This is a genomic window from Modestobacter sp. SYSU DS0511 (assembly GCF_054050755.1).
This window is the reverse complement of sequence record NZ_JBJGZY010000001.1, coordinates 1-114,166: the sequence shown is the minus strand read 5'-3', so window position 1 is coordinate 114,166 and position 114,166 is coordinate 1. Positions and strand designations below refer to the sequence as shown.

Sequence of the window (114,166 nt, the reverse complement as noted above, 5' to 3'; positions counted from 1 at the left end):
GACTCCGGCAGCCGCTGGCTGCAGCACAAGACCACCCGGCGGGAGGTGTACACCGCGCGGGCAGCGCGGCACCCGGAGGCCGACGACGTCGTGCTGGTCAACGAGCGCGGCGAGGTCACCGAGACGACGGTCGCGTCGCTGGCCGCGCGGATCGGGGGTACCTGGTGGACCCCACCGGTCGACGTCGGCTGCCTGCCCGGCGTGGAGCGCGGCCGGCTGCTGGACGCCGGCGTGCTGCGCGAGCGGGTGCTGCGGATCGCCGACCTGGCCGGCGCCGAGGAGCTGGCGCTGGTCAGCTCGCTGCGCGGCTGGCGTCCCGCGGTGCTGGTGGACGCTGCGCCCCGCGGCTGACCAGTGACCCACGGGTCCGGGACGTTCGGCTCTCCGGGGCCGCCCGCCGCTGAGCAGGCTGGGCGCCGACGAGGTGGTCAACGCCGCCACCACCGACCCGGTCGAGGCCATCCAGGCGATGGGCGGCGCCGACGTCGCCATCGCCCTCGCCGCCTCCCCGCGGTCGTTCGACCAGGCCCACCGGTCCCTGCGCCGGGGCGGCCGGCTGGTCTGCGTGGCGCTCCCCGCCGACGGCACGATGCAGCTGCCGATCTTCGACACCGTGCTGTCCGGCAAGTCGGTGATCGGCTCGATCGTCGGCACCCGGAACGACCTGGCCGACGTCTTCGCCCTCCACGCAGCCGGCCGCACCGAGGTCGTCTCCGTCGACCGCAAGCTGGACGACGTCAACGAGGCGATGGCCGACGTCCTCTCGGGTGCCATCCCCGCCCAGGTGGTCTTCCAGTTCTGACCGCCCGGGTCGAGACCGGGCCGAGCGGGGTCATCCGGGCCGGGATGACCCCGCTCGAGCCGGGGTGATCATGCCGACGGGCGGCGGGAGGAGCCGCAGGTCCGAGAGTCGGTCGCACACCGCCTTGTCGAGAACCGCCGAACTTCCCGGCCGATCTTCGTGACCCGCGCCACAGAGGACGCGGCGAGGAGCTGCCGATGATCGGGGCATGGCAGCTCGGCTCGCAACGGCGCGGACCTCCACGCAGCAGACGATCACCCCGGAGCTCACCGCCGACACGTGGTGGCGCTCGGCCGTGGTCTACCAGGTCTACCTGCGCTCCTTCGCCGACAGCAACGGCGACGGCATCGGCGACCTGGCCGGCCTGCGGTCCCGGCTGCCCTACCTGTCCTGGCTGGGCGTCGACGCGCTGTGGATCAACCCGCACTACCCCTCCGGCGGCGCCGACGGCGGCTACGACATCAGCGACTACCGCGCGGTCGACCCGGACTACGGCGACATCGGCGACCTGGAGGCCCTCGTCGCCGACGCCCGGCAGCTGGGCCTGCGGGTGGTGCTCGACGTCGTCCCGAACCACACCTCCGACCAGCACCCGTGGTTCCAGACCGCGCTGGCCGACCCCGACTCCCCCGAGGCCTCCCGGTACCACTTCGCGCCCCCGTCGGAGCTGCCGCCGAACAACTGGCGCTCGCTCTTCGGCGGGCCGGCCTGGTCGCGCACCCCGGACGGCCGCTGGTACCTGCACCTGTTCGCCCCCGAGCAGCCCGACCTCAACTGGCGCGACCCGGCGGTGGCCGCGGACTTCGAGCAGACGCTGCGTTTCTGGCTGGACCGCGGGGTCAGCGGCTTCCGCGTCGACGTCGCCTACGGCCTGTTCAAGGACGCCGGGCTGCGCGACAACCCCGGCGTCTACTCCCCCACCCTCTTCGGGCACGGGCCGGAGCAGGCGATGACCTGGAACCAGCCCGAGGTGCACGACGTCTGGCGGCGCTGGCGGTCGATCTGCGACGAGTACCCCGACACGATGCTGGTCGGCGAGGTGTGCCTGGCCGACCCGGCCCAGGTGGCGCTGTACTCCCGCCCCGACGAGATGCACCAGTCGTTCTGCTTCCGGCTGCTCAAGTCCGGCTGGGACGTGGCCGCCTTCGCGGACGGCGTGCGGTCGGCGCTGGACGCCTTCGGCACCGTCGGCGCCCCGGTCTCCTGGGTGCTGGGCAACCACGACAAGGACCGGCAGGTCACCCGCTTCGGCGGCGGCGACGTCGGCACCGCGCGGGCCCGGGCGGCGGCGCTGCTCATGCTCGCGCTGCCGGGCTCGGCCTACGTCTACGCCGGGGACGAGCTGGCGCTGCCGCAGGCCGTCGTCCCGGACGAGGCCAAGCAGGACCCGATCTTCCACCGCAGCGGCGGCGCCCGGGCCGGCCGCGACGGCTGCCGGGTGCCGATGCCGTGGAACGACGCCACCGGGGTCGGCTTCTCGACCGACGACGCCGTCCAGCCGTGGCTGCCCGTCCCGGAGGACTGGGGGCGGTGGGCGGTGTCCCGGCAGGCCCGCGACGGCGGCTCGATGCTCACCCTCTACCGGCGGGCGCTCGCGCTGCGCGCGGCCCACCCGGCGCTGGGGTCGGGCGAGGCGACGGTGAGCACCCGCGGCGACGTGCTGACCGTGCGCTGCACCGCGGCCGACGGATCGGTGGTGCGGTGCGTGGTCAACATGGGCGGGGGCACCACCCTGGTGCGCACGGCGGGGACGGTGCTGCTCGCCTCGACCACCCGCGTCCGCCGCTCGGCCGGCCGGGTCGCGCTGCCCGCCGACAGCGCCGTCTGGCTCGCCGAGGACTGACGCCCGCTCCACCTCACCCTGCGCGCCCGGCCACCGTGGGTGAGGCTGGCCGACGGCAGTCGCAACTGTGGAGGGAAGCGCATGGCGCGGGTCGCGGTCACGGGCAGCAGCGGGAAGCTCGGCAGGGTGGTGGTCGACCACCTGGTCGAGCACGGGTGGGACGTGCTGGCGCTGGACCGGGTGCCGGGCCCGCGGGCCGACGTCGAGTCCGCGGTGGTCGACCTGACCGACGCCGGCCAGGCCGTCGAGGCGCTCGGCGGGTTCGACGAGCACGGTCCGGTCGACGCCCTGGTGCACCTGGCCGCCGTCCCGGCGCCGGGGCTGGTGCCGAACGCGGCCACCTTCGCCAACAACATGACCGCGTCGTACAACGTCTACACGGCGGCGCTGCGCGCGGGCGTGCGCAGCATCGTGTGGGCCTCCAGCGAGACGGTGCTCGGGCTGCCGTTCGACGAGGCGCCGCCGTACCTGCCGGTCGACGAGGAGTACCCGCCGCGGCCGACCACCACCTACTCCCTGGGGAAGGCCCTGGAGGAGGAGCTGGCCCGGCAGCTGTGCAGGTGGCACCCGGACCTGTCGATGACCGGCCTGCGGTTCAGCAACGTGATGTACCCCGAGGAGTACGCCGGTTTCCCGGCCTTCGACGCCGACCCGCAGCTGCGCCGGTGGAACCTGTGGGGCTACATCGACGCCCGCGACGGCGCCCAGGCGGTGCGCCGCGCCCTGGAGCAGCGGCTGCCCGGGCCGGAGGTGTTCATCGTCGCCAACGCCGACACGGTGATGTCCCGGCCGACGGCGGAGCTGGCCGCCGAGGTGTTCCCCGACGTCCCGGTGACCCGGGAGCTGGGCGAGCACGAGACCCTCCTGTCCATCGAGAAGGCCCGCCGGCTGCTCGGCTTCGAGCCCGAGCGCTCCTGGCGGAACTCGGGAGCCCGGTGATCACCCGGCTGCTGCTGGTCGGCGCCACCGGCGACCTCGCCGGCCGTTTCCTGCTGCCCGCGCTCGCCGAGCTGAGCGCGGCCGGGCGGCTGCCCGAGGACCTGCAGCTCGTGGGGGCGGCCGAGCAGGACTGGGACGACGCCCGGTTCGCCGAGCACGTCGCCGCGCGGCTGCACGAGCACGCCGGTGACGTGCCGCCCGCCGTCCGGCAGGGGCTGGCGACGGCCGCCCGCTACCGCCGGGTCGACCTCGGCGAGCCGGGCACCGTCGCGGCCGCGGTCGGCGCGTTCGCCGGTACCGGTCCGGTCGCCGCGTACCTGGCGCTGCCCCCGTCGCTGTTCCCCGCCGCCGTCCGGGCCCTGGGGGCGGCGGACCTGCCGCCGGGCAGCCGGATCGCGGTGGAGAAGCCGTTCGGCCGGGACCTGGCGGACGCCCGGTCGCTGAACGCGCTGCTGGCCGAGGCGACCGGCGGCGCCGAGCGGGCCGCCTTCCGGGTCGACCACTTCCTGGGCATGCCGGCGGTGGCCGGCCTGCCCGGGCTGCGCGCGCCGGGCAGTGCCCTGGCCGCGCGGTGGGACGCCGAGCACCTCGCCCGGGTGGACGTCGTCTGGGAGGAGACGCTGGACGTCGGGGGCCGCGCCGGGTTCTACGACCGCACCGGCGCGCTGCGTGACGTGCTGCAGAACCACCTGGTCCAGGTGCTCACGCTGCTGGCGATGGAGCTGCCGGCGACGCCGGCCGAGGACGACCTGCACCGGGTGCGGCTGGAGCTGCTCCGGTCGGTGCGGGTACCCGAGGTGGCGGCCACCCGCCGGGCGCGCTACACCGCCTCCCCCGCCGGGCCCGCCTACCTGGCCGCGGACGGCGTCGACCCGGCCCGGGGCACCGAGACCTTCGCCGAACTGGTCCTCGAGGTCGACACACCCCGCTGGGCCGGCACCCGCTTCGTGCTGCGCACCGGCAAGGCGATGGCGGCCGACCGCAAGCGCGTGGTGCTGCACCTCCGGACACCCGTGCCCCCCGAGTGCCCGGCGGGGGTCGAGCGGGTCGCCGACGACCGGCTGGAGATCGCCCTGGACGGCGCGCACCAGGCCACCCCCGGGTTCGCGGTGCACGCCCCGGGTGAGCGCACCGCCTACGGCACGGTGCTCGCCGACGTCCTCTCCGGCGGCACGCGCACCGCGGTCAGCGCCGCCGAGGCGGAGGAGGCCTGGCGCTTCGTCGACCCGGTGCGGCGTGCCTGGTCCGCCGGCGAGCCGGTGCTGCTGGAGTACCCCGCCGGCTCCGCCGGGCCCCGCGCCAACGGCTGACCCGCACGGCACCGGCGGGCTCCGGCGACCGGCGCGGCGCCGCGTGCGCGGCGACGACCCGGATGCCAGGATCCGGGTCGTCGCCGCTGCCGTCGTCGGGCCCTCTCGCCGTGGTGGCCGACGCCCGTCCGCCGACCCGGCCCGGCCCTGCGTGACCGGGCCCGCCGACCCACCCGAGAGCGAGGCCCGATGACCAGGACGCCAGGCACCCGGCCCGACGCCGGATCGAGCTCGCCAGGCCGGGCGGGCGGCCTCGCCTCGCTGATGCGGCCGGTGAACGCCGTCGTCGAGCGGTACATCCCCAGTGCGCTGGTCTTCGCCGTCGTGCTGACGTTCGTCGTGGCCGCGCTGGCGCTGCTCCTCACCGATGCCGGCCCGATCGAGGTCCTGGACGGCTGGGGCGACGGGCTGTCGGGGCTGCTGGCCTTCATGACCCAGATGGCGCTGATCCTGCTGCTCGGGCACACGCTGGCCAACACCGGGCCGGTGCGGCGGCTGCTGACCCGGCTGGCCGCCGTACCCCGGACGGCGCTGCAGGCCTACCTGTACGTCTTCGTGATCGCGGCGCTGGCCTCGCTGATCACCTGGGGGCTGGGCCTGGTCGTCGGTGCCCTGCTCGCCCGCGAGCTCGCCGTCCAGGGCCGGGAGCGAGGCCTGCGCCTGCACTTCCCGCTGCTGGTGGCCGCCGGCTACTCCGGCTACGTCATCTGGCACATGGGCTACTCCGGCTCCGGGCCGCTCACCGCCGCGACCGAGGACTCCTTCCTCGCCGAGACGCTGGGCGGGACCGTCCCGGTCAGCGAGACGATCTTCACCTGGTGGAACATCACCGCCGCCGTGGCCACCATCCTGGTCGTCGGCCTCGCGCTGGCCGCGGTCGCACCCCGTGGCGGTGATCGGGTGGTCGAGCTCCCGGCGAGCGTGCGCGACTCCGACGCCGTGCCGCTGGACGACGAGGTGGTCACCCCGGCCGACCGGGTCGACGGCAGCCGACTGCTGACCACCCTGGTCGGCCTGGCCCTGGCCGCCTACCTGGTGCACCACTACGCCGACGGCGGCACCGCCACCCTCGACATCGTCAACTGGACGTTCCTGGCGCTGATCTTCCTGCTGGTCCGCCACCCGTTCGAGCTCATCGCGCTGGTGAAGAACGCCGCCGCCAACGTCGGGGAGATCCTGCTCCAGTTCCCGCTGTACGCCGGGATCATGGGGATCATGTCGACGACCGGCCTGATCGCCGTGTTCTCCGACGCCGTCGTCGACATCGCCTCCCCGGCGACGTTCGGGCTGCTGGCCTTCCTCTCCGCCGGGGTGGTCAACTTCTTCGTCCCCTCGGGTGGCGGGCAGTTCGCCGTCCAGGGCCCGGTCATGCTCGACGCCGCCCAGAGCCTGGGGGTCGACCCAGCGGTCGCGATCATGGCGGTCGCCTACGGCGACCAGTGGACCAACATGATCCAGCCGTTCTGGGCCCTGCCGGTGCTGGCCATCGCCGGGCTCAAGATGCGCGACATCCTCGGCTACACGACGGTGACGCTGATCGCGTCAGGCCTGGTCTTCGGCACCGTGACGCTGCTGCTGGGGCTGCTGGCCTGACCGCCGGGGCGGGTCGCCGGCCCGTTCACCGACTCCTCACAGCGCGGTCACAGAGGCGCCGACCGCCGGCTGCCTCCCCGCGGCACGGTCGGCCGGCCAGCCTCACCGCCCGAGCCAGGGAGATGCCCCGTGCGCCGTCCGTCCCGCCGTGCCGCCTTGACCCTCACCGCCGCAGGTCTGCTCACCGCCGTCGCGGTCCCGGCCGTCGCCGGCACCGCCCCCACCGTGCCGCAGGGCAACGGAACCCAGCAGGCCCAGCTCGTCGGACGCTCCGTCCTGCCGTCGGCCACGTTCGGCGAGCAGGTCCCCTCCGGCGCCCTGGCCAGCCCGGCCAACGGCGTCACCCCGCCGTTCCCGGCCCAGCCGATCCAGGGCTTCTCCGGACTGCTGCGGGACGGCGACGACTGGCTGGTGCTCGAGGACAACGGGTACGGCACCAAGGCCAACAGCGGCGACTTCCTGCTGCGCGTGGTCAAGCTGCGGATCGACACCGCCACCCAGCGCACGACGGTGCTCGACGGTGGCTTCAGCCTGTCCGACCCCGACCGCAAGCTGCCGTTCCCGCTGACCCGCAGCGACCGTCGGCTCACCGGCGCCGACCTGGACCCCGAGTCGTTCCAGCGGATGCCCGACGGCACCTTCTGGATCGGCGAGGAGTTCGGCCCCAGCCTGGTGCACGTCGACGCGAAGGGCCGGGTGCTGTCCGCACCGGTCCAGCCCGAGGGCGTCCGCTCCCCCGAGGCCTGGAACCTGGACGGCGCCACCCCGACGCTCGCGTCGAGCAGGGGCTTCGAGGGGATGGCGCTGGGCGTCGACGGCCACACGCTCTACCCGATGCTGGAGGGCGCGGTCGCCGGTGACGACCCGGCCACCCGCCGCATCTACCGCTTCGACACCACCACCGGTCGCTACACCGGGCTCAAGGCGAAGGTGAAGTTCGAGGTCCCGGGCAACGCCCTGGGCGACATGGTGGCGCTGGACCAGAACCGCTTCCTCATCCTGGAGCGGGACGGCGGCCAGGGGCCGACCGCCCAGCTCAAGGCCGTCTACCTGGTCGACACCCGGGACATCGACCGGGACGGCTACGCCGACAAGCGGCTGATCGCCAACCTGATGGCCATCCCGGACCCGCAGGGCGTCGGCGGCACCGCGGGCGGCTACTTCACGTTCCCGTTCGTCACCATCGAGCAGATCGCCGTCCTGGACGACCACCGCATCGTCGTCGGCAACGACAACAACTACCCGGGCTCGGCCGGGCGCACCGCCGGCGTGCCCGACGACAACGAGTACGTGGTGATCCAGGTGGACGAGGACCTGCAGGTCGACCCGGCGCTGACCGCGATCAACGCCCGCGGCCGCCGCTGACCACCACCGGACGCCGCGGGGCCCGCCAGGTCGTCGACCTGGCGGGCCCCGTCGTGTGCGGTGACCGTGATCAGGCGGCCTGGCTGCCCTGGTTCCAGGCGGCGCCCTGGAGCTGCCGGCGGATCTTCGGGCCCCCGGTGGTCATCTTGTAGAGCTTGGCCACCTGGGCCGGGGCGTTCGCCGGGGTGGTCTCGGCCAGCCAACCGTTGGGCAGCGACAGCCGGAGCACCTTGTGCCAGGCCGACGCGACCTGACGCGGCAGCGACGCGGTGTGGTACCGCAGGCCGTAGCGGGCGAACAGATCGCGGATCTGCGGGGCGATCTCGGCGTACCGGTTGCTCGGCAGGTCGGGGAACAGGTGGTGCTCGACCTGGTGGGAGAGGTTGCCGGTCATGATGTGCATGGCCTTGCTGCCGGAGATGTTGGCCGAGCCGAGCATCTGGCGCAGGTACCACTCACCGCGGGTCTCCCCGTCGATGGACTTCTTCTCGAAGGTCTCCACGCCCTCCGGGAAGTGCCCGCACATGATCACCGAGTGCGACCACAGATTGCGCACCACGTTGGCGGTGAAGTTGGCCGCCAGGGTGGGCAGGAACGACGGCCCGGACAGCGCCGGGTGGACGACGTAGTCCTTGGTCATCTGCTTGCCGATCTTCTTCAGCACCTGCTTGCCGCGGGCGCGGAAGCCGGGGTCGGCCCGCCGCTCCTTGGTGGCCAGGTTCTTGCCCAGCTCCAGGTCGTAGGCGGCGATGCCGTACTCGAAGAAGCAGGCGTTGACGAAGTTCCACACCGGCTGGAGCAGGTACATCGGCACCCAGCGCTGGTCCTCGTCGACGCGCATGATGCCGTAGCCGAGGTCGTTGTCCTTGCCGATGACGTTCGTGTACGTGTGGTGCAACTCGTTGTGCGAGTGCTTCCACTGCTCGGCCGGGCTGGCCATGTCCCACTCCCACGTCGTGGAGTGGATCTTCGGGTCGCGCATCCAGTCCCACTGCCCGTGCAGGATGTTGTGCCCGATCTCCATGTTCTCCAGGATCTTGGCCACCGACAGGCCGACGGTGCCGAGCACCCAGGCCGGCGGGAACTTGGAGAACAGCAGCACCGCCCGGCTGCCCAGCTCGAGCTTGCGCTGGACGTCGATCACCCGGCGGATGTAGGCGGCGTCGGACTCGCCGCGGCTGTCCATCACGCCCTGACGAATGGCATCGAGCTCACGCCCGATCGCCTCGATGTCCTCGGGGGTCAGGTGGGCGACGGGGTTGTCGGGCTTCTTCTGCAGGACGGTCACGAGGTGGCTCCTCCGGAGTGCTCGGTCGGGTGGGTCAGTGGTCGATGTCGCAGGCGCCGGCGGCGGCGCTGATGCAGGTCTGGACGAGCACGCCGTCGCCGGGGGCGGCGACGGTTAGCTCGCCGTTGCGCAGATCGCGGACGGCGCCCTCGCGCAGCGGCAGGACGCAGCCGTAGCAGATGCCCATCCGGCAGCCGCTCGGCATGAGCAGGCCGGCCTCCTCCGCGGCGTCGAGGATCGGGGTCGAGCCGTCGACCTCGATGTCCCGGCCGGACTTCGCGAAGGAGACGGTGCCGCCCTCACCGGTGACCAGCACGCGGGGGCGGAAGCGCTCGGTGTAGAGCCGGTCGGCGATCCCCTCGGTGGCCCAGTGCTCCTCCAGCGCCTCGAGCAGCCCGATCGGCCCGCACGCCCAGGTCGACCGCTCGGCCAGGTCGGGCACGAGGTCGGCCAGGGCCGGGGCGTCGAGCAGCCCGTCGGTCGCGGTGTGGCGCTCGACCAGCCGGATCCGGCCGGCAGCCGCCAGCTCCCGCAGTTCCCGGCCGAAGATGACGTCGTCGGCAGTGGGCGCGGAGTGCACCAGGACGACGTCTTCGTGCTCGTCGACGTGGTTGCGCAGGATGCCCATCACCGGCGTGATCCCCGAGCCGGCGGTGACGAACAGCGCCTTGGCCGGCCGCTCCGCCGGGAGCACGAAGTCACCGGTGGCCTGGTCGAGCTGGACGATCGTGCCGGGCTCGGTGCGGTGCACCAGGTGGTTGCTGACCTTGCCGTCCGGGATCGCCTTGACCGTCACGGTGAAGCAACCGTCGGCCCGGCCGAGCACCGAGGTGATGGAGTAGGCCCGCCACAGCCGCACGCCCTCGACGTCGACGCCGAGCCGGACGTACTGGCCGGGGGTGTGCGGCAGCCAGTCCCGGCCGGGGCGGATCACCAGGGTCGCGGCGTCCCGGGTCTCGCGGTGCACCGCCTCGATGCGGCCGCGCAGCGCGGCGCCGGAGCGCAGCGGGTCGACGAGGTCGAGGTAGTCGCTGGGCAGCAGCGGCGTCGTGACCAGCTCGGCCAGCTTGAGCGCGCGGTCACGCAGCGTCGTCAGGACCGGACGGGCGGTGCCCGGGCGCGGGACGGTGGCTGTCATGAACTGAGTCTTTCCCAGCCTCGCGATCAATCACCTGTCAATCGGACGTGAATCGAACGGTAGCTTCTGTTCGCCCAGAACAAAGGAGCCCCGGGAATGACCGCTGACCCACCGGCCCCGCCGATCGCAGACCCGATGACCTTCCCACCGGCCGTCGCCGCGGCGATGCGTGCCGAGCTGCCGTCGGTCGCCGAGCGCACCGTGGCCAGCATCGTGGTGGAGGTGCCCAGCTACGCCGGGGCGTTCGCCGGGGAGATGGGCCAGGCGATCCAGCGGGCGGTCCAGGTCGCCCTGGGCGGGTTCCTCGAGCTGGCCAACGACGGCGGCGGCGTCGACCCCAGCCGGCCGATCGCGCCGGCGTTGGCCGGGGCCTACGCCCTGGGCCGGGGAGAGGCACGCAGCGGCCGGTCGATGGACGCGCTGCTGTCGGCCTACCGGGTGGGTGCCCGGGTCTCCTGGCGGCACATGAGCGAGACCGCGGTGGCCGCCGGCCTCGACGTCGCCTCGCTGGCGCGCTTCGCCGAGCTGGTGTTCGCCTACATCGACCAGCTCTCGGCCGCCAGCGTGGCCGGCCACGCCGACGAGCTGGCCACCAGCGGGCGGGTGCGCCAGCACCACCTGGAGCGGCTCGGTGCGGTGCTCCTGGCCGGCCGTCCGCTGCACGACCTGACCGCGGCCGCCGAGCGGGCCGACTGGTCACCGCCGCGGACCCTCACCGCCGTCGTGCTGCCCGAGCCCCGGGCCCGCGGTGCCCTCGCGCTGCTGGACGGCCGCACGCTGCAGGTCACCGAGGAGGCGGCCGGCCCCGGGGGTGAGGAGGAGCGCGCCGTCCTGCTGGTGCCCGACGCCGGAGGCCGGGCCCGCCCGGGCCTGCTCCGCCTGCTGGAGGGGCACGAGGCCGCCGTCGGCCCAGCTCGGCCCTGGCACGACGTCGCGGCGTCCCACCGGCGGGTGCTGCGTGCGCTGCGCCTGGGGCCGCCGCCACGGGGGAAGGCACCCCTGGACACCGAGGCGCGCCTGGTCGAGCTGGTGCTGCGCGCCGACGAGGAGGCGCTCGCTGACCTGCGCGCCGCCGTCCTCGCCCCGCTGGACCAGGTCACCCCGGCGACCCGGGAGAAGCTCGAGGCGACGCTGCGCTCCTGGCTGCTCCACCACGGCCGCCGGGAGCGGATCGCCGCCCAGCTGTTCGTGCACCCGCAAACCGTCCGCTACCGGATGGGCCAGCTGCGCCAGCTGTTCGGCGACCGGCTGGACGACCCGGCGACGGTGCTGCAGCTGACGCTGGCGCTCGGCTGCGCGCCGCAGGACCCCGCCGGCTGACAGAGTGGGCAGGTGCACCGCTGGCCCGCCACCCCCGCTCCCGATGCCCTCGGCGCCGTGGTCCACGGCCCGGTCCTGCTGGCCCGCTCCCCCGGCATCGCCGCGGGGCTCCGGTGCGTGTTCGCCCACCCCGGCGGCCTGCACCTGCCGATCGTGGTCCGAGCGACGGGCGTACAGGCCGAGGCCGCCGGACGGCGCACCTTCCCCCGCCGCAAGGGGGAGCCGCAGTCGTGGTCCGGCCTGCTGGTCACCCTCACCGTCGACGGCGTGACCGGGCCCGCCGATCCGGTCGGGCCGACCTCCAGCGGCAGCATCGACTCGTTCCGCTCGGAAGGGTCCTACTGGGCAGGCGCCCTGCCACGCGACGGCCGGCTGACCCTCACCGTCGGCTGGCCGGCGGCCGGGCTGGCGGAGACCACCACGGTGCTGCACCTCGGGCCGCTCGACGACGTCGCTGACCGGGTCGTGTCCCTGCTCTGATGCGCCTGCCCGGAGGCCGGGTCACGCGGCTCGGCCCAGGCGGGCCAGCACCCGGGTCGTCCGGTCCGCGCCCGGCGGCGGCTCGACGGCGGGGGCGCAGATGCCGTCCAGGTACAGCGCCTCGCCGAATCCGTCCGCGCCCTGCTCGATGCGGTCCAGCTCCGCCTCGGTGAGCGCGGCGTCCAGGCCGGTGGCCCGGGCGACGTCCCAGCGGTGCACCACCATGTCCCACACGTAGAACTGCTCGAAGGTCGCGCCGATCGTGGTGGGCCCGAAGAAGCCGTCGTACCCGCGGCCGACCACCTCGTCGTCGGCGACCAGCTCGGCCACCCGCCACGTGTGGGCGGCCCAGGCGCCGGCCGGGTCCCCGGCCAGGTCCGGCACCGGGCCGACGTCCAGCCCGTGGCCGGCGAAGAGCTCGCGTTGCGTGTCCACCAGGTGCGCGACGACGTCCCTCGCCGTCCACCCCGCGCACGGCGAGGGGCTGGCCCACGCCTCCGCGGGGACGTCGGCGAGCAGGGCGGACAGCGATGCCGCAGCGGCCGCGTGGGCTGTGGCGGTGGGGTTCGGGGCGGTCGGGTCCGGGGCGGTCGGGTTCGGGGCGGTGGGGTTCGGCGCGGTGGTGTCCATGGCCGCAGCCTGGCCGGGTGCGGCAGGCTGCGTCTTGATGAAAGCCGACAGCGGACCGACGCGGCTGGACCTGGTCGAACGGGCGCACCTCAGGGAGCCCGGCGACGCCTCGCACGCCATGTACCGGTACGAGCCGGACCCGGTCGTGCGTGGGCTGCTGCGCCGGTTCTGGATCCCGGTCTGGTCGGTGCCGCCGGGCCGGGAGGCGGTGCAGCGGGTGCTGCAGTACCCGGTGTCCCTGCTGGTCGTCGCCGACGGGTACGCCCGGTTCTACGGGGTCACCACCGGGCTGTCGACCACCACGCTGGCCGGCGACGGCTGGGCGGTCGGCGTGATGTGCACGCCCGCCGCCGGCACGCTGCTCACCGGCACGTCGATGGCCGAGTTCACCGACCGGTACGTCGACCTGCCCGACGTCCTCGGTCCGGGAGGTGTCGCGCTGGTCGACCGGGTCCGGACGGCGATGGCCGCGGACCCGCACGCCGGACGCGCCCACGCGACCGCGATGGCCGCGTTCACCGACACGGTGCGCCCCCGTCTGCCGGTGGACGCCGAGGGCGAGCTGGTCGACCGGGTGGTCGCCTTCGTCGAGGAGCGCTCCGACGTGCTCCGGGTGGCCCAGGTGCACGCGGAGTTCGGGCTGTCCGAGCGGGCCCTGCAACGGCTGGTCCACCGCCGCCTCGGCCTGACCCCCAAGTGGCTGATCCAGCGTCGCCGGCTGCAGGAGGCCGCCGAACGGCTGCGCGCCGGCGGGACGACGCTGGCCGAGACGGCCGCGGTGCTCGGCTACGCCGACCAGGCGCACTTCGTGCGCGACTTCTCCCGGGTCACCGGCACCACCCCCGGCCGGTTCGCCGCCGGCCACCGGGCCTGAGCGTGGTCAGCCGCGCAGCGCCCGGGTGACCTTCCGGACGCCGAGGACCGCCCCCGCGGCGCCGGCGACCCAGGGCCCCGCCACGAGCACCGGGTCGAGCAGCTGGTGGCGCTTGTCGGAGCGGCCCGACCGGGACCGCAGGCCACCGTGCGTGGCCTCCGCACGGACGCCGGTCGCCGGCACGTCGGGGCGTGCGGAGGCGAACGACCGCAGGTGGCTGCCCCAGGCGTCGACCCGGTCCCCGGCGATGAGCAGCAGCCAGTGCGCCAGCCGACCCTCGCCGAACCGCTCGTAGGCCAGCCCGCGGATCGCCCCGGACACGCCGTGCAGCGGCTGCGCGGTGCCGAACACCGGGGTCACGAAGGCGTGCTCGATCGACCGCTCCCGCGCCTCGCCGCCCGGCTGCCGGTCCGGGAAGTCCCAGTGGGCGCCGGTGTCGGCCGGGTACTGCAGCTTCGGCGACGAGGGCCGGTCGGCCGGGTCGAGGTCGACGCCCCAGCCCGGGATGCGTGCGCGCAGCTCCTCCCGGCTCGGCGGTGGGGTGCGCTTGTCGCGGACGTAGGGGCTGGGGACATCGGCGGGCTCGGGGCTGCGCTCGGTCATCGTGGTCGCTCCCTCAGTTCGCGTTCGGCACGATCAGCGGCTTGATGCAGCCGTCGAGCTTGGCCGAGAAGACGTGGTAGGCCTCGGGGATCTCCTCCAGCGGGAAGCGGTGGGTGACCATCTGCCGCGGGGTCAGGTGACCGTTGCGCACGTGCTCGAACATCCGGGGCCACTGCCGCTTCACCGGCGTCTGGTTCATCCGCAGGGTGAGGCCCTTGTTCATCGCATCGCCGAACTTCACCGCGTTGGGGACCGGGCCGTAGGCACCCACCACCGAGATGGTGCCGCCCTTGCGCGCGGAGTCGATCGCCCAGTTCAACGCCGTCGGCGACCCGCCCTGCAGCTTGAGCTTGGGCCCGGTCAGCTGCTGGGCGAGGTTCCCGTCGGCCTCCGCGCCGACCGCGTCGATGACGACGTCGGCGCCGAGGAAGTCGGTCTGCCGCTTCAGCTCGACCACGACGTCGTCGACCTGGTCGTAGTCGAGGGTTTCGGCGTAGGCCATCTCCCGGGCCTTGGCCAGCCGCTCGGGGAGGTGGTCGACGACGATGACCCGGCCGGCACCCATCAACCAGGACGACTGCGCGGCGATCAGCCCGACCGGCCCGGCGCCCAGGACCACCACCGTGTCCCCCTCGGTGATCTCACCGAGCTGGGCGCCGAAGTACCCCGTGGCGGCGGCGTCGGTCAGCAGCACGGCGTCCTCGTCGTGCATCCACTCCGGGATGCGCACCGGTCCGACGTCGGCGAAGGGCACCCGCACGTACTCGGCCTGCCCGCCGTCGTAGCCGCCGGTGGTGTGCGAGTAGCCGTAGATGCCCCCGACCGCGGTGGCGTTGGGGTTCACGTTGTGGCAGTTGGAGTACAGCCCGCGGGCGCAGTACCAGCAGGAGCCGCAGAAGATGTTGAACGGCACCATCACCCGGTCGCCGACGGCCAGGTTCTCGACCGAGGAGCCGACCTGCTCGACCACGCCGATGAACTCGTGGCCGAAGGTGTGCCCGATCCGGGTGTCCGGCATCAGCCCGTGGTAGAGGTGCAGGTCCGAACCGCAGATCGCGGCCAGCGTCACCCGGACGATTGCGTCGTTGGGGTGCTCGATGCGGGGCATCTCCTTCTCCTCGACCCGCAGCTTGTAGGGCCCTCGATAGGTCATCGCCCGCATCGGTCCTCCTGAGCTCGCGCGCCACTGGTGCGTGGCCTGGGGACTGTCCACTTCCGGGGCCCGCCAACCCTCCGTGGCACTCCCGCGCCACCGGCCGCGCGGCCCGAGTGGCAGCGCACCGCCCACGGCACCAGAGTGAGGGAGGTCCGTGCCGGGCCGGCCACCGCCGGTCACCGGCGCGGGCGGCGCCGGCCCGGGGGTCGGCGTCCGGTGTGTCCGTTCACGGGGGAGGACGGGGAACTGTCATGACGCTCTACGAGCGGCTGGGCCAGGACGTCGGCATCCGCACCGCCGTCGACGACTTCTACCGGCGGGTGGTGGCCGACCCGGATCTCGCCGGGTACTTCGAGGGCGTCGACATGCCCCAGCTGCGCCGTCACCAGACCGCGCTGCTGGTGCAGGTCACCGGCGGGCCGGTCGAGTACTCCGGCCGGGAGCTCGCCGCCGGCCACGACGGCCTGGGCATCACCGCCGACGCCTTCGACCGGGTGGTCGGCCACCTCGTCGACACGCTCACCGACCTCGGGGTGGCCGGCGAGGACATCGGCCAGGTCGGAGCGGCGCTGGGCGCGCACCGCGACGAGATCGTCACCGAGCCCGCGCCGGCCGGCTGAGCCGGCGCTCCGAGGAGACGCCTGTGGACATCCCCGCGATGCGGGCCAGCTTCGCCAAGGCCGCCGCGCACGGCGACGAGGTGCCGCTGTGGTTCTACTCCCACCTGTTCCTGACCCACCCCGAGACCCGGGAGATGTTCCCGGTCTCCATGGCGCACCAGCGCGACCGGCTCTTCGCCGCCCTGGGTGAGGTGGTGGCGCGGGTCGACGACCTGGACTCGCTGGTGCCGATCCTGCAGCAGCTGGGCCGTGACCACCGCAAGTTCGGCGCCGTCGCCGCGCACTACCCCGCGGTCGGCGCGAGCCTGCTGGCCACACTGGAGCACTTCGACGACGAGTGGGACGACGCCCTCACCGCCGACTGGACGGCGGCCTACCAGCTGATCGCGCAAGTGATGCTGGAGGCCGCCGACGACGCCGACGACCAGCCGCCGTGGTGGGAGGCCGAGGTGGTGGCGCACGAGCGGCGCACCATCGACGTCGCCGTGCTGACCCTGGCCCCGCGCCAGCGCCTGGACCACCTCCCCGGGCAGGCGGTCTCCGTGGAGTCCGACCTGCGCCCCCGGCTCTGGCGCTGGTACTCCCCCGCCAACGCGCCGCGGCCGGACGGCTCCCTGGAGCTGCACGTCAAGGCCCGCGACGGCGGCCCGCTGAGCACCGCGCTCGTGCGGCTGGCCCGCGTCGGCGAGGTGGTGCGACTGGGCCCGCCGGTCGGGCAGCTGACCCTGGACACCGACTCCGACCGTGACCTGCTGCTGGTGGCCGGGGGTACCGGGCTGGCGCCGCTGAAGGCGATCGTCGACCAGGTGGCCCGCACCGGCCCGGCCCGGCGGGTCGACCTGTTCGTCGGGGCCCGCACCGAGGACGACCTCTACGACCGCGCGGACCTGCACCGGCTGACCCAGGAGAACCCCTGGCTGACGGTGACCGAGGCCGTCTCGCATGACAAGACCTCGACGGTGGAGCACGGAGACGTCGCCGACGTCGTCCTCCGGCACGGACCGTGGACCGGGCGGGATGCCTACGTGGCGGGCAACCCGGCCATGGTCGAGGACACCGTGACCCGGCTGCACGCCGCGGGTCTGGCGATGAGCCGGATCCGCACCGAGGTGTTCGCCGCCAGCCGACAGAGCCCGACCCTCGATGGGAAGGTGACCGAATGACCACCAGTGAGCAGGCTCCCGGGTCCCCGACCGGCGGCCCCGACCACCGGCTCACCCCGGACGACGTGCGCAGCGCACGGTTCTCGCACGGCTCCCTGCTGCACCCGGGGTACACCGAGGCGGAGGTCGACGGCTTCGTCGACGTGGTCGCCGAGGAGGTCGCCCGGCTCAGCGGCGAGAACGACCAGCTGCGCGCCCAGCTGGCCCACCTCGAGGCACAGCTGAACGAGGCCGCCGCCCGGCCCTCCCCCAGCGACCAGGCCGTCGGCATCCTGGCGACCGCGCAGCGGACCGCCGACGCCTACGTCGCCGAGGCGGAGGAGTTCAGCCGGCAGATGACCGCCGAAGCACGCGCCCAGTACGAGGAGCACCTCGGCCAGGCACGGGACAAGGCGGGCGCGATCATCCAGGCCGCGCAGGAGGCCGCCACCCGGGTCGTCGGCGACGCTCCCCGCCCGTCCGCCGGCCAGCCGGAGACCGAGCAGCTGCAGGAGCAGATCGCCTACCTGCGCGCGTTCGGGCAGGCGACCCGCACCCAGCTGCGCGCCTACCTGGAGGCGCTGCTGGCCGACGTGGAGAAGGAGTGGGGCGCCGCCCACCCGGCGGGTCTGCCGCCGGTGCCCCGGCCGGCCCCGGGCCAGCGGGCCGACGCCCAGCCGGCGACGTTCGTGGCCAACGCGGCCGGCGTGGCCCCGGGCGAGCGCGAGGGCTGATCGCGGACCCGGGGTGGCCTGCGGTCAGGCCACCCCGGGTCGTGCGATCACGTGCCAGCGCTCAGCTGCCGACCCGGCCGCCGTCGGTCCGGTAGACCACCGCCACGCTCGGACGCGGGTAACCCCGCTCGGGCAGCCGGTCCGGCCAGGTGCTGGACGGGCTGTCCCGGGTCGAGCCGGTGGTCTCACCCGGGTGCTGCACCGACACGAACACCGACCGCCCGTCCGCCGGGATCTGCGGGCCGCTGCACTCCGCGCCGAGCGGGACGGTGAGGAACGCCTTGAGGTGCCCGCGCTCCGGCCCCGCCGTCGGCACCGCGAACAGCCCGTCGTTCGTCCCGGCGAAGGTGCCGGCCTCGCGGTTCCGCGTGGACAGCACGTTGCCGTCGGTGGAGATCCACAGGTTCCCGGCAGGGTCGAACTCGACGTTGTCCGGGCACGAGATCGCGCTGACCGCCGACTTGTCGTAGCCGGCGAACCAGGTGCCCGGGGTCTCCGGGTCACCGGCCACGATGAACACCCGCCAGTAGAAGTCGTCCCCGGCGATCCCGTCGGTCTCCAGCCACTCCAGCACGTGACCGTTGCGGTTGCCGGCGCGCTCCTCGTAGGTCCCGTCCTCGAGGTCGAAGGCGAAGGACCGGGCCACCGGGTTGGCCTCGTCGGCCTCCTCCCGCCGGGAGTTGTTGGTGAGCGCGGCGTAGACCCGGCCGTTGACCGGGTTGACCTGGATGTCCTCGGGCCGGTCCATCCGGGTGGGCACCTTCGCCGGGTCGACGACGACGGGGGCCGCCGGGTCGGGGAAGTCGCCGTTGGCGTCCAGCTGCTTGCCGAGCCGGTCGGCGGCGAGCCGGGTGAAGGTGAGCACCCAGGGCACCGACTTGCCCGGGATCATCGACTGCCCGTCCTTCACCAGCGGGATCCACTGGCCGGTGCCGTCGAACTCGCCGTCGGCCGGCAGCGTGGCGAGGCCGTCGATCTGCTCCGGCGGGGAGTCGCCGGTGAAGCGCGCGACGTAGAGGTCGCCCTCCTCCAGCAGGGTCAGGTTGTGCGCCCGCGCGGCGCGGTCGTGACCGGGCCGGTAGCGCTTCGTCGAGACGAACTTGTAGATGTAGTCGAACCGCTCGTCGTCGCCGGAGTAGGCGACGACGCGCCCGTCCTCGGCGATCTGCACGTTGGCCCCCTCGTGCTTGAACCGCCCCATCGCCGTGCGCTTCTTCGGGGTCGAGGTCGGGTCGTAGGGGTCGAGCTCGACCACCCAGCCGAAGCGGTGCACCTCGTTCGGCTCCTTCGCCAGGTCGAACCGCGGGTCGATCTTCTCCCAGCCGCGCACCGGGGCGTCCTCGGCGCTGACGCCGTAGCGGCCCAGCTGGAGCTCCCGTGGGTCCTCCGCGATGGGCGCCGTCGTGCCGAAGTACTGGTTGAAGTTCTCCTCGCCGTGCAGGGTCGTGCCCCAGGGGGTCTCCCCACCCGCGCAGTTGTTCAGCGTCCCCAGGACGGTGCGTCCTTCCGGGTCCGCCGTGGTCCGCACGTACTCCGAGCCGGCGACCGGCCCGGTCAGCTCGATCGGGGTCATCGCCGTGATGCGGCGGTTGCGCTTGCCCCACCGGTCGGGCAGCCAGTTGCCCGAGTCGCCGTCCCGGGCCACCTCGACCACCGAGATGCCGTGCGCCATCATCGCGATGCGCTTCTGCTCGTCGGTGGTGGGCGCCGCCTCGTCGGCGACGCCGGCGAACATGAGCTGCTCGTTGGTGTACTCGTGGTTGACCACGAGCAGCGCCCGGCGGTCGTCCCGGCCGAGGGGCAGCCAGCCGATGTAGTCGCAGTTGTAGCCGAACTGCTTGGCCTGGGCCTCGGGCGTCTGGGCGTCGACGTCGAACTCCGGGGCGTCCCACACGACCGGGTCGCCCCAGCGCAGCACCACCGAGTACTCGTAGCCGGCGGCGGTGACCAGCTCGTCGAGCAGGTTCTGCTCCACCGGCTCGAAGGTCAGCGACGCGTCGGCCGGCGGCTGCCGGTCACCGGCACCGGGCATCCGTCGGTCGCCGGCCAGCGCGGGCTGCAGCGGGGCGGCGACCACCAGCAGGGCACCGGCCCCCGCGCCCTTGAGCATGGTGCGCCGGCTGAACGCGGACTGGACGACGTCGGCGAACGTCGGGTTGTCCGTCTGGTTGGGCACCGCCGCGTCGCATGCGTTCCCGCACTTGTAGTGGCAGGTGGCGTGGCTGCGGCTGCCGTGCCGGACCTCGTCGAGGAAGGGCAGCAGGCGGCGGCCGCGGGGCCGTTGGATGTCGGTCAAGGTGACTCTCCCCGGTCTCGTGACGGACTGGTCCGGACGCTAGGGAGCGACCGGACCGGTCCGGATGGACCCGGGGTGAACTCGGGGTGAGGTGTGAACCACGACACGCCGGAGGGGTGCGCGCTCGTCACCGTGCGGAGATGGAACGGTGCGCAGCGCGCACCCAGCGGCCGTCCGGCGGGGTCAGGTGGCCGGCACGAGGAGCTGCTGCCCCACGGTGAGCAGGGTGCCCGCCAGGCCGTTGCGCGCCTGGAGGTCGGGCACGGTCGTCCCGGAGTCGTGGGCGAGCTGCCAGAGCGTGTCCCCCGGGACGACGGTGTGCGCCACCTCGGCGAGCACCGGTGCGGGGGCCGGTGCGGGGGCCGGTGCGGGGGCCGGGGCGGGGGCCGGGGCGGGGGCCGGGGCGGGGGCCGGGGCGGGGGCCGGGACCTGGAGCACCTGTCCCACCATGATCACCGTGCTGGTCAGTCCGTTGCGGGCCACCAGGTCCTCGACCGTGGTGCCCCGGTCGAGCGCCAGCTGGCCGAGGGTGTCCCCGGCCCCCACGGTGTGCTCCGCGGTGGGCACCTCGGCGGGCGGTGGCGCGGGGAGGGGCGCGGGCACCGGGGCGTCTGCCGGCGGCGCGTCCGGCGGTGGGCAGGGACCGGGCACCCCGGCGTCGGCGGCCGCCGCGTCGCAGGCGCCCTGGTCCACCCGGGCGGCCACCCCGGTCCAGAAGGAGGTGACCCCGAGGGCGCCGCTCCAGGACTGCGAGACGTGCACGTGCCCGGTGTGCGGGTCGGCGCCGCCGTAGGGCCGCCAGCCCCGGTCCGGTGACCAGATGCGCTCGGCCCAGATGACGTACGTGACCCCCAGGCGCCGGGCCTGGTACCCGGGCGCCCCGTCCGGACCGGGGGCGGTCAGCCAGCCCAGGAACTCGTCGGCGGCGGCGCGCTCCGCCGGCTGGTCGGCGCGGACCAGCCAGTCCCACGCCCGGCCCTCCTTGTGCTCGCTCCGGCCACCGGTGGCGCAGTCCCGCACGATGCCGCCGTTGCTGCCCACCCGGTAGGTGTCGAGCACCAGGCGCGCGAGGGCCACCGCCCCGGGCCGGGCGACCGGGTCGCACACCTCCTGCCCGACCTGCGCCGCCGGCCCCTCGACCACCTCCGGCGCCGCCGCGGGTGCCACCGGCCCGGCCGGCTCCTCCGCCTGCGCCGGGGTCGCGGTCAGCCCGAGCACCGCGGCGGTGGCCAGGACGACGGTCCCGCGGACCAGCGCCGGACGGCGCGGGGAACGCTGTTCCGGGTGGGCCGGACGGGGGCGCGGTCGGGAGGGCGGCACGGGCACGGGGACCTCCGGGGTCGGGACGGCGACGCACTCATCCCAGGGGGCGCCACCTGGGACATGTCACCTCGGCCGCCCCTCGGGCCGGTGCGTCCCCGCGCGGCGATCACGGAACGGACATGCTCCGTCGGCGTCCGCCACGGCCGGCGCCACGCTCCGGCCACCTGGTGAGCTGCCCGGGCTCAACCGTGGGTGGCATGGCCGTGGGCGTGCACCCGGCCGTGCTCGTCGACCGCGTCGGTGCCGTCGCCGTCGGTGCCCGGGGCCGCGCCGTCCGGCCTGCGTTCGGCAGCGGCCCGGGCCGCCTCCCGGCCCTCGTCGCGCCGGTCGTGCCGCCAGTCCACGACGCCGATCACCAGCGCCAGCAGCGCGCCCACGACCGCGACGGACAGCGCCGCCGCGGCGGCCCGCGGATAGTCCTGCTCACCGTTGCTGAGCACCAGGTAGAACAGGCCGGGCAGCGCCGCGGTGCCGATCGCGCCGCCGAAGCGCTGGAAGGTCTGCAGGCCGCCGCCGGCCGAGCCGGCCATCCGCACCGGCACGTCGCGCAGGGTGAGGGTGACGTTGGGCGAGATGACGAAGCCGCCGCCGATGCCGGCCAGCAGCAGCGTCGGAGCGGTGGCCCAGGCGGTCACCCCGGGCGGCGCGAGCAGCAGGACGGCCGCCGTCCCGGTGAGCCCGACGGCGACCCCGCTGAGCCCGAACACCGTCAGCGCCCGGCCGTAGCGCCCCACCAGCCGGCCGGCCACCACCGCGGCGGACGCCGAGCCGATGGCGAACGGCGTCACCGCCAGGCCGGACTGCAGCGGCGTCCAGCCCAGCCCGGTCTGGAAGAACAGCGCGAAGACCAGCCAGATCCCGCTGAAGCCGACGAAGTAGACCGTGCCGAGCGCGACCCCCGGCGCGTAGCCGCGGGTGGCGGTGACCAGCCGGGGGTCGAAGACCGGCTCCCCGCCGCCGCGCACCACCCGGCGCTCCCACAGCACGAAGACCGCGATCAGCGCGAGCCCGATCGGGAACAGCCACCACAGCCGGGTCAGCCCACCGGACTCCGCCTCCACCAGCGGCAGCAGCAGGGCGAGGGCGCCCGCGCCGAGCAGGCCCACCCCGACGACGTCGATCCGCCCGTGGCCCCGGCTCGTCGGCCGGGGCAGCAGCCGGACGGCGAGCACGAAGGCGACGACGCCGATGGGCACGTTGACGTAGAAGATCCACCGCCAGCCGCCGGGGCCGGACGCCAGCGCCAGCAGCAGCCCGCCGATCACCGGGCCGACGGCGGTGGAGATGCCCACGGTGGCGCCGAAGAAGCCGAACGCCCGGCCGCGCTCCGCGCCGCGGAACAGCTGCTGGATCAGCGCGGAGTTCTGCGGCGCCAGGCAGCCGGCGGCCACCCCCTGCAGCAGCCGGGCGGTGATCAGCAGCTCGGCGTTGGGGGCAGCACCCGCGGCCGCGCTGCACAGCACGAAGGCCACCAGGCCGATCAGGAACATCCGCCGCCGGCCGAACGCGTCGCCCAGCCGGCCGGCGGGGACCAGCGCCAGCCCGAAGGTGAGCGCGTACCCGGAGACCACCCACTGCACGGTCGAGGCCGTGGCGCCCAGGTCCTCCTGCAGCGAGGGCAGGGCGACCGAGACGATGCTGACGTCCAGCAGGGTCATGAAGCCGACGACGAGGGTCACCCACAGCGCCTGCCAGCGCTTGGGGTCGGCGCCCTCCGGCGGCTCGGCCGGGCGCTGCCCGGCCCTGTCGACGCCCCTGTCGACGGCACGGTCGGTCACCGGCGCTCCTTCTCCTGCTCGACTGCGGACACCGGTCCCGGCTGCTCCCCCCGGGGGATCGTCCCCCGGGGGGAGCCGGCCCGCTCCCCGGGAGACGGGTCCCGCGGGACGGCGACCGTCGTCGTCACCCGGACCACCGAGGGGGCCGGGGGCACCGAGCCGAACCCGAAGGTCACCGGCGGCTGCACCGGGGCGACCGACCCCAGCGGCTCGCCGTCCCAGGTCGCGCGCACGGCGGTGACGGCGTGCAGGTCCTGGACGCCGTACCACTCGGTGCGGCCGTTGCCGGCGGAGCCGGTGGTGCGCAGCCCGGTCAGCAGGCGGGCGGGCGGGTCGAGCAGCCGGACCCAGCCGGGGGTGCGGGCCAGCGGCGCCGGCACGGCGCGCAGCAGGCGGCCCAGGGCCGGACGGCGGCCGGAGTGCAGCTCCAGCGCCAGCGGCCCGGCGAGCACCTCCCACGTCCCGTCGTCCGGCCGGCGCACGGCGACGTCGACCACCCGCACCTCGTCGAAGGTGTAGGTGGCCGCGACGAACTCGGCGAGCTCGGCGGACTGCGCGAGCAGCACCCGGTGGCCGTCGGGCCGCTGGACCATCACGTCGGAGACCGGCCCCAGCGGCGAGCGGGGCCAGTGGCCGACCACCAGCCGGGTGCCGGAGGTGGTGCCGGTGCCGATGATCCAGCCGTCGAAGCGCAGCCGTTCGCCGCGTCGGGTGCCCACCGGTCACCGATGCCCGGGCGAACGTGGTCCACACCCGCTGTGCGCTCCGTCGCAGGGGGCACCAGCGAATACCGCGGGCGGACGGGGGTAGAACTGGATCCGAACAGGGCGGAGAGACACCAGGAGTCAGCCCTCCTCAGGACTGGAGCCCGCCCATGAGCGGCAATGCCACCCACCGGTTCAGCAACACCAGCGTGCTGACGGTGCAGACGGCGGATGCGACCCAGGTGATCACCTCCGACGCGATCGACGAGCAGCTGCTGGAGACCTACCAGCGGGTGCGGCTCCGACCCGGCCTGCTGGAGCGGCTGGCGGGGATCAAGGAGCGCCGGTGGTGGGCCGACGGCGCCACCTTCGTCGACGGCGCGGCGATGGCCGGCGCCAAGGCGATCAGCGAGAGCGGCGTCGACCCGGCCGCGATCGGGCTGATGGTGAACACCTCGGTGAGCCGTCAGCACCTGGAGCCCTCGACCGCGGTCGCCGTGCACCATGCGCTGGACCTGCCGCGCTCGTGCAAGAACTTCGACATCACCAACGCCTGCCTGGGCTTCGTCAACGGCATCGAGCTGGCCGCGGCGATGATCGACTCCGGCTTCATCGAGTACGCGCTTATCGTCAACGGTGAGGACTCCCAGAAGGTGCAGGAGCGCACCATCGAGCGGCTGCAGGGCCCGGACACCCGCTCCCGCGACGTCATCGACCAGTTCGCCACCCTGACCCTGGGCTCCGGCGCGGCCGCGATGGTGCTCGGCCGCAGCGACCGGCACCCGGAGGGGCACCGGGTGGTCGGCTCGGTGAGCCGGGCGGGCACCGAGCACCACGAGCTGTGCACCGGCGACAACGACCAGATGGACACCGACCTCAAGGGCCTGCTGGACGCCGGCATCGCGCTCTCGGCCGACATGTGGGAGGAAGCGGCCGGCGAGTTCGACTGGCAGCGGGGCATGGACCGCTACGTGATGCACCAGGTGTCCAAGGTGCACACCGCGGCGATGTGCGAGCGGTTCGGTGTCGACCCCGCCCGGGTGCCGCAGACCTTCCCGACCCGAGGCAACCTCGGCCCGGCGTCGGTGCCGTTCACCCTCGCCACGGACGCCGACTCGCTGGTCGACGGCGACCGGGTGCTGCTGATGGGCATCGGCTCGGGCCTGAACGCCTCGTGCATGGAGATCGCCTGGTGAGCGACCCCACCGAGGGCCTCCCGCCCGGCCTGCCCGGGCTCGACCCCGCCTGGTCCCGGCGGGTGACCGTCGCCGACGCGGGCGGCGTCAAGCACGAGTGGCACGTGCTGGACAACGGCGTCCGGGAGCCGGTGGGCACGCTGCTCTGCGTCCACGGCAACCCGACCTGGTCCTACCTGTGGCGGCGGCTGCTGGCCGCGGCGCCGCCCGGCTGGCGGGTGGTCGCGCCCGACCACCTGGGCATGGGCTTCTCCGAGCGGCTGCCCGCCCCGCGGTCGCTGGCCGAGCGGGTGGCCGACCTGGGCGACCTCACGGCAGCCCTGGGCGTGACCGGCCCGGTGGTGACCGTCGGGCACGACTGGGGCGGCATCCTCTCGCTGGGGTGGGCGCTGGCGCACCGCGACCAGCTGCGCGGCGTGGTGCTGACCAACACCGCGGTGGCCATGCCCGAGGGCGACACCGGGCCGGCGCTGATCCGGGCGGCCCACCTGCCCGGGGTGCGCAGCACCGTCACCGTCGGCACCCCGCTGTTCGTGCGGGCGACGACGGCGCTGTCCTGGCCGCCGCTGCCCGCCGGCGTCCGCGCCGCCTTCGCCGCGCCCTACCGCGGTGCCGGCCGGCGCCGCTCGGTCGGCGACTTCGTCGCCGACATCCCCTTCGCCCCCGGCCACCCCTCGCGCCCGGACCAGGAGGCGATCGCCGAGGGCATCCGCGACCTCGACGTCCCGGCGCTGCTGATGTGGGGACCGCGGGACCCGGTGTTCGGCGAGCGGTACCTGACCGACCTGCGCTCCCGCCTGCCGCAGGCGGAGGTGCACCGGTTCGAGGGCGCCTCGCACCTGCTGCCGGAGGACGCCCCCCGGTACGCCGCGGCGGTCGCCCAGTTCGTCGCCGACCTCGACGCACCCCCCGCCTCGTCCTCTGCGACCGGGCCGCGGCCCGCGGTCCCCGCCGACCGGCGGCCGTGGTCGGCGCTGACCGAGCGCGCCGGCGACGACTCCCCCGCGGTCGTCGAGGTGGGCGGCCGCACCGTGAGCTGGTCCGCGCTGCACCGCCGGGTCGAGCAGCTGGCCGGCGGGCTGCGCGCGGCCGGGCTGCGACCGGGCCAGCGGGTCGCGCTGCTGGTCGAGCCCTCCGCCGACCTCACCGCCTCGGTGTACGCGGTGTGGCGGGCCGGCGGGGCGATCGTCGTCGTCGACCGGGGCCTGGGGCTGCCGGGGATGCGCCGGGCGCTGCGTGGTGCATCCGTCGACGCGGTCATCGGCAGCGCGCAGGGCCTCGCCGCGGCGCGCGCCATGGGCCTGCCCGGACGGCGGTTCGCCGCCGGCCGGCTGCCCGCCGCCGCCCGCCGGGCCCTCGGGGTCGCACACGACCTCGCCGGGCTGGAGTCGCTCGGCCGTGCCGCCGGGCCGGTCGCCGACGAGTCCACCGCCGACGACGACCGGGCGGTGCTGTTCACCTCCGGCGCCACCGGCCCGGCCAAGGGCGTGGTCTACACCCAGGCCCAGGTCGTGGCGCAGATCGCGCTGGTGCGGGAGGCCTACGGGCTGACCGCCGACGACCGGTTCGTCGCCGCGTTCGCCCCCTTCGCCATCCTCGGCCCGGCGCTGGGCATCGGCTCCGCGGTGCCCGACATCGACGTCACCGCGCCGGGCACGCTCACCGCGCCCGCCCTCGCCGACGCCGTCGCCGCCGTCGACGCCACCGTGCTCTTCGCCGCGCCCGCGGCGCTGCGCCGGGTGGTGGCCACCGCCGGCGAGCTCACCGACGCGCAGCGGACCGTGCTGGCCGGGGTCCGCCTGGTGGTGTCGGCCGGCGCCCCGGTGCCGGCGTCCCTGCTGCGCTCGCTGCGCGAGGTGCTGCCCGCCGCCGAGGCGCACACGCCCTACGGGATGACCGAGGCGCTGCCGGTCACCGACGTCTCGCTGCCCGAGATCGAGGCCGCCGAGCAGGAGGCGGGCGGGAGGCCGGACGGCGTCTGCGTCGGCCGCCCGCTGCCCGGGGTGGAGGTGCGGGTCAGCCCGCTGGACGACGCCGGCGCCGCCGTCGGTCCGCTGAGCACCGCCCCCGGCGTCACCGGCGAGGTGTGCGTGCGGGGCGCGCACGTCAAGGACCGGTACGACGCCCTGTGGATCACCGAGCGGCTGTCCTCCCGCGACGCCGGCTGGCACCGCACCGGCGACGTCGGGCACCTGGACGCCGACGGCCGGCTGTGGGTGGAGGGCCGGCTGCCGCACGTGGTCACCACGCCCGCCGGCCCGGTCACCCCGGTCGGCGTCGAGCAGCGGGTGGAGCAGCTGCCCGGGGTCGCCGCGGCCGCCGCGGTCGGGGTGGGCCCCGCGGGCATCCAGCAGGTGGTCGTCGTGGCCGTCCCGGCGGGGGTGGGCTCCAGGCGTCGAGCCGGGATGCGACTGGCCCCCGCCGACCTCGCCGACGCCGTCCGCGCGCGGGCAGCGGTGCCGGTGTCGGCCGTGCTCACCACCGACCGGCTGCCGGTCGACATCCGCCACCAGTCGAAGGTCGACCGGGCCGCCGTGGCCCGGCAGGCCGCCCGGCTGCTCGCCGGCTCGCGCACCCGCCTGCGCCGGCCCGGAGCGTGAGGCGCCCGTGAAGGTGCTGGTCACCGGGGCCAGCGGGATGCTCGGCCGGGCCACCGCCGCCGCGCTGGTCCAGCGCGGCGACGAGGTCACCGTGCTGCAGCGCCGCCCCGCGGGGCTGCCGTGCGCGGAGGTGCTGGCCGACGTGGCCGACCGGGGCGCGGTGGCCCGCGCCGTGGCCGGGCACGACGCGGTGGTGCACCTGGCCGCGAAGGTCGACGTCGTCGGGCCGTGGCACGAGTACCAGCGGGCCAACGTCGAGGGCACCCGGTCGGTGGTCGAGGCCTGCCGCGCCGGCGGTGTCGCACGGCTGGTACACGTCTCCTCGCCGTCGGTCGCGCACGCCGGCGCGGCGCTGGCCGGCGCGGGCGCCGGGCCGGCCGACCCGGTCCGGGCCCGCGGTGCGTACGCCCGCTCCAAGGCGCTGGCCGAGCAGGAGGCGCTCGCGGCGGACTCCGCGGCGCTGGCCGTGCTCGCCGTCCGCCCGCACCTGGTGTGGGGGCCGGGCGACCCGCAGCTGGTCGAGCGGATCGTCACCCGGGCCCGCGCCGGCCGGCTGCCGGTGATCGGCACGGGCGCGGCGATGATCGACAGCACCTACGTGGACAACGCCGCCACGGCGCTGGTCGCCGCGGTCGACGCCTGCGGACCGGTGCACGGGGAGGCGCTGGTGGTGTCCAACGGCGAGCCCCGACCGGTCGCCGAGGTGCTCGACCGGCTGTGCCGGGCCGCCGGGGTGCCCGGCCCGACCCGGCGCGTCCCGTTCCCGCTCGCCTGGGCCGCCGGCGCTGCCGTCGAGGGTGTCTGGCGGGCCACCGGCCGCCGGGACACTCCCCCGCTGACCCGCTTCCTCGCCGAGCAGCTGGCCACCGCGCACTGGTTCGACCAGCGCCGCACCCGCGAGGCGCTGGGCTGGCGTCCCGCGGTGTCCCTGGACGACGGCTTCACCCGGCTGGCCGCGTCCGCCGCGGCCGGCTGACCGCTCGGGAGGGGCGCCGTGGGCGGGCAGGACGGCTTCGACCAGTTCGTCGCCGATCATCGACGTGACCTGCTCGGCTCGGCGCTGCTGCTCACCGGCGACCGTCTCGACGCCGAGGAGCTCGTCCAGGCCGCTCTCGTGCGGACCCGGCGGGTCTGGCCTCCGGCCGATCCGCTGGGCACCGCCCGCCGTGCGCTGGTCGCCGGGGCAACCCGCCGCGGCTCCTGGCGGCCGGCCGGCGGGGAGGTCGCCGCGGAGCTGCCCGATCCCGCAGGCGCGGTGGACGACGAGCTGGCCCGAGCGCTGCGGGAGCTGCCGCGCCGTGCCCGGGCCGCCGTGGTGCTCCGGCACCACGAAGGGCTCGACGAGGCGTCGGTCGCGGCGCTGCTGGACTGCCCGGTGCCCGCTGCCGCGGCCGAGGTGGCCCGCGGCGTCGAGCGGCTGCGCCCCGCGGTCCGGCCCGACCCCTACCGGCCGGCGCACCCGGTTCCCGACGAGCAGCGGCTGCAGGACGCCCTGGCCCGGCTGGCCGCGGCGCCCGGCCGGTGGCGGCTGGACGCACCGCAGGCCGTCGCCGACGTCGGATCCCGGCGGTCCGGACGGCGCCGGCGCGCACTGGGAGGGGCGGCTCTCACCGCACTGGTCCTGACCGGCGCCGTGGTCACGCTGGACCGGCCAGCACCGGTGCTCCGGACCCCGCCGGGAGCGCCCGCCGCCGCCGAACCGCCAGCAGCCGCTGCGCCCCCGGCCGAGCCTTTGCCCACCGCGCCCGTGCTGACCAGCCCGGCCCGGGGCTCCCTCGCCGGAGACCCGGCGTTCCTCGCCGCTGCCCAGCAGGCCGACTGGGGCCCGCTGGAGGCGCCCCCGGTGGTCGACCGGAGCGTCGTCTTCGCCGGGGACACGCCCGCCGGGCGCGCGGTGCTGGTCGTCGGCACGGTCACGGAGGACTTCCGGGGAGTCTGGCTGACCGGTCCGGTGGGGGCGCCGCCGGCGCAGCTGACCCCGCACGTCCCCCGCGGGCTGGGCGAGGGCCGGCCGCTCACCCTGTTGCTGGGCGGGCCGGGGCCGGCGTCGCTCATCGTGGTCGCCGGGCGCGAGGACGTGGTGGAGGTGTCCGACCGGCTGCTGGTCGGGGCCCGCGGCACCGTGGGCCGTCGTTACACACCCGTCGAGACCGTCGACGGGGCGGCCGTCGTGCCGGCCCGCACGACGGAGGACGGGCCGAGCATCAGCGTCCGGGTCACGCGCGAGGGCCGGGTGGTGCTCCGCTCGGCCGTCGCCTGGCCCGGCGACCGGCCGGGCCGCACGGTCCCGCTCCCCGAGCTCACCACGCTGCGCCCCACCGCCGGCCCGGCCGACGACCGGGTGGTCGCCGCGGCGCTGACCGGGGTGGCCGTGCCACTGGGCGTCGAGCCCGCTGAGCTGCAGCCGGAGCTGCTGTGGAACGGCGAGCTGCCGCTCAGCACCGGCCCGGGGTCGGTGGTGGTGGTGCTGGCGCGCAGCCCGGGGGGCGCCCTGGTGGTCACCACCTGGGCCGGGGGTGGCGGCGGCGCGGTCACCTGCGGCACCCAGACCCCCGCCGGCAGCACCGACCCGGCCTCGCTGACCATCGCCCGGGTCTGCGACGTCGAACCGCCCGGGCTCCGCTGGTCCGACGGTGCCCGGTGGCTGGTCGTCACCGCGCCGGCGGCGGGGACCGTGGCGGAGGTGCTCGACGACCGCGAACGGGTGCTGACGTCGCTCCCCCTCACCGGGGGCGGCGCCGTGACCGAGCTGCCCGAGGGCGCCCGGTCGGTGCGGGTGCTCGACGGCACCGGCGAACCGATCGCCCAGACCCCCGTCGCGGCCTCGCCCACCCAGCCCTTCGGCGACTTCGGGTCCGGGCTCCAGCGCTGACCGCCCCTGCTCAGCTCACACCCGGGGCCGGCCCCCTGTGCGCTCCACCTTGCCGACGCGTAACGCCGGCGGCGGCTCGGGGAAACACGCCGTCCATACCTTCGCCAGGCACCCCGAGGCGCCCGTCGGGCGCCCGCACCGCCGCGAAGGAGCACCCGCCCCATGCCTCACTCCCCCAGGCAGCTGGTCGTCATCGGCGGCGGCATGGTCGCCCACCGGCTGGTGGAGGCGCTGGTCGACCGGGGCGGGGTCGGCGTGGGCGACGAGGACGGGGGCGGCTGGCAGGTCACCGTGCTCGCCGAGGAGCCCCGCGCCCCCTACGACCGGGTGGCGCTGACCTCCTACTTCTCCGGCCGGGATCCCGAGGACCTGTCGCTGGGCCAGCCGGAGCTGTGGGAGACGCCGGGGGTCACCCTGCGCCGCGGCGAGCAGGTCACCGCCGTCGACCGCGCCGCCCGGCGGATCACCACCGCCTCGGGCCGGGAGCTGCCCTACGACGCGCTGGTGCTGGCCACCGGCTCCTCCCCCTTCGTGCCGCCGGTGGAGGGGCGCGACCTCACCGGTTGCTTCGTATACCGGACCATCGACGACGTCGCCGCGCTGCGGCAGTACGTGACCGACCGGCAGCGGGAGCTGCCCCGCCCGGTCACCGGCGCCGTCGTCGGCGGGGGGCTGCTCGGCCTGGAGGCCGCCGGGGCCCTCACCGCGCTCGGCGTCGAGACCTCCGTGGTCGAGTTCGCGCCCCGGCTGATGCCGCTGCAGGTCGACGACGGCGGCGGCGAGGCGCTGGCCCGGCTGGTCGGCGCGCTCGGCGTGCGGGTCCACGCCGGCACCGCGACGGCGAAGCTCACCGCGGGGCGCGACGGCCGGGTCGGCCGGATGCACGCCGCGGAGGGCTCGGCCACCGGGCTCGAGCAGCTGGACGTCGACGTCGTGGTGTTCGCCGCCGGCGTCCGCCCCCGCGACGAGCTGGCCCGCGCCGCCGGGCTGCCGGTGGGCCCCCGCGGTGGCGTGCTGGTCGACGCCAGCTGCCGCTCCGAGGACCCGACGGTGTACGCCATCGGTGAGGTCGCCGCGGTCGACGGACGCACCTACGGCCTGGTGGCGCCGGGCTACACGATGGCCGAGGTGGTCGCCGACCGGCTGCTCGGCGGTGCCGCGGAGTTCCCGGGCGCCGACCTCTCGACCAAGCTGAAGCTGCTCGGGGTCGACGTCGCCAGCTTCGGCGACGCGTTCGGCACCACGCCCGGGGCGCTGTCGGTGGTCTACGGCGACCCGGTCGCCGGGGTCTACAAGAAGCTGGTGCTCTCCGACGACGCCCGCACGCTGCTCGGCGGCATCCTGGTCGGCGACGCCACCGCCTACGCCGGGCTGCGCCCGATGGTCGGCCGCGAGCTGGGCGGTGACCCGGCGGCCTGGCTGCTGCCCGAGGGCGCCGAGGGCGGTCCGGCCTCGGCCGAGCTGCCCGACGACGCCGCGGTCTGCTCCTGCAACAACGTCACCGCCGGCACGATCCGGGACGCCGTGCGCTGCGAGGGCTGCACCGACCTGGGCGGGGTGAAGGCGTGCACGAAGGCGGGCACCAGCTGCGGCTCGTGCCTGCCGCTGGTGAAGAAGCTGGTGACCACCGAGCTCGAGGCCGCCGGCGTCACCGTCAGCTCCGCGTTGTGCGAGCACTTCGACGTGAGCCGCGCGCAGCTGTTCGACATCGTGCGGGTCACCGGGATCGCGAGCTTCAGCGAGCTGGTCGAGCGGCACGGCCGCGGCCGCGGGTGCGACATCTGCCGGCCGGTGGTCGCCTCGATCCTGGCCAGCCTGGACGGCCGGCACGTGCTGGACGGCGAGCGGGCGGCGCTACAGGACACCAACGACCACGTGATGGCCAACATCCAGAAGGACGGCACGTACTCGGTGGTGCCGCGGGTGCCCGGCGGGGAGATCACGCCGGAGGGGCTGATCGCGATCGGCGAGGTGGCCCGGGACTTCGGGCTGTACACGAAGATCACCGGCGGGCAGCGGATCGACCTGTTCGGTGCGCGGATGGAGCTGCTGCCAGCGATCTGGCAGCGGCTGGTGGACGCCGGCTTCGAGTCCGGTCACGCCTACGGCAAGTCGCTGCGCACGGTGAAGTCCTGCGTGGGCTCGACCTGGTGCCGCTACGGCGTGCAGGACTCCGTCGGGCTCGCGGTCGCCCTGGAGCTGCGGTACCGCGGCCTGCGCTCGCCGCACAAGATCAAGCTCGGTGTCTCGGGGTGCGCCCGGGAGTGCGCGGAGGCGCGCGGCAAGGACGTCGGGGTGATCGCCACCGACAAGGGGTGGAACGTCTACGTCGGCGGCAACGGCGGGTTCACCCCGCGGCACGCGCAGCTGCTGGCCGAGGACCTCGACACCGAGACGCTGGTGCGCACCATCGACCGGTTCCTCGTCTACTACGTGCGCACCGCCGACCGGCTGCAGCGCACCGCGCCCTGGCTGGAGGAGATCGAGGGCGGGCTGGAGCACGTGCGCGCCGTGGTGCTGGAGGACTCCCTCGGCATCGCCGCCGACCTGGACGCGGCGATGGCCGCGCACGTGGAGGGCTACACCGACGAGTGGCGGGCGACGCTGGAGGACCCGGAGAAGCTGCGCCGGTTCGCCGCGTTCGTGAACGCGCCCGACTCTCCTGACCCGTCGCTGGCCTACGTCGTCGAGCGCGGGCAGCCGCGGCCGGTGACCGACGCCGACCGTGCCGATGCCGACCGACCCGGTGCCGTGCTCGTCGCCGGCCCCCGCCTGGAGGTGCTCCCCCGATGACCGCGAGCCTCGAACGTCCCACTGCGACCACGACCGTCGCGGAGACTCCGACTGCGACCGGCTGGACGGCGGTCTGCGCGTTCGACGACCTGCTGCCCGAGCGCGGGGTGGCCGCGCTGGTGGACGGCGTCCAGGTGGCGGTGTTCCGGCTGTTCGACGGCAGTGTGCACGCGGTGGGGCACCGGGATCCGTTCAGCGGCGCGCACGTGCTGGCCCGCGGCCTCGTCGGCACCCGCGGCGACGCCCCGACGGTCGCGTCACCGATGTACAAGCAGGTGTTCGACCTGCGTACCGGCCAGTGCCTGGACGACCCTGCGGTGAGCGTTCCGGTGCACCAGGTGCGCGTGCGCGACGGCCTGGTCGAGGTCGCCGTCAGCTGAACCACCATCCGCTCGGCCTCTCCTCACCCGTCCCGCTCCCCGCCCGGTCCATTCCCCGCCCGGTCCACCCCTGCCCCCGTCCACCCCTGCGCCCCGTCCGCTGCCGTGCCGTGTCGACGAGACGACGTGTCGACACGGCACCGGACCTCCGCGTCGACACGTCGGCATGACGACATGGGGACGCTCCGGGCGTGGACTCAGAACGGCGGGGGGTCGTGGTCCGGCCCGGGGGCTGGCGATTCCGGGCCGGCGGCTGAGCGGGACTCGGGTGGTTCGGGATCGGGCGGTCGGAGGCCGGGTGGTCGGGTGGTGCGGGTGACCCCGCTGGGGGTGGTGACCTGCAGGGTGCCGTCGGGGGTCATGGCGAACCGCCAGCCGGGGGCGTGGGTCTTGAGCCGGTGGTGGCTGCGGCACAGGCAGCAGAGGTTGGTGCAGTCGGTGGCGCCGCCGCAGGCGTGTGGGACGGCGTGGTCGAGGTCGGCCCAGCCGGCGCGCTGCCCGCAGTTGGGGAAGCGGCAGCGGCGGTCGCGGGTGGTCACGAAGGAACGCTGGCGGGGCGTGGGCTGGTAGCGCTCGGTGGGTGGCGGCGGCCCGAGCACCGGGCAGGCGCACGGCCCGCTGCCCTCGGCTTCGTCCTGCGTGGCGTCGTTCTGCGCGGCGTCGTGCTCGCCGTTGCTGGGGTCGGGGTGGTCGGGGCAGCCGCGCTTGGCCAGGCGGGCCAGCTCGGCCGGCGTCACGGTGGCCAGCAGTTCCCCGTCCGGGCCGGTGATCGCGTACGTGAGCGACCCGCCGTCGGGGGCGGTCAGCCCGAGGGCGCCGACCCGGGCCAGCAGGTCGCGCAGGTGGGCGGCGGTGATCGGCAACCCGTTCACCTCACCCGGCATCACCCCGCCCTCCAGCGCCTCCAGCGCCGCGGTAATGGTCAGGTTCGCCGCGATCAGCGGCAGCCCGGAGTCGGCGGGGCGGAGGAGCAGCGCCGCGGCCACCAGCGTGCGCAGCTGACCGATCGGCCGGGGATCCCCGTCGGCCTTGAGCATCTTCGCCAGCTGGTCGGTCAGGTCGCGCGCCTGCGCGGCCTCATCGGCGGGCAGGTCCACCGCCAGCACCGCACGCCCGTCGGCGGCCGAGGGGTACACGTGCACGTCGGCGGCTTTCGCCGCCGCCGCCCGCGCCTCCTCCGCCGCCGCGGCATCGAAGCGCAGCACCAGCTCGGTGGCCCGCTCGCCGAGCCTGGTCACCGACAGGTCACTGGCTTCGGCCAGCAGCCGTTCTTCGACGCGGGCGGCGACGTCGGCGGGAACGGACGTCACCGCATCGGCCAGCTGCTGCGCTCGCCGCTCATCCAGCTCCCCGGCCCGCAGGGCGGCGAAGGTGGCCGGCAGCTTCCGCGCCCAGGTCAACGCCCGGGTCAACCGGATGGCCGCGGTTCCCCGCCCCACGTTGAGCACCGTGGCCAGCTCGGCGGTGAAGAACTCACTCACCTCACCCTCGGCCGGCTGCGCCGTCCACCCCGCCCGCCGCCCACCCCGGGCATCAGCTGCGGGATCGGCCGAGGCGGGCCGCTGACCGGCCAGGGCCAAGATCAGCTCCGCTTCGTGCGCGGTGTCCTGCGCGCGGCGCCGCTGCACCCGCTGCAGCTCCTCGGCCAGCTCCTCATCGCTCAGCCACGCCGCGGGCAGCCGGGAGGGCTCGACCGGGTGCTCGAGCGTCCAGTCGAGGACCAGCCCCTCGACCACGCTCGACCCACGCCTCCGCGACATGACCCGAACATACGTTCGACGTACGACAGTTCCGAGCGGACCAACGGGCCCGCCGGGTCACCAGCCGAGCCAGTCGACCGCCTCCCGCGCGGTCCCCGGCGGCACCGCGTGCCCCCCGTCGAACTCGCGGTAGGTGACGTCGTAGCCGTCGTCCCGCAGGTCCGGGACGAGGTCGCGGCTGGTCCGGTCGATCGGCAGCACCTCGTCGGCGGTGCCGTGCGAGACGAACACCGCCGGCTGCCCCGAGCGCGGACCGTTCGGCACGAACCCGGGTGAGAAGGCGACGACCCGGCGGAACAGCTCCCCGTTGGCCAGACCCAGCCCGAGCGCGTAGGTGGCGCCGTCGGAGAACCCGGCGACGGCGACCCGCGCCGGGTCGATCGCCACCTGCGCGAAGACCGCGTCGAGCGCCCGGTCGACCAGGTCGACGTCGTCGCCCCAGCCACCGCGGACGGCGTCCCAGGTCGAACCGCGGGAGGCCGGGGCCAGCAGCACCAGACCCCGCTCGTCGGCCAGCCCCTGGAGCAGGCCGATGCCCGCCGCGGCGTCGCCGCTCGCGCCGTGCAGCGAGACCACCAGCGGTGCCGGCCGCTGCGGGTCCAGCCCCGGCGGCACGTGCAGCAGCGCGTCGCGGTCGCTCTCCAGCCCCAGCGGGCGGGTGCCGGACGGCGCCTCCGTCCCTGGCGCTCCGTCGGGCCGAGCGGTCAGCGTGGCCGCGTCGTCGTCCCCACCACCGCCGCCCCGCGAGGTGACCACCTGCCCACCGCAGCCGGCGAGCACGAGCCCACCAGCCAAGGCGAGCAGTTGCCGTCGGGACACCGCACCCGGCACGGCGATCACGTCCGGTCGAGCAGCCGCCCGACGGCCTCGACGACGACGTCGGGACGGTCGGCGGGTACGAAGTGGCTGGCGCCCTCGACCATGGTGAGCCGGGCGTCGGGCAGGTCGTCGGCCAGCCGCTGCCCGTAGCGGGGCTTCATCTGGTGGTCCAGCCGGCCCCACACGATCTCGGCCGGCATGGTCAGCCGGGGCAGGAACGGCGCCACCGTCTGGGTGTAGACCGAGTCCAGCGACCGCAGGTGCCGGGCCAGCAGCCGCGGGCCACCGGGGCGGGCCCACGGGGCCACGAAGCGGTCGATGAACGCCCCGGCGCGGTCCTGGTCGGCGAACAACGCCCGCAGCGCCGGGCGCAGCGCGGCGGCCACGGCCGGCGGGGGCAGCTGCCGCACCAGCGGCCAGGCGGCCTTCATCGCCCGCACCAACGGCACCGGCCAGCCGTCGTAGCTGACGCCGTCGACCACCCCCAGGCCGGTGACGCGGTCGGGCGCGATCGTGGTCAGGATCTGCGCCACCCCGCCACCGAGGTCGTGCCCGACCACGACCACCCGGTCGAGCTCCAGGGCGTCCAGCAACCGGAGCAACAGCGCCGCCTGGGTGGCCAGGTCGACCGAGTGGCCGTCCGGGGCCACGGACTCGCCGTAGCCCAGCATGTCGACGGCGAACACCCGCGCGCGGGCGGCGATCGGCGGGACGACGTCCTCCCACAGCCGGTGGTTGGTGGGGATGCCGTGCACCAGCAGCACCGGGGGCCCGGCCTCCCCCGCCGTCCACACGTTCAGGTGCACGCCCCCCACGTCGACGAGTCGGGTCCGCCCGGTCGGCAGCTGGTCGATGTCCGCTCCGCTCATGCGCGATCCGGTGCCCAGCCGGTCCATGGAGACACACGGATCACCGATGTGTACGGTCGTACACATGAACGACGCGCGCACCATGCGCGAGCGGATGCTCGCCGGTGACCTCTACATCGCCGACGACCCGGAGCTGGCTGCGGAGAGCACCCGCGCCCAGCAGCTCACCCACCGCTACAACACGATGGACCCCACCGACGGCGCCGCCCGCCGCGAGGTGCTCGAGCAGCTGCTGGCCGCGTTCGGCCCTGGCAGCGAGCTGCGCCCGCCGTTCCACTGCGACTACGGCCACCGGACGACGGTGGGGGCGCGCACCTTCGCCAACTTCGGCCTGGTCGTCCTGGACGTCGCGACGGTGACCATCGGGGACGACGTGCAGATGGGCCCGAACGTCCAGCTGCTCACCGCCACCCACCCCGTCGACCCCGGCCCGCGGCGCGAGAAGTGGGAGGGGTCGGCCCCCATCACCGTCGGCGACAACGTCTGGCTCGGCGGCGGGGTCATCGTCTGCCCGGGCGTGACCATCGGGCGCAACACCGTGGTCGGCGCCGGCGCGGTCGTCACCCGCGACCTGCCGGCGGACGTGGTCGCGGTCGGCAACCCGGCGCGCGTCGTGCGCCAGATCGGGTGAGCACCCGCCGGCACGATCCGCAGCGCGCCGAGCGGATCGTCGACGCGGCGCTGGACGTGATCGCCGAGCACGGCGTCGCCGGCACCACGCACCGGCTGATCGCCGCCGCCGCCGACGTCCCGCTGGGGTCGCTCACCTACCACTTCACCGGCCTCGACGACCTGCTCGCCCAGGCGTTCACCCGGCACGCCGAACGGATGGCGGTGATCTACGAGGCGCACTTCGACCGGGTGCCCGGCACCGCCGACGTCGTCACGGCGGTCACCGACCTGGTGCACGGGGACGCCGGTGCCGACGACCGGGACTGGGCGATCGCCTACGAGCTCTACCTGGCCGCGCTGCGCGACCCGTCGCTGCGCGCGGTCACCGAGTCCTGGATGCGTCGCAGCCGCGGCGTGCTGGAGCGCTTCGTCGACCCGGTCACCGCGCGCGGCGTCGACGCCCTGATCGAGGGGCTGGTCATGCACAAGGTGCTGGCCACCACCCCGGTCGACCGGGTCCAGACCACCGAGATCATCGCCCGCGTCGTGCGGCCGGGCACCGCCCCTGAGGAGCGCGCATGACCACCGCCACCGACGCGTCCGGCCCGACGGCCGCGCAGGTGCGCGCCGCCACCCGCGCGACGTACCTCGCCTTCATCGGCGCCGGCTTCGCCTTCGCCAGCTGGGCCGCCCGGATCCCGCAGGTCCGCACCCGGCTCGACCTCGACCCCGCCGCGCTCGGCCTGGTCCTGCTGGCGATCGCCGCTGGCTCGGTGATCGCGCTGCCGCTGTCCGGGCCGGTCATCGCCCGGCTGGGGTCACGACGCACGGTGACCCTGATGGCCGGGCTGCTGACCGTGGCTCTCGTCGTCGTCGCCGTGGCGCCGCTGATCGGCGTCCTCCCGCTGGTGATCGGGCTGTTCGTCATGGGCTTCGCCAACGGCGCCTGGGACGTCGGCATGAACGTCCAGGGCGCGGTGGTGGAACGCCACCTGGGCCAGGCGGTGATGAGCCGCTTCCACGCCGGGTTCAGCCTGGGCACCGTGGTCGGTGCCCTGGGCGGGGCGGCGATGGTCGCGCTGGACGTGTCGGTCACCGTGCACCTGCTCGGCGTCGCCGCCCTGGTCGCCGCGGTGGTCCCGGCGGCGGTCCGCGGCTTCGTCGCCGACGTCGAGGACACCCCCGACGGCGCGCGGCCGGCCGGCGAGGGCGGGGTGCTCGCCCGCTGGCGCGAGCCGCGCACCCTGCTGATCGGGGTGTTCGTGCTCGCCTTCGCCTTCGCCGAGGGGACGGCCAACGACTGGATCAGCATCGCGCTGATCGACGGGTACGGCCTCAGCCCGGCGCTGGGCACGCTGGGCTTCGCGCTGTTCCTCACCGCGATGACCGCGGCCCGCTGGGTGGGCCCGCCGCTGCTGGACCGGTTCGGCCGGGTGCCGCTGGTGCGGGCGCTCGCCGGGCTGGCCGTGGTCGGGCTGCTGCTGTTCGTCTTCGGCCCGAACCCCGCCGTCGCCTTCGCCGGGGCGCTGCTCTGGGGCGCCGGTACCTCGCTGGGCTTCCCGGTCGGCATGAGCGCCGCCGCCGACGACCCGGCGCACGCCGCGACCCGGGTCAGCGTCGTCGCCTCGATCGGGTACTGCGCGTTCCTGGCCGGCCCGCCGCTGATCGGCTTCCTCGGGCACGAGCTGTCGGTGCTGCGTGCGCTGACCGTGGTCGCGGTGCTGCTCGCCGTCGCGACCGTCATCGCCGGCGCGCTGCGGGAACCCGAGGCCGAGCCGGAGCGCGAGACGGAGACGGAGCCGTCCGAGCGGTGAGCAGGCGCCCTGCACCCGACGCCGGTCAGCTCTCGAGCAACTGGTCGCGCACCTGGCGGCGCAGCACCTTGCCGATCTGCGAGCGGGGCAGGTCCTCGACCGGCACCAGGCGCCGCGGCACCTTGTAGCCGGCCAGCTGCTCCCGGGCCCGGGCCCGCACGGCGTCCAGGTCGAGCGCGGGGTCGTCGAGCACGACGGCGGCGACGACCTCCTCCCCGCCGTCCGCGCCGGGCAGGCCGACCACGGCGGCGTCCCGGATGCCCGGCACCCCCTTGAGCACCTCCTCGACCTCCGAGGGGTGCACGTTGAACCCACCGGTGATGACCAGCTCCTTGATCCGGTCGACCACGGTGACGAAGCCGTCGTCGTCGGCGACCACGATGTCGCCGGTGCGCAGCCAGCCGCCAGGCAGCAGCACCTCGGCGGTCTCCTCGGGACGGTTCCAGTAGCCGGAGAACACCTGCGGGCCGCGGACCAGCAGCTCGCCCCGCTCCCCCGGCGCCCGCTCCACGGCCGGGTCGTCCGGGTCGACGACCCGCATCTCCGTGGACGGGAACGGCAGGCCGACGGTGCCGGGCCGGCGGGTCGGGCCCACCGGGTTGCCCAGCACGATCGGCGAGGTCTCGGTCATCCCGTAGCCCTCCACGACCAGGCCGCCGGTGAGCTCCTCCCACCGCTGCGCCGTCGCAGCCGGCAGCGGCATGGCACCGGAGAGGGCGAACCGGGTGCTGGACAGGTCGGCGCCGCGCTCGGCGGCCGCGGTGGCCAGCCGGTCGTAGACCGGCGGCACGGCCGGCAGGAAGGTCGGCGGCAGCCGGCGGGCCGCGGCGAGCACCTGGTCGACGTCGAACCGCGGGAACAGCACGAGCGTCGCGCCCAGCCGGACGGCGGCGACCAGCCCCAGCAGCATCCCGTAGGCGTGGAACAGCGGCAGCACCCCGTAGAACACCTCCTCGCCCTCCCGCAGCCCGGGCACCCAGGCGACCGACTGGGTGACGTTGGCCAGCAGGTTGCGGTGGGTGAGCACCGCCCCCTTCGGAGCGCCCGTGGTGCCGCCGGTGTACTGCAGCAGCGCGACGTCTGTGTGCGCCGGCCCCGGGTGCGCCGGATCGAGCGGCGGAGCCTCGGCGACCAGGTGCTCCCAGCCGAGCGCACCGGGCGCCGGGCCGGTGATCGCCGAGCGGGTGGCGCGCGCCTTCGGCACCGGCAGGCGCAGCGCCAGCCGCTTGGTCCACGGCAGCGCGCGGGTCAGGTCGACGGCGACGACGGTGCACCGGCCGGGGAGGTCGAGCCCCTGCACCAGCGGCGCGACCTTGTCCCAGACCACCGCGACGGTGGCCCCGTGATCCCGGAACTGGGTGTGCAGCTCCTCGGCGGTGTAGAGCGGGTTGTGCTCCACCACGACCGCGCCCAGCCGCAGCGCCGCGTAGAAGGCGACCACGTGCTGCGGGCAGTTGGGCAGCACCAGGGCGACCCGGTCACCGGGACCGACGCCGAGCCGGCGGAGCGCCTCGGCGGCGCGCGCGACCCGGTCGGCGAGCTGCGCGTAGCTGGTCGCGCCGCCGGAGAAGTCCAGCGCCGTGCGGTCGGGGAAGCGCGCCGCGGCCTCGGCCAGCAGGTCGCCCACGGTCTGCTCGGGCACCTCCACCCGGGCGGGCACCCCGGGTGCGTAGCTGCGGGTCCAGTGCGGCACCGGTTCGGCGGTCACCCGGACAGCGAACCACGCGCGGCGCGCAGGCCGCCCGGGGACCGGTCACTCCGGGGGGACAACGTGGAGATCTCGTGACGATCGGCCGGTGGATGTGCCGCCGGGTGTGTGCCCGAGCACACCTCCGGGCACCACCTCCCCGTCGATCCCAGGAGGCCCGCGATGCCGACCCCCTCGCCCCGACCGTCGGCCCGACTCTGGCGCGGGATGACCCGGGCCAGCCGGCTGGCCGCGCCCGCGCTGTACGTGGGCACCGCACTGCTGGGCGCCACCGCGACGTCCGTGCCGTCTCTCCTGCTCGTCGGGCTGCTGTCCGGCGCTGCCGTCGGCATGACGATCGGCCTGGCCGACCCGGGGTTCCCGGCGTCCCCGGCGGCCCGCCGCCGGGCGATCTGTGCCGCCGGCATCGGGGTCCTGCTGCTGCCGTTCGCCACCGGGATCGGTCTGCTGGGCAGCACGGGCGTGCTGGTCGTGCCGCTGCTGCTGGTGCTCTGCGCCGTGACGGCCGCCGGGTGGCTCGCCGAACTCGACACCGGCCCGGCCCCCGCGTCGCGGGAGCCGCTGCCCCGCCCGGTGGACCAGCTGACCACCGAGCAACTGTTCGCCACCTGGTCGGCCAGCGGGGAGCAGCTGCGCCGCCCGGTGTCGCCGGGCACCCGGGCGGAGCTCGCCGAGCTCCGCGCGGCGCTGCTGGACGAGCTGCTGCGGCGGGAGCCGGAGACCACCGCGCGCTGGCTCGATCAGGGGGCACCGGCCCCCCGGCACCACCGGGACGGCGGCACCCCGGTCTGACCGGGCGCACACCGCTGTCAGCGGGCCGGGCCGTGGACCGCCGGAACTCCGGCAGGCCACGGCCCGGTCACCGACGTCGGGTCACAGCGGCTGGACGTCGTCCGCCTGCAGGCCGCGGTCACCCGGGCGGGCGGAGAACTCCACGCGCTGGCCCTCGTCCAGGCTGCGGTAGCCACCCTCGTCGGCGATCGCCGAGAAGTGCACGAAGACGTCCTCGCCGCCGTCGTCGGGCTCGATGAACCCGAACCCCTTCTCCGCGTTGAACCACTTCACCGTGCCCTGGCTGCCACCGCCGCCACCGCGGCGGGCCGGCCGGGGCTCCCGCGGCCGCTCGTCGCGGTACCGGTCGTCCCGGCCGCGGGAGTCGCGACCGTAGGAGTCCCCGCCGTAGGCGTCCCGGCCGTAGGAGTCCCGGCCGTAGGAGTCCCGGCCGTAGGAGTCCCGGCCGCCGCGCTGCGGCCGGCCGCCGCCGAGCGGCTCCACCGAGTCGGCCTGCAGGCCGCGCTCGCCGGGGCTGGCGGTGAACGCCACGCGCTGGCCCTCGTCCAGGCTCCGGTACCCGCCGTCGTCGGCGATGGCGGAGAAGTGCACGAAGACGTCCTGCCCGCCGTCGTCGGGCTCGATGAACCCGAAGCCCTTCTCGGCGTTGAACCACTTCACCGTGCCCTCGGAACCGCCACCGCGGCCACGCGTGGGGCGCTCGTCCCGCCGCCGGTCATCGCGCCGGTCATCGCGCCGGTCGTACTGGGGCCGGGCCGGCCCGCGGCCCAGCGGCTCGACCGAGTCGGCCTGCATGCCGCGCTGGCCGGGGCTGGCGGTGAACGCCACGCGCTGGCCCTCGTCCAGGCTGCGATAGCCACCGTCGTCGGCGATCGCGGAGAAGTGCACGAAGACGTCCTCGCCGCCGTCGTCGGGCTCGATGAACCCGAACCCCTTCTCCGCGTTGAACCAGCGGACGGTGCCCTCGCTGCCGCCGCCACCGCTGCGGCGCGGCGCCCGCTCCGGCCGCCGACCGTGCTCCTCGCGGGACTGCTCGCGACCGAACTGCTCGCGCCCGGACTGCTCACGACCGCGCCGCGGTGCGCCGCCGAGCGGCTGCACCGCGTCGGCCTGCAGACCGCGCTGGCCCGGGCTGGCGGAGAACTCGACCCGCTGCCCCTCGTCCAGGCTGCGGAAACCACCGTCGTCCGCGATGGCGGAGAAGTGCACGAAGACGTCCTCGCCGCCCTCGTCGGACTCGATGAACCCGAATCCCTTCTCCGCGTTGAACCACTTCACCGTGCCCTGGGGCATCCGTCTCTTCCCTGCTCTCGACATCCCCCGGCCCCGTCTCCGGGCCGGTCCATCCACCGGTGCACCTCGCCCGCTCGGGTCGAGCGGGCGGCACCGGTCCCCTCCACTGTGACAGGTGGGGCCAGGGACGGCGCACGGACCGGAGCCGGGCGACCGGTACGCGCACCTGCCCGGGCCGGGCGGCTGCTCTAGCGTTCGGCGGGTGACCTCGCCGTTCATCGCCCCGCCCACGCTGCCCGCCGACGCCGATCCGCGGGAGGCCACCGGCCGTCCCGTGGGCTGGGGCGTGGTCGCCACCGGGCGGATCGCCGCGACCGTGACCGCCGACCTCGCCCTGCTGCCCGACGCCGTGCTGCAGGCGGTGAGCTCCCGGGAGGCCGGCCGCGCCCGGGCGTTCGCCGAGCGGTTCGGGTTCGCCTCCTGGTACGCCGACACCGACGGCAGCACGGGACTGGGCCAGCTGCTCGCCGACCCGGCGGTGGAGGCGGTCTACGTGGCCACCCCGCACGCCCAGCACGCCGCGGTGGTGCGCGCGGCGCTGCGCGCCGGCAAGTCCGTGCTGTGCGAGAAGCCGCTGACGATCAACGCCCGGGAGTCGCAGGAGCTGGCCGAGCTGGCCCGCGAGCGCGGGCTGTTCCTCATGGAGGCGGTGTGGACGCGCTTCCTGCCGGCCCTGCAACGAGCGCTGTCCGTCGCCGCCTCCGGCGAGATCGGCACCGTGCAGTGGGTGGCCGCCGAGGTGGGCTTCCCGGCCCCGGCCGACCCCACCGCCCGGATCTGGGCCCGGGCCGATGGTGGCGGGTCCCTGCTCGACCTCGCCGTCTACCCGCTGCTGTGGGCCTGGGGCACGCTCGGCCGGCCGGACTCGGTGACCGCCGTGGGCACGCTGAACGCCGAGGGCGTCGACGCGCAGAGCGCGCTGTCGCTGCAGTGGTCCTCCGGCGCGCAGGCCCAGCTGACCACCTCGCTGCTGGCCCGCTCCCCGCACACCGCGCTGGTCTGCGGCAGCAACGGCTGGATCCGCACCACCGGTGAGCACGCGGTCTACCGGCCCACCCGGCTGGAGGTGCAGGCCGGCGAGGGCCCGCCGCGCACCGAGGAGTTCCCGCTGATCGGCTCGGGCTACGTGTGGGAGCTGCGCGAGGCCACCCGCTGCATCCAGGCCGGGCTCACCGAGAGCCCGACCATGCCGGTCGCCGACACGCTGGCGACGATGGAGCTGCTCGACGAGGTCCGCCGCCAGCTCGGCGTCGTCTACCCCAACGACGAGGTGTGAGCCCCGCGGGTCAGTGCAGCGCCGCGTCGGCCGGGCCGGTGGCCCACCGGCGGAACCGGACGACGAGGCCCGCGCGGGTCGGCGCGCAGCAGTACGGGCCCGCGGACACCGGCACCCCGGGCGGGAAGGCGGCGACCCGGACCAGCCGGAACGGCTCGTCGTCGACCCGGGCGCGCACCGTCACCGCGTCCCCCGACCGGCTGGCGCGCACGGTGACCCGCCGGCCGGCCCACCCCGGCACCGGCGCCACCGACCAGTCCGAGCGGCCCAGGGTGACCACGGCGCCCAGCTGCGGCGCCCCGTCGGAGAACTCCACACCGGTCTTGAGCCAGGTCTCGGCGTCGGCGCGCAGCACCAGCCCGGCCTGGTCGAACTGCTGGTCGTAGTCGACGTCGAACACCACCTCCACCGCGCCCGGGTCGTCCAGCGGGGCGAGCAGCGCGTGGGCGTCGTCGTGGACGAAGCCGTAGGCGGTGTGCCGCCAGGCGTCGCTGCCCTCGACGGCGGTGACCAGCAGGTCCGGGCCGTCGGTGGTCGCCGCTGCCGGCGCGGTGGTCCAGCTGCCGGCGCTCCAGGCCAGTGCGGTGGTCACCTGGCCAGTGGACCACGTCGACCCGCACGCGGCACGGGCCGTCGACCACCTGCGCTCGCCGGCGTGGGAAGGTCGGGTACGACCTCCCCTCCCGGGGGGCGCCCGGTACGGGCACGGTCGAGTCGGACGAGGGAGCATGAGCACGATCCACGAGTCCGCGAACCGACCCCGGCGTCGCCGCGGTCCACGGGCACTGGTCCGGTCGTGGCTGGGCCGCCTGGCGGCGCAGCGGATCCGGTCCACCGGCACCGACCTGTCCGAGCTCACGTTCCTGCCGGAGGCCGCGCGGCTGCCGCTGCTGCGGCACGGCACCGACCCGGTGCCCGAGCTCGCCGAGCTGCGCGCCCGCTGCCCGGTGGACCGGCTCGACCTCCCCCTCGGCCTGACCGTGCACCTGGTGACCGGCTACGAGCAGGCGCGCGCCGTCCTCGCCGACCGCGACTCCTACAGCAACGACATCCGGCACCTGTTCGCCGACACCGGCCCGGGCTCGACCGCCGACGTCGGCGGTCTCGGCCTCACCGACCCCCCGCTGCACACCCGGCTGCGCAAGCTCGTGGCCCCGGAGTTCACCCGGCAGCGGCTGGCGCGCCTGGCGCCGGAGATCGAGGCGACCGTGGCCCGGCGGCTAGACGAACTGGCGACCGCCGGCTCGCCGGCGGACCTGGCCGAGCTGGTCTCCTGGCGGGTGCCGATGGACGTGATCTGCGGGCTGCTGGGGCTCGACGACACCGACCACGAGGCGTTCCTCCGGCTGGGCACCCAGCGGTTCGACGCCACCGGGGGTGTGGCGGAGGCGCTGGGCGCGGTCTCGGAGCAGAAGAAGATGCTGCTGGACGTGGTGGCCCGGCAGCGCAGCGCGCCGGGCGACGGCCTGATCGGGCGGATCCTGCAGGCCGAGGGCGACGCCGTCTCCGACGACGAGCTCGCCGGGCTGGTCGACGGGATCGTCACCGGCGGCTACGAGACCACCGCCAGCACCATCTCGCTGGGCACGGTGGTGCTGCTGCGCGACCCCGCCTCCGCGGCCCTGGTGCGGAACGGCTCCCCCGATGACGTCGACCGGGTGGTGGAGGAGCTGCTGCGCTACCTCTCGGTGGTCCAGGTGGCGTTCCCGCGGTTCGCCAAGCGCGACCTGGAGCTGGCCGGCTGCCCGGTCCAGCAGGGGGACGCCGTCGCCGTGTCGCTCAGCGGGGCCGACCGCGACCCGGCCTGGGCGGGGGCCGCACCCGACCGGTTCGACCCGGCGCGGTCGGTCACCGGCAGCCACCTGGCGTTCGGCCACGGCGTGCACCGCTGCGTCGGCGCCGAGCTCGCCCGGATGGAACTGCGGGTGGTCTTCCCGGAGCTCTTCCGCCGATTCCCGGACCTGGCGCTGGCCGTGCCGGAGGACCAGCTCCGCTGGCGGCAGCTGTCCTTCGTGCACGGCGTGGAGGAGCTCCCGGTCACGTTCTGAGGCCGCGCCTCAGCTTGCACCGCCTGCATGTTTGCAGTGTCTGCAAACACCGTGTCATGCTCTCCGGGTGACCCAGACCCTGCGCGAGCGGAAGAAGCTCGCCACCCGGCTCGCGCTGCACGAGGCGGCGCTGCGGCTGGTCGCCGAGCGGGGGCTGGACCGGGTGTCGGTCGACGACATCGCCGAGAACGCGGACGTCTCGCCCCGCACCTTCTTCAACTACTTCCCGACCAAGGACGACGCCGTCATCGGCCTGGACCCGCTGCACCCGCACCGGCTCGCCGAGGCCCTCGCCGCCCGACCGGCCGACGAGCCCCCGGTCCGGTCGCTGCGCGCGGTGCTGGCGGCGCAGGCCGCCGAGATGGCCGCCGAGGCGCAGGTGTGGCCGCTGCGGCTGCAGGTGGTCGACGGCAACCCCGCCCTGGCGCTCCGGCTCACCGCGGCCTTCGCCGAGTCCGAGCGGGTGCTGGCCGGGGCGATCGCCGACCGCACCGGCACGGCGGTCGACACCGACGCCTACCCCGCGCTGCTGGCCGCGGTGCAGGCCGCGGTCATGCGAACCTCGCTGCACCGCTGGCTGGCCAGCGACTTCACCGCCTCGCTGCCCGCGCTCGTCGACGAGGCCTGGGAGTCGATCGCCGCCGGGCTGCCGGCACCGCCCCGCTGACCCGCCGCCCCGCTGAGCCACCGCCCCGCTGACCCGGCCCCGTCCAGCGGCCCGCCCCGAGCGTGCGAGGGGTGCGGAGGACGGGGGCCTTACCCGAGGAGCACCCGTGCACGCCGCACCGCCCGACGCCCCGCCGCCCATCGTGCTGACCCGGCGGCGGATCAACATCATCTTCTCCGCGCTGCTGGCCGGCATGCTGATGGCCGCGCTGGACCAGACCATCATCTCGACCGCGATGCCGACGATCGTCGGTGAGCTCGGCGGGGTCTCGCACATGGCCTGGATGACCACCGCGTACCTGCTGGCCACCACCCTGGTCATGCCGGTCTACGGCAAGTTCGGCGACCTGTTCGGGCGCCGCACCCTGTTCCTGGTGGCCATCGGGTTGTTCACCGCCGCGAGCCTCGGCGCCGCGCTGGCGCCGGACTTCGGCTGGCTGGTGGTCTGGCGGGGCGTGCAGGGCCTCGGCGGTGGCGGGCTGATGATCCTCTCCCAGGCGATCATCGCCGACATCGTGCCGGCCCGGGAGCGGGCGAAGTACATGGGCCCGATCGGTGCGCTGTTCGGGTTGTCCGCCGTGGCTGGGCCGCTGGTCGGCGGGTTCTTCACCGACACCGCGGCGCTGGGCTGGCGCTGGTGCTTCTGGATCAACGTCCCGATCGGGCTGGCCGCCTTCGCGGTCGGCTGGTTCGCCCTCACCCTGCCGCGCAAGCGGAGCACCACGCCGCTGGACCTCGCCGGCATCCTCACCCTCTCCGTCGCCACCACGTCGCTGGTGCTGGCCACCGACATCGGCGGCAGCGAGGGGTGGGGCTCCTGGCAGGTCCTGGCGCTGCTGGCCGTGCTCGCCGGCTCGGTCGCGGCGTTCGTGCTGGTGGAGCGTCGGGCGGTGGAGCCGATCGTCCCGATGTCCCTGTTCGGCAACCCCACCTTCGTGGTGGCCACCGCGCTGGGCATGGCGGTGGGCCTGGGCATGTTCTCGGCCGTCGCCTTCATGCCGACCTACCTGCAGATGAGCTCGGGGCTGTCGGCGGCGAACTCCGGCCTGCTGATGCTGCCGATGACCGCCGGGATCATCCTCACCATCCAGAGCTCGGCCGCGGTCATCATGCGCACCGGCCGCTACAAGGTGTTCACCGTGGCCGGGGTGGCGCTGATCCTGGCGGCCATGGTCTGGATGACCACGCTGGCCGGGGACACCGCGCTGTGGACCGTCGGGGCGATGTTCTTCCTGCTCGGCGCCGGCCTCGGGCTGATCATGCAGAACGTCGTCCTCGCCGCGCAGAACGCCGTGCCCGCCGAGCAGATCGGCACGGCCACCTCGACGAACAACTACTTCCGGGAGGTCGGGGCGGTCCTGGGCGTCGCCGTCTTCGGGACGCTGTTCACGTCCCGGCTGGGCGACCGCCTCGGCGATGCCCTGACCGGCAACCCCGAGCAGGCCGTGCAGGCCGGGATCACCTCCCCGGACACCCTGGTGCCGACGGCGGTCGAGGCCGCCGGCGAGCCACTGCGGACCGCGATCGTCGACGCCTACGCCGACGCCCTGGCACCGGTGTTCTGGTACCTGGTGCCGATCCTCGTCGTCGCCCTGGTGCTGGCGCTGTTCCTCCGCGAGGTGCCGCTGTCCGACGTCGCCGGCATGGTCGCCCGCGGCGAGGCGGTGGCCCGCGAGGAGGACCTGGCCGACCTGCGCGCCGACCCCGGGACCGACGAGCCCGTCCTGGTCGAGCCCGTCGGCGACGAGCGGGACGACGACGCGAACGTCCGCACGTAGCGGACGGCGCCCGGGACCGGTGTCCCGGGCGCCGTCCCGTCACGGCGTCAGCAGCGCCTTGACCGCGCGCCGCTCGTCCATGGCGCGGTAGCCCTCGGCGGCCTGGTCCAGCGGCAGGGTCAGGTCGAACACCCGGCCCGGGTCGATCGCACCGGACCAGACCCGGTCGATCAGGTCGGGCAGGAAGCGGCGCACCGGGGCCGGCCCGCCGTGCAGCCGCACCATCGTGGAGAACAGCTGCCGCCCGGTGATCTCCACGCCGTGCGGGACGCCGACGAAGCCCACGCCGCCGCCGGGGCGGGTGGAGCGGATCGCCTGGTCCATCGACTCCCCGGTGCCCACGCACTCCAGGACGGCGTCGGCCCCCACCCCGTCGGTGAGGTCCCGGATCCGCGCCACCCCCTCGTCGCCGCGCTCGGTGACGATGTCGGTCGCGCCGAACCCGGTGGCCAGCCGCTGCCGCGGTTCGTGCCGGCTCATGGCGATGATCCGCTCGGCCCCCAGCTGGGCGGCCGACAGCACGCCGAGCAGCCCGACGGCGCCGTCCCCGACCACGGCGACGGTCATGCCCGGCTGCACGCCCGCCGCGACCGCGGCGAACCAGCCGGTGGCCATGACGTCGGAGAGGGTCAGCAGGCTCGGCAGCAGCTCGGGCGCCGGCACCTCCGGGGTGGCGACGAGGGTGCCGTCCGCGTGCGGCACCCGCAGCAGCTCCGCCTGGGCGCCGGTGATGCCCACCCGGTGCGCGCAGGCGCTCTGGTAGCCGGCCCGGCAGGACGGGCAGGTGCCGTCGGAGGCGATGAACGGCACGATGACGAACTGCCCCGGCCGGACGGTGGTGACGTCGGCGCCCACCTCCTCGACGATCCCGCAGTACTCGTGGCCGATCGGCGACGGCTCGGTCACCTCGTTGATGCCCCGGTAGGGCCACAGGTCCGAGCCGCACACGCAGGTGGCGGAGGCGCGGACGACCGCGTCGGTGGGTTCGACGACCCGGGGGTCATCGAGCTCCTCGACGCGGACGTCGCCGGGGGCGTGCAGAACTGCTCCGCGCATGCTGGTGGTGTTCCTCTCGGAGTACGGGTTCGGACCCGTGCTCCTTGCCCGCGCCCGCGGGGTCGAACCGCCCGTCAGCGCGCGCGGTCGGGCGACAGCTGGTCGATCACCAGGTCGGCGACGGCCCGCATGCCGGCGGCGTTCGGGTGGTACGGCGCGGCCCCACCGCCGAGCAGGTCACCGAAGACCCAGCCGGTGACCCACGGCTCCGCCGACCCGACGGCGTGCTCGCGGGAGGCGGCCGAGGCGGCCACCAGCTCCGCCCCGGCGTTGTGCGCGGCCGCCGCGGTGGCCGCCTCCAGCCGCCGGCCGACGTCGGCGCACAGCCGGCGGTGCTCCTCGCTCATCGGGAAGGCAGGCGTGGACCGGTCCGGCACCACGGTCAGGTAGTCGACCAGCACGACCCTCGCCCGGGCGCGCGCCGGCGGACCTCGCCGACCAGCCCGGCCAGCCGCTGCGGCAGCTCGTCCAGCGCCGCGTCCACCGCAGCCGGGTCGACCGGGGTGCCGAAGAAGGCCCGGGCCGGCAGCGGCGCGCCCTCCGGGTCGGCCTGGAACGAGCAGCGCAGCAGGGTGAGCAGGTACTCGACGTCGTTGCCGCCGACGGTCACGGTGACCAGGTCGGCGTCCGGGCCGACCGCGTCGACCTGCGGCGGCACGGTCCCGCCGGCCAGCAGCGCCTGCGGCCGGGTGAGGACGTCCTCCACCGTCGCCCCGCCCGACGTGACGTCGGCCAGGTCGTACCCGAGCCGCTCGGCGACCAGGTGCGCGTAGTTGCGGCCCGACCGCCCGCACCCGGGGTGCAGGATCGGCTCGATGCCCGGCCCGGCGGCGAAGGAGCTGCCCAGGGCGACGTAGCGGGTCACCGGGCCGGCCGGGCGGCCTCGGCCGCGGCCATCAGCCGCTCGAGCTCCGCGGCGGGGATCGCCCCACCGAAGTCCGCGGCGAACCGGCGCATCGGCATCGACCCGATCATCTGGAGCATCCCCGCGTGCATCTCCGCGGCCCCCTCGGGCATCGTCGCCAGGAAGCCCTCCAGCAGCTGCGGGCCGGCGACCGGGTGCTCGAACCACTCGGCGACCGACGACTGCAGGGTCAGCTCCCGCACGACGACGTCCCCGGCGAGGTCGATCGTCCGCTCGTCGGCGATGTCGGTGGCGCTGCGCCCGATCTGCACGGTGTGCTCCCCCGGCGCGACGACCCAGGCGTGCTCCCGGACGTCCCAGTACGCGAACGCCCGACGGTCGAGCTCGAACGCCACCGTCGTCGACTCCCCCGCCGCCAGCGAGACCTTGGTGAACGCGCGCAGCTCGCGGGCGGGCCGCCGCACCGGTCCGGCGGTGGTCGCGACGTAGACCTGCACGACGTGCCGGCCGGCGCGGCTGCCGGTGTTCGTGACCGTCACCGCGACGTCCGCGCTGTCGGGGCCGGTCGGCTCGACCCGCAGGTCGCTCGTCTCGAAGGTCGTGTAGCTCAGCCCGTGCCCGAACGGGTACCGCACCGGGCGGTCGACGGACACGAAGTGCCGGTAGCCGACCATCACGCCCTCGCCGTACCGGACGTGCCCCTGCTCGCCGGGGAAGTTGAGATGGCTGGGGGTGTCCGCCAGCCGCAGCGGGATCGTCTCGGCCAGCCGGCCCGACGGGTCGGCGGCGCCGGTGAGCAGGTCGGCCAGCGCGCAGCCGCCGGCCTGGCCGAGCAGGAAGCCGGAGAGCACGGCGTCGACGTCGTCGTGCCAGCCCTCCAGGGAGACCACGCTCCCGGAGGACAGGACGACGACGGTCCGCGGGCCGGCCGCGGCCACGGCGCGGATCAGCTCCACCTGGGCCGCCGGCAGGTCGATGTGCGTGCGGTCGAGGCCCTCGGTCTCGTCGGTCTCCGCCAGTCCGGCGAACACCACGGTGACGTCGGCGTCCCGGGCCAGGCCGACGGCCTCGTCCCGCAGCGCGGTGGCGTCACCGGCGCCGTCGAGGGTGTAGCCGGCGGCGAAGGCGAGGTCCGGGTGCACGGCCCGCAGCGCGGTGAGCGCGTCGTCGACCCGGGTGGCGTTGACGTGCGAGCTGCCGCCGCCCTGGAACCGCGGCGTCCGGGCGAACTCACCGACCACCGCGACCCGCTGCCCGGCGAACAGCGGCAGCGCGCCGTCGTCGTTCTTCAGCAGCACCGCGCAGCCGGCCGCCAGCTCGCGGGCCAGCGCGTGGTGGGCATCGGCGTCGAAGCCGTCCGTGCGCTCGGGGACGTACCCGGCCAGCGCGGCCACCCGGCGGACGCTGCGGTCGACGACGGCCTCGTCCAGCCGCCCGCTGCGGACGGCGTCCACGACCAGGGCGTTGCCGGCGCCGGAGTCACCGGGCATCTGGAGGTCCAGCCCGGCCTCCAGCGCGGCGACCCGGTCGTCCACCGCGCCCCAGTCGGAGACGACGGCGCCGGTGAAGCCCCACTCCTCGCGCAGCACCTCGGTGAGCAGCCAGCGGTGCTGGGAGGCGTAGACCCCGTTCACCTTGTTGTAGGCGCACATCACCGTCGCCGGCTGCGCCTCGGTGACCACCCGCTCGAAGGCCGGCAGGTAGATCTCCCGCAGCGTGCGCTCGTCGACGTCGGCGCTGACCTGCATGCGCTGCGTCTCCTGGTTGTTGGCCGCGAAGTGCTTCACCGAGGCGCCCACGCCCTCTCCCTGCTGCCCGCGGACGTGCGCGGCGCCCAGCACCCCGGCCAGCAGCGGGTCCTCCGAGTAGTACTCGAAGTTGCGACCGCACAGCGGCGACCGCTTGATGTTCACCCCCGGCCCGAGGACGACGGGGACGCCGAGCGCCCGCGCCTCGACCCCGATCGCCGCACCGATCCGCTCGGCCACCGCCGGGTCCCAGCTGGAGCCGACCGCGACCGCCGGCGGGAAGCAGGTGGCCGGCAGGCTCTCCAGCAGCCCGATCCGGTCGAGGTCGCCGGCCTGCCGGCGGACGCCGTGCGGGCCGTCGCTGAGCACCACCGACGGCAGCCCGGCCTCCTCGATCGGTGGGGTGGACCAGAAGTCCTGACCGGAGAGGAGCCGGGCCTTCCGCTCCAGCGGCAGCGCGGTCGGGTCGGGCGGCGTGGCGGGGGTCACTCCCCGATCCTGCCGAGCGCCGGCGGCCCCGTCGCCGCGGATGCCGTCCAATGGGAACGCCATCCACCGGGAACTGCGAGATCGCCAGGTCGTCGCGGGCGAGCACCTCGCTGGCGGCCTCGGCGTCGGTGTCCCGGTTGTACTCGAACGCGTCGGCGTCCAGCGCGCCGCCGACCCAGACCAGGGTGAGCCGCTGGGCGATCTCCGGCGCCTGCCGCAGCGCCTGGGCGACGTTGGTCAGCGGGCCGGCGCAGACCAGGAAGAGCGGCAGCGGGTCCTCCCGGAGGGCCTCCGCCACGATGAGATCGGCGGCCGCGGAGCCGGCGTCGCCCCCGCCGACCGGCACGTCGCACCCAGCGGCCACCACCGGCCGCTGGGTGCCCACCAGGTCGACCAGCTGCTGGGCGAGCCGGGCGCCGGCGGTTGCCGTCCCCTCCGGCGGGCCGAACATCGGGCTCAGGTGCGAGCTGGTCACCGCCACCACGCGGTTGGCGGAGCTGAGCAGGTGGTGGGCCAGGGCGACCAGACCGTCCGGGTCGCCGGCCCAGTCGTTGTCGACGACGACCCGGGACCGCTCGGTGATGCGCAGTGACACCTGCTTCCTCCAGTGGTCAGGCGGTGGGGGCGGCGGCCGGGTCATCGGCGCCGGCGTAGCGGAACGAGCGGACGGCGACCGACCCGGAGGAGCACCAGACGCCGATCATGCGGCCGGTCATCCCGCCGGCCACCTCGGTGGAGACGTACCGGCCGTCGATCCGGCCGAGCTCGGTGAATGCGCCGTCGCCACCGACCACGCCGGCGACCAGCTGGTCGGGGCCGAGCGTGGTCGAGGAGAAGTGCCCCTCGGCCGGTACCGCCCGGACCTCCAGGGCGACGTCGCCGGGGAGCACCGTCGTCTCGCCGAGCAGCGACCGCAGCGGCCCGACCTGGGCGACGGCGCGGACGACGTCGCCGGCCACCTGGAGGTCCAGGTGGTGCCGCGCGTCCAGCCGCACCGAAAGCCCGCCGACGCCGTCGGACGCGTCGACGACCGCCCGGGCCCGGCCGTACAGGTGCTCCTGCCGCCGGCCGGCGAACGCCAGGTCCTCCGACGCCGGGTCGGCCGCCACGGCGGTCAGCCGCCAGCCGCCGTCCTCCCACGCCAGCACCTCGTCGGGGAAGCGGCGGGGCGAGACCCAGGAGGCCGGCAGCTGGTCGCCACCGAGCTCCTCGACGTCCACGACGGCGTCCGGCGGGGTCAGCCACTCCCCCAGCCGGGGCCAGCCGTCCTCCCAGACCACCTCGGCGGCGAAGGTCTCCCGGCCGAGCACGTGGAACTCGGGGCTGGCGCCGCGCGGGCGGACGCCGTGGAAGACGATCGCCCAGCTGCCGCCGGGGCGCTGCACCAGGTCGGCGTGCCCGGTGTTCTGCACGGGTGAGTCGGTGCCGCGGGCGGTGAGCAGCGGGTTGTGCGGGCATGCCTCCCACGGGCCCTGCGGTGACGGCCCCCGGGCGATCGTCACCGCGTGCCCGCGCTCGGTGCCGCCCTCGGCGATGAGCAGGTACCAGCGCTCGCCGATCCGGTACAGGTGCGGGCCCTCGGGGAACTTGCCGCCGGTGCCCTGCCAGAGGTGCCGCCGCTCGGTGAGCGCCGCGCCGGTGGCCGGGTCGACGGCCTGCTGCACCAGCCCGGCCGGGCCGCCGTCGCCGAAGCCTGCGTAGCTGACCAGCAGCGTGCCGTCGTCGTCCCAGGCGAGGTCGGGGTCGATGCCGCGCACCTCGGGCATCCGCACCGGCTCCGACCACTCCCCCAGCGGGTCCTCGGTGGTGACCAGGGTCTGCCAGCCGCCGTCGGCGAGGTTGGTGGTGACCATCCAGAACCGGCCGTCGTGGAACCGCAGCGTCGGTGCGGTGATCCCGCCGGAGCCGGGGGCCGCCGAGACGTCGAGCTGGGACGGCCGGGCCAGCACGTGCCCGACCTGCTCCCACCGCACCAGGTCGTTCGACCGGTACACCGGCACCCCCGGGGCGTACTCGAAGCTCGAGTGCACCATCCAGTACGTGTCGCCGACCCGGCAGACGCTTGGGTCGGGGTGGAACCCGGGGACGACGGGGCGCGGCGGCGGCAGGACCGTCACGTGTGCGCTTCCGGGTCGAAGAAGAGCGCCGGCTTCTCCACCGGCGCCGGCACCGTGATCTCCCGCGTGAAGGTGTGCCGGCCGGAGCCGACCTCGACCGGTGGGCTGCCGTCGGGCAGCGCGACCTCCGCCGTCGTGTTGGGTGGCACGGTCACCTCCAGCGCGAGGGTGCTGCCCTCGACGGTCCAGGACACCGACGCCGTCCCGTAGGGCGTCTCGTGCGTGGCCGCCGCCGAGGTGACCCCCGGACCGGGGCGGGGCGCGACCCGCAACCGCCGGTAGCCGGGCGCGGCCGGGGCGAGCCCGGCCACGGTGCGGTGCAGCCAGTCGGCGACGGCGCCGAGCGCGTAGTGGTTGAACGACGTCATCTCCCCGGGGTTGATCGTCCCGTCCGACAGCATGGAGTCCCAGCGCTCCCAGATCGTCGTCGCGCCCATCGTCACCGGGTACAGCCACGACGGGTTCTCCCGCTGCAGCAGCAGCTCGTAGGCGGTGGCCAGCTCGTCGGCGGAGGTGAGCGCGTCGGTGACCAACGGCGTGCCGAGGAAGCCGGTCGCGATGTGGAACCCGTCCCCCCGGACCTGCTCGGCGAGCAGCCGGCCGGCGTGCGCCCGCTGCTCGGCGGTGAGCAGGTCGAACTCCAGGGCGAGGGCGTACGCCGTCTGCGACGGGTAGGCGACCCGGCCGTTGGGCGTCACGTACTCCGCCCGGAACCGGGCGGTGGCCCGCTCCGCCAGCTCGGTGAACCGGCTGCCGTCGCGACCGAGCACCGCGGCGGCCTGCGCGACGGTGCGCGCCGAGCGGGCCAGGTAGGCGGTGGCCACGCACTGCCAGGGGGTGCGGGCCGCGCCCGGCTGGTCCGGCGGCGCCGCGGTGTCCAGCCAGTCGCCGAAGGAGAAGCCGCCCTCCGGAAAGTCCAGCTCGGCCCCGGCGCGGGCGGCGAAGACGTCGATCCAGGCGACCATGCTGTCCCACTGCGCGGCGAGCAGCCCGGCGTCCCCGGACCGCTGGTACAGCACCCAGGGGACGACGACGGCGGCGTCGCCCCAGCCGACGTCGGCCTGCATCGGGATGGGGATCAGCGGGAGGTAGGGCACGTAGGGCGGCACGATACCGTCGTGCTCGCCCAGCTGCTCCGCGGCCAGGTCGGCCAGCCAGGAGCGCAGCATGCCGGCGCTGTCGTACAGGTAGGCCGCGGTCGGCGCGAACACCTGGATGTCCCCGGTCCAGCCCAGCCGCTCGTCCCGCTGCGGGCAGTCGGTGGGCAGGTCCAGGAAGTTGCCGCGCATGCCCCACACCACGTTCTCGTGCAGCCGCGTGACCTCGGGGTCGGAGCAGGTGAACGTGCCGGTGCGGCGCAGATCGGTGTGCACGACGACCGCCTGCAGATCCTCCGGGCGCAGCTCGCCGGGCCAGCCGCTGACCTCGGCGTAGCGGAAGCCGTGGAAGGTGAACCGCGGCTCCCAGCTGCGGGGACCGCGGCCGTCCAGGACGACGACGTCGGTCGCCCGCGCCGCCTTCAGCGGGCGGGTGCCCAGCTCCCCGTGCTCGAGCACCTCGGCGTGCCGGACGGCGATCTCGGTGCCGGCCGGGGCGTCGGGCAGCGCGAACCGGATCCGGCCGACCAGGTTCTGGCCGAAGTCGACGAGCAGCTTCCCCGACGGGGACCGGGTGATCGCCTGCACCGGCACCGTCTCGGTCCGGCGCACCGGGGGCCCGGACGGCGCGACCAGCGTCGCGAGGTCGACGCTGCCCAGGTCGACCGGCGTCCAGCCGGCGTCGTCGAACCCGGGCGCGGACCAGCCGGGCAGCTCGTGCCGCAGGTCGGCGGTCTCGCCGTTGTACAGCCCGGCGGTGCGGGTCGGGCCGTCGGTGGTGGACCGCCAGGTCCGGTCGGTGGTCACCACGGTGCGGCTGCCGTCGGGGTGGTCGACCTCCAGCTGGAGGAGCACCCCGGTGCGGTCGCCGTACCAGTTCCGCCCACCGGTGAAGCCGAGATAGCCGGCGAACCACCCCTCAGCCAGCTGCGCGCCCAGCACGTTGGGGCCCTCGGACAGCTGGTCGGTGACGTCGTACGTCTGGTAGCGCAGCCGGTGCCGGTAGCTGGTCCAGCCCGGGGCGAGCACGTGGTCGCCGACGACGGCCCCGTTCAGCTCCGCCTCGTAGACGCCCTGCGCCGTCGCGTAGAGCCGGGCACGCACGACCGGCCGGTCGATGGTGAACTCGCGCCGCAGCAGGGCGACCGCCTCCTCGCCGGTGGCGGGCAGCACCGGCTGGACCAGCTGCGCCGTCCAGTCCGCCGGCGCGAGCAGCCCGGCCTCGACCACGACGACCTCGCTCCACGCCGACGGCTCGGCGGCACCCTCCCCCCAGACGCGCACCCGGACCGCCCGGCGCTCCCGGCTGGCCAACGGAGGCGCCCCCCACGGGACGAGCACCGACTCCGCGGAGTCGACCCGGCCGGACGACCAGGCGGGGCCGCCGGCCGGCTCGATCTCCAGCTCGTAGCCGACCTGCCGCCAGTCGGGCAGCTCGGTGCGGGTGGTCCAGGACAGCCGCGGCGTCGGCTCGCCGATGCCCAACGGCTCGCGGTGGTGCTCGACGGTGACGGGCGTGACGGTCAGGTCGCTCATGCGGGCTGCGCTCCGGTGCGGTGGGGGTGGCGGTGGTCGGCCAGGGAGAGGCCGGGCAGGAGGTGGTCGGTCAGGTAGCGGACCGACCGGTCGACGATCGCGTCGACGTCGTCGTGCCCGAGCCAGATGTGGCCGGCGCCCGCCACCGGCTCGAAGGTCACCGGGGCCCCGGCCGACTGCATCACCGCGGCGAGCTGGGTGCTCTGGGCGCACGGCACCAGCCAGTCGGCGGTGCCGTGCAGCAGCAGGAACGGGGGCGAGTCCGGCCGGACGTGGTTGACCGGGCTCGCGTCGGCGAGCGTCGCGCCGGTCAGCCCGCGGAGCAGGTGGTCCTCCGGCGGCGTCCGCATCTCCTCCGGCAGGAGGGCGGCGACCTGGGGCGGGGGCGGCTGCCGCGGCATGGTGCCCAAGTCCGCCAGGCCGTACCAGTCGACGACGACGTCCACCGCGCTGGACGGGCCGACCAGCCCGTGGGTGCCCTCCAGGTCCGGCCGGTCCGCCGTGAGGCCGAGCAGCGCCGCGATGTGACCGCCCGCGGACTCGCCCCAGGCACCGATCCGCGCGGTCGAGACGCCGAGCTCATCGGCGTGGGCACGGAGGTACCGGACGGCGGCCTTGGCGTCATGCAGCTGGGCCGGGAACGGCGCCTCCAGCGCGTGCCGGTAGTCGATCGTCGCCACCGCCAGCCCGGCGGCGACCAGGGCCTCGAACGCCTGGTCGGGGCGCAGCGTCTCGGGCAGCAGCCGGCGGTCGCCCATCATGAACGCCCCGCCGTGCACCCAGACGACCAGTGGGGCCGGTCTGGCGGTCGCCGGCACCCAGAGGTCCAGCTGCAGCGGCCGGTACCCGAACGCGACGGCGTAGGTGATCCCGGAGAAGTGCGTGGTCCCGTCGGGCCGGACGGTGGGTCGGACCGGGGGCAGGAACCGGGCGGGGCCGGCCCACTCGGGGGCGTCCGTGCTCATCGTCTCTGCTCCTCGCAGGTGTAGGTGTGCTCGCCCGGCGCGGCGGTCTCGGTGGTGCCGTCGGGCAGGACGACCGTCGCCCGGGTGCCCGCGGGGACCAGGACGCGCAGGGAGAAGACGCCGTCCGCGATCGACCACGCGGACTCGATCCGGCCGTACGCCGACTCGTGCGCCGCCTGGGCGCTGGTCAGCCCCCCGCCGGGTCGCGGCCGGACCCGGAACCGCCGGTACGCGGGCTCCAGCGGCTCGATGCCGGCGGTGTGCCTGTGCAGGAAGGAGACGACCGCGCCCTTGCTGTAGTGGTTGAGCGACTCGTGCGGCACGCCGTCGGCGTCCACGCCGTCCCAGCGCTCCCAGACGGTGGTCGCACCGCGGTCGATCATCGTCAACCACGAGGGCTCGGTGTCCGACAGCAGCAGCTCGTAGGCGACGTCGAGGTGCCCGGCGTCGGCGAGCACCGGCAGCAGGTACGGCGTGGCCAGGAAGCCGGTGCCCAGGTGGGTGTCGGCCTTGCGGACCAGCTCGACCAGCCGCTCGGCGACGGCCGGCCGCAGGTCGCCCGGCACCAGGTCGAAGGCGAGGGCGCGCACGTGGTTGGCCTGGGTGTCGCAGGTCAGCCGCCCCTGGGCGTCCAGGTACTCCGCCTGCCAGGCGGCGCGCACCTCGGCGGCCAGGGCGGCGTACCGGTCGGCGTCCGCATGCCGGCCGAGGACGGCGGCGACCCGGCTCATCAGCCCGGCGCTGTGCGCGTAGTACGCCGTGGCCACCTCGCCCTTGTCGGCGGCGGCGAAGGTGCTGAAGTCATCGATCTCCTCACCGGGCACCAGCCACTCGCCCCAGTGGAAGCCGGTGTCCCAGAGGAAGCGCTCGTGCGGCGCGGGCTCCGGCCGGCGGGCGGCCCGCTGCGGGTGCCGCTGGTCGCGGGCCATCCGGTCCACCCGGTCCAGCCAGCCGACCATCGTCGGCCACAGCTCGGCGAGCACCTGCTCGTCGCCGTAGGCGCGGTACAGCTCCCAGGGCACGATGACGGCGGCGTCGCCCCATCCGGCCGAGCCGTTCAGCGCCGCGACCGGGCTCTGCCGCCCCTCGGCCCGCGCGCTCGGGCTGATGTTGGCGATCGTGCCGTCGGGCCACTGGTCGGCGGCGACGTCGCGCAGCCACTTGGTGGAGAAGCCGGCGACGTCGTAGAGGAACGCGGCCGTGGGCACGTACAGCTGCCAGTCGCCGGTCCAGCCGGCCCGCTCCCGGTGCGGGCAGTCGGTGGGCACGTCGCAGGCGTTGCCCCGCAGGCTCCACACGGCCGCCTCGTGCAGGCGGTCGACCCGCTCGTCGCTGCAGGAGAACCAACCGGTGCGGCGCAGGTCGGTGTGCACGACGACGCCGCGCGCGTCGTCGGTGGTGAGCTCGCCGGGGTGGCCCTCGATCCGCACGTAGCGGAACCCATGCGTCGTCCGCCGCGGCTCGAACACCTCACCCGGCACACCGGCCGACACCACCTGGTCGACCTGCCCGGCCGGCAGCGGCTCGGGCAGGAACGGCACGGCCGGCCGGAGGTGATCGGTGGTGACGTCGCCGTCGGCGCCCAGCGCCTCGCCGTGGGTCAGCGTGAGGCTGGTGTTCGCCGGCCCCAGGTCGGTGAGCCGCAGCCAGCCGTTGATGTTCTGGCCCAGGTCGACGACGTGCGACCCGCTCGCCAGCCGGGTGACCGACACCGGGGTCAGCTCCTCGACCCGGCGCACCGGCGGCGCCGGCGAGTCGACGAGGCCGGCGTACCCGTCGTGGACGACGACCACCGGCGCCCAGCCGGCGTCGTCGAAGCCGGGGACGTCCCAGCCGCGTGGCACCCGCCGCAGGTCGACCCGCTCCCCCGCGATCAGGTCGGCGGCCACCACGTGGCCCTCGGCGCTGCGCCAACCCGGCCCGGTGCCGACGACGGTGACGCTGCCGTCGTCGTGCATGAGGTGCAGCTGGGCGAGCAGCGCGAGCCGGTCGCCCCACTGGTCGGCGGCGCGCAGCACGCCGATCTGGCCGCGGAACCAGCCGTCGGCCAGCACCACGGCCAGCGCGTTCCGGCCCGGCCGGACGGCGGCGGTGACGTCGATCGTCTGCACCTGCAGCCGGACGTCGTACTGGGTGAACCCGGGCGTCAGCTCGGCGTCGCCGGCGCGCGCGCCGTTGAGGAACGCCTCGTACAGCCCCTGGGCGGTGGCGTGCAGCCGGGCGGCGACCACCGGCCGGTGGACGTCGAACTCGTACCGCAGCAGCGCGGCGGGCCGCTCCCCGGGTGGGCCGTCGGGCATCTCCCCCGGCTCCACCCACGACGCCTGCCAGTCCTCGGCCCACAGCAGGCCGGTCTCGAACCAGCCCGGCTCGGACGCGGCGCTCTCCCCCAGGTCGGTGCGGACGGCCACCCGCCACTGCACCCGCTGCGACGACCCCAGCGGCGGTCCGGCGTAGGGCACCAGCAGGCTCCGGTCGCCCTCCACCCAGCCGGTGTCCCAGCCGTTGTCGGTGGTGATCCGGCAGGCCAGCTGCTCCCGTGCCCCGGCCGGCAGCCGCCAGGACAGCCGCGGCGCGGTGGTGCAGATGCCGAGCGGCCCGTCGAGGTGCTCGACCCGCAGATGGTGCGGCACGTCCTCCGCTTCCGGTGAGCCCTGCCGGCCCCGCTGCAGGGACCCGACACCAGCCTGCGGGTGGTGGGGGGCAGCGGAGTCCTCCCTCACGGTCCCGGGACCCGCTCGGCGTGGTGGCAGGCGGTGAGCGAGCCCTCGAGCAGCCGGAGCGGCGGCCGCTGCGCCACGCAGACGTCGGTGGAGAACGGGCAGCGCGGCACGAAGGGGCAGCCAGTGGCCGACGGGGAGGCAGCGCCCGCGGTGCCGAAGCCGGCGGCCTCCCGGGCCGCGCGGCGCGCGGCCTGCTCGGCGGGGCGCGGCACCGGCGCGGCCGCGGTCAGCGCCAGGGTGTACGGGTGCCGCGGCCGGTGGGCGACCGTGTCCGCCGGGCCGGTCTCCATGACCTGGCCGCGGTAGAGGACGACGGTGCGCTGGGACAGGAACTGGACCACGCCCAGGTCGTGGGCGATGAACAGGAACGACAGGCCGCGCTGGTCGCGCAGGTCGGCGAGCAGGTTGAGCACCTGCGCCTGGGTGGACAGGTCCAGGGCCGACACCGGCTCGTCCAGGACGACGACCTTCGGGTCGCACACCAGCGCGCGGGCGATGGCGATCCGCTGGCGCTGACCACCGGAGAACTGCGCCGGGTGCCGGTCGACGGCGTCGGCCGGCAGGCCCACCGACTCCAGCCCCGCCCGCGCCCTGGCCATCGCCTCCGCGCCGCGCACCCCCATCAGCCGCAGCGGCTCCACCAGCGTCTGGCCGATGGTGCGCGCCGGGTTCAGCGAGGAGTAGGGGTCCTGGAACACCACCCGCAGGTCGGCCACCTGGCGGCTGCGCTGCTTGAGCGACATCCCGGTGACGTCCTGCCCGGCGACCTCGACCGTGCCGGCGGTCGGCCGCTGCAGGCCGAGCACCGCCTTGCCGATCGTCGACTTCCCCGATCCGGACTCCCCGACCAGGCCGAGCGTCTCCCCGGGGGCGATGTCGAAGCTGACCCCGTCCACCGCCGGCGGCTGGTTGCGCGCCTTGCGACCGGACCCGTACCGGACGACGAGGTCACGGACCCGCAGTGCGGGCCCCGGCGGCACCGGGTGGGTCTCGGGCGCGACGTCGGCGAGCGCGGTCATCGGGACACTCCTGCGGTCGGGGTGGGGGCGGTGGCGGCGGCTTCCCGCGGTGCGGCGTCCCAGGTCAGGTCCGCCCGGGCGAGATCCTCGGCGCGCACGCAGCGCACCGACCCGGTGTCGTGGGCCGGCAGTGCGGGGAACGGCGAGCGGCACCGCTCCTGCACGAACTGGCAGCGGGTGGCGAACCGGCAGCCGTCCGGCCAGGAGCCGGGCGGCGGCACGGTGCCGGGGATGGACGCGAGCCGGACCGGCACGGGCACGCCGTCGGGCACGTGCGGGTTGGCGGCCAGCAGGGCCTGCGCGTACGGGTGGGCCGGACCGTCGAGGACGGCGGCGGCGGTGCCCGACTCGACGACCGTGCCGGCGTACATGACGGCGACGTCGTCGCAGATGTCGGCGACCACCCCGAGGTCGTGGCTGACGATGACCACCGACAGCCCGGTGTCCCGGACCAGCGCGCGCAGCAGGGTGAGGATCTCCGCCTGCACGGTCACGTCCAGCGCGGTCGTCGGCTCGTCGGCGACGAGCAGCTCCGGCTCACCGGTCAGCGCCAGGGCGATGCAGACCCGCTGGGCCATCCCGCCGGAGAGCTGGTGCGGGTAGCTCCTCAGCACCCGCTGGGCGTCGACGATGCCGACGTTGCGCAGCAGCTCGGCGGCGATCCGGCGGGCCTCGGCCCGGCCGACGCCGCGGAACCGGCGGATCGGGCCGGTGAGCTGGTAGGCGATGGAGAACATCGGGTCCAGCGCCACCATCGGCTCCTGGGAGATCATCGCGATCTCCCGTCCCCGGACGGCGTTCAGCTCCTTGGCCGACAGCCCCACGAGATCCCGGCCCTGCCAGCGGATCGACCCGCCGCGGACGGAGACGCCGTCGGGCAGCAGGCCCAGCAGCGAGCGGGCGGTCATCGTCTTGCCGCAGCCGGACTCGCCGACCAGCCCGAGGACGCGGCCGGGACGCAGCGCGAAGGAGACGTCGGTGACCAGGTCCGGGCCGTCGTCCACGGCGATCGCGAGGTCCCGGACCTCGAGGACGACGGCCGGGTCGGCCGGGCTGGCGGCGTCGTCGACGGGGGCCGTGCGGACCGCAGCCCGGCGCGTGCGGCGGGCCGGCGCCTTCTCCCCGGCGGCCTTCCCGGCGATGGAGTCGGCCAGCTCGTTGGCGGCGATCACGGTGAGCGCGAGCACCAGGCCGGTGGGCACCATGAGCCACGGCGCGCTGAACACGTAGGAGGACGCGTCCTGGATCATGAACCCCCAGCTGGGGTCGGGTTCCGCGGGCCCGAAACCGAGGAACGCCAGGCCGGCGACGATCAGCAGCCCGATGCCGTAGAGCTGGGCGGCCTGCACGGCGATGACGGTGGCCATCGACGGCAGCACGTGCACCACGTTGACCCGCAGGGAGCCCAGGCCGTTGACCCGGGCTGCGTCGACGTAGAGCCGGGTGCGGACCGACTGGGCGACGCCGAGCATGACCCGGTAGACGGCTGCGGAGATCAGCACACCGAGGATCGCCATGATGATGAACGTCCGGACGCCGATGACGCCGATGACGGCCAGCAGCAGGATCGTGGAGGGCAGCGCGAGGAAGACCTCGGTCACCCGGCTGATCACCCGCTCCACCCGGGGGCCCCGCTCCGCGGCGATCAGCGCGAGCGGCAGGCCGATCCCGAAGGCGACCAGCACGGTCACCGCGGAGGACAGCAGCGGCTCGGTGCCGGCGGTGAAGATCCGGCTCAGCAGGTCCCGGCCGAGCGGGTCGGTGCCCAGCCAGTGCTCGGCCGAGGGCAGCGCGAGCCGGTTGGCGAGATCCTGCTCGGCGACGCCGTAGGGCCGCCACAGCGGCGCGGTCAGCGACGCCGCGATGATGAAGAGCAGCCAGCCGGCCGCGAGCAGCCCACCGGGCCGGCGGAGGACGTCGGGCAGCCGACGCCGGCGGGCGGGCGAGGCGGGCTCGGGCGTGATCTCACCGGCCGCGTCCAGCGGGAGGGCGCTCATGCGGCACGCACCTTCGGGTCCAGGGCCGCGACGACCAGGTCGAGCAGCAGGTTGATGACGACGACGACGACCGTGGCGACCACGACCACCCCGACCAGGGCCGGGAAGTCGCTGGAGGCCGCGGCGGCCTGGCCTGCCTGCCCGAGACCGGGCAGCGCGAAGAGGTTCTCGATGATCACGGAGCCGCCGAACAGGGCGATGAACTGGATGCCGAGCACGGAGACGACCGGCAGGCTGGCGAACCGCAGCGCGTGCACGTAGCGGATCCGCCACTCCGGCGTGCCCATCGCCCGCAGCGTGCGGACGTGCTCCTGGGCGAGCGCCTGGCGCAGGCCGGCGTTCGCCGTCCGCGCGACGATCGCCGCCCCGCCGATGGTCAGCGTGATCACCGGGATGAGCAGGCTGGTGAACCACCCGGCCGGGTCGACGGTGAACGGCACGTACCCGGTGGCCGGCAGCCAGCCGAGCTGGAGGGCGAGCACGTAGACCAGCAGGATGCCGACCCAGAAGACCGGCAGGGACAGCGCCACCCCGCTGCCGGTGGTGATGACCCGGGCCAGGCGGCCACCGCGGACCGCGGCGGTGACGCCGAGGAAGACGCCCAGCACACCCGAGAGGACGGTCGCGAACAGTGCGATGGAGGCCGTGACCGGTACCCGGTCGGCCAGGTCGGCGGCGATCGAACGGCCGTCGATGAGCGAGGTGCCGAGGTCACCCCGGACCAGGTCGCCCAGGTAGTCCAGGAACTGGGTGTGCAGGGGGCGGTTCCAGCCCAGCGCCTCGTTCTCCGCGACGATCCGCTCCGCGGTGGCGTTCGTGCCGAGCCGGACCGCGCCCGGGGAGGTGTCGGTGGCGTGCACCAGCAGGAAGCTGATCACCACCGCGGCGAGCACTGTGCCGATGGCCATGGCCAGCCGCCGTGCGATGAAAGCGAGCATGTCGGAGTCCTTCGGCGTGCGGGTCCGTCGTGCGGGGACGGTGCGGCGGTGACGGTGCTACGGGGAAGGGCCGGTGGCCGCGGGAGTTCCCACGGCCACCGGCCGGCGTCCGGCGGGTCAGACCGCCGGCTCGACCTCGGAGAGGACCAGGTAGTTGTTCGTCCCGGCGTAGGCGGGCTCGGTCACCGCCTCGGCGTCGTAACCGGTGTAGGCGTAGTCCTCGTAGACCGGGATGTACCAGCCGTTCTCGGCGATCGCCCGGTTCAGGTCGGCCAGCGCCTGCTCCTTGGCCTCACCGGTCGAGCCGAGGGCGGTGCCCATGGCGCTGGCGATCTCCGGCTCCTCGGCGCCCTGCATGTTCATGAAGCCGCCGTAGAGCACCCCGGCCACGAAACCCGCGGGGTTCGAGCCGACGGCCATCGGCCCGAAGATCACCGGGTCGGTGCGCACCGCGGCGAACACCTGGTCGGTGGAGGTCGCCGTCACGAAGTCCATCGTGATGCCGACCTCGGACAGCTGCTGCTGGATGACGACCTGGTCCTCGGTCGGCTGCCCCAGCACCGTCACGCCGAAGGAGAACCCGTCGGCCAGGCCGGCCTCGGCGAGCAGCTCACGGGCGCGCTCGGGGTCGTAGCCGAACTCCTCGTTCAGCTCCGGGTCGAAGCCCTCGGTGTCGGCGGGGAACAGCTGGGCCGTCGGCTGGGCGCCCGGGTGCAGCTGGTCGACGATCGCCTCCCGGTCGATGGCGTGGCTGATCGCCTGCCGCACCCGCTCGTCGGCGAAGGCCGGGTTGGTCGCACCGGTCTTGTCGATGACCGGGAAGCCCACGATCGTGCCGCCGACCTTGGCCAGGCTCGCGCGCTGCTCGACCATGTCGATCGTGGTCGGCTTGAGGATCGTGGCGATGTCGGCCTGCCCGGACACCACCGCGTTCGCCAGGGCCTGGGGGTCGGTGATCACGTTGAACACGACGGTGTCGAAGGCCCACTCGTCGGCGTTCCACGCCTGGTCGTTCTTGTCCAGGGTGTACGTGCTGGCCCGCGTGGTCTCGCCCGCGTTGAGGGTGTACGGGCCGGAGCCGTCCGGGGTGGTCTCCAGGGAGGCCGGGTCGGCGAGGCCGTCAGGGCCGACGATGACGCCGGCGGTGTCGGTGAGGTTGTTCTCCGGGCTGGCCTGCGGCTGGGCCCAGGTGATGACCACGGTCTGCGGGTCCGGGGTCGTGACGTCGACGATCTCGCTGGCCCCGCCGGTGGCGAGCGCGCCGTACGCCTCGAGGTCGGGGTCGTTGCGCCGGTCCAGGTTGGCCTTGACCGTCTCCGCGGTCAGCTCCGAGCCGTCGGCGAAGGTCACGCCCTCGCGCAGCGTGAGCGTGGTCTCGGTGTTGTCGTCGTTGTTCGAGAACTCGGTGACCAGGCTCGGCTCGACCGTGCCGTCGGCCGTCGTGACGAACAGCGAGTCGTACAGGGTGCTGAAGAAGGTGAACTGCCCCTGCGAGTACTCCAGCGGGTCGTAACCGGTCGGCGCGGCGTCCGCGTCGTAGGCGAAGGTCAGGGTGTCGCTGGCGCCCTCGGCGCTGGAGCCGCCGTTGCCGCTGCCACCACCGCAGGCGGACAGCGTCGTGAGGGCACCCGCGGCGAGGACGGCGACGCCGGTCCGCATCAGGGACGGACGGGACGGGACCCGGGGGTGGGGGGACCGGAACAGCTTCATGCCGGCGTGGCTCCTTCGCTTCGTTGCAGAGGGGGCGGGTCGGCCGGGGACCGGCCGCGCCGGTCGGACCGGCTCGGCCGCCAACGATGCGGACGACCTCCGGGTGACCGCAGCCACATTGCCGACCAATGGCAGGGCATCTGTGTCGTGGACCTCAACGAGCTGGTGGTCCGGGTCACGCTTTCGTTGCACTGCCATTCACCGGCAGGACACGGGACGGCCACGGATGGGCTGGCAGAGGCTCGCTCCGACATGTGGCCGCGACCACACCTCGGACCTCGGCCGTCCGGCCACTGGGCCCGACGGTCGAGATCGCCCTCGGCAGCACCGAACAGAGAGAGGCACACCCGTGACGACCTCCTTCCCCGACGGCTTCCTCTGGGGCACCGCCACCGCGGCGCACCAGGTGGAGGGCGGCAACGTCAACAACGACCACTGGGAGCTGGAGCACGCGCCCCACTCCCCCTTCGCCGAGCCCAGCGGCGACGCCTGCGACTCCTGGCACCGCTGGGAGGAGGACCTGGACCTGGTGGCGCGGGCCGGCCTGGACACCTACCGGTTCAGCCTGGAGTGGAGCCGGATCGAACCCGAGGAGGGCGAGGCATCCCGCGCGGCGCTGGACCACTACCGGCGCATCGTCGACGGCTGCCGCGACCGCGGCCTGCACCCGATCGTCACGCTGGTGCACTTCACGATGCCGCGCTGGATGATGCACGACGGCGGCTGGACCGGGCCGAAGGCGGGAGACCGGATCGCCCGGTTCACCGAGCTGGCGCTGCCCGCGGTCGAACACGCCGAGTACGTGGCCACGATCAACGAGCCCAACCTGATGGCGGTGCAGCCGGTGATCGGGGCGATGGCCCGCCGTGGCGAGGAGATCAAGGGCCTGCCGGTGCCCGACCAGGGCGTCGCCGAGGCGCTGATCGGCCTGCACCGCCGCAGCACGGAGGTGCTGCGCGGCGCGGGCGCGGCCCCCTCGGGCATGACGCTGGTCGGCCTGGAGTACATCGACGAGGGCGGCGGCCAGGAGCACCTGGCAACCGCGCGAGCCGCGATGATGGACCAGTTCCTGCACGCTGCGGCGGGCGACGACTTCCTCGGCCTGCAGATCTACACCGCGCAGCGGTTCGGCCCGGACGGGCTGGTCGCCCCGCCGCCGGACCGGCAGACCCTCGCCCACGGCATGGAGCGCCGCCCCGAGGCCCTGGGCGCGGCCGTCCGGTACGCCGCCTCGGTCCTGCCGGACACGCCGCTGCTGGTCACCGAGAACGGCATCGCCACCGCCGACGACGACGACCGGATCCGGTTCACCACCGACGCCCTCACCGGCCTCGCCGGCGCGATCGCCGACGGCTCCGACGTCCGTGGCTACGTGCACTGGAGCCTGCTGGACAACTTCGAGTGGATGCTCGGCTACCGGCCGACGTTCGGGCTGGTCGCGGTCGACCGGCGGACGTTCGCCCGCACCCCCAAGCCCAGCCTGGCGTGGCTGGGCGAGGTCGCTCGGCGCAACGGCCTGGCCTGATGCCCGGCCGGTGACGCCCGCGGTTCAGCCGCGGGCGTCCCCGGCCTGCGCTGCGGCGGCCGGCGCACCCAGGCCGCGGGAGACCGCCCGGGCCGCGGCGCGCACGGCCGGCTCGATGGTGCGGGGGTTCGCCCCGCCGGCGGGCAGCACGACCGACAGTGCGGCGACCACCCGGTCACCGGCGTCCCGCACCGGTGCGGCGACCGACACGACCGGCGCCGGCCGACGCCGGTTGATCACCGCCACCCCGGACCGGCGCACCTCGGCGAGCGTGCGCCGCAGCGCCGCCGGCTGCGGTGCCGGATCAGCGGCCGAGGAGACGAGAGCCCCGCCCAGCACGCTCTCCTGCACGGCCAGCGGCGCGTGCGCCAGCAGCACCCGGCCCACCGCGGTCATGTGCAGGGGCAGGCGGCCGCCGACCCGGTAGTCGACCGGCACCGCGACCCGGCCGGAGCGGCGCTCGACCAGCACCGCCTCCTCGGCCTCCCGCACGGCGAGCAGCACGTGGTGGCGGGTGGCCTCGTAGAGGTCGTCCATGAAGGGCATCGCGACCTCGCGCAGCCCGAGCCCACGCGGGGCGAGCGAGGCGATCTCCCACAGCCGGACGCCGACGACGTAGCCGCCCTCGTCCCAGCGTTCCAGCGCCCCCCAGGCCACCAGCCGCTCGGCCAGCCGACGGGTGGTGCTCAGCGGCAGGCCGGACCGCCGGCTCAGCTCCGACAGCGAGAGCCGGCGGTGGGTGGGGTCGAAGGCGGCCAGCAGCGCCAGCGCCCGGTCGATGACGGGGTCGCCCTGCGGGGGGCGCTTGCCACGGGCCCGGGGCTGGTCCGGGACGACGGTGTCCACCGCGCCATGGTGGCAGGCGCCCGCACCAACCACCGTGCCACCCAATGGCAAGCCCCCTCGGTCGGGTGATCGGGGTCACCCATGCTCGGGACCGACGGCGGCCCCGGGCATCCCGGCTGGCCCCGCCCCCCACCCGAGCACCCCGGTCGCGCAGCCGCGCCGCGCCCAGAGCCGGGGCCCGGACCCCGCACGAGAGGAACTCAACGATGAGGATCGTCGGCATCCGCCGCGGCGAGGGCGCCGCAGTCGAGGTCGCCGCGCTGGCCGAGGACGGCGGGACGGTGACCGCGATCGCGTCGCTGGAGGAGTTCTGGGCCGACCCCGACGGCCACCTCGCCACCGCACCCGCCGGCCCGACGCTGGACAGCGGCTCCGTGGAGCTCGTGCCGCCCGTGCTGCCCGGGGCCCGGGTGCTGTGCATCGGGCTGAACTACCTGAAGCACGTCGCCGAGGGGTCCTACGCCGCCGAAGGGGTCCCGCCGTACCCCACGCTGTTCGCCCGCTGGACGCAGTCGCTCACCGTCGACGGCGCCGAGGTCCCCGTGCCGGGCAACGAGGAGGGCCTGGACTGGGAGGGCGAGGTGGTCGCCTGGGTCGGGCGGCCCCTGGTCGACGCGACGCCGGAGGAGGCGCTGGCCGCCGTCGTCGGCTACTCCACCTTCAACGACCTCACCAGCCGGCGGGCCCAGAAGCTGACCAGCCAGTGGATCCTCGGCAAGAACGGCGACCGCTCCGGCCCGCTGGGGCCGCTGGTCCCCGCCGCGGAGGTCGGCGACCTGCGCGACGGGCTGCGGGTGCGGACCCGGGTCAACGGCGAGACCGTCCAGGACGGCACGACCGACCAGATGGTCTACCCCGTCGGGGACACGCTGTCGCTGATCAGCCACACCCTCACGCTCCGCCCCGGGGACCTGCTGGCCACCGGCACCCCGTCCGGCGTCGGCTACTCCCGCACGCCCCCCTGGCTACTGCAGCCCGGCGACGTCGTCGAGGTCGAGGTCGACCGGCTCGGCGTGCTGACCAACACCGTCGTCGGGAACGGGGCCCGTCATGGCCGGTGAGTTCCGGCGGTACCTCTACCCGCACGACCACCCGCGACTGGCGGACGTGCGGGGCCTGGACCCCTACGCCTACCGCGAGGTCGCCTCGCACGGCGGCACGTTCACCGGTGACCTGGTCGCCGGCTGGCGCCCGCTCTACCGCAACCCGTTCCGCGGCGTCACCGAGGACGGCTCGCTGCGCGAGGGCCTGTACCCGCTCGACCCGGCCCGGCCGGGCGAGGAGGCGCCGGTCGAGGCGATGGTCGCCGCCGCCCGCGAGCTGCTCGCCGCGCTGGACGACGAAGGACGGAAGGGCATCTCCTTCGACGTCGATGCCGTGGAGTGGCAGACCTGGGCGAACCCGGAGTTCCTCCAGTTCGACACCGGCCTGCGGCTGGAGTTCCAGCCGACCGAGGTCCGCGAGAAGGCGCTCGCGCTGGTGCGCGCCTCGCTGTCCCCGGAGGGCTACGAGCTCGCCCACGGGATGATGCTGGTCAACGGCTTCCTCGGCGAGGTCGTCGACCTGCCCACCGTGCTCAACCAGTTCAGCTACAACATCGCCCTCTACGGCGAGCCCGACCCGGTGGCCCCCTGGGGCTGGCAGCTGTTCGGCCACCACTGCGCGCTCAACTGCCTGGTCGTGCAGGGCCGGATGGTGCTCTCCCCCGTCTTCCTCGGCGCCGAGCCGAACGAGATCGACGCCGGACCGCACGCCGGGCTGCGCGCCTTCGACGACCGGATCGCCCTCGGCCGCCAGGTGATGGCCGCCCTTCCCGAGGACCAGCGCGAGGCGGCCACCGTCTACCGGCAGATGGTCGACCCGGCCATGCCACCGGGCCGGGTGCACCCCGGCGACGAGCGGCACCTCGCCGGCGCGTTCCAGGACAACCGGGTGATCCCCGTCGAGGGCGTGCGGGTCGCCGAGATGCCCCCGGCGGCCCGCGAGCTGGTCGTCGCGATCGTCGAGCGGTTCTCCGTGCTCCTCCCCGCCGGCCCGCGGGCCGCGCGCATGCGCGAGGTCCGTGCCCACCTGGCCGACACCTGGTTCAGCTGGATCGGCGGCTCCGGCCCCGACGACGTCTTCTACTACCGCGTCCAGTCCCCGGTGGTGATCGCCGAGCTCGACCACCACTGCGGCGTGTTCCTCGACCACGCCACCCCCCAGCCCTTCCACGTGCACACGGTGCTGCGCACCCCGCACGGCAACGACTACGGCCGCGCCCTGGTGCGGCAGTGGCAGGAGACCCGATGAACCGCGTACCCGCCCGCGTCCCCGTCCTCGTCGTCGGCGGGGGGCCCAGCGGGCTGGCCGCGGCCATCGAGCTCGGCCGCCGGGGCGTCGAGGTGCTCGTCCTCGAGCCGCGCACCGAGCTGGACCCGCTGCGTCCCCGCGCCAAGACCACCAGCGTGCGCACGATGGAGCACCTGCGCCGCTGGGGCCTGGCCGACCGGCTGCGCGCGGTGTCCCCGCTACCGGTGGCGCACGCGCAGGACGTCGTCTTCTGCACCGGGCTGTTCGGGCACGAGATCACCCGCTTCCCGCACGCGTTCGGGCTGACTCCCGAGCCGGTGGAGGAGTACGCCGAGCCCGGTCAGCAGGCGCCCCAGCCGCTGGTCGAGCAGGTCCTGCGCGACGCCGTGCGGGAGCTGCCGACCGTGACGTTGCTGGCGGGCTGGCGCGCCGTCTCGGTCACCGACGGCCCGGCCGCCGCACGGGCGGAGGTCGAGGCGCCCGACGGCACCCGGACCACGGTGACCGCGGACTGGCTGCTCGGCTGCGACGGCAGCGGCGGCATCTCCCGGCGCGCGATCGGCGCCCGGTACGAGGGGGCCTCCGGCACGCTGCCGAACGTCAGCATCACCTTCCGCTCCCGCGACCTGGACGCCCGGCCGCTGTGCGCGCTCGGCGTCCACTACTGGGTGATCGGCGCGCGGCACGGCGGGCTGATGGGCCGGCTGGACCTCGACGGCACCTGGTGGGCGATCGTGCAGGGCGTCGACGGAACCGCCCCGGGCGTCGACCCGGTCGCGCTGGTCCGCGACCTCGTCGGTGCCGACGTCGACGTCGACGTGCTGGCCACCGATCCCTGGTCGGCGCGGATGCTGCTGGCCGACCGGTACCGCGGGCAGCGGGTGTTCCTGGTCGGCGACGCCGCGCACCTGAACCCGCCGTGGGGCGGGCACGGGTTCAACACCTGCGTCGGCGACGCGGTCAACCTCGGCTGGAAGCTGGCCGCGGTGCTCGGTGGGTGGGCGCCGGAGTCGCTGCTGGGCAGCTACGAACCCGAACGACGTCCCGTCGCCGAGCGCACCATCGCCACGGCCGGTGCGCAGGAGGCCTTCCTGGCCCCGTCCTTCGCCGCCGGCGACCTCGACGCGGAGACACCGGCCGGGCAGGAGCTGCGGGCCGTGCTCGTGCAGCGGCTGCAGGTCAAGGACCCGGAGTTCCACAGCCTCGGGCTGGTGCTGGGCTACGACTACCCCGACTCCCCCGTCGTCGTCCCGGACGGCGCCCCGGTGCCCGGGCCGGAGCTGCAGACGTTCACGCCCTCGGCCCACCCCGGCGCCCGGCTCCCCCACGCCTGGTTGCCCGACGGCCGGTCGGTGTACGACGCGCTGGGCCCGGAGTTCACGCTCGTCCGCCTCACCCCCGCCCCCGACGGCGCCCCCGACGGCGTCCTCGACGCCGCCGAGCGGCTCGGGGTGCCGGTGCAGCTCCTCGACCTCAGCGGCGTGGCCGGGCTCCGCGGTCGCTACGGCGCCGACCTGCTGCTGGTCCGTCCCGACCAGCACGTCGCCTGGCGTGGCTCCGCGCCCGACGACGCCGACCGGCTGCTCCGGCAGCTGGTCGGTCACCCGGTGGGGGAACGGCCGGGGACGAGGCCCACCGCGGTGGCACTGCAGGCCTGAGCCGCGGCGGCGCCGCCGCTCTCAGCCCGCCGCGGGTCCGGTCCGGCGGCGCAGCGCGGCGGCGGCGTCCCGGGCCAGCGACTCCAGTGCCGCGACGCCCGCGGACGTCTCGCCCTCCCGGGCGAGCAACCAGATGGTGCTCGGCTCGGCGTCCTCGATGGGCACGAACCGCACGCCCGGCAGGGTCGCGTACCCGGCGACCGATGCCCCGGCGATGTTCACCCCCATGTCGGCGTCCACCAGCTGCAGCACCTCGTCGATGTCCCGCGCCACCGGGCCGTACACCGGGGAGCGGCCGTCCGGCCGGGGGTCGACCGCCCACCACCGGGCCTCGGGGCCACGGCCCCCGGTGGCGGAGATCAGCACCTCGTCACCCACGTCGGCCAGCCGCACGGCGGACCGGCCGGCGAGCCGGTGCCGGGCGTTGACGACCAGCACGCGGGGCTCGCGGAGCAGCTCCACCCCGCGCAGCCCGACGGCCGGCGGGTCGACCGGCCCCGGTGCGAAGGCGACGTCCACCGCACCCTCCTGCAGCGCCGGGACGGCGTCGACGAAGCCGAGCCGGCGCAGGTGCAGCCGCCACTCCGGCAGCTGGTTGACCGCGGCCTCCAGCACCGGGGTGAGCACCGTGCCGCAGCCACCGGCGAGGAACCCGATCCGCAGCTCACCCAGCCGGCCGTCGCGCATGGCCGCCGCCCACCCGCGCAGCTCGTCGTGCGCGGCCACGACGCGTTCGGCGTGGGGCAGCATCGCTACCCCGGCCGGCGTCGGCTCCACCCGCCGCGAACTCCGGGAGAACAGGACGGTGCCGACCTGCCGCTCCAGGTTGGCCACCTGCTCGCTCAGCGCGGAGGAGGACAGCCGGAGCTCGGTCGCCGCGCGGGCGAAGTGGCGCGTGCGATGCACGGTCAGGAAGCAGCGCAGCGCCTGCACGGACGGGTCCACGACCAGCATCGTCCGAATTCTCCGGACGACGGTCCAGCTCTTCCCGCTCGACCTGGGTGGTGGCCTGCGTCACGCTGGACGCGACACCGACGTCGACCCGGGAGACCACCGTGAGCTTCGAGTACCTGATCGACCCCGCCAAGGGCCCGCAGTGGAAGGGCGTGCTCCCCGGCAAGCCGGTGCCCTACGTCCTGCGCCGCGGCGAGGGCGAGCACGCCATGCTCTTCACCGACCTGTTCACCGTGCTGCTCTCCGGCGACGAGACGGGCAACCAGTTCGGCATCGTCACCAGCGAGTCCCCGGCCGGGGAGATCATCCCCACGCACTCGCACAACTCCACCCACGAGACCTTCTACGTCCTCGAGGGCAAGGTGCGGCTGTTCTTCGAGGACGCCGAGGGTGCCCAGCAGTCGCAGCTGCTCACCCCGGGGGACTTCGGCTACGTGCCGGCGGGCTTCGCCCACGCGTACCAGATCGTCGAGGACGCCCGGATGATGGGCACGCTCTCCGGTGGGTTCGAGCGGTTCTTCCAGCACATGGGCACGGCGACCGACCACGCCACCGCCCAGCAGCCGCCGTTCATCCCGGACTTCCCGCGGATGCAGGCCGCCGCGCAGCAGCACGACATGCAGTTCATGCCCGAGCACCGCTGGCCCGAACCCGACGCCGGGGCCTGAGCCCGGTGCCCGCGCCGGCCCTCCCGCTGCCCCCGCCCGCCCACGACGCACCGCTGCCACCCGCCGTCCCGGGCCCGCGGGGCACCCGGCTGCTCGCCGGGGTGCCCTACGCGGCGGTCCCCGGGTGGCGGCCGATGGAGCTGGACCTCTACCTCCCGGCCGACGCCACCGGACCGGTGCCGGTGGTGGTCTTCCTGCACGGCGGCGGCTGGCGGCTGGGCAGCCGGCGGACGGCCGGCCCCGCCTACCCCGGCGCGGAGCCCTTCGGGCAGCTGGCCGCCGCCGGGATCGCAGTGGCCAGCGTCGACTACCGGCTCTCCGGTGAGGCCACCTGGCCCGCTCAACTGCACGACGTGAAGGCCGCCGTCCGGTGGCTGCGCGCCCGGTCCGGCGAGCTGGGGATCGACCCCCGCCGGGTCGCGGCCTGGGGAGAGTCGGCCGGCGGGCACCTGGCCGCGCTGCTGGGGCTGACCGCCGACGTCCCGGCGCTCGAGGGCCAGGTCGGATTGGCGGGCCCCTCCAGCGCGGTGGCTGCGGTCGCCGCCTGGTACCCACCCACCGACCTGACCCGGGTGGCCACCGACGCCGGCGGCGACCCGGACGCGCCGGACAGCCGGGAGGCCCAGCTGCTGGGAGCGCCGGTGCCGACCGTGCCGGAGCTCGCCGAGCAGGCCAGCCCGATCACGCACGCCTCCCCCGCCGCACCGCCGTTCCTGCTGCTGCACGGCCGGGCCGATCGGTTCGTCCCCTGCCCGCAGAGCGAGCGGCTGGCGGCGGCGCTGGAGTCGGCCGGCACCGCGGTGCAACTGCACACCTACGCGGATGCCGACCACATGTGGCTCGGCGACCCTGCGGCCGCCGCAGACGCGCTCGAGCGCACCGTCTCCTTCCTCACCGACCGGTTCGGCTGAGCCGGCTCACCCCCCGCCGGTCGGCGAGGAAGGGGAACCGCTCGCGGGTGGCGGTGACCTCGGCGGCGTCGACGTCGGCCAGCACGATCGTCTCCACGCCGGCCGCGGTGGCCAGCAGCTCCCCGCTGGGGCTGACGATGCGGCTGTCGCCGGCGTGTTCGACGCCGTCGCCGGCCGTGCCCACCCGGTTGCAGCCGACCACGTAGGCCTGATTCTCGATGGCCCGCGCCTGCAGCAGGGTCTGCCAGTGCTGCCGCCGGGCGGCGGGCCAGTTGGCCGGCACCAGGTAGACGTCGGTGACCGGGGCGGCGTCCCAGAAGACGTTCGCGAACCGCAGGTCGTAGCAGATGAACGGGGTGACCCGCAGGCCGCCGACCTGCACGGTGACCGGCCCGGTGCCCGAGCGGAACCGCTCCCGCTCGGTCGCGAACGGGTGCAGCTTGCGGTACCGGTGCGCGACGCCGTCCGGCCCGGCCAGGACGAAGGTGTTGAACGGCAGCCCACCCTCGGCGTCGACCTCCGGGCAGGTGCCGGCGACCCACACGCCGTGCTCGGCGGCCTGGGCGGCGAGGAACCGCGCCGACGGGCCGCCCGCGGGCTCACCGATGCCCGGGGTCATCGAGAAGCCGGTGGAGAAGGTCTCGGTGAGCAGGACCAGCTCCGCGCCGGCCCCGGCTGCCCGGGCCACCTGGGGGCCGAGCCGGGCGAAGTTGGCGTCCCGGTCCTCCCACACGATGTCGTGCTGCACCGCGGCGATCCTCACGGCGTCCCCTTCCCGTCCCAGTCGGCCCGGGCGAGCCGCTCGGCCGCCTCGGTGAGCACCTCGTCCCGCTTGCAGAAGGCGAACCGCACCAGGTGCCGCCCCAGGTGCGCGTCCGCCGGGTCGTAGAACACCACACTCGGCACCGCGACCACCCCGGCGCGCTGGGGCAGCGACCGGCAGAAGGCCACGCCGTCGCCGTCGGGCTGCAGCGGGCGGACGTCGACGGTGGCGAAGTAGGTGGCCTCCGGGCTGAGCACCGGCAGCCCGGCCGCCGCCAGGCCACCGACCAGCAGGTCGCGCTTGCGCTGCAGGTCGGCGGCGGCGCCGGTGAAGTACGCGTCGGGCAGCCGCAGCCCGGCGGCGATGGCCGGCTGGAGCGGCCCGGCGTTGACGAAGGTCAGGTACTGCTTGGCGGTGCGGACCGCGGCCACCAGCTCCGCCGGCCCGCAGATCCAGCCGACCTTCCACCCGGTGGTGCGGAAGGTCTTGCCGCCGCTGCTCACCACCAGGGTGCGCTCCCGCATGCCCGGCAGGGTGGCCGGGGAGACGTGCTCGGCGCCGTCGAACACCAGGTGCTCGTACACCTCGTCGGTGAGCACCAGCAGGTCCGCCGCGACGGCGACGTCGGCGAGCACGCCGAGCTCGGCGCGGGAGAGCACCGTGCCGGTGGGGTTGTGCGGGGTGTTGAGCAGCAGCAGCCGGGCGCGTGGGGTGACCGCCGCACGCAGCTCGGCCTCGTCGAAGGTCCAGTGGCCACCCCTGGGTGGCGGGCGCAGCGGCACCGGGCGCAGCACTCCCCCGGCCATCGCGACCGCGGCGGCGTAGCTGTCGTACATCGGCTCGAGGACGACGACCTCGTCGCCGGGCTCGACCAGCGCCAGCAGCGCGGCGGTGAGCGCTTCGGTGGCCCCGGCGGTGACCAGCACCTCGGTGTCCGGGTCGTAGGTGAGCCCGGAGAACCGCAGCTGGTGCTCGGCGACCGCCTGCCGCAGCACGGGGAGCCCCGGACCCGGCGGGTACTGGTCGAGGCCGGTGCCGATCGCGGCGCGGGCGACGTCGAGCACCTCCGGCGGGCCCGGCTCGTCGGGGAACCCCTGGCCGAGGTTGATCGCCCCGGTGGCCACCGCCAGGGCGCTCATCTCGGCGAAGATCGTCGTCCCGAACCCGCGCAGCCGGCCGGCCAGCTGCGGCGCGCGCTCCCCTGCCCCCATGCGGGCAGCCTCCCAGCCGGTGCCGTCGGCCGCTCAGCCCGGGGCAGTGCGCGCGGCCTCGCGCAGCTCGCCGTAGAGCCGGGCGAGGTCGGGCAGCTGGTGGTGGGCGTTGAGCCCGCTGGGGTTGGGCGCCACCCAGGTGAGCGCACCGCCGACCCGCTCGGGCTGCGGACCCAACCGGGCCTTCGGCCGGTCGAACGCCACCCGCCACGCGGTCACGCCCAGCACCGCGAGCACCCGCGGCTGGTACCGGGCCACCAGCGCGGCGAGCTGCTCGGCGCCGGTGCGGAGCTCCTCGCGGGACAGCTCGGCGGCGGTGCGGGTCGGCCGGGCGACGACGTTGGTGACCCCCAGGCCGTACTGCAGCAGCTCCCGGTCCTCGGCGGGGGTCAGCAGCCGGGGCGTCAGCCCGGCCCGGTGCAGGGCGGGCCAGAACCGGTTGCCCGGGCGGGCGAAGTGGTGCCCCACCTCCGCCGACCGCAGCGAGGGGTTGATCCCGCAGAACAGCACGTCCAGGTCGGGGGCCACCACGTCGGGCAGCGGCTTCTCCGGCGTGGTCACGACTCGTAGCGCAGCGCCCGCGCCTCGACGTCGAACAGCACGTCGTCGGCGGCCGCCGGGCTCACCTCGCCCTGTCGGCGGGCCTCGAGCACCGCCTCCCGCGCCGCGCATCCCCGCCCAGGAGGCGACGGCAGACTCCCGCCAGCCGTACGGCGTCGCGGACTCGGTGCGCCGCGCCCGCCGAGGGTGAGGCCGACCGCGAGGCCGAGGATCGGGCGGGCCGCCGAGCGCAGCTCCCGCAGCGAGGTCGACTGGGTAGTGGCGAACAGCAGCGGTGGGAGCACGATCGGGAGGATCAGCTCCGGCGGCAGGTCGGGCGAGGGCACGAACGGGACAACGCCCAGGACGAGGCCGTAGATCGTCAGCAGCACCGGCTGCGGCACGCCGATCCGGTCGGCGACCGGGGTGAGGACGACGACGCCGAGCAGCAGCAGTCCGAAGACCGCCAGCGAGTCCACGTCGGTCAGTGTCGGGCAGGAGTGGTGCCCGGCACCTGGGCCAGCGCGGAGCCGTCCCCCAGCGCCGATTCGGGCACGACGCTGACGGTGCCGTCGCTCTCCAGCACGACGGCGGCGATCTTCGAGAGGTCGCCCTGGCCGCTGGCCCGCACGGCCTGGCGGACCTCGGCCTCGCTCATCCGCTGCTCGCGCAGCACGTCCGGCTGCAGCTGGCCTCGGTAGAGCAGCAGCGCCGGGTGGGCGGTGACGGCGTCCCGCAGCTGTGGTCGCCGGCTGGTCACCCAGGCGACGACGAGCTGCAGACTGGCGAGCAGCCCCAGCGCGACCGCGCCCTCGGCCCAGGCGACGTCCGAGCTGAGCAGGATCGTGGCCAGCACCGACCCCAGCGCGACCGTGACCACCAGGTCGAAGGCGTTGAGCTTGGCGAGCGTTCGTTTGCCGGAGAGCCGGAGGACGAGGATGACGGTCACATAGGCGGAGGTCCCGACGGCGAGGACGCGCCCCAGGTCGGACCAGCTGTCGAACCACATGGTCCGCCCGCTACCCGCGATCGGGCCGGTCGCACCTCCGGCCTCAGCCGAGTGCCGGTCAGGTCAGGTCAGCAGGACACCGACCACTCGTGCCCGCAGGCGCCGCAGACCAGGGCGGCGACCCAGGACCCGGGGTCGAAGTCACCCGGGTGGTCGTCGACCTCCGGCGCGGCGCAGGCGGGGCAGCAGGACATCCGGGCGAGTGCGCTCTGGTGGGCTCGGCGCTGGCTGGGCGCGGCGAGGACGGCTTCGGCCATGGAACACCCCCGTGGGCAGTGGGCAGGAGACCGGCTCCTGCCTCGTGATCAGGAAATCTGCCCTGCTGGGCGCCTGGCCCGCACCCGGACACGGCCTCCGTCGCCGGATCGTCACGAGCTCTCAATCCGCTGGTCCGGCCGGGGTGCCCTCACTCGTGGTCGGCGCCCTGCGTGCGGGGCAACTCGATCAGGCTCCGCAGGCAGTGCTCGCGCAGCGGCTCGGGGAAGCCCTCGGCCAGCCGGTAGTAGACCACCCGGCCCTCGCGCCGTGTGGTGACGAGGCCGGCGGTGCGCAGCAGGCGCAGCGCGTAGCCGACGGCGTCCTCGGTCGCGTCCAGCCCGAGTGCGATGTCGCCGACGCAGAGCTCTTGCACCTGGTCGAGCGCGTAGAGCACCCGGGCACGGGTGGGGTCGGCGAGCAGGCTGAGCACGGCGGTCAGCTCGGCGGCCTCGTCCCGTACGGGTACGCGCGCCCGCACGGCGGCCACGCGGTCGGGGTCGACGGGATGCGAGTGATCCACGGCGAGTTGGTTACCCGTGTGGATGCACGGGTATGCGGCGCCGGTCAGCAGCCGGTCCGACGCCGAGGAGCGTGCAGGTGTCCGCCTACCTGAGCGCTGCCCTGATGCTCGGGCTCGCCGTCGGCGGCGCGCTCGTCGCCCACCTGGTGCACCGCCGGACGGCGGTCGCTCCCGGCGCCGTGGCGGCGCTGCCCTTCCTGTCCGGCTGGCGCCCCGCCGAGCACGCGCTGTCCCGGTTCGAGGCGCGCTACTACCCGCTGACCCTGCTGTTCCTGGCCTTCGACGTCGAGATGCTCTTCATGTACCCGTGGGCGACGGTCGTCGCCGAGATCGGCACCTCGGCCGTCATCGAGATGTTCGTGCTGCTCGGCGTCCTCATGGCCGGGGTGCTGTGGGCCTGGCGCGAGGGTGCCCTGCGATGGGTCTGATCACCCGGCTGGCCACCCGGCGGGCCGCGGTGCTCGTCACCGAGGTGCCCGGCTGGGCGGCGACCCGCTGCGCCGTGGAGCGGGAGGTGCGGTCCCGGGGCTGGCGTCTCGCCCTCTCCCCGGCGGACGCCGACCTGCTGGTCGTCTGTGGACGCCCCGGCCCCCGCCTGGCGGCCGCGGTCGAGCACGTCTGGACCCAGCTGCCCGGCCCGCGCGCCCGCGCTGCGGTGTCCGACCCGGCCTCTGCCGCGGCCGCGCTCGACGCCGCACTGGCCGAGCTCGCCGATGACGGTGCCCAGCGCCGGGACGCCGCCGACCGGCCCGCCGCGCCGGCGCCCGGCACCGGCGCGAGCGCACTGGTGCCCGGCGAGCGCGCCAGGGACGACACGGGCGAACCGGCCGGTTTCGACGACCCGGGCCCCGGCGGTGACGGCCACGAGATGGACGGCGGCCACGGGGACATGGACCACGGGGACATGGACCACGGCGACATGGACCACGGCGACATGGACCACGGCGACATGGACCACGGCGACATGGACCACGGCGACATGGACCACGGCGACATGGACCACGGCGACATGGACCACGGCGACATGGACATGCCGATGCCTGGCGGCATCGGGCTGGCCGGCGCCGGCGACGAGCAGCTCACCGATCCCGACGGTCTCGACCTGGACGTGCTGCACCTGCCGCTCGGCCCGGTGATGCCCTACTGGCCGGCCGGGTTGCTGCTGCACACCACGCTGCAGGGCGACCTGGTGGTCGCGGCGATCCCGGAGGTGCTGCCGGCCGACGGGGAACCACCGCTCGGGCAGGACGTGCACCGCTCCCCCGCGGGCCGCTGGGACGCCGTCGCCACCCTGCTCGCCCTCGCCGGGTGGGGCGACGCCGCGGCGCACGCCGCCCGGCTGCGCGACGCCGCGCTGGACGGTGACCTCAGCCAGCAGGAGGCCGACCGGCTCGCCCGGCGGATCCGGCGGTCCCGGCTGCTGCGCGCGTCGCTGCGCGGGCTGGGCACGCTGCCCGAGGGCGATGCCCACGACCGGCTGCTGCACTGGCTGTACGGGACGACGTCCGCGCGGCCGACCACCCTGGGCGAGGTCGCCGACCTGGTCACCGGGCTGGACCTGGCGTCCGCCCGCCTGGTCGTCGCCAGCCTGGACCTGGACACCGCGGACCTGGACACCGCCGACCGCGCCCCGGCGCCGGCCAAGGCGGCGTCGTGACGGTCGACCAGGTCTCCTCCGCGTGGGTGCCGCTGGCGGCGGCGCTGCTGCTGGCTGTCGCGGCGGCGGCCGCGTGCCTGGACGGCGTCCTCGCGGCCCGGGCGGACGGGCACCCACCGGCCCGCGGCCTCCTGACCCCGGCCGCGGAGACGGCGCGGCTGTTCCGGCAGCGCCGCCGCAGCACGCTGGCCGCCGACGCCCTGCTCTGGCGGGTCGGTGGCGCCGGGCTGCTCACCGCGGCCCTGCTGATGGTGGTCGTGGTGCCGCTCGGGCGCTGGACGGTCGCCGACCTCGCGGTGGGCGTCGTCTGGTTCAACGCGATGGACGTGCTGCTGTGGGCCGCGGTCTGGCTGGCCGGGTGGGGGCCGAACAGCGCACACGCGTTGGTCGGCGGCTTCCGGTTCCTGGCGCAGGCGCTGGCCTACGAGCTGCCGCTGATGTTCGCGCTGACCACCCCGGCCGTGGCCGCGGGCAGCCTGCGGCTCGGCGACCTCGTCGCGGCGCAGGAGGGGCTGTGGTTCGTCGTCTGGATGCCGGTCGCCTTCCTGGTCTTCTGCGGTGCGGTGCTCGCCTTCTCCGTCTGGGGCCCGTTCGCCGCGGCCGCGGGGTCCACGACCGCCGGCGGGGTGCTCGCGGAGACCTCCGGCGTCGATCGCTGGCTGCTCTCCGCCGGGCGCTACGCGTTGCTCACCGCCGGCGCGGCGTTCGGCGCCACGGCCTTCCTCGGCGGGGGCCAGGGCCCGCTGCTGCCGGCCTGGCTGTGGACCTTGGTCAAGACCGCCGCGCTGCTCGCGGTGCTGGTCGCGCTGCGGCGCCGGCTGCCGGTGCTCCGACCGGAGCGGCTGGTCGGACCCGCCTGGCTGGTGGTGCTGCCGGTGACGCTGCTGCAGCTGCTGGTCGTGTCCGTCGTCGTCGTGGTCCGGGGGTGAGGCAGTGCTGAGCGGGATCGTCTTCTGGGTGCTCGCGGTGATCGCGGTGGCGGCCGGGGTCGCCGTGTTCCGGGTCGACTCCATGGCCCGGGCCACCTACGCGCTGGCCGCGTCGTTCATCGCGATCGGCCTGGCCCTGCTGCTGTTCGACCTGCAGTTCCTCGGCGTGATCACCGTGCTGATGATGGTGATGGAGATGGCGATCATGGCCATCTACATGATCATGTTCATGGGGATGAACCCCGCGCTGATGCCGATGAGCATGGTGCACGGCAAGCGCCCGGCCTTGGCGGTCTCGATCGGCACCTTCGTCGTGCTGGCCGGCGGCGCGCTGCTCGTCGACTGGCCCACCCGCCGCGGGGCACCGGCCGCCGACCTGGTGACCTCGCTGGGCGAGGCCGTCATGCACTCGAAGATGCTGGTGATGATGACCGTCTCGCCGGTCCTCTTCGCCACCATCGTCGCCGCCCTCGTGCTGGCGCTCCCGCGCAGCCGCTACGACCGGATGGGTCCTGGTCTCCGCGGCACGGACCCGCGCCGGAGGCAGCGGCGATGACCCTGCAGACGGTCCTGGTGGTGGCCGCCGCGCTGTTCAGCGTGGGGCTCTACGGCGCGATCTCCCAGCAGGTCGTGGTCATGGTGATGATGGGGCTGGAGCTGATGCTCAACGGCGTCATCCTGGCCGCGGCCGCCTTCTGGTGGTTCCTCTCCCCCTCCCCCGACGGCCAGGTGCTGCTGCTCGTGGTCATCTCCGCTATGACGGTCGAGATGGCGATGGGCTTCGCCGTCGCCACGTTGCTGCACCGGGCGAAGCAGTCGGACATGACCGACATGGCCACGGACCTCGCCCAGTGACCGGCCTGCTGTGGACGACGGCCGCGCTGCCCGCCGCCGTCGGGGCGCTGCTGTGCGTGCTGGGCCGGCGGGCCGACCGGACGGCGCTGCCGGCCGGCGTCGCCACGGCTGCGGTCGTGCTGGCGCTGGCGGTCGCCGTGGCCCTGGCCGGGCCGGAGGCCGAGGCGCCGTTCCTGCCGGGTGCCGCCTTCGGGCTGGCCGTCGACCCGCTGGCCGCCGTCGTGCTGCCCGCGGTCGCCGCCGTCGTCCTCCTGGTGCTGTTCTTCTCCGCCGGGGACGTCGGTGCCCCCTACCAGGGCGCCCGCGCCCGGTTCACCGGGCTGATGCTGCTGTTCACCGCGGCGGTCGTCCTCACGGTCACCGCGAGCACGCTGCCCACGCTGCTGTTCGCGTGGGAGGTGATGGGCGCGACCTCCTACGCGCTGATCGGCTTCCGCTGGCGGGAACAGCACCGGGTCGGGGCCGGGCTGACCGCGTTCCTCACCACCCGCACCGCCGACCTCGGGCTGTACCTCGCCGCGGGCGCCGCCCTGGCCGGTGGCACCGGTCTGGGGCTGGGCCGACTGGCCGCCGCCGACGGGCCGTGGCTGGACGTCGCCGCCGCCGGCGTGCTCGTCGCGGCGCTGGGCAAGGCCGCGCAGCTGCCGTTCACCGCATGGCTGTCCGCGGCGATGGAGGGGCCCAGCCCGGTCAGCGCGCTGCTGCACTCCGCGGCGATGGTCGCGATGGGCGGCTACCTGCTGCTGCGGATGGAGCCGCTGCTGGCGGCGACCGGATGGGCCGGCCCGACCGCGGCCTGGATCGGCGCGCTGACCGCGCTGCTGCTCGGCGCGGTGGCCGTCGCCCAACGCGACCTCAAGCAGCTGCTCGCCGCCTCCACCGCGGCCCAGCTCGGCTTCGTCGTCCTGGGCGCGGGCGTGGGTTCGGTCGCCGGCGGCACCGCGCACCTGGTCGCGCACGCCGCCACCAAGGCGCTGCTGTTCCTGGTGGCCGGAGCGTGGCTGAGCGCACTGGGCACCAAGCAGCTGGCCGCGCTGCACGGCGCCGCCCGGCGCTGGCCGCTGGTCGGGGTCTGCGCTGCGGTCGGTGCGCTGGCGCTGGCCGGCGTCGTCCCGCTGTCGCTGTGGGCCACCAAGGACGCGGTGCTGGCCGGTGCGCGGGAGGAGTCCCTGGCCCTGTACCTGGCCGGGCTGGCGGCTGCCGCCCTCTCGGCCGGCTACGCCGGCAAGGTGCTGTGGCTGGTCTGGCGGCCCGCGCCGGCCGACGCCGCCTACGACACGGAAGAACAGGGCACCCGCCGGGTGGGCGGGCTGCAGCAGGCGCCGCTGGTGGTGCTCGCTGCCGGCGCCGCGGTGCTGGGGCTGCTCGCCCTGCCGCCGGTCGGCGACGCGCTGCGCCGTGCCCTGGGCGACGCCGAGGCCCCCGGCCCGGCGATCTGGGAGATGCTGCTCTCCGCGGCCCTCGCCGTCGCCGTCGTGCTGCTCTCCTCGCCGAGATGGCCATTTTGGCGGCATGTGGCGCAGGTCGGCTGGCTGGCGGGGTGGCTGGGGCTGCCCCGGGCCACCGAGCTGCTCGTCGTGCGGCCGGTGCTGCGCGCGGCCGAGGCCTGCGCCCGCTTCGACGACCGGGTGCTCGCCCGGGCCGTCACCCGCACCGGCAGGTCGGCGGCGCGCACCGCCGGCGCCCTGGGCCGGTTCGACGACGGTGCGCTCGCACCCGCCACGGTCGGGGCCGGCCGGTCGACCGTGCGGCTGGCCGGTGCCGTGCTGCGCGCCGACCTGGCCGGCCCCGACCGGCTGGTGCACACCCTGGCGGCCGGCACCCGGCGGCTGGGGGCGGTCGCGCGCCGCTCGCAGACCGGCCAGCTGCACCAGTACTACGTCCTCGCCACCGTGGTGCTCGCCGCCTCGCTGGCCCTCCTGCTGGTCGGAAGGTAGTTCCCGTGCTCACCGTGATCGTGTTCCTGCCGCTGGCCGCTGCGGCCGCGCTCGCCCTCGTGCGGGTGTCCGACAGCGCCGCCCGCTGGGCCTGGGTGGCAGTGACCGTCGCCGACCTCGCGCTGGTGATCGCCGTGTGCGTGGGCTACGAGACGCCGGCCGACGGCGGCCTGGCGTACGAGGAGCGGGCGCGGTGGATCCCCTCGGTGAACAGCAGCTACCACGTCGGCGTCGACGGGCTGTCCCTGCCGCTGCTGGCGCTCACCGCGGTCGTCTTCTGCGCCTGCGCGGTCTACTCGCTGCGCGAGCAGCGGCGTCCGCGGAAGCTCGCCGCGCTCTTCCTGGCCCTGCAGGCCACCTGCCTGGGCCTGTTCGTGGCCCAGGACCTGATCCTGTTCTTCCTCTTCTTCGACCTGTCGATCGTCGGGATGTACGCCGCGATCGCCGGCTGGGGGCACGGCCGGCAGGCCGGCCGCTCGGCGCTGCAGTTCTTCCTCTACACCTTCCTGGGCAGCCTGGCGCTGCTGCTGGGCTTCATCGGGCTGTACCTGGCCGCCGCCCCGCACACCTTCGACATCCCCGAGCTGGTCGCCGCCGCACCGCTGGCCGACTCCCCGGTCGCGGGCGGGTTCGTGCTGGCCGCGCTGCTGGTCGGGCTGGCGATCAAGACGCCCACCGTGCCCTTCCACACCTGGCTCCCGCCGGCGCACACCGACGCCTCGGCCATCGGGTCGGCGGTGCTCGCCGCGGTGCTGCTGAAGATGGGCACCTACGGGTTCGTCCGGATCGCGATGCCGGCGCTGCCCGATGCCTGGCAGGGCGCGGCCTGGGTGGTGCTCGCCGTCGGCATCGTCTCGGTGCTCTACGGCGCACTGGTCGCGCTGGCCCAGACCGACCTCAAGCGGATGATCGCCTACACCTCGATCAACCACATGGGCTACGTCCTGGTGGCCGTCGGCGCGGCCGGGCTGGTCGGCAGCGGGACGGCCGCCCGGGAGCTCGCGGTCACCGGCGCGGTGACCCAGATGGTCAGCCACGGGCTGCTCACCGGTGCGTTGTTCCTGCTCGCCGGCGTGCTGCACGACCGCACGGGCACCTACGCGATGGGCGAGTACGGCGGACTGGCCCGCAGCGCGCCGGTCCTCGCCGGGCTGTTCGCCGTCGCCGCGTTCGGCTCGCTGGGCATCCCGGCGTTCAGCGGGTTCGTCGCGGAGTTCCAGATCTTCGCCGGCAGCATCGGGGCGACGGCGTGGGCGGCGATCGCCCTGCCGGGCATCCTGCTCACCGCCGCGCTGTTCCTGCGCGCCCTGCAGCGGGTGTTCACCGGCGAGACCCGCGGGCGCTCGGTCGGGTTCGCCGACGTGCGGGCGGTGCAGGTGGTCCCGGTCGTCGGGTTGCTGGCCCTGTCCCTGGCCATCGGCGTCGTCCCCTGGCCGCTGCTGGACGTCATCGCCCCGGCCGCGTCGCTGGTCGTGGACCTGGTGAGCCGGTGACGGGGGCTCTACGGTGATCGGGGCTCTGCGGTGATCGCCCAGGACCCCCTGGCCCTGCTGCCGGAGATCTGCCTGCTCGCCGGCGCCGTCGTCACCTTGCTGGCCGGCTCGTTCCTGCCCCAGCAGCGGCAGTGGATCGCCCGGCTGGTGGCGGTCGCCGCCCTCCTGACCGCCGGGGTGGCCGCGACCCTGGCCCTGGGCGACCCGACGCGGACGGTGTTCGGCGCGTTCGTCGTCGACACCCCGACCGGCATCGCCCGGCTGGTGGTCGTCGCCTCGACGCTGCTGGTCATCGGCCTGGGCATCGAGGAGCTCGCCGGGCAGGTGCGGGAGAGCGAGACGTACACCCTGCTGCTGCTCGGCTCACTGGGCGCGGTGGTGCTCGCGGCCACCGACGACCTGCTGGTCCTGGCCGTCGGCTTCCTGCTGTCCAGCATCCCGCTCTACGCGCTGGTCGGGCTGGGGCGCACCGCCCGGGCCGCCGAGGCCGCGCTGAAGACCTACCTGCTGGGTGCCCTGTCGGGCATCTTCCTGCTGCTCGGCAGCAGCGTGCTGTTCGGGGTGGCCGGCACCACCGCCTACGCGGGGCTGGCCGACGGCCTGGCCGGTGCGCCGGCGGCCGCGGTCGCCGTCGGGGCGATCGGCGTGCTCGGCGGCCTGCTGTTCAAGGCCGGCGGGGTGCCGCTGCACTTCTGGGTGCCCGACGCGACCCAGGGCGCCGGCACCGCAGCGGCGGCCTTCCTCACCACCGTGCCGAAGGTCGGGGCACTGGTCGCGACGGTGCGGCTCGTCGACGTGCTGCCCGGTCCGCTGCCGTGGCCGCTGCTCATCGGGGTGCTCGCGGCGGTGACCATGACGCTGGGCAACCTGGCCGCGCTCGGCCAGACCGACGCCCGCCGGTTGCTGGGCTGGTCGACGGTGAGCCAGGTCGGCTACCTGCTCATGCCGGTGGCCGTGGTCGGCGGCACCGACGCCGCGGTGCCCGCACTGCTGACCTACCTCGTCGGCTACGCCGTCACCAACCTCACCGCCTTCGCGGTGCTCGCCGGTGACCCGCGGACGAATGCGCTCGGCGACTCCCGGGGCCTGGCCCGCCGGCACCCGGGGCAGGCAGCCGCGCTGGTGATCGCCCTGCTCAGCCTGGTCGGCACGCCCCCCACGGCGGTCTTCCTCGGCAAGCTCACCGTCTTCACCGCCGCCTGGGACGGCGGCCTGGCCTGGCTGGTGGTCGTCGCCGCGGCGAACACCGTGCTCAGCCTCGCCTACTACCTGCGGTGGCTGGTGCCCGCGCTGTCCCGGGACGACGACCAGGACGACGCCGGGGACGGCGGGCAGGAACCGCCCGACCGCCCGTGGGCACGCGGCGCCGCCGCCGCCGGCGCGGTCGGGGTGCTCGCCGTGGGACTCGGCGCCGGGGTGGTGACCGCGCTGGTCGGGAGCGGTCCGCTGGGCTGAGCGCCGCCGGCACCCCGATCGGGTGGCATCGACCCCCGCTGCTTGCACACCGTGCAAGAATGCACGCCGTGCAAGAAACTCCCGGGCTGCGCGAGGCGAAGAAGACGGCCACCCGCCGCCAGCTGCGGGCCGCCGCGACCTCTCTCACCCTCGAGCACGGTCTCGACGGCGTCACCGTGGAGCAGGTCTGCGCCGCCGCCGGCGTCTCGCTGCGCACCTTCTTCAACTACTTCGAGTCCAAGGAGGCGGCCCTCCTCGGCGACGACCCGTCCACCGGCAGCCCGGAAGCACGCGCCGCCTTCCTGGCCGGCGGCCCGACCGGCGACCTGCTCAGCGACCTGCTCCTGCTGCTGGACCCGACCGAGCTGATCGAGCACGAGGGCCGGGAGAGCCTGCTGCAGGCGATGCAGCTGGCCCAGCAGGAGCCCCGGCTGCTGGCCGGCCACATCGCCCGGGAGATCGCCCACGAGGCGGAGATCGCCGCCCTGGTGGCCGATCGCCGCGGTCTGCGCGAGCCCGACCTGGGCTGCACCGCGCTGGCCACCACCGCCCAGGCGCTGCTCCGCCTGGCCGGCCGCAGCTGGATCGACGCCGAGGACGGCGCACCGCTGCGCACCCACATCGACCGGACCCGGGCCGCCTACGTCGCCGCGCTCGGATCCACACCCCCCGTCACAGCCTGACCCTCCCGAGGAGCCCCGTGTCCACCGCGACCTCCGCGCCCACCGGCGCCCCACCGATCGTCCTGACCCGGCGGCGGATCAACCTCATCTTCTCGGCGCTCATCGCCGGCATGCTGGTCGCCAGCCTGGACCAGACGATCATCTCCACCGCGATGCCGACGATCGTCGGCGATCTCGGTGGCGTCTCGCACATGGCATGGGTGACCACCGCCTACCTGCTGGCGAGCACCCTCGTCATGCCGGTCTACGGCAAGTTCGGCGACCTCTTCGGACGACGCACGCTGTTCCTGGTCGCGCTCGGGTTGTTCACCCTGGCCAGCGTCGGCGCCGCCCTCTCCCCCAGCTTCGGCACGTTCGTCTTCTGGCGCGGGGTCCAGGGCCTCGGTGGCGGCGGCATGATGATCCTGTCCCAGGCGATCATCGCCGACATCGTCCCGGCCCGGGAGCGCGGCAAGTACATGGGGCCGCTGGGTGCGGTCTTCGGCCTTTCGGCGGTGGCCGGGCCGCTGGTCGGCGGGTTCTTCACCGACCACCCCGAGCTGGGCTGGCAGTGGTGCTTCTGGATCAACGTGCCGATCTGCCTGGCCGCGCTCGTCGTCGCCTGGTTCGCCCTCGCCCTGCCGCGCAAGCGGAACACCGAGCCGGTCGACGTGCTGGGCGTGGTCACCCTGTCGACGGCGACCGCGTCGCTGATCTTCTTCACCGACCGGGGTGGCAGCGACGGCTGGACCGACCCGCGGACGCTGGGCCTGATGGCGCTGTTCACCGTCGCCGTCGTCGCGTTCGTCCGGGTCGAGCTGCGCGCCGCCCAGCCGATCATCCCGATGTCGTTGTTCCGGAACCGCAGCTTCGTGGTGGCCACCGCCCTGGGCGCCGCCGTCGGGCTGGGGATGTTCTCCGCGGTGGCGTTCGTGCCGACCTTCCTGCAGATGGCCTCGGGCACGTCGGCGGCCAACTCCGGCCTGCTGATGCTGCCGATGATGGGTGGCCTGTTCATCACCGCCATCGGCTCGGGCATCGCGACCACCCGGACCGGCCGGTACAAGGTCTTCCCGGTCGTCGGGGTCGTGACCGTCGCCGCCGCCATGGCGTGGATGACCACGCTCAGCGGGCAGACCCCGGTGTGGGTGGTCGGCACCCAGCTGTTCGTCATGGGGCTCGGCCTGGGCCTGATCATGCAGATCGTGGTGCTGATCGCGCAGAACGCCGTCTCGGCCCGCGACATCGGCTCGGCGACGGCGACCAACAACTACTTCCGCGAGGTCGGTGCCACCCTCGGCGTGGCGGTGTTCGGCACCATCTTCACCAGCCGCCTCGCCGACAACCTGGGCGGCGCCCTGGCCGCCAACGCCCAGGAGGCCGCGGCGGCGGGGATCGTCTCCCCCGACACGCTCGTGCCCTCCGCCGTGCAGGCCGCCGATGAGCCGCTGCGCGAGGCGATCGTGGCCGCCTACGCGGACTCGCTGGCGCCGGTGTTCGGCTACCTGCTGCCTGCCTTCGGCATCGCCCTGGTGCTGGCGCTGCTGATCAAGGAGATCCCGCTGTCCGACGTCGCCGGGATGGTCGCCCGGGGCGAGGCGGTCACCGACGAGGGCGACCTGCCGGCGCCGGCACCCACCGCGGACGACGGCGCCCCGGACGTGGTGGTGACCGAGTCGGCGCCGGAGCCGGACGCTCAGCCGCCGGCGGCCCACTCGTAGCGGCAGTCGCGGCAGCGCAGCCGCGACCACCAGCCCGGGTCGTCGCCGGCGTCCGGCACCTCCTCGGGGTCCTGCGCCCCGCAGCCGGGGCAGCGCAGCCGGGCGCTCACCGCGCGCCCACCCCGGCGGGCGGGTGCAGCAGCACCAGCTCCCGGCCGGTGGCCGACATCGCGTCCTGCAGCGAGCGGAGGGCGTGCAGGCCGTCGTCGTCGACGTCCTGCACTCCCTCCAGGTCCAGCGTCACCCGCCGGTGACCGCGCCCCTGGAGCACCAGCACGGCGCCGCGCATGAGGTCGGCGCCCTGCACGCTGAGCCGGCCGCCGGCCCGGATCGCCCCGGCCTGGGCATCGACGAACTCCAGGTAGGCGGTCTCCGGCTCGTGCACCGGGCGGATCACGCGGCGACCCGGGAGCGGCGCGGCTCGACGTGCAGCACGTGCTGCAGACCGGTGCGGCGCAGCACGTCCTGGGTGCGCCGGTCGGCGCCGCGCAGCACCACGGCACCCCCGCGGGCACGGCAGATGCGGTGCGCCCACAGGAAGCTGGCCAGCGCCGGGCTGGCGAGGTTCGGCACCTCGGTGAGGTCGACGACGATCCGCCGCGCCCCCCCGAGGAGCGCCTGGTGCAGCAGCCAGCGCACGTCGGCCAGCCCGTCGCAGACGTCGTCCTCGCAGAGGTGGACCAACCGCTCGTCGCCGGCGCGCTCGTCGGGTCGCGCGGACGTCTGCCGGGCTGCGGTGCTGCTGGTCATCCGGTCCTCCTCGGGCCGCCGCGGGCACGGTGCGGTCAGAACTCAGCCTGCCCGCGGAGGGTGACGATCCCCCCATCCGTTCGTTTGCGATCCGATGACGACCGCACTGCGGCGGCGCTGCCCACCGGTCACGTGGCAGCATGACCGCGTGCCGCCGCGTCTCCTCGTCGTCGAGGACGACGACCACATCCGCACCGCGCTCCGCTGGGCCCTGGAGGACGAGGGCTACGTGGTCGAGGAGGCCGTCGACGGTGAGGACGCGGTCCGCCGTGTCGCCGCCGCCGTCCCCGACCTCATGCTCGTCGACCTCATGCTCGGGGCGATGGACGGCTTCGCGGTGATCCGCGAGGTCCGGCGGGAGCACGACCTGCCGATCATCGTCGTCAGCGCCCGCGCCGACACCCACGACATCGTGGCCGCGCTGGAGGCCGGCGCCGACGACTACGTGACCAAGCCCTTCCAGCTCAAGGAGGTCACCGCCCGGCTGCGCGCCCTGCGCCGCCGGGTGTCCAGCGCTGCCCCCCGGCCGGACGCGGCGGACACCACCACTCCCGAGGTGGTGCTGGACTCCCACGCGGCGGCGCCGCTCGTGCTGCGCCAGGAGCGCGGCACGGTGCACCGGGGCGAGGAGCAGCTGGCCCTCACCCTGACCGAGTTCCGGCTGCTCTGCGAGCTGGCGTCGGTGCCGGGCCGGGTGCTCAGCCGCCAGGACCTGCTCAGCCGGGTCTGGGAGCACGGCTTCTTCGGCGACGAGCGGATCGTCGACGTGCACGTGCGGCGGCTGCGCACCAAGATCGAGCTGGACCCGGGCAACCCCCAGGTCGTCGTCACCGTGCGCGGGCTGGGGTACCGGCTGGACGTGCAGTGAGTCTGGGCACGCAGTGAGATGGACCCAGCGCCCGCGGGGCCTGCGCGCCCGGATCGTGCTGGGGTTCGCCGCGGGCACGCTGCTGGTCTCCGCCGTCCTGGTCGCCACCACCTTCGTGCTGGCCCGCAACTACCTGCTCGACCAGCGGGAGCGCTCCGCCGTCCGGCAGGCCCTGACCGACGCCAGCCTGCTGCGCAGCCGGCTGTCCACCGCCGGCACGGAGGTGGGTGACGTGCTCGGCGACCTGGTGCCCTCCGGCGGCGCCGACGTGCTCGTGCGCAGCGGCGGCGCCTGGTACTCCTCCAGCCTGGAGGTCGGCGCGCGCGACGTCCCGGCGGCGCTGCAGGAGCAGGTGGCCGGCGGTGAACCGGCCACCGCCCGCACCCGCTCGCAGGTCGGCCCGCGGCTCATCGTGGGCGCCGCGCTGCCCGGCACCGACGTGGAGTTCTACGAGGTGTCCACCCTCACCGAGCTGGAGCTGTCGCTGCGCACCCTAGGGGCGGTGCTGGCCGCCGGTGCGGGTGCCGCCACCCTCGCCGGCGCGGCGTTCGGCAGCTGGGCCAGCCGCCGGGCGGTGCAGCCGCTGGAGCAGGTGGCCGGCGCGGCCACCGCGATCGCCGGGGGCGACCTGACCACCCGGCTGCCACCCACCGACGACCCCGACCTGGTCGCGATCGTGGGGAGCTTCAACAGCATGGTCGACGCGCTCTCCGCCCGGATCGACCGGGACGCCCGCTTCGTCGGCGACGTCAGCCACGAGCTGCGCAGCCCGCTGACCAGCCTGGTGACCACCGTGGAGGTGCTGGCCGGCCGGCGCGACGACCTCACCCCGCGCGGACGGGAGGCGCTGGCGCTGGTGCAGTCGGAGCTGGACCGGTTCCGCCGCACGCTCGACGACCTGCTCGAGCTGGCCAAGCTGGACAACGCGCGGGACACCCCCGGCGACGCGGCGTCCGGGGCGGCCCCGCCGGTGGTCAGCGTCGCGGCGCTGGTGCGCGAGGTGCTCGAGCGCACCGGCCACCCGGTCGACCTGCTCACGACCGCCGACGACGACCGGAGCACGACGGTGCTGGCCCGGAAGCTCCCGCTGGAGCGGGCCGTGCGGAACCTGGTGGAGAACGCCGACCGGCACGCGGGCGGGGTCAGCGCGGTGCAGGTGCAGCGCCTCGGGGCCTCCGTCGTGCTGCACGTCGACGACGCCGGGCCGGGCGTGGCCGCCGAGGACCGGGAACGGGTCTTCGAGCGCTTCGCCCGCGGCCCCCGCGCCGCCCGAGGGTCGCTGCCCGGGGCCGGGCTGGGGCTGGCGATCGTCGCCGAGACCGCCACCCACCTGGGGGGCGCCGCCTGGTGCGCACCCAGCCCGACCGGCGGGGCCCGGTTCAGCATCGCGCTGCCGGCGGCGTCGTCGTGAGGGCGCAGGACAGGAGAGCGGCGCAGGACAGGAGGGCGCCGGGCAGGAGGGTGCCGGCACCGCTCACCGCCGTCGCCATCGCGGTGCCCCTCGCGCTGGCCTCCTGCGGGGTACCGACCGGCGGGCCGCCGGAGGCGATCCCGAGCTCCCAGGTGCCCTCGGCCCTCGCGTCGCCGAGCGCGCCGCCGTCGTCGGCCGTGCCGGCGCAGCCCGGCGTCGAGCAGCCGCAGGTGTACCTCGTGGCTCCGTCGGACGTGCTGGTCCCCCGGCCACGCGAGGTGCCCGAGGGCGGAGCCGCCGTCCGGCTGGCCGACCTGCTCGGCGACCTCACCGAGGGGCCGACCCGGGCGGAGCGCGACGACCAGCTGTCGACCGCGCTGCCGCCGGGCACCGAGCTGTCGCTGGCCGACCTCTCCGGGTCGACGGCGACGATCGCGTTCCAGGACGACGCGGACGCGCCGTCGGGGCGGGACAGCCGGCGCACGGTGGCGCAGATCGTGCTGACCGCGACCAGCGTGGTCGGGGTGGACGCGGTGCTGCTGAGCCGCAACGGGCTCCCGGTCGAGGCGCCGCTGCCCTCGGGCGAGCTGACCTCGGCGCCGCTGACGGCGGAGGACTACGCCCCGCTGCTCACGGCTCCACCATCGTGAGCGGTCGCTCCGCGGAGGGTGCCTCGACCTCGGACACCGGGACCGCCCGGGGCAGGCCGCGCTGCTCGCGGTGCGCGTAGAGCACGTCGCGCGGCGGGAGGACATGGCCCTCCGGGCACTGCAGGGTGCCCACCTCGCCGACGTAGACCGGCGACGGACGCTCGGCGACCGCGAAGCGCCCGGCCTGCTCCACGAGCCGGCTGTCGCATCGGGGGCAGTGCAGGTTGTGCACGCTCTGTACCCAGACGGAAACCATGCGTCCACCCTGGGCTCTCCGGGGCCGTCCGGGAAGCCCCGCGTCGCGCATGTGGCGATCCGTCACCGGATCGCAAAGGTGAGCCGGTGGCGTGCGGGGGTAGGGCAGGACGGGCTTGCGCGGGCGACGCCCGTCGCCCGCCCCGACGACCAGGAGGAACGCATGACTCTCACCGCGCAGATGCTGGACACCTACCCGAAGGACCTCGGCGGGATCGACCGGGAGAAGCTGCTCGCCTGCATCGACGCCTGCTTCGAGTGCGCCCAGGCCTGCACCGCCTGCGCCGACGCCTGCCTCAGCGAGGACATGGTCGCCGAGCTGACCACCTGCATCCGCACGAACGCCGACTGCGCCGACGTCTGCGACACGACCGGCCGGGTGCTGTCCCGCCACACCGGCTACGACGCCAACCTGACCCGCGCCGTGCTGGAGGCCTGCGCCGCCGCCTGCCGGGCCTGCGGCGACGAGTGCGCGCGGCACGCCGAGATGCACGAGCACTGCCGGGTCTGCGCCGAGGCCTGCCGCAACTGCGAGCAGGCCTGCCGCGACCTGATCGCCTCGCTCGGCTGACTCGTCCGCCCGCCGCTACGGTGTGGCGGTGATCACCGTCTGCGGGGAGCTGGTCGTGGACCTGATCCCGGCCGCTCCTTCCCCGCCGGCCGAGGCCACCGCCGCACCGGGCGGCCGGCCTACCGCTCCTCCTCCGCCGCGGTACACCGCCTTCCCCGGCGGCAACGCGCTGAACGTCGCGGTGGCCGCCGCCCGGCTCGGCGCTCCGACGCACCTGATGGCGCGGGTGGGCGCCGGGCCGTTCGGTGCGCTGCTGCGCGACCACGCCGCGCGCAACGGCGTGGCCACCGACGCGATGCTCCCCGCCGAGGAGCCGGTCAGCCTGGCGGTGGTCGCGCTGGCCGAGGACGGGTCGGGCAGCTACTCCTTCCACACCCGGGGTGCGGCCGACTGGCAGTGGACCACCGAGGAGCTGGGCCGGGTCTGGCCGGCCGGCACCCGGATCGTGCACGTGGGGTCGATCTCCAGCTGGACGCCGCCCGGATCCGACGCCATCGCCGCGCTGGTCGCCCGGGTGCGCGCGGAGGGGACGGCGCTGGTCAGCTTCGACCCCAACGTCCGGCCCACCCTGGCCGACGACGCGGACGCCGTCCGCGCGCGGGTCACCGGCCTGCGACACGTGGCCGACGTGGTCAAGGTGAGCGCCGAGGACCTGGCCTGGCTGGAGCCCGGCGCCGACCTGGACGAGGCCGCCACCCGCTGGGCGGCCGAGGGGCCGGCGCTGGTGCTGGTCACCGACGGCGGGCGGCCGCTGCGCGCTGTCCGGCCCGGCGGCCCGCTGCTGCGCCGGGAGGTGCCGAGCGTGCCGGTGGCCGACACCGTGGGCGCCGGGGACAGCCTCGCCGCCGGGCTGTTCGCCGGCCTGGTCCGCACCGGCGTCCTCGACCGGGCGGCCCTGCTCGACCTGCCCGAGGCCGAGCTCGTCGGGCTGCTGGACGACGCGGCGCTGGTCGCCGCCCTGGCCTGCACCCGGCCGGGCGCCGACCCGCCGACGCTCGCCGAGCTCGAGGCCGGCCGCCGCTGACCCGGCGGGACCGGCCGGTCAGGTGATCGTCCGGCCCCCCACCTGGAGGCTGCCGACCCGCAGCTCGCCGAACTCCGCCCGGCGGACGGTGAGCCGACCGATCCGCAGCAGCCCGATCGTCAGCGCCCCCACCGCCAGGCCACCGGCGGCGAACGAGCCGACGGCGAGCGCGCCCACCGCCCAGCTCCCCACCGCCAGGGCACCGCTGGCGGTCGCCCCCGCGGCGACCCGGCGCACAGCCACGTCCCCGGCCACCACGTCCCCCACCTGCTGGGCGCAGCACCGCTCCTCCTGGTGGTCCATCTCCGGCTCCTCTCGCTCGCCGCGGGCGCGGCCGCCCGGGTGGTGGAGCCGATCGTGCCTGCTGGACACCGGCTGTGGTCTCCCGAGCGCAGCCGTCCGGCCCTGGCGGGGACCGCCGTCCTGCACGAGCATGGGAGCTCCGCGAGGGAGGAGCCGCCGTGCAGGCCAGGGACCTGATGACCCGGGACGTGGTCACCGTGACGCCGGAGGCGTCGGCGAAGCAGGCCGCGGAGATCATGGCCCGGCACGGGTACGCGGCGCTCCCGGTCGTGAGCGAAGCGGGTGCAGTGGTCGGCATCGTGGCCGAGGCCGACGTGCTGCGCAGCCGCCTGCCGCAGGACCCGCGGTTGCACATGGTCCGCGAACCGGAGAACGCCCCGCCGCCGCTGCTGGTCCGGGGCGTCATGACCTCCCCGGTGGTGACCGTTCCGGCCACGGCCGACGTCGCCGACGTGGCCCGGCTCTTCGTCGACCGCCGGCTGCGCAGCGCCCCGGTCGTGGACGGCGAGCGGCTGGTCGGCATCCTCAGCCGACGCGACCTGCTGCGCACGCTGGTGCGGTCCGACGACGAGATCGCCGGCGACGTGCAGCGGCTGGTCGAGGCCTACACCGGGGAGGGCGACGGCTGGTCGGTGGCGCCCGCCGACGGGGTCGTCACGGTGAGTGGAGCCGGGCGGCGCCGTCCGGCGACCGGCGACGGGACGGGCGGTCCCGAGGTGCTGGACCGGGCGCTGTCCACCCTGGCCCGGACGGTCCCGGGCGTCGTCGCCGTCGTCGAGCCAGGGGGCGGGCGCTAGGGCACCCCGATCGGGGACCTTCGCCCCGGGGCGGGCCGCGGCGGACGCCGCATGCTCGGACCACACCCCGCACGCCCGCCCTGGAGCAGCCATGACCGACCAGTCCCCCGCCCCGTCGCCCCCGTCGTCGTCGGGGTCGACGGTTCCGTCCCCGCCACCGAGGCGGCGCGCGCCGCCGCCACCGAGGCGGCCCGCCGTGGTGCGCCGCTCCACCTCGTCCGGGCGTTCAGCTGGCCGGCGCGGCAGCCGGCCGGGCTGCCTGCCGACGCCCGCGCCGCCGCCCGCCGGTCCGCGGACGCCGACCTGCACCGGCTGCGCACCTCGCTGGTGGACCGACTGCCCGTCGGCCGGGTCCGCGCCGACCTGGTCGACGGCACCGCCGCCGACGTGCTGCGCGCGGCAGCGGGCTCCTCGTCACTCGTCGTCGTCGGCGCGGTCGGGCTCACCTGGGGCGCCGCCTCGCTCGGTACGTCGCTGGGCACGGTCGCCGAGGAGGTCGTCGCGACGTCCGCCGCCCCCGCGCTGGTGCACCGGTCGCCGGCCGGACCGGCTGGGACGTGACCGCCGTCGGCCCTCCCGCCTGGTGCAGGACCCGAGCCAGGTCGCCCGGCTGGACCGCTGGGGGGTGCGCCCGTGGACCCCCGCCTCCCGGCACTGCTGCGTCGTGCTGCGCACCTCGGTCCTCGCCGGCCGCCCGCTGCGCGCCGCGCCGGCACCCCGGGCTTCCCTCCCCGCGGGAGCAGTGCGAATCTGGGCGTGATGAGCAGCCGCGCTCCCCGCCCCGACACCGATCACGCACCGGCCGCCGCCTCGCCGCTGGCCGGCATGCGGCTGACCGAGCTGCTCGGTGAGGTGCAGGAGCGGCTCGCCGCCGTCGCCCGCTCGCAGGAGCGGGTGCAGGACCTGCTCGACGCCTTCCTCAGCGTCTCCAGCGGCCTGGACCTGGACGCCACCCTCCGCCAGATCGTCGAGGCGGCCACCGGGCTGGTCGACGCGCGGTACGGCGCGCTGGGGGTGCTGCGGCCCAGCGGTGGGCTCGGCGCCTTCATCACCGTCGGGATCGACGAGGAGCTGGCGGCCCGGATGGGGCACCTCCCCGAGGGCAAGGGCGTGCTCGGGCAGCTGATCACCGATCCGCACCCGCTGCGGATCACCGATCTGAGCACCCATCCGGCCTCGGTGGGCATGCCGCCGCACCACCCGCCGATGCGCAGCTTCCTCGGCGTCCCGGTGCTGGTCCGGGGCGAGGTGTTCGGCAACCTCTACATGACCGAGAAGCGCGACGGCGCCTTCACCGCCGAGGACGAGGCGGTGCTCACCGCGCTCGCCGGCGCCGCCGGCATCGCGATCGACAACGCCAGGCTCTACGCCGAGGGCGAGGTCCGCCGGCGCTGGCTGACCGCCGTGGCCGACGTCCGCGCCGCACTGCTCGGCGGGCTCTCCCCCGAGGCGTCCTTCCAGCTGGTGGTCGACCGGGTCGCCGAGCTCACCGACGCCGACGGCGCCTGGCTGGTCCGCGCCACCGACGACGTCGACCGCTTCGAGGTGCAGGCCCAGCGCGGCGAGGGGCTCGGCGCCCTCCCCGGCACCACCCTCCGGCTGGCCGACAGCCCCGTGCTGGCCGCGGTGGCGCAGGCCGACGGCGTGGTCACCCTGGACCTCTCGGGGCTCGACCCCGCCGGTCCGGCCGCGCAGCCGCCCTGGGGGCCGGTCATCGCCGTCCCGCTGCGCGGGGTCGACAGCCAGACCGCGGTGCTGATCGCCTGCCGCCGGGGTGGGCGCGACCCCTTCGACCCGACGCTGGGCCCGTTGATCAGCTCGTTCGCCGACCAGGTCGCCCTGGCCCTGGACATGGCGGTGCGCCAGCAGGTGGCCCGCCAGCTCGACGTCTACGAGGACCGCGACCGGATCGCCCGGGACCTGCACGACCACGTGATCCAACGGCTGTTCGCGGCGGGGCTGAGCCTGCAGGCGGCCACCGGCCGGGTCCGCGACCCCACCGTGCAGCAGCGCCTGCGCGGGGTGATCGACCAGCTGGACGAGACGGTCCGCGACATCCGCACGACGATCTTCGACCTGCACACCACCGACGACGCCGAGCACGCCGACAGCCTCCGCCGGCGGGTGCTGGACATCGTCACCGAGGGCACCGGCGACGGCCTGCACCCGACGGTGCGGATGTCCGGTGCGGTCGACAACCTGGTCACCGGTGAGCTGGCGGTCGACGTCGAGGCCGTGGTGCGGGAGGGGGTCAGCAACGCCTCCCGGCACTCCGGCGCCTGGCACGTGACCGTGACGCTCGACGTGGCCGACGAGGTCGTGCTCGAGGTGCTCGACGACGGGCGGGGCATCGACCCCACCGTGGCCCGCAGCGGCCTGCGCAACATGCAGGAGCGGGCCCGCCGGTGGGGCGGGGACAGCGACGTGACGGCGCTGCCCGAGGGCGGCACCCGGCTGCGCTGGTGCGCGCCGCTGCCGGTCCCCGGCCGCGGCTGACGGCTCCGGTCGCCGCCGGTGGGACAGGTCAGGACCTAGGACCCGGGTGCCGCCCCGCCCCGGCGGGGCACAGTGGAGCGGCAGACGATTGTGCCCGGCACAGTCGACGGACCCGCGCGCTGGAGGAACCCGTGCCGACCCAGGTGACCGACCGTGTGCTCGAGGTGCTCTCCGACGCGGAGAGCCGGCGGCTCCTGGAGACCGCCGCGATCGGGCGGATCGCCTACACCGAAGGGGCGCTGCCGGCGATCCAGCCGGTCTCCTTCGCCGTCGTGGGGGCGGAGATCATCATCCCCACCCGCCACGGCAGCAAGGTGGCCGCCGCGAGCCGGGGTGCGGTCGTCGCCTTCGAGGTCGACGAGCACGACCCGGCCGACCGCACCGGGTGGAACGTCACCGTCGTGGGCGCCTCCCGGCTGATCCGCGACCCCGCGGAAGTGGCGGCCCTGGACGCGACCGGCGCCCGGGCGTGGGCGCCGGCCGACGACCCCTGCTACGTGGCGATCGGCATGACCCTCCTCCGCGGTCGGCGCATCTCGCTGGGGGCCGCGGTCCCGTCCGCCACCGCCCCCCTCGCCGGCGCCTGACCGGCACGGACGAGGGGCCGGGGGGATCAGCGGAGCTGCGCCGACCCCGACCCGCCGCGCAGCTCGGTGGCGAGGATCGCCGCCTGCGTGCGCCGCTCCAGCCCGAGCTTGGCCAGCAGGTGGGACACGTAGTTCTTCACGGTCTTCTCGGCCAGGAACATCCGCTCGCCGATCTGCCGGTTGGTGAGCCCCTCGCCGATGAGCTCCAGCACGGTCCGCTCCTGGTCGCTGAGCTTGGCCAGCGGGCCGGTCGGCTCGGCGGCCCGGCGCATGCGCTCCATCACGGCCGCGGCGGCGGTGGGGTCCAGCAGCGACCCGCCCCCGGCCACCGTGCGCACCCCGGAGACCAGGTCCTGGCCGAGGATCTGCTTCAGCAGGTAGCCCGATGCGCCCGCCATGATCGCCTCGAAGAGCGCCTCGTCGTCGCTGTAGCTGGTCAGCATGATGACCTTGAGGTCGGGCATCTTCGACCGCAGCTCGCGGCAGACGCTGACCCCGTCGCCGTCGGGCAGCCGCACGTCCAGCACCGCGACGTCGGGGCGCAGCGCGGGTACCCGGGCCAGCGCCTCCGCCGCGTTCTTCGCCTCGCCGACCACGGTGATGCCCGGGTCCGTCTCCAGCACGTCGGCGACACCGCGCCGGACGATCTCGTGGTCGTCGAGCAGGAACACCCGCACCGGGGTGCTCGCCGCGGCCCCGGTCGCCGCACCAATGGTCACCAGCTGCCCGCCTCTCCCGCACCGGTGTCTCCGGGCGTGCCGACCTCCCACGCTAGAGGCTGTCCACCGCACGGGACACGGGCCCAAGGTCCCGACCGATGCCGGACCGGGTTGACCTGGTCCTTGGTCCCTCGCCGGCGGCCGCGCCGACGGCGGATGCTGGCGGGAGCCGCCACCGCGACCGCCCAGGAGGGGACATGACCGACCCGACGAGCGTCTTCCGGTTCGAGCACGACGAGCACGGCGTGACAGCCCTGGCCGGCAGTGGCCGGCCGGTCGCCCACGTGGAGGTGCGCGAGGACGAGGCCGGGGTGCGGCTGGAGTTCTGGCTGGCCCAGGCGACACCCCCGCGGGTGCGGACCGAGCTCGCCCGGTCGGTCTTCGAGCACGCCGCCCTGCATCCCCGGCGCACCGTGCTGGCCGCCGTCCCGCACGGTCAGCACGACGTCCTGGCCGAGCTGCGGGCGCACGTGTCCGGCGGTCGGACGCACGTCGCCGGGGCCACCTGCCTGCTCGAGGGGCGGGTCCGGTGACCCGCATCCCGCCCTGGGCGGACCTCACCCCACGCCAGCAGGCCCTCGTCCTCGCCCTGGCCTCGGTCCAGCTGTCCCTGGCCGCCACCGCGTGGGCCGACCTGGCCACCCGGCCGGCCGCCGAGGTGAACGGCAGCAAGGCCCGGTGGGCGCTCGTCATCGCGGTGGGCTGGATCGGTCCGCTGGCCTGGTTCCGCCGGGGGCGGCGCCGCTGACCGCCCCGCGCGAACGCGACCGGCCCCCGCCCACCTGAGGTGGACGGGGGCCGGCTGCGTGCGGTGGCCCTCAGGCGGTGGGCCTCCAGGCGCGGGTGGTCACTTCCGGACGTCGATGGCGACCGAGGTGGTCGCGGTCACCGGCGCCCCGAAGGAGTCGGTCATCGACAGGGTGCAGTCGAACGCCGCCGTTCCGACCTGCGTGGGGTTGCCGCGCAGGGTGAAGTTGGCGTTCTGGCCGGCCGGGTAGTCGCGGTTGCCGACCTGCCGGGCGGACCCCGGGGCCAGCTGCAGCGTCATCGCCGGGCCCGAGGTCTGGGCGCAGGAGTACTGGAAGCTGTCGCCCAGCAGCACACCCGTGCCCTTGTTGCCGAACTGCACGACCAGCTGGACGGTCTGCTTGACGTTCGCCCGCACGACCGGCCCGTTGTTGATCTGCTGGTGGAGCCGGGTCGTGGTGGCCGGTGGGGTGACCACCACGTCGAAGGTCCCCGGCGTGGCCACGTTCCCGGCCGCGTCGGCGGCGGTGCAGGTGACCGTCGTGGTGCCGATCGGGAACAGCGCGCCCGAGGGCGTGTCGCAGGTCGGGACGATCGCGCCGTCCCGGGTGTCCCCGGTGACCGGCGGCGTGTAGGTCACCTGGGCACCGTCGACGCCGGTGGAGGTGGCCTGGACCGGGTCCTTGGCCGCGATCCGCGGCGGCGACACGTCCGCCGGGCGGGCCGGCAGCCGGCTCGGGTCGACGATGCCCCAGTAGGCCGGGGTGACCTGCAGGTCGTCGTCGAACGGCGTCGGCTGCTCCCACGGCCGGGCCGCCGGCCAGGTGCGCAGCCAGCTCCGGGCGTTGCTGACGCCCCACACGGTCACCGACTCGATCGACCCGGAGTGCTCGCGGAACACCGCGAACAGGTCACGCCAGTAGTAGCCCAGCTCCGCGGCGGCCGCGGCGTCGTCGGCGTAGGCCGGCGCGTGCTGCGGCACCGTGCCGTTGCTGACGTCGGCGCCGTTGTTCTCCTTGGAGTCGCTCACGTCGAGCTCGGTGATCGCCTGCAGCAGCGGGCGGCCGGTCTCGGCGCTGAGCCGTTCCACACCGGCGAGGGAGTCGCCCACCCACTGCACCGGGCGGGCGAAGTCCACGTGCACCTGGTGGCCGACGCCGTCGATCGGCACGCCGCGCTCGATGAGGCTGCGGACCAGCTCGAGGTAGTCGGCCCGCTTCTCCGGCATCTCGGTGTTGTAGTCGTTGATGAACAGCGCGGCGTCCGGGAAGTACCGGTCCGCGAGCCGGAACGCCTCGTCGACGAACTGCTCGCCGAGCACCTGGAACCAGCGGCTGTCCCGCATGTCGTGCGGGTTGGCGTTGGCGCCGTCGTTGATGACCTCGTTGACCACGTCCCAGGCCCAGACGGGTGAGTCGCCGTCGGGGTACCGGGCGTCGATGTGGTCGGCGATCCCCTTGATGTGCGCCTCCAGCCGGGCGCGCAGCAGGGCCTGGTCGGCGGGGCTGCTGGTCAGGTCGCGGTCGCCGTCCTTGAAGAACCAGGCCGGGGTCTGCGAGTGCCAGGCGAGCACGTGGCCGTACACGTCGACGTCGTTGGCGTCGGCGAAGTCCAGCAGCCGGTCGAGGTTGGTGAAGTCGAAGTTCCCCTCGGTGGGCTGCACGACCTCGGGCTTGCCGTCGTTCTCCGGCGTGATGGCGCCGTAGTGCTTGGTCACCAGCTGGGCGGCCCGGCCCACGGTCTCCCGGGAGTCGATGGCCACGCCGACGTGCTCGAAGCCCTGGTCGCCGAGCACGTCCTGCAGCGCCGGGACGTCCTGGATCGGCGTCTCGGCGAACGGGGCGACGGTGACGTCGTCGATCAGGAAGCTCGTGTTCGCGTCGCCCTCGACGTACAGCTGCGCCGAGTCGATCGGCGCCCCGAGGGTGTAGGTGCCACGCAGCCGGGTCCACTCGGCGTCGGTGACGACCGCGCTGGCGCCGCCGATGTTCTCGTAGTTGGTCTGCGTGCCGCGGTTGCGCTGGATCGAGGCGCGCAGCGACGCCGAGCCCTCGCCGGGCGCCAGCTTGGCCCAGACGGTCACCTGCACGGTCTGGCCGACGGCCAGGTTGCGGGTGACGTCGACGGCCGGGCCCTGCCAGCTCTGCAGCCGGTTGGTGGCCAGCAGGCTGGCCGAGCCGCTGTGGGCGTCGGAGGTCGTGCGCTCGACCCGGGCGTCACCGCGCGGGCCCCAGCCCTGCACCCCGTCCTCAAAGTCCGTGGCCAGCGGAGCCAGCGTGCCCGGCTCCTGCGGCGTGGCCGCCTCGCCGACGATGGTCACGTCGTCGAGGAAGAAGGCCTGGGAGGCGTCGGGGCTCTCGAAGTACGGCTCCAGCTGGCTGCTGGCGGTGGCGAACTCGTAGGTGCCGCTCACCTTCGTCCAGCTGCTGTCGGACACCGCGACCTGCCAGGCCACCGAGTCGTAGGCCGTGACGCCGCCCTCGGGCGTGCGCGCGACGCTCAGCGTGACGAGGTCGCTGCCCGACCCCGCGGGCAGCTTGACCCAGCCCTCGATGGTGTAGCGCCCGGCCGGCATGAACGACCGGGCGTCCAGGCCCGGGCCGTGCCAGGTGTCGCCGCGGCCGGTGACCGCCAGGCTCGCCTCGCCCGTACGGGCCTCCTCGGTGCTGACCGCCACCTGTGCGGCGCCGCGGCCGAACCAGCCGTCGGTGCCGGTCTCGAAGCCGGTGGTGTGCACCGTGGTCGGTGCGGCGGTGGCCGCGGGCGCGGCGACCACGCCGGCCCCCGCCACCAGGCCGAGCATCGCTGCTCCGCCGACCAGACGTCGTTGTCTCATGTGCTCGTGTTCTCCTCGGGATGGATCGCGCAGCCACTGTGCTTCCGGATGGATCCCGGGCGGTTATCGAAACTTTCCGGTACCGCGCCGACCGAAGTGAAGCTCACCACTTCGGGGGAAGTCAATGGATCGGCGTCGACCGATCTCGGGCGAACGCCGCGTGTCGGCGGCGTGTCGAGCTGATGGCGCCGGTGACCCGGCACCCGACCACCAGCCCGCCCGCGCCCCAGGCCGCACGCACGCACCCCGCCCCGCACGCACGCACCCCGCCCCGCACGCACGCACCCCGCCCCGCACGCACGCACCCCACCCCCGCACGCACGCACCCCACCCCCGCACGCGACGGAGCCCGGCCCCGCGACGCGGAACCGGGCTCGGTGTCGTGAGGCGCGACGGGCGCGCCGCGGACGTCAGGCGGGCTGGAGCACCTTGTTCTCGAAGAGCGCCAGCGCCGCCGCGGTGTTCGACGCCGCCACGAAGTAGGTGTCGTGCACCCGCGTGATGTCGTCGTCCATCGCACCGCGCATGATCAGCCACATGATCATCTCGATGCCCTCGGAGCCGGCGAGCCGCACGTAGTCCTCGCGGGACAGCGCCGCCAGCTTCTCCGGGTTCGTCTGGATCTCCTCGAGGAACTGCCGGTCGAAGTCGGAGTTGATGAACCCCGCCCGCGCACCGGCCAGCTGGTGGGACATGCCACCGGTGCCCAGCACCCCGACGGTGATGTCCTCGGGGAAGCTGCGGATCGCCCGGCCCAGCGCCTTGCCCAGCGCGTAGCAGCGCGCGGCGGTCGGCTGCGGGTACTGGATGACGTTGACCAGCAGCGGCACGACCGGGCACGGCCACGCCTCCCCCGGGTCCGGCGTCCACACCGACAGCGGCACGGTCAGGCCGTGGTCGACCTCCAGCTCCTGGAAGACGGTGAGGTCGAAGCCCTCGTCGACCAGGTTCTCCAGCAGGTGCAGGGAGAGCTCGGGGTGGCCGACCACCTCGGGCACCGGCCGCTGGCCGAAGCCCTCGTCGGCGACCGGGTAGCGCTCGGCGGTGCCGATGCCGAAGGTCGGCACGATGTCCAGGTCGATGCCGTTGGCGTGGTCGTTGTAGATCACGATCGCCACGTCGGGCTTGTGCTCGGCCAGCCACTCACGGGCCGGCTGGTAGCCGTCGAACAGCGGCTTCCAGTTGTCGTCCTGGGTCTTGTCCCGGTCCATCGCCGCGCCGATGGACGGCACGTGCGAGGTCGCCAGCCCCCAGATCACCTCGGCCATCAGGACCGCCCTCCCGCGGCGAGCGCCGCCTTGAACTCGTCCTCGGTCATCCCGGTGAACACACCGCCGAGGTACTGCATGGAACGCCCGTCCATCATGGCGAGCTTGTAGACGTAGAAGATGCTGCCGCCGAGGTCGATCATCGCCTGCCAGTCCCGCTCGGTGACCGCGCGCGTCTGCTCGGGGGTGAGCCCGAACTCCGCGCAGTAGGCCGCCTCGTCGGAGAGGAAGCGGTCCCGGGCCTCCTTGGTGCGCAGGCTCATGAACAGCTTGTTCATCTTGAAACCGCGCCGGCTGGTGGCGCCGTCGAAGATCGGCGTGCCCGGCACGTCGATCTTCGACCGCGGTGGTGCGCTGGTCTGTTCGGTGGTCATGAGGGCCTCCTCGCCCGTCGGCCGTGCTCCCTGCTGGTGTCCGTGCCGTGCCTGGTGCCGGTGCCGTTCACGTGCGCTCCTGCGGGTGGGTGGCCAGCGCCTCGACGTGCACGTCGAGCCAGGGGGCCATGGGCAGCGACATCAGTGCGTCGTGCAGCTCGGCCGGGTCGGCCGCCTCGTAGAGGCCGACGGTGGCGTTGCGACCGGGCACCCGCCACAGCCGCTTGAGCACGCCCGCCTCGCGCAGCTCGACCGCGCGCGCCCGCTCACCGGCGCGCAGCTCCGCCCGCCGCTCGGGCGGGAAGTCGGCAGGCAACCGGTTCTCCGACCGGACCAGGAACTCCATCTGCAGGTCTCCTCCCCGCTCAGGCCAGCTCGTGCAGCACGTCGGCCAGCGCCTTCGGCGCGGTCACCATCGCCTCGTGCCCGGTCTCCAGCTCGTGCACCGGCCAGCCACGTTCCCGTGCCCGGTCGGCCTGCGACTGGAACACCCGCATCCAGCTGACGCACTCGATGAACGCGGCCGGCACCCCGTCGGCGGCACCGGAGAGCCGCAACGGGTCGGTGTAGGTCTTCCACGGGTGCGCGGTCAGCCGCGGGGTCAGCCAGTCGACGTCGGCCTGCTCGGTCACCCCGAGCACCGAGAGCTTCCGCACCGGGACCAGCCAACCGAAGCCCTGCTCGGCCGCCGACTCCGCCCAGTGGTGGGCGACCGTCTCCGGCTGCAGCGAGACCGCGGTCTCCCCGTCGGACCCCACGAAGGCGTCGAGGAACACCCGCCGGCGGATGCGCTCGGGCACCCGGTCGGCGACCATGCTGATCACGTTGCCGGCGTAGCTGTGCCCGACGAGCACGACGTCGCGCAGGTCCAGCACCTCGATCAGCCGGACGACGTCCTCGGTGTGGGTGTCCAGCCCGACCTGGGGCGAGAGCAGGTGCGCCCGCTCGGAGAGCCCGGTGAGCGTGGGCGCGTGCACCTCGTGGCCGGCGGCGCGCAGCAGCGGCGCGACCCGGTCCCAGCACCAGCCGCCGTGCCAGGCGCCGTGCACGAGGACGAAGGTGCTCATGCCCGCTCCTCCAGCTCGCTCGCGGGGACGTAGGTGACGCCCAGGGCGGCCAGCTTCTCGCGCATGCCGTAGACGTCGAGGCCGAGCACCCCGGCCTGGAACTGCTCGCGCTTGGCCTGCTCGTTGTCCTCCCGCGCGGTGGAGGCCTCGGCCACCGCGGGCGCGTCGGCGCGCGGGACGACGAGCACGCCGTCGTCGTCGGCGACGATCACGTCACCGGGGCGCACCAGGGCGCCGGCGGCGACGACCGGCACGTTCACCGACCCGGGCGTGGCCTTGACCGTGCCCTGCGCGGAGACCGCCCGCGACCACACCGGGAAGCCCATCGCGGTCAGGTCGGCGACGTCCCGGACACCGGCGTCGATCACCAGGCCGAGCACCCCGCGGGTGGCCAGCTGGGTGGCGAAGAGCTCGCCGAACATGCCGTCGGTCGACGGCGAGGTGGTGGTCACCACCAGCACGTCACCGGGGCCGCACTGCTCGATGCTGGCGTGGATCATCAGGTTGTCCCCGGGCTGGCTGAGCACCGTGACGGCGCGGCCGGCGATCCGAGCGCCGGGGTAGATCGGGCGCAGCACCGGGTGGGTGAGGCCGCGCCGGCCCATCGCCTCGTGCGCGGTGGCCACCCCGGCCTTCGCCAGCACCGCGACGGCGTCGGCGTCCGGGCGCGGGGTGTCGGTGACGATCACGTTCCGGCTCACCACAGCTGGTCACCCACCGTCGGGAAGGTGCGCTGGAAGGCCTCGGCCTGGGTGACGCCCTTCGGGGCGCCGTTGCGCCGGGCCTGCACGCCGCGCCGGGTGCCGAGCTGGGTGTAGTACTCGACCAGGTGCCCCTGCCCGCCGCCCATGCACTGCATCGCCTTGCTCTTGAGCTCGAACACCGGGGTGATGTCCAGCAGCAGCTCGGGGACGAACCCGCAGACCTCGGGCTGGTGCGGCTCGAACTGCAGCACCTGCGCGGCCCCCAGCGGTGTCGCGCCCGGGTCGTGCCCGTGCGCCTGGGCGACCATCCGGGTGAGCAGCGTCGTCTCGTGCGCCAGGTTGTGGTCGCGGTTGTACGGGTCGTTGGCCACGTGGGTGAGGAGCACGTCGGGGAGTCGCTCGCGCATCACCCCGACGATCCGGTCCTGCGCGGCCTCGTCGACCCGCAGCGGGTAGTCGCCGAGGTCGAGGAAGTCGATGCTGGCACCGAGCAGCCCCGCGGCCTCGGTGGCCTCGGCCCGCCGGGCGTCCTTGACCCCCTGGAGGGTCATCCCCTCCTTCGCCCACAGCCCCTGCGACTCACCGCGCTCGCCGAAGCTCAGGCAGAGCACGTGGACCGACGCACCGCGCTGGGCCGAGAGGGCGATGGCGCCCCCTGCCCGCCAGACGAAGTCGGCCGAGTGGGCGCTGATCACCAGCACGGACGGGTTGTCGGGCATCGGGTGCGCGCGCTCCTCGGTTCGGGGTGCCGCCGTCGGGAGTGACCGGTGACACGCCCACGCTAGGCCTGTGAGGCCTCCGGCGGTATCCGTCGGCGGTCAGCTCGTGACCGGGCAGTGCGACAGGTGCCGGCTACGTCATCCGTCGCAGTCATCCGTCGCAGTCATCCCGTCGCAGTCATCCCGTCGCAGTCGACCCGTCGGCGTCAGCTGGGCGGTGGGATGAGCCCGTCGCGGATGGCGAGCAGTGCCGCCTGGGTGCGGGAGGTCAGCTGGAGCTTGGAGAGCACGTTGCTCACGTGCGTGCGGGCGGTGCGCTCGCTGATCACCAGCCGGTCGGCGATCTCCCGGTTCGAGTGCCCCTGCGCCACCAGCACCAGGATCTCCCGCTCCCGGGTGGTCAGCGCGGCCAGCCCCACCTGCGGCCCGGACATCCGCCGGGTCAGCTGGCGGGCGACCGCGGAGTCCAGGTGCACCTCCCCCGCCGCCGCCGCCCGCACCGCAGCGACCACCTCGGTCGGCTCGGCGTCCTTCAGCACGTACCCGGAGGCGCCGGCGGCCAGGGCCGCGTGCACCCGCTCCACCTCACCGAAGCTGGTCAGCACCACCACCGCGACGCCCGGGTGCACCCGGGCGATCGCCTCGGTCGCCTCGATGCCCCCCATCCGCGGCATCTGCAGGTCCATCAGGACGACGTCGGGCAGCGGCGCACCGGTGGTCCGCCGCTGGGTCAGCTGGGCCAGCGCGTCCTGCCCGTCGCCGGCCTCGGCGATCACCTCCAGGGCGGGAACCGCGTCGACGTAGGCGAGGATCCCGCGCCGGACGACGGCGTGGTCGTCGACGACCATCAGCCGGATCACCCCCGTCGCCGGCGCACCGGCCTCCTGGCCCCCCTGCTCCTGCTCGCTCACCGGTCCAGCCCTCCCTGGGTCCGCTCTCGTCCCTGCTCGACCAACGGCAGCGTGAGCCGCACCTGCCAGCCTCCACCGTCGCGTGGTCCGGCGGTGCAGCGCCCGCCCCACCGTTCGGCCCGCTCGCGCATCGACACCAGCCCGAGCGTGGGGCCGGCCGGCGCCTCCACCGCACCGCGCCCGTCGTCCAGGACGGTCACCACCAGGCAGTGCTCCACCGGATCGATGGCGAAGCGGACCTCCACCGTGGACGCCTGCGCGTGCTTCACCACGTTGTGCAGCGCCTCCTGCACCACGCGGTAGACGTCCTCCTGCACCGTCAGCTCCCAGGCGGGCTCGACGTCGCCCTCGGCGAGGACCTCGATCACCAGGCCGGTCCGCACCTCGACGCTGTCGGCGTGCGCGCGCACCGCCTCGACCAGGCCCCGGTCGGCCAGCTCCAGCGGCCGCAGCTCGAAGACCAGCCCGCGCAGGTCGGCCAGGGCGCTCTGCGCCAGCTCGGCCAGCTCGCCGGCCGCGGCCCGCACGCCGGCCGGGCCGGCGTCCCCGGCGTCCAGCTGGGCGCGCAGCGCGCCGGCCTGGAGCCGCATGGAGAACAGCTGCTGGACCACCGAGTCGTGCAGGTCCCGGGCCAGCCGGCGGCGCTCGTCGGACTCCGCCTCCGACCGGGTGTGGGCCAGCAGCGCCGCGATGTGGATGGCGACCGCGGCCTGGTCGGCCATCGCCTCCAGGAAGGCCAGCGAACTGGCGCTGGGGTCCTCCCCCGGCTTGTAGTACGCGTTCATGACGCCGACGGTGCGCCCGCCCACCACCAGCGGGACCGAGGCGAAGCTGTCCCACTCGGGGGTGTCCATCACCGCGTGCAGCGGCGCCCAGCGGGGGTCGGCCATGATCACCGGCTTGCGGTGCCGGACGACCACCGGCCGGCCGGTGGCGAAGGCGTCCATGAAGCGGACGTGCGCCCCCAGCCGGCGGACCGCCGACAACCGCTCGGTGAAGTCCGCGGCGTCCCCGAAGCCGGCCATGCCCAGCACGCGCACCTCGGCCCGCGGGTCGTCCAGGGCGAAGATCTGCACCGCCCCCAGCTGGGCGGTCCGCACCACCTCCTGGGCCACCGCGTCCAGGGTCGTGCGCAGCGAGCGGACGCCGGCCACGCGGGCCGCGGCGCGGGTGATGGCGGTCAGCCGGTCCTGCTGGCGCAGCTCGTCGGTGACGTCGCTGAACCAGACGGCGGCGTGCCCGTCGGGCAGCGTGGTCAGCCGGTACTCCAGCGTGCGTCGACGGCCGTCCGCGGTGGTGACCTCCTGCAGCGCGCCGCTGCCGTCGGGCACCCCGAGGCCGGCGGCCGAGGTGCCGAAGGGGACGAACCCCGGCGGCAGGTCACCGTCGGCCAGCCCGAGGATGACCCGGCCGGCGCGGTTGACCCGGACCAGCCGGCCCTCGGGGTCGAGCACGCCGAGACCGTCGGCGGACACCTCGACCAGGGCGACCAGCAGCTCCTGCGCCGTCCGCTCCCGCGCCACCGTCCCTGCGCCCATCGCCACCCACCCCCAGCTCGGGTCCGGCCGCACCGGTGCGGCCGTACGACCAGAGCGTGGCAGGTCGGACGTCAGGGCAGGACGGGGTGTCACCCCGCGGGGGTCCGCCACCGGTCGGTCACCCCGCGGCGGGGCCGGGGAGGAAGCGCCCGGGGACGTCCGGGCCGGGGACGTCATGTCCGGCGATGCTCTGGCCGCCGCGATCGACGGGCGTGCCGGCGGAGCGCGCCACGACCGTCGCGCGCGGCGCCGCGGACCCCGTGCTGACGGTGGGGGACACGGGCCGTCCTCCTCTCGACGCGGGTGGGCCGTCACCGGTCGCGACCGGTGGACGCCTGCTGCTGCGATGCAACCCGGAACGACAACGGCTGTCGCGCGCGCCCGCGCGCGATCGGCCTACGTCATCCGTCCCACGGGCGGCCGACCCGCCGGGACCGAGCACCGGCACCACCGAGACGGATGACGTAGCCGGGCCCGCCACCGTGTGACGAGTTGCGGACAGCTGTCCGATGCGCCTTCCGTCCAGCCGTCGGCCTGCCTACGGTGGACGGCGAACCACCCCGGGCCGTACGTACCGGCCCTGGTCACCGCCGACCCCCGGGAGCATCCGTGCCGTCCCTCGCAGACCTGCCCGAGATCACCACACACCTCTTCATCAACGGAGAGGTGCACACCGCCGACGACTCACTCCAGGTCATCGACCCCGCCGACGGCGTCTCGATCGTCGGCTACGCCGCGGCCGCCAGCGCCAAGCAGGCCGAGCAGGCCGTCGCCGCCGCGCACCGCGCCTTCCCGGCCTGGGCCGCCCGCACCCCGGCCGAACGCGCCGAGCTGATCACCGCCGCCCTCGCCCCGCTGGAGGCCGACCGGCCGGCGACGGCCGAGGTGCTCACCCGGGAGAACGGCAAGATCAGGATGGAGTCCTTCATCGACTCCATCGTGTTCGCCCACCGCTTCGGCCTGGCCACCGCGCTGGTCGACGAGGTCGACCGGGTCGTCGAGCTGCCCGCGCCGCCGACCGACCTGCGGATCTCGTACCTGCCGCTGGGCGTCGTGACGATCATCGTGCCGTTCAACTGGCCGCTGGCGATCCTCGCCGCCTCGCTGCCCCAGGCGCTGCTCGCCGGCAACACCGTGGTGGTCAAGCCGCCGCCGTCCTGCCCGCTGGCCACCGTGCGCACCGTGCAGCAGGTCGCCGAGCTGCTGCCCCCGGGCGTGCTCAACGTGGTCACCGGCGCCGACGCCGAGATCGGCGCGGCGCTGATCCAGGACGACCGGGTGAAGAAGGTCTGCTTCACCGGCAGCCCCGGCGGCGGCAAGCGGATCATGGCGATGGCCAGCGAGTCGCTGACCCGCGTGGCGCTCGAGCTGGGCGGCAACGACCCCGCGCTGATCCTGGCCGACGCCGTGCTCGACGACGACGCCTTCCAGAAGCTGTACAGCGGCACGTTCGACTCCACCGGCCAGATCTGCATGGCCGCCAAGCGGATCTACGTGCACCGCTCCCGCTACGACGAGGTCGTCGAGGGCCTCTCCACGGCGCTGTCCGGGGTCCGGCTGGGCCACGGGCTCGACGAGGGCGTGAACATGGGGCCGCTGCACAGCCCCAAGCAGAAGGAGTACGTGCAGGAGCTGGTCGACTCCGCCCGCTCCGCCGGCTACGAGGTGCGCGAGTTCGGCGAGCCGGCCCCGGGTGCGGACACCTCCCGCGGCAACTTCCTGCGGCCCTCCATCGTGCTCGACCCCAGCGACGACGCCCGCATCGTGGTCGAGGAGCAGTTCGGGCCGACCATCCCGATCCTGCCCTTCGACGACGAGGAGGACGCGATCGCCCGGGCCAACGACACCTGGTCGGGCCTGTGCTCCTCGGTGTGGACCGGCGACCGGGACCGCGCCGCCGCGGTGGGCGCCCGGCTGCGCACCGGCTACACGTTCGTGAACTCCCACGGTGCCGGCGTGCTCGACGAGCGCGCTCCCTTCGGTGGCTTCGACGGCAGCGGGATGGGTCGCGAGCTGGGCATCGAGGGCATCCGCGAGTTCATGGACACCCACTCGGTCGGCCTGCCGCCGCAGTGAGCGCCCGGGGGCCCCGCGGCGACGTCGCGGGGCCCCGGCCGCACCACCCCGGCCGCCGGGGGGGGGGGGGGGGGGGGGGGGGGGGGGGGGGGGGGGGGGGGGGGGGGGGGCGGGGGGGGCGGCGGGGGGGCGCCGCGCGCCCCGGGCCCGCCGGGGC

The 114,166-nt window shown here is 75.1% G+C and carries 106 protein-coding genes and 1 pseudogene (1 of these 107 cut by a window edge); 55 read left to right on the top strand and 52 right to left on the bottom strand.

Annotated elements, in window-relative coordinates; genetic code table 11:
* The 7 genes from pabB to ACI783_RS00505 form a co-directional block, all read left to right on the top strand.
* Positions 1-351: the 3' end of an aminodeoxychorismate synthase component I gene (gene pabB / locus ACI783_RS00535; RefSeq protein ID WP_457138622.1), read on the top strand. 1,419 nt of this gene lie to the left of the window's left edge; the window shows 351 of its 1,770 coding nt (coding positions 1,420-1,770); its start codon lies beyond the left edge, outside the window; its stop codon occupies positions 349-351.
* Between the two features lie 49 nt (positions 352-400).
* A complete protein-coding gene (locus tag ACI783_RS00530) occupies positions 401-802 on the top strand; it encodes a zinc-binding dehydrogenase (protein WP_457138760.1) in 402 nt (133 codons plus the stop codon).
* A gap of 208 nt (positions 803-1,010) precedes the next feature.
* Positions 1,011-2,645, top strand: coding sequence for a glycoside hydrolase family 13 protein (locus tag ACI783_RS00525; protein ID WP_457138621.1), 1,635 nt, complete (start codon positions 1,011-1,013; stop codon positions 2,643-2,645).
* An 81-nt stretch (positions 2,646-2,726) separates the two neighbouring features.
* Entirely contained in the window at positions 2,727-3,584 is an 858-nt protein-coding gene (locus ACI783_RS00520) for an NAD-dependent epimerase/dehydratase family protein (RefSeq protein ID WP_457138620.1), read from the top strand.
* Positions 3,581-4,894, top strand: coding sequence for a glucose-6-phosphate dehydrogenase (locus ACI783_RS00515; protein WP_457138619.1), 1,314 nt, complete (start codon positions 3,581-3,583; stop codon positions 4,892-4,894). Before ACI783_RS00520 ends, ACI783_RS00515 begins: the two co-directional genes overlap by 4 nt.
* 189 nt (positions 4,895-5,083) lie before the next feature.
* Positions 5,084-6,487 carry a short-chain fatty acid transporter gene (locus ACI783_RS00510; protein WP_457138618.1) on the top strand — a complete coding sequence of 468 codons (1,404 nt, stop codon included), beginning with the start codon at positions 5,084-5,086 and terminating at the stop codon, positions 6,485-6,487.
* A 129-nt stretch (positions 6,488-6,616) separates the two neighbouring features.
* Entirely contained in the window at positions 6,617-7,852 is a 1,236-nt protein-coding gene (locus tag ACI783_RS00505; protein WP_457138617.1) for an esterase-like activity of phytase family protein, read from the top strand.
* A 70-nt stretch (positions 7,853-7,922) separates the two neighbouring features.
* On the opposite strand, the gene ACI783_RS00500 is transcribed toward ACI783_RS00505, so the two are convergent.
* Both ACI783_RS00500 and ACI783_RS00495 read right to left on the bottom strand, forming a co-directional pair.
* Positions 7,923-9,140, bottom strand: a complete 1,218-nt coding sequence (locus ACI783_RS00500; RefSeq protein ID WP_457138616.1) for a fatty acid desaturase family protein — start codon at positions 9,138-9,140, stop codon at positions 7,923-7,925.
* 34 nt (positions 9,141-9,174) lie between these two features.
* Positions 9,175-10,278 carry a ferredoxin reductase gene (locus ACI783_RS00495; protein WP_457138615.1) on the bottom strand — a complete coding sequence of 368 codons (1,104 nt, stop codon included), beginning with the start codon at positions 10,276-10,278 and terminating at the stop codon, positions 9,175-9,177.
* A gap of 96 nt (positions 10,279-10,374) precedes the next feature.
* Here ACI783_RS00495 and ACI783_RS00490 point away from each other — a divergent pair, with 96 nt between their 5' ends.
* Both ACI783_RS00490 and ACI783_RS00485 read left to right on the top strand, forming a co-directional pair.
* Complete coding sequence (locus ACI783_RS00490) at positions 10,375-11,598, top strand: PucR family transcriptional regulator (RefSeq protein ID WP_457138614.1); 1,224 nt, start codon at positions 10,375-10,377, stop codon at positions 11,596-11,598.
* 12 nt (positions 11,599-11,610) lie between these two features.
* Complete coding sequence (locus ACI783_RS00485) at positions 11,611-12,078, top strand: hypothetical protein (protein ID WP_457138613.1); 468 nt, start codon at positions 11,611-11,613, stop codon at positions 12,076-12,078.
* 21 nt (positions 12,079-12,099) lie between these two features.
* On the opposite strand, the gene ACI783_RS00480 is transcribed toward ACI783_RS00485, so the two are convergent.
* Positions 12,100-12,708 (bottom strand): TIGR03086 family metal-binding protein, encoded by a 609-nt coding sequence (locus tag ACI783_RS00480; RefSeq protein WP_457138612.1) that lies wholly within the window; start codon positions 12,706-12,708, stop codon positions 12,100-12,102.
* Between the two features lie 37 nt (positions 12,709-12,745).
* Here ACI783_RS00480 and ACI783_RS00475 point away from each other — a divergent pair, with 37 nt between their 5' ends.
* A complete protein-coding gene (locus ACI783_RS00475) occupies positions 12,746-13,582 on the top strand; it encodes a helix-turn-helix domain-containing protein (protein WP_457138611.1) in 837 nt (278 codons plus the stop codon).
* A gap of 6 nt (positions 13,583-13,588) precedes the next feature.
* On the opposite strand, the gene ACI783_RS00470 is transcribed toward ACI783_RS00475, so the two are convergent.
* Positions 13,589-14,185, bottom strand: a complete 597-nt coding sequence (locus ACI783_RS00470; protein WP_457138610.1) for a hypothetical protein — start codon at positions 14,183-14,185, stop codon at positions 13,589-13,591.
* A 13-nt stretch (positions 14,186-14,198) separates the two neighbouring features.
* Positions 14,199-15,338: a zinc-dependent alcohol dehydrogenase gene (locus ACI783_RS00465; protein WP_457138609.1), complete on the bottom strand. Its 1,140-nt coding sequence runs from the start codon at positions 15,336-15,338 to the stop codon at positions 14,199-14,201.
* 254 nt (positions 15,339-15,592) lie between these two features.
* On the opposite strand from ACI783_RS00465, the gene ACI783_RS00460 reads away from it, so the two are divergent.
* From ACI783_RS00460 to ACI783_RS00450, 3 genes are read left to right on the top strand one after another with little or no spacing between them, the layout of a single operon-like run.
* Positions 15,593-15,961: a group I truncated hemoglobin gene (locus ACI783_RS00460; protein WP_457138608.1), complete on the top strand. Its 369-nt coding sequence runs from the start codon at positions 15,593-15,595 to the stop codon at positions 15,959-15,961.
* A 23-nt stretch (positions 15,962-15,984) separates the two neighbouring features.
* On the top strand, positions 15,985-17,124 hold the full coding sequence (locus ACI783_RS00455; RefSeq protein ID WP_457138607.1) for a globin domain-containing protein: 1,140 nt from the start codon (positions 15,985-15,987) through the stop codon (positions 17,122-17,124).
* Positions 17,121-17,837: a DivIVA domain-containing protein gene (locus ACI783_RS00450; RefSeq protein WP_457138606.1), complete on the top strand. Its 717-nt coding sequence runs from the start codon at positions 17,121-17,123 to the stop codon at positions 17,835-17,837. The genes ACI783_RS00455 and ACI783_RS00450 overlap by 4 nt, the downstream gene beginning before the upstream one ends.
* Before the next feature lie 61 nt (positions 17,838-17,898).
* Here ACI783_RS00450 and ACI783_RS00445 read toward each other — a convergent pair whose 3' ends face one another.
* The 4 genes from ACI783_RS00445 to ACI783_RS00430 form a co-directional block, all read right to left on the bottom strand.
* Complete coding sequence (locus ACI783_RS00445) at positions 17,899-20,133, bottom strand: PhoX family protein (RefSeq protein ID WP_457138605.1); 2,235 nt, start codon at positions 20,131-20,133, stop codon at positions 17,899-17,901.
* A gap of 183 nt (positions 20,134-20,316) precedes the next feature.
* Positions 20,317-21,453: a LysM peptidoglycan-binding domain-containing protein gene (locus ACI783_RS00440; RefSeq protein ID WP_457138604.1), complete on the bottom strand. Its 1,137-nt coding sequence runs from the start codon at positions 21,451-21,453 to the stop codon at positions 20,317-20,319.
* 185 nt (positions 21,454-21,638) lie between these two features.
* Entirely contained in the window at positions 21,639-23,234 is a 1,596-nt protein-coding gene (locus ACI783_RS00435) for an MFS transporter (protein WP_457138603.1), read from the bottom strand.
* Positions 23,231-23,953, bottom strand: coding sequence for a hypothetical protein (locus tag ACI783_RS00430; RefSeq protein ID WP_457138602.1), 723 nt, complete (start codon positions 23,951-23,953; stop codon positions 23,231-23,233). Before ACI783_RS00430 ends, ACI783_RS00435 begins: the two co-directional genes overlap by 4 nt.
* 155 nt (positions 23,954-24,108) lie before the next feature.
* On the opposite strand from ACI783_RS00430, the gene ACI783_RS00425 reads away from it, so the two are divergent.
* From ACI783_RS00425 to nirD, 6 genes are all read left to right on the top strand, one after another.
* Positions 24,109-25,134 (top strand): 3-oxoacyl-ACP synthase III, encoded by a 1,026-nt coding sequence (locus ACI783_RS00425; protein ID WP_457138601.1) that lies wholly within the window; start codon positions 24,109-24,111, stop codon positions 25,132-25,134.
* Positions 25,131-27,734 (top strand): alpha/beta fold hydrolase, encoded by a 2,604-nt coding sequence (locus tag ACI783_RS00420; RefSeq protein WP_457138600.1) that lies wholly within the window; start codon positions 25,131-25,133, stop codon positions 27,732-27,734. The genes ACI783_RS00425 and ACI783_RS00420 overlap by 4 nt, the downstream gene beginning before the upstream one ends.
* 7 nt (positions 27,735-27,741) lie before the next feature.
* Positions 27,742-28,710 carry an NAD-dependent epimerase/dehydratase family protein gene (locus ACI783_RS00415; protein WP_457138599.1) on the top strand — a complete coding sequence of 323 codons (969 nt, stop codon included), beginning with the start codon at positions 27,742-27,744 and terminating at the stop codon, positions 28,708-28,710.
* An 18-nt stretch (positions 28,711-28,728) separates the two neighbouring features.
* Positions 28,729-30,606 carry a sigma factor-like helix-turn-helix DNA-binding protein gene (locus ACI783_RS00410; RefSeq protein WP_457138598.1) on the top strand — a complete coding sequence of 626 codons (1,878 nt, stop codon included), beginning with the start codon at positions 28,729-28,731 and terminating at the stop codon, positions 30,604-30,606.
* Between the two features lie 162 nt (positions 30,607-30,768).
* On the top strand, positions 30,769-33,399 hold the full coding sequence (gene nirB, locus ACI783_RS00405) for a nitrite reductase large subunit NirB (RefSeq protein WP_457138597.1): 2,631 nt from the start codon (positions 30,769-30,771) through the stop codon (positions 33,397-33,399).
* Positions 33,396-33,779, top strand: a complete 384-nt coding sequence (gene nirD / locus ACI783_RS00400) for a nitrite reductase small subunit NirD (RefSeq protein WP_457138596.1) — start codon at positions 33,396-33,398, stop codon at positions 33,777-33,779. Before nirB ends, nirD begins: the two co-directional genes overlap by 4 nt.
* Before the next feature lie 197 nt (positions 33,780-33,976).
* Here the strand turns inward: nirD and ACI783_RS00395 are convergent, their stop codons facing one another.
* From ACI783_RS00395 to ACI783_RS00385, 3 genes are read right to left on the bottom strand one after another with little or no spacing between them, the layout of a single operon-like run.
* Positions 33,977-35,539 (bottom strand): DUF222 domain-containing protein, encoded by a 1,563-nt coding sequence (locus ACI783_RS00395; RefSeq protein WP_457138595.1) that lies wholly within the window; start codon positions 35,537-35,539, stop codon positions 33,977-33,979.
* Positions 35,540-35,596: 57 nt separating this feature from the next.
* Positions 35,597-36,379 carry an alpha/beta hydrolase gene (locus ACI783_RS00390; protein ID WP_457138594.1) on the bottom strand — a complete coding sequence of 261 codons (783 nt, stop codon included), beginning with the start codon at positions 36,377-36,379 and terminating at the stop codon, positions 35,597-35,599.
* Positions 36,376-37,227 carry an alpha/beta fold hydrolase gene (locus ACI783_RS00385; protein ID WP_457138593.1) on the bottom strand — a complete coding sequence of 284 codons (852 nt, stop codon included), beginning with the start codon at positions 37,225-37,227 and terminating at the stop codon, positions 36,376-36,378. The genes ACI783_RS00390 and ACI783_RS00385 overlap by 4 nt, the downstream gene beginning before the upstream one ends.
* Before the next feature lie 64 nt (positions 37,228-37,291).
* On the opposite strand from ACI783_RS00385, the gene ACI783_RS00380 reads away from it, so the two are divergent.
* From ACI783_RS00380 to ACI783_RS00370, 3 genes are read left to right on the top strand one after another with little or no spacing between them, the layout of a single operon-like run.
* Positions 37,292-37,858, top strand: coding sequence for a sugar O-acetyltransferase (locus ACI783_RS00380; protein WP_457138592.1), 567 nt, complete (start codon positions 37,292-37,294; stop codon positions 37,856-37,858).
* Positions 37,855-38,421: a TetR/AcrR family transcriptional regulator gene (locus ACI783_RS00375; RefSeq protein ID WP_457138591.1), complete on the top strand. Its 567-nt coding sequence runs from the start codon at positions 37,855-37,857 to the stop codon at positions 38,419-38,421. Before ACI783_RS00380 ends, ACI783_RS00375 begins: the two co-directional genes overlap by 4 nt.
* A complete protein-coding gene (locus ACI783_RS00370) occupies positions 38,418-39,653 on the top strand; it encodes an MFS transporter (protein WP_457138590.1) in 1,236 nt (411 codons plus the stop codon). Before ACI783_RS00375 ends, ACI783_RS00370 begins: the two co-directional genes overlap by 4 nt.
* Positions 39,654-39,678: 25 nt before the next feature.
* On the opposite strand, the gene ACI783_RS00365 is transcribed toward ACI783_RS00370, so the two are convergent.
* Positions 39,679-41,361, bottom strand: coding sequence for a long-chain-fatty-acid--CoA ligase (locus tag ACI783_RS00365; protein ID WP_457138589.1), 1,683 nt, complete (start codon positions 41,359-41,361; stop codon positions 39,679-39,681).
* 207 nt (positions 41,362-41,568) lie between these two features.
* Here ACI783_RS00365 and ACI783_RS00360 point away from each other — a divergent pair, with 207 nt between their 5' ends.
* Positions 41,569-42,153: a hypothetical protein gene (locus ACI783_RS00360; protein WP_457138588.1), complete on the top strand. Its 585-nt coding sequence runs from the start codon at positions 41,569-41,571 to the stop codon at positions 42,151-42,153.
* A gap of 81 nt (positions 42,154-42,234) precedes the next feature.
* On the opposite strand, the gene ACI783_RS00355 is transcribed toward ACI783_RS00360, so the two are convergent.
* Entirely contained in the window at positions 42,235-43,446 is a 1,212-nt protein-coding gene (locus ACI783_RS00355; RefSeq protein ID WP_457138587.1) for a cold-shock protein, read from the bottom strand.
* A gap of 202 nt (positions 43,447-43,648) precedes the next feature.
* On the opposite strand from ACI783_RS00355, the gene ACI783_RS00350 reads away from it, so the two are divergent.
* Positions 43,649-44,722: a Gfo/Idh/MocA family protein gene (locus ACI783_RS00350; RefSeq protein ID WP_457079066.1), complete on the top strand. Its 1,074-nt coding sequence runs from the start codon at positions 43,649-43,651 to the stop codon at positions 44,720-44,722.
* A gap of 10 nt (positions 44,723-44,732) precedes the next feature.
* Here the strand turns inward: ACI783_RS00350 and ACI783_RS00345 are convergent, their stop codons facing one another.
* The gene (locus ACI783_RS00345) at positions 44,733-45,314 is read right to left on the bottom strand and encodes a DUF1349 domain-containing protein (RefSeq protein ID WP_457079064.1); all 582 of its coding nucleotides are present in this window, start codon (positions 45,312-45,314) and stop codon (positions 44,733-44,735) included.
* Positions 45,315-45,450: 136 nt separating this feature from the next.
* Between ACI783_RS00345 and ACI783_RS00340 the strand changes: the two genes are divergently transcribed.
* From ACI783_RS00340 to ACI783_RS00330, 3 genes are all read left to right on the top strand, one after another.
* Positions 45,451-46,770: a cytochrome P450 gene (locus tag ACI783_RS00340; protein WP_457138586.1), complete on the top strand. Its 1,320-nt coding sequence runs from the start codon at positions 45,451-45,453 to the stop codon at positions 46,768-46,770.
* 67 nt (positions 46,771-46,837) lie between these two features.
* Positions 46,838-47,437, top strand: a complete 600-nt coding sequence (locus tag ACI783_RS00335; protein ID WP_457079060.1) for an acyl-CoA-like ligand-binding transcription factor — start codon at positions 46,838-46,840, stop codon at positions 47,435-47,437.
* A 106-nt stretch (positions 47,438-47,543) separates the two neighbouring features.
* Entirely contained in the window at positions 47,544-49,214 is a 1,671-nt protein-coding gene (locus ACI783_RS00330; RefSeq protein WP_457079058.1) for an MDR family MFS transporter, read from the top strand.
* 39 nt (positions 49,215-49,253) lie between these two features.
* Here ACI783_RS00330 and ACI783_RS00325 read toward each other — a convergent pair whose 3' ends face one another.
* The 13 genes and pseudogenes from ACI783_RS00325 to ACI783_RS00265 all read right to left on the bottom strand — a co-directional run bounded on the left by ACI783_RS00325 (position 49,254) and on the right by ACI783_RS00265 (position 67,474).
* Positions 49,254-50,270 (bottom strand): zinc-dependent alcohol dehydrogenase family protein, encoded by a 1,017-nt coding sequence (locus ACI783_RS00325; RefSeq protein ID WP_457079056.1) that lies wholly within the window; start codon positions 50,268-50,270, stop codon positions 49,254-49,256.
* Between the two features lie 74 nt (positions 50,271-50,344).
* The gene (locus ACI783_RS00320; RefSeq protein WP_457138585.1) at positions 50,345-50,671 is read right to left on the bottom strand and encodes a hypothetical protein; all 327 of its coding nucleotides are present in this window, start codon (positions 50,669-50,671) and stop codon (positions 50,345-50,347) included.
* The gene (locus tag ACI783_RS00315) at positions 50,653-51,135 is read right to left on the bottom strand and encodes an SGNH/GDSL hydrolase family protein (RefSeq protein WP_457138584.1); all 483 of its coding nucleotides are present in this window, start codon (positions 51,133-51,135) and stop codon (positions 50,653-50,655) included. The genes ACI783_RS00320 and ACI783_RS00315 overlap by 19 nt, the downstream gene beginning before the upstream one ends.
* Positions 51,132-53,372, bottom strand: coding sequence for a glycoside hydrolase family 3 C-terminal domain-containing protein (locus ACI783_RS00310; protein ID WP_457138583.1), 2,241 nt, complete (start codon positions 53,370-53,372; stop codon positions 51,132-51,134). The genes ACI783_RS00315 and ACI783_RS00310 overlap by 4 nt, the downstream gene beginning before the upstream one ends.
* A gap of 154 nt (positions 53,373-53,526) precedes the next feature.
* Positions 53,527-54,012, bottom strand: a pseudogene (locus ACI783_RS00305) (nucleoside hydrolase); the annotation flags it as partial.
* Positions 53,984-55,489 (bottom strand): family 43 glycosylhydrolase, encoded by a 1,506-nt coding sequence (locus ACI783_RS00300; protein WP_457138582.1) that lies wholly within the window; start codon positions 55,487-55,489, stop codon positions 53,984-53,986. The gene ACI783_RS00300 and the pseudogene ACI783_RS00305, both read right to left, overlap by 29 nt.
* A complete protein-coding gene (locus ACI783_RS00295) occupies positions 55,486-58,122 on the bottom strand; it encodes a glycoside hydrolase family 78 protein (protein ID WP_457138581.1) in 2,637 nt (878 codons plus the stop codon). The genes ACI783_RS00300 and ACI783_RS00295 overlap by 4 nt, the downstream gene beginning before the upstream one ends.
* Positions 58,119-59,087, bottom strand: coding sequence for an alpha/beta hydrolase fold domain-containing protein (locus ACI783_RS00290; protein WP_457138580.1), 969 nt, complete (start codon positions 59,085-59,087; stop codon positions 58,119-58,121). Before ACI783_RS00290 ends, ACI783_RS00295 begins: the two co-directional genes overlap by 4 nt.
* Positions 59,084-61,720, bottom strand: coding sequence for a family 78 glycoside hydrolase catalytic domain (locus ACI783_RS00285; RefSeq protein WP_457138579.1), 2,637 nt, complete (start codon positions 61,718-61,720; stop codon positions 59,084-59,086). Before ACI783_RS00285 ends, ACI783_RS00290 begins: the two co-directional genes overlap by 4 nt.
* Positions 61,721-61,806: 86 nt before the next feature.
* The gene (locus tag ACI783_RS00280; RefSeq protein ID WP_457138578.1) at positions 61,807-62,829 is read right to left on the bottom strand and encodes an oligopeptide/dipeptide ABC transporter ATP-binding protein; all 1,023 of its coding nucleotides are present in this window, start codon (positions 62,827-62,829) and stop codon (positions 61,807-61,809) included.
* Positions 62,826-64,826 carry a dipeptide/oligopeptide/nickel ABC transporter permease/ATP-binding protein gene (locus ACI783_RS00275; protein ID WP_457138577.1) on the bottom strand — a complete coding sequence of 667 codons (2,001 nt, stop codon included), beginning with the start codon at positions 64,824-64,826 and terminating at the stop codon, positions 62,826-62,828. Before ACI783_RS00275 ends, ACI783_RS00280 begins: the two co-directional genes overlap by 4 nt.
* A complete protein-coding gene (locus ACI783_RS00270; protein WP_457138576.1) occupies positions 64,823-65,764 on the bottom strand; it encodes an ABC transporter permease in 942 nt (313 codons plus the stop codon). Before ACI783_RS00270 ends, ACI783_RS00275 begins: the two co-directional genes overlap by 4 nt.
* A 117-nt stretch (positions 65,765-65,881) precedes the next feature.
* Entirely contained in the window at positions 65,882-67,474 is a 1,593-nt protein-coding gene (locus ACI783_RS00265) for an ABC transporter substrate-binding protein (protein ID WP_457138575.1), read from the bottom strand.
* Between the two features lie 349 nt (positions 67,475-67,823).
* On the opposite strand from ACI783_RS00265, the gene ACI783_RS00260 reads away from it, so the two are divergent.
* Positions 67,824-68,999 (top strand): glycoside hydrolase family 1 protein, encoded by a 1,176-nt coding sequence (locus ACI783_RS00260; RefSeq protein ID WP_457138574.1) that lies wholly within the window; start codon positions 67,824-67,826, stop codon positions 68,997-68,999.
* 24 nt (positions 69,000-69,023) lie between these two features.
* Here ACI783_RS00260 and ACI783_RS00255 read toward each other — a convergent pair whose 3' ends face one another.
* Entirely contained in the window at positions 69,024-69,845 is an 822-nt protein-coding gene (locus tag ACI783_RS00255) for an IclR family transcriptional regulator (protein ID WP_457079021.1), read from the bottom strand.
* 206 nt (positions 69,846-70,051) lie between these two features.
* On the opposite strand from ACI783_RS00255, the gene ACI783_RS00250 reads away from it, so the two are divergent.
* From ACI783_RS00250 to ACI783_RS00240, 3 genes are read left to right on the top strand one after another with little or no spacing between them, the layout of a single operon-like run.
* Complete coding sequence (locus ACI783_RS00250; protein WP_457079018.1) at positions 70,052-70,906, top strand: fumarylacetoacetate hydrolase family protein; 855 nt, start codon at positions 70,052-70,054, stop codon at positions 70,904-70,906.
* Positions 70,896-72,137 (top strand): DUF3500 domain-containing protein, encoded by a 1,242-nt coding sequence (locus ACI783_RS00245; RefSeq protein ID WP_457138573.1) that lies wholly within the window; start codon positions 70,896-70,898, stop codon positions 72,135-72,137. Before ACI783_RS00250 ends, ACI783_RS00245 begins: the two co-directional genes overlap by 11 nt.
* A complete protein-coding gene (locus tag ACI783_RS00240; protein WP_457138572.1) occupies positions 72,134-73,795 on the top strand; it encodes an FAD-dependent monooxygenase in 1,662 nt (553 codons plus the stop codon). Before ACI783_RS00245 ends, ACI783_RS00240 begins: the two co-directional genes overlap by 4 nt.
* Before the next feature lie 21 nt (positions 73,796-73,816).
* Here ACI783_RS00240 and ACI783_RS00235 read toward each other — a convergent pair whose 3' ends face one another.
* Positions 73,817-74,749 (bottom strand): LysR family transcriptional regulator, encoded by a 933-nt coding sequence (locus tag ACI783_RS00235; protein WP_457138571.1) that lies wholly within the window; start codon positions 74,747-74,749, stop codon positions 73,817-73,819.
* Between the two features lie 101 nt (positions 74,750-74,850).
* Here ACI783_RS00235 and ACI783_RS00230 point away from each other — a divergent pair, with 101 nt between their 5' ends.
* Both ACI783_RS00230 and ACI783_RS00225 read left to right on the top strand, forming a co-directional pair.
* Positions 74,851-75,417, top strand: a complete 567-nt coding sequence (locus ACI783_RS00230) for a quercetin 2,3-dioxygenase (RefSeq protein ID WP_457079009.1) — start codon at positions 74,851-74,853, stop codon at positions 75,415-75,417.
* 5 nt (positions 75,418-75,422) lie between these two features.
* Positions 75,423-76,328 (top strand): alpha/beta hydrolase fold domain-containing protein, encoded by a 906-nt coding sequence (locus tag ACI783_RS00225; protein ID WP_457138570.1) that lies wholly within the window; start codon positions 75,423-75,425, stop codon positions 76,326-76,328.
* Here the strand turns inward: ACI783_RS00225 and ACI783_RS00220 are convergent.
* From ACI783_RS00220 to ACI783_RS00190, 7 genes are all read right to left on the bottom strand, one after another.
* Positions 76,309-77,091, bottom strand: coding sequence for a nitrilase-related carbon-nitrogen hydrolase (locus ACI783_RS00220; RefSeq protein ID WP_457138569.1), 783 nt, complete (start codon positions 77,089-77,091; stop codon positions 76,309-76,311). The genes ACI783_RS00225 and ACI783_RS00220 overlap by 20 nt on opposite strands.
* The gene (locus ACI783_RS00215) at positions 77,088-78,302 is read right to left on the bottom strand and encodes a pyridoxal phosphate-dependent aminotransferase (protein WP_457138568.1); all 1,215 of its coding nucleotides are present in this window, start codon (positions 78,300-78,302) and stop codon (positions 77,088-77,090) included. The genes ACI783_RS00220 and ACI783_RS00215 overlap by 4 nt, the downstream gene beginning before the upstream one ends.
* A 33-nt stretch (positions 78,303-78,335) precedes the next feature.
* Positions 78,336-78,863 carry a G/U mismatch-specific DNA glycosylase gene (gene mug, locus ACI783_RS00210; protein WP_457138567.1) on the bottom strand — a complete coding sequence of 176 codons (528 nt, stop codon included), beginning with the start codon at positions 78,861-78,863 and terminating at the stop codon, positions 78,336-78,338.
* Positions 78,860-79,321, bottom strand: coding sequence for a cation:proton antiporter domain-containing protein (locus tag ACI783_RS00205; RefSeq protein ID WP_457138566.1), 462 nt, complete (start codon positions 79,319-79,321; stop codon positions 78,860-78,862). Before ACI783_RS00205 ends, mug begins: the two co-directional genes overlap by 4 nt.
* A 5-nt stretch (positions 79,322-79,326) precedes the next feature.
* Positions 79,327-79,851, bottom strand: coding sequence for a DUF421 domain-containing protein (locus tag ACI783_RS00200; protein WP_457078997.1), 525 nt, complete (start codon positions 79,849-79,851; stop codon positions 79,327-79,329).
* Positions 79,852-79,919: 68 nt separating this feature from the next.
* Positions 79,920-80,108, bottom strand: a complete 189-nt coding sequence (locus tag ACI783_RS00195) for a hypothetical protein (RefSeq protein ID WP_457078995.1) — start codon at positions 80,106-80,108, stop codon at positions 79,920-79,922.
* Between the two features lie 149 nt (positions 80,109-80,257).
* Complete coding sequence (locus ACI783_RS00190; protein WP_457138565.1) at positions 80,258-80,629, bottom strand: ArsR/SmtB family transcription factor; 372 nt, start codon at positions 80,627-80,629, stop codon at positions 80,258-80,260.
* Between the two features lie 77 nt (positions 80,630-80,706).
* Between ACI783_RS00190 and ACI783_RS00185 the strand changes: the two genes are divergently transcribed.
* The 10 genes from ACI783_RS00185 to ACI783_RS00140 are packed head-to-tail and all read left to right on the top strand — an operon-like array spanning position 80,707 to position 91,338.
* Positions 80,707-81,057 carry an NADH-quinone oxidoreductase subunit A gene (locus tag ACI783_RS00185; RefSeq protein WP_457138564.1) on the top strand — a complete coding sequence of 117 codons (351 nt, stop codon included), beginning with the start codon at positions 80,707-80,709 and terminating at the stop codon, positions 81,055-81,057.
* Positions 81,048-82,286: a hypothetical protein gene (locus ACI783_RS00180; RefSeq protein ID WP_457138563.1), complete on the top strand. Its 1,239-nt coding sequence runs from the start codon at positions 81,048-81,050 to the stop codon at positions 82,284-82,286. The genes ACI783_RS00185 and ACI783_RS00180 overlap by 10 nt, the downstream gene beginning before the upstream one ends.
* Positions 82,283-83,215 (top strand): NADH-quinone oxidoreductase subunit H, encoded by a 933-nt coding sequence (locus tag ACI783_RS00175; RefSeq protein ID WP_457138562.1) that lies wholly within the window; start codon positions 82,283-82,285, stop codon positions 83,213-83,215. Before ACI783_RS00180 ends, ACI783_RS00175 begins: the two co-directional genes overlap by 4 nt.
* Positions 83,216-83,219: 4 nt before the next feature.
* On the top strand, positions 83,220-83,771 hold the full coding sequence (locus ACI783_RS00170; protein WP_457138561.1) for an NADH-quinone oxidoreductase subunit J: 552 nt from the start codon (positions 83,220-83,222) through the stop codon (positions 83,769-83,771).
* A complete protein-coding gene (locus ACI783_RS00165; protein ID WP_457078982.1) occupies positions 83,768-84,070 on the top strand; it encodes an NADH-quinone oxidoreductase subunit NuoK in 303 nt (100 codons plus the stop codon). Before ACI783_RS00170 ends, ACI783_RS00165 begins: the two co-directional genes overlap by 4 nt.
* Positions 84,067-86,007: a proton-conducting transporter transmembrane domain-containing protein gene (locus ACI783_RS00160; protein ID WP_457138560.1), complete on the top strand. Its 1,941-nt coding sequence runs from the start codon at positions 84,067-84,069 to the stop codon at positions 86,005-86,007. Before ACI783_RS00165 ends, ACI783_RS00160 begins: the two co-directional genes overlap by 4 nt.
* Positions 86,008-86,012: 5 nt before the next feature.
* The gene (locus ACI783_RS00155; protein ID WP_457138559.1) at positions 86,013-87,500 is read left to right on the top strand and encodes a complex I subunit 4 family protein; all 1,488 of its coding nucleotides are present in this window, start codon (positions 86,013-86,015) and stop codon (positions 87,498-87,500) included.
* A 30-nt stretch (positions 87,501-87,530) separates the two neighbouring features.
* Positions 87,531-88,955: an NADH-quinone oxidoreductase subunit N gene (locus ACI783_RS00150; RefSeq protein ID WP_457138558.1), complete on the top strand. Its 1,425-nt coding sequence runs from the start codon at positions 87,531-87,533 to the stop codon at positions 88,953-88,955.
* Positions 88,956-89,014: 59 nt separating this feature from the next.
* Positions 89,015-89,638, top strand: coding sequence for a TetR/AcrR family transcriptional regulator (locus tag ACI783_RS00145; RefSeq protein WP_457138557.1), 624 nt, complete (start codon positions 89,015-89,017; stop codon positions 89,636-89,638).
* Between the two features lie 17 nt (positions 89,639-89,655).
* Positions 89,656-91,338 carry an MDR family MFS transporter gene (locus tag ACI783_RS00140; protein WP_457138556.1) on the top strand — a complete coding sequence of 561 codons (1,683 nt, stop codon included), beginning with the start codon at positions 89,656-89,658 and terminating at the stop codon, positions 91,336-91,338.
* On the opposite strand, the gene ACI783_RS00135 is transcribed toward ACI783_RS00140, so the two are convergent.
* From ACI783_RS00135 to ACI783_RS00125, 3 genes are read right to left on the bottom strand one after another with little or no spacing between them, the layout of a single operon-like run.
* Positions 91,314-91,448 carry a hypothetical protein gene (locus ACI783_RS00135; protein WP_457078970.1) on the bottom strand — a complete coding sequence of 45 codons (135 nt, stop codon included), beginning with the start codon at positions 91,446-91,448 and terminating at the stop codon, positions 91,314-91,316. The two genes, ACI783_RS00140 and ACI783_RS00135, sit on opposite strands and share 25 nt — an antisense overlap.
* Positions 91,445-91,735, bottom strand: coding sequence for an STAS domain-containing protein (locus tag ACI783_RS00130; protein WP_457138555.1), 291 nt, complete (start codon positions 91,733-91,735; stop codon positions 91,445-91,447). Before ACI783_RS00130 ends, ACI783_RS00135 begins: the two co-directional genes overlap by 4 nt.
* On the bottom strand, positions 91,732-92,088 hold the full coding sequence (locus ACI783_RS00125) for an STAS domain-containing protein (protein ID WP_457138554.1): 357 nt from the start codon (positions 92,086-92,088) through the stop codon (positions 91,732-91,734). Before ACI783_RS00125 ends, ACI783_RS00130 begins: the two co-directional genes overlap by 4 nt.
* 148 nt (positions 92,089-92,236) lie before the next feature.
* On the opposite strand from ACI783_RS00125, the gene ACI783_RS00120 reads away from it, so the two are divergent.
* From ACI783_RS00120 to ACI783_RS00110, 3 genes are read left to right on the top strand one after another with little or no spacing between them, the layout of a single operon-like run.
* A complete protein-coding gene (locus ACI783_RS00120; protein WP_457138553.1) occupies positions 92,237-92,956 on the top strand; it encodes a response regulator in 720 nt (239 codons plus the stop codon).
* 13 nt (positions 92,957-92,969) lie between these two features.
* Positions 92,970-94,367: a HAMP domain-containing sensor histidine kinase gene (locus tag ACI783_RS00115; RefSeq protein ID WP_457138552.1), complete on the top strand. Its 1,398-nt coding sequence runs from the start codon at positions 92,970-92,972 to the stop codon at positions 94,365-94,367.
* A 50-nt stretch (positions 94,368-94,417) separates the two neighbouring features.
* Positions 94,418-95,017, top strand: coding sequence for a GerMN domain-containing protein (locus ACI783_RS00110; protein WP_457138551.1), 600 nt, complete (start codon positions 94,418-94,420; stop codon positions 95,015-95,017).
* On the opposite strand, the gene ACI783_RS00105 is transcribed toward ACI783_RS00110, so the two are convergent.
* Positions 94,998-95,273, bottom strand: coding sequence for a hypothetical protein (locus ACI783_RS00105; protein WP_457138550.1), 276 nt, complete (start codon positions 95,271-95,273; stop codon positions 94,998-95,000). The two genes, ACI783_RS00110 and ACI783_RS00105, sit on opposite strands and share 20 nt — an antisense overlap.
* A 162-nt stretch (positions 95,274-95,435) precedes the next feature.
* Here ACI783_RS00105 and ACI783_RS00100 point away from each other — a divergent pair, with 162 nt between their 5' ends.
* Both ACI783_RS00100 and ACI783_RS00095 read left to right on the top strand, forming a co-directional pair.
* Entirely contained in the window at positions 95,436-95,843 is a 408-nt protein-coding gene (locus ACI783_RS00100; protein WP_457138549.1) for a four-helix bundle copper-binding protein, read from the top strand.
* 28 nt (positions 95,844-95,871) lie between these two features.
* A complete protein-coding gene (locus ACI783_RS00095; RefSeq protein WP_457138548.1) occupies positions 95,872-96,867 on the top strand; it encodes a PfkB family carbohydrate kinase in 996 nt (331 codons plus the stop codon).
* Positions 96,868-96,885: 18 nt separating this feature from the next.
* Here ACI783_RS00095 and ACI783_RS00090 read toward each other — a convergent pair whose 3' ends face one another.
* Positions 96,886-97,170 (bottom strand): hypothetical protein, encoded by a 285-nt coding sequence (locus ACI783_RS00090; RefSeq protein WP_457138547.1) that lies wholly within the window; start codon positions 97,168-97,170, stop codon positions 96,886-96,888.
* A gap of 158 nt (positions 97,171-97,328) precedes the next feature.
* Between ACI783_RS00090 and ACI783_RS00085 the strand changes: the two genes are divergently transcribed.
* The 4 genes from ACI783_RS00085 (at position 97,329) to ACI783_RS00070 (ending at position 101,050) form a co-directional block, all read left to right on the top strand.
* Positions 97,329-97,967: a CBS domain-containing protein gene (locus ACI783_RS00085; protein WP_457138546.1), complete on the top strand. Its 639-nt coding sequence runs from the start codon at positions 97,329-97,331 to the stop codon at positions 97,965-97,967.
* 51 nt (positions 97,968-98,018) lie between these two features.
* Positions 98,019-98,528, top strand: coding sequence for a universal stress protein (locus tag ACI783_RS00080; RefSeq protein WP_457138545.1), 510 nt, complete (start codon positions 98,019-98,021; stop codon positions 98,526-98,528).
* A 198-nt stretch (positions 98,529-98,726) separates the two neighbouring features.
* Positions 98,727-100,463 carry a GAF domain-containing protein gene (locus ACI783_RS00075; protein ID WP_457138544.1) on the top strand — a complete coding sequence of 579 codons (1,737 nt, stop codon included), beginning with the start codon at positions 98,727-98,729 and terminating at the stop codon, positions 100,461-100,463.
* A gap of 131 nt (positions 100,464-100,594) precedes the next feature.
* Positions 100,595-101,050: a pyridoxamine 5'-phosphate oxidase family protein gene (locus tag ACI783_RS00070; protein ID WP_457138543.1), complete on the top strand. Its 456-nt coding sequence runs from the start codon at positions 100,595-100,597 to the stop codon at positions 101,048-101,050.
* Between the two features lie 26 nt (positions 101,051-101,076).
* Here ACI783_RS00070 and ACI783_RS00065 read toward each other — a convergent pair whose 3' ends face one another.
* Positions 101,077-101,769, bottom strand: a complete 693-nt coding sequence (locus ACI783_RS00065; protein WP_457138542.1) for a response regulator — start codon at positions 101,767-101,769, stop codon at positions 101,077-101,079.
* Between the two features lie 197 nt (positions 101,770-101,966).
* On the opposite strand from ACI783_RS00065, the gene ACI783_RS00060 reads away from it, so the two are divergent.
* On the top strand, positions 101,967-102,302 hold the full coding sequence (locus ACI783_RS00060; RefSeq protein ID WP_457138541.1) for a hypothetical protein: 336 nt from the start codon (positions 101,967-101,969) through the stop codon (positions 102,300-102,302).
* Positions 102,299-102,517, top strand: coding sequence for a hypothetical protein (locus ACI783_RS00055; RefSeq protein ID WP_457138540.1), 219 nt, complete (start codon positions 102,299-102,301; stop codon positions 102,515-102,517). The genes ACI783_RS00060 and ACI783_RS00055 overlap by 4 nt, the downstream gene beginning before the upstream one ends.
* Before the next feature lie 99 nt (positions 102,518-102,616).
* Here the strand turns inward: ACI783_RS00055 and ACI783_RS00050 are convergent, their stop codons facing one another.
* The 9 genes from ACI783_RS00050 to ACI783_RS00010 all read right to left on the bottom strand — a co-directional run bounded on the left by ACI783_RS00050 (position 102,617) and on the right by ACI783_RS00010 (position 111,933).
* Positions 102,617-105,352, bottom strand: a complete 2,736-nt coding sequence (locus ACI783_RS00050) for an endo-1,4-beta-xylanase (RefSeq protein WP_457138539.1) — start codon at positions 105,350-105,352, stop codon at positions 102,617-102,619.
* 410 nt (positions 105,353-105,762) lie between these two features.
* Positions 105,763-106,620, bottom strand: a complete 858-nt coding sequence (locus tag ACI783_RS00045) for a class III extradiol dioxygenase family protein (RefSeq protein ID WP_457138538.1) — start codon at positions 106,618-106,620, stop codon at positions 105,763-105,765.
* Positions 106,620-106,994: a protocatechuate 4,5-dioxygenase subunit alpha gene (ligA, locus tag ACI783_RS00040; RefSeq protein ID WP_457138537.1), complete on the bottom strand. Its 375-nt coding sequence runs from the start codon at positions 106,992-106,994 to the stop codon at positions 106,620-106,622. The genes ACI783_RS00045 and ligA overlap by 1 nt, the downstream gene beginning before the upstream one ends.
* 67 nt (positions 106,995-107,061) lie before the next feature.
* The gene (locus tag ACI783_RS00035) at positions 107,062-107,340 is read right to left on the bottom strand and encodes a muconolactone Delta-isomerase family protein (RefSeq protein WP_153361195.1); all 279 of its coding nucleotides are present in this window, start codon (positions 107,338-107,340) and stop codon (positions 107,062-107,064) included.
* 19 nt (positions 107,341-107,359) lie between these two features.
* The gene (locus ACI783_RS00030) at positions 107,360-108,061 is read right to left on the bottom strand and encodes an alpha/beta fold hydrolase (RefSeq protein ID WP_457138536.1); all 702 of its coding nucleotides are present in this window, start codon (positions 108,059-108,061) and stop codon (positions 107,360-107,362) included.
* Positions 108,058-108,762 carry a 4-carboxy-4-hydroxy-2-oxoadipate aldolase/oxaloacetate decarboxylase gene (locus ACI783_RS00025; protein WP_457138535.1) on the bottom strand — a complete coding sequence of 235 codons (705 nt, stop codon included), beginning with the start codon at positions 108,760-108,762 and terminating at the stop codon, positions 108,058-108,060. Before ACI783_RS00025 ends, ACI783_RS00030 begins: the two co-directional genes overlap by 4 nt.
* Complete coding sequence (locus ACI783_RS00020; protein ID WP_457138534.1) at positions 108,759-109,484, bottom strand: PIG-L deacetylase family protein; 726 nt, start codon at positions 109,482-109,484, stop codon at positions 108,759-108,761. The genes ACI783_RS00025 and ACI783_RS00020 overlap by 4 nt, the downstream gene beginning before the upstream one ends.
* A gap of 206 nt (positions 109,485-109,690) precedes the next feature.
* On the bottom strand, positions 109,691-110,395 hold the full coding sequence (locus tag ACI783_RS00015; protein ID WP_457138533.1) for a response regulator: 705 nt from the start codon (positions 110,393-110,395) through the stop codon (positions 109,691-109,693).
* Positions 110,392-111,933: a GAF domain-containing protein gene (locus ACI783_RS00010; RefSeq protein ID WP_457138532.1), complete on the bottom strand. Its 1,542-nt coding sequence runs from the start codon at positions 111,931-111,933 to the stop codon at positions 110,392-110,394. The genes ACI783_RS00015 and ACI783_RS00010 overlap by 4 nt, the downstream gene beginning before the upstream one ends.
* 609 nt (positions 111,934-112,542) lie before the next feature.
* On the opposite strand from ACI783_RS00010, the gene ACI783_RS00005 reads away from it, so the two are divergent.
* Positions 112,543-114,009: an aldehyde dehydrogenase family protein gene (locus tag ACI783_RS00005; RefSeq protein WP_457138531.1), complete on the top strand. Its 1,467-nt coding sequence runs from the start codon at positions 112,543-112,545 to the stop codon at positions 114,007-114,009.
* Positions 114,010-114,166: the final 157 nt, after the last annotated feature.

Coding starts and splice junctions, on each gene's coding strand:
- ACI783_RS00125 (WP_457138554.1), bottom strand. CDS start 92,088: ATGACCAGCAGCACCGCAGCCCGGCAGACGTCCGCGCGACCCGACGAG.
- ACI783_RS00245 (WP_457138573.1), top strand. CDS start 70,896: ATGGCCGGTGAGTTCCGGCGGTACCTCTACCCGCACGACCACCCGCGA.
- ACI783_RS00080 (WP_457138545.1), top strand. CDS start 98,019: ATGCTCGGACCACACCCCGCACGCCCGCCCTGGAGCAGCCATGACCGA.
- ACI783_RS00200 (WP_457078997.1), bottom strand. CDS start 79,851: ATGTGGTTCGACAGCTGGTCCGACCTGGGGCGCGTCCTCGCCGTCGGG.
- ACI783_RS00105 (WP_457138550.1), bottom strand. CDS start 95,273: ATGGTTTCCGTCTGGGTACAGAGCGTGCACAACCTGCACTGCCCCCGA.
- ACI783_RS00470 (WP_457138610.1), bottom strand. CDS start 14,185: ATGACCGAGCGCAGCCCCGAGCCCGCCGATGTCCCCAGCCCCTACGTC.
- ACI783_RS00425 (WP_457138601.1), top strand. CDS start 24,109: ATGAGCGGCAATGCCACCCACCGGTTCAGCAACACCAGCGTGCTGACG.
- ACI783_RS00250 (WP_457079018.1), top strand. CDS start 70,052: ATGAGGATCGTCGGCATCCGCCGCGGCGAGGGCGCCGCAGTCGAGGTC.
- ACI783_RS00395 (WP_457138595.1), bottom strand. CDS start 35,539: ATGTCGCGGAGGCGTGGGTCGAGCGTGGTCGAGGGGCTGGTCCTCGAC.
- ACI783_RS00295 (WP_457138581.1), bottom strand. CDS start 58,122: ATGAGCGACCTGACCGTCACGCCCGTCACCGTCGAGCACCACCGCGAG.
- ACI783_RS00020 (WP_457138534.1), bottom strand. CDS start 109,484: ATGCCCGACAACCCGTCCGTGCTGGTGATCAGCGCCCACTCGGCCGAC.
- ACI783_RS00460 (WP_457138608.1), top strand. CDS start 15,593: ATGACGCTCTACGAGCGGCTGGGCCAGGACGTCGGCATCCGCACCGCC.
- ACI783_RS00100 (WP_457138549.1), top strand. CDS start 95,436: ATGACTCTCACCGCGCAGATGCTGGACACCTACCCGAAGGACCTCGGC.
- ligA (WP_457138537.1), bottom strand. CDS start 106,994: ATGACCACCGAACAGACCAGCGCACCACCGCGGTCGAAGATCGACGTG.
- ACI783_RS00325 (WP_457079056.1), bottom strand. CDS start 50,270: ATGCGCGGAGCAGTTCTGCACGCCCCCGGCGACGTCCGCGTCGAGGAG.
- ACI783_RS00385 (WP_457138593.1), bottom strand. CDS start 37,227: ATGAGCGGAGCGGACATCGACCAGCTGCCGACCGGGCGGACCCGACTC.
- ACI783_RS00495 (WP_457138615.1), bottom strand. CDS start 10,278: ATGACAGCCACCGTCCCGCGCCCGGGCACCGCCCGTCCGGTCCTGACG.
- ACI783_RS00215 (WP_457138568.1), bottom strand. CDS start 78,302: ATGGGGGCAGGGGAGCGCGCGCCGCAGCTGGCCGGCCGGCTGCGCGGG.
- ACI783_RS00290 (WP_457138580.1), bottom strand. CDS start 59,087: ATGAGCACGGACGCCCCCGAGTGGGCCGGCCCCGCCCGGTTCCTGCCC.
- ACI783_RS00060 (WP_457138541.1), top strand. CDS start 101,967: ATGACCGACCCGACGAGCGTCTTCCGGTTCGAGCACGACGAGCACGGC.
- nirB (WP_457138597.1), top strand. CDS start 30,769: ATGCCTCACTCCCCCAGGCAGCTGGTCGTCATCGGCGGCGGCATGGTC.
- ACI783_RS00355 (WP_457138587.1), bottom strand. CDS start 43,446: ATGCCCCAGGGCACGGTGAAGTGGTTCAACGCGGAGAAGGGATTCGGG.
- ACI783_RS00180 (WP_457138563.1), top strand. CDS start 81,048: ATGGGTCTGATCACCCGGCTGGCCACCCGGCGGGCCGCGGTGCTCGTC.
- ACI783_RS00010 (WP_457138532.1), bottom strand. CDS start 111,933: ATGGGCGCAGGGACGGTGGCGCGGGAGCGGACGGCGCAGGAGCTGCTG.
- ACI783_RS00145 (WP_457138557.1), top strand. CDS start 89,015: ATGCACGCCGTGCAAGAAACTCCCGGGCTGCGCGAGGCGAAGAAGACG.
- ACI783_RS00235 (WP_457138571.1), bottom strand. CDS start 74,749: ATGCTGGTCGTGGACCCGTCCGTGCAGGCGCTGCGCTGCTTCCTGACC.
- ACI783_RS00075 (WP_457138544.1), top strand. CDS start 98,727: ATGAGCAGCCGCGCTCCCCGCCCCGACACCGATCACGCACCGGCCGCC.
- ACI783_RS00525 (WP_457138621.1), top strand. CDS start 1,011: ATGGCAGCTCGGCTCGCAACGGCGCGGACCTCCACGCAGCAGACGATC.
- ACI783_RS00045 (WP_457138538.1), bottom strand. CDS start 106,620: ATGGCCGAGGTGATCTGGGGGCTGGCGACCTCGCACGTGCCGTCCATC.
- ACI783_RS00035 (WP_153361195.1), bottom strand. CDS start 107,340: ATGGAGTTCCTGGTCCGGTCGGAGAACCGGTTGCCTGCCGACTTCCCG.
- ACI783_RS00270 (WP_457138576.1), bottom strand. CDS start 65,764: ATGCTCGCTTTCATCGCACGGCGGCTGGCCATGGCCATCGGCACAGTG.
- nirD (WP_457138596.1), top strand. CDS start 33,396: ATGACCGCGAGCCTCGAACGTCCCACTGCGACCACGACCGTCGCGGAG.
- ACI783_RS00340 (WP_457138586.1), top strand. CDS start 45,451: ATGAGCACGATCCACGAGTCCGCGAACCGACCCCGGCGTCGCCGCGGT.
- ACI783_RS00520 (WP_457138620.1), top strand. CDS start 2,727: ATGGCGCGGGTCGCGGTCACGGGCAGCAGCGGGAAGCTCGGCAGGGTG.
- ACI783_RS00510 (WP_457138618.1), top strand. CDS start 5,084: ATGACCAGGACGCCAGGCACCCGGCCCGACGCCGGATCGAGCTCGCCA.
- ACI783_RS00360 (WP_457138588.1), top strand. CDS start 41,569: ATGACCCGGGCCAGCCGGCTGGCCGCGCCCGCGCTGTACGTGGGCACC.
- ACI783_RS00050 (WP_457138539.1), bottom strand. CDS start 105,352: ATGAGACAACGACGTCTGGTCGGCGGAGCAGCGATGCTCGGCCTGGTG.
- ACI783_RS00450 (WP_457138606.1), top strand. CDS start 17,121: ATGACCACCAGTGAGCAGGCTCCCGGGTCCCCGACCGGCGGCCCCGAC.
- ACI783_RS00240 (WP_457138572.1), top strand. CDS start 72,134: ATGAACCGCGTACCCGCCCGCGTCCCCGTCCTCGTCGTCGGCGGGGGG.
- ACI783_RS00475 (WP_457138611.1), top strand. CDS start 12,746: ATGAAAGCCGACAGCGGACCGACGCGGCTGGACCTGGTCGAACGGGCG.
- ACI783_RS00090 (WP_457138547.1), bottom strand. CDS start 97,170: ATGGACCACCAGGAGGAGCGGTGCTGCGCCCAGCAGGTGGGGGACGTG.
- ACI783_RS00165 (WP_457078982.1), top strand. CDS start 83,768: ATGACCCTGCAGACGGTCCTGGTGGTGGCCGCCGCGCTGTTCAGCGTG.
- ACI783_RS00195 (WP_457078995.1), bottom strand. CDS start 80,108: ATGGCCGAAGCCGTCCTCGCCGCGCCCAGCCAGCGCCGAGCCCACCAG.
- ACI783_RS00030 (WP_457138536.1), bottom strand. CDS start 108,061: ATGAGCACCTTCGTCCTCGTGCACGGCGCCTGGCACGGCGGCTGGTGC.
- ACI783_RS00480 (WP_457138612.1), bottom strand. CDS start 12,708: ATGGACACCACCGCGCCGAACCCCACCGCCCCGAACCCGACCGCCCCG.
- ACI783_RS00490 (WP_457138614.1), top strand. CDS start 10,375: ATGACCGCTGACCCACCGGCCCCGCCGATCGCAGACCCGATGACCTTC.
- ACI783_RS00465 (WP_457138609.1), bottom strand. CDS start 15,338: ATGACCTATCGAGGGCCCTACAAGCTGCGGGTCGAGGAGAAGGAGATG.
- ACI783_RS00280 (WP_457138578.1), bottom strand. CDS start 62,829: ATGACCGCGCTCGCCGACGTCGCGCCCGAGACCCACCCGGTGCCGCCG.
- ACI783_RS00265 (WP_457138575.1), bottom strand. CDS start 67,474: ATGAAGCTGTTCCGGTCCCCCCACCCCCGGGTCCCGTCCCGTCCGTCC.
- ACI783_RS00275 (WP_457138577.1), bottom strand. CDS start 64,826: ATGAGCGCCCTCCCGCTGGACGCGGCCGGTGAGATCACGCCCGAGCCC.
- ACI783_RS00380 (WP_457138592.1), top strand. CDS start 37,292: ATGAACGACGCGCGCACCATGCGCGAGCGGATGCTCGCCGGTGACCTC.
- ACI783_RS00370 (WP_457138590.1), top strand. CDS start 38,418: ATGACCACCGCCACCGACGCGTCCGGCCCGACGGCCGCGCAGGTGCGC.